Here is a 115,343-nt window from a genome sequence, read left to right as displayed (position 1 = left end):
AAGGATCACAATTCCGGCAGGGGTCCATGACGGACAGCAGATCAAGCTGAAAGGCCATGGTGAACCCGGCTTCAATGGAGGTCCGAATGGGGATCTGTATATTACCTTTACGATTCCGGCTGATCCGGATTTTGAAAGGGCAGGGGATGATCTGAAAACCAAAGTTACAATCGATCTTTATACTGCCGTCTTGGGCGGTGATGTAAACGTGAATACCTTAGACGGAAGCGTCAACCTGAAAGTAAAACCCGGAACCCAGAATGGCATGATCGTAAGGCTGAAAGGCAAAGGGTTCCCGGTATACAAAAAGGAAGGGCAGTCCGGCGACCTGTTTGTGACCTATGAAGTAAAACTTCCGACTGATCTTACCGATAAGCAGAAAGAACTTTTCGAACAACTTAAAAATTCCTAAGCCATGAGTGAAAGAATATCGCGGGAAGAACTCGTAAAAATATACAATATCGAAATTACTTTTTTTGATGAACTGGTGGATTCCGGCCTGCTGAATATCCAGACCGAAAATGAAGTCCGTTACCTGATGTACGAAGACCTGCCGAATTTCGAAAGGTTTACCAACTGGCATTACGACCTGGACATCAATCTTCCGGGACTGGAAGTGATCCATGATATGCTTCAAAAAATGGAAGACCTCAGACAGAGAAACCGTGAGCTGATGAATCGGCTTTCGATGATCAGCAACAGATACGAAGACGAGTAATCTGCTAATGGTTGATTGATAGAAATAAGAATTGTTTACCTTAAATACAATCACATTAAAATCAGGAGGGGATTTCTGAATTTTTCAATTAGATTTGTATTCAGAAATAATTAATATGAGCGAAGAAAAGGGAATTGTTTTAAAACCGAGAAGGCAGGACTTTGAAGAGATCTATTTTAACGGCAATCAGGGAAGCCTGTTTTTTTCGTCTTCTACCAGGGGAAAAACCATTACAACGATTGTTGTAGGGATTATTCTGCTGATCGTCTTTATTTTCAGGAACGATTTCACTCAGGAAAAAGCGGGAATCCTGTATTTTGTGAGTTTTCTGTTTTTACTGTGTGCCGTTTTCCTTTCTGTCAGCATCAACAAAGTTTCCCGTTGGAAAAAGCAGGTTCACCGTTATCTGGGCAAGCTTGAAAAATGCGGGATATATGAGATAAAATTTGATGATCAGTTCTTTACCGTAAATATCGATGGCGAAAAAGAAACCAGCGAATGGAAGGATTTTGAATATTTTGACAGTAACAATGAATGTATTGTGCTTGAAGGAAAATGCAGTTATATGTTTCCCCGGAAATCAATGAGCGAAAAAGAGTACAGCACATTAAAACAGGTTATTAAGAAAAACGTTATCCCATAATAAAAACAAAAAACTCAGAGCAAAATACTCTGAGTTTTATTTTATCATAGAAGCTGACTAATCCAGCCAGCCCATTTCTTTCATCCACTCATCATTGTAGATTTTTCCGACATACCGGGAACCGTGGTCGTGAAGGAGAACCACAATCACATCGTCTTTCGTGAACTGGTCTTTCATCTGAACCATAGAAGCAATAGCGCTTCCTGCCGAGTAACCGCAGAAAATCCCTTCTTCCTTCGCCAGTTTTCTGGCGTAAACGGCACCGTCTTTATCAGTTACTTTCTCAAAATGATCGATCACCGACATATCGTAGTTTTCGGGAAGAATATCTTCTCCGATCCCTTCGGTAATATAAGTGTAAGCGTTTTCTAATTTGATTTCTCCGGTTTCGTGTATTTCTTTCAGGATCGAACCGTAGGTATCAACACCGATGATTTTAATATTTTCATTTTTCTCTTTGAAGAACTTACCACAGCCTGTAATCGTACCTCCCGTTCCGGCACCGACTACAAAATGCGTCAGCTTCCCTTCCGTCTGTTCCCAGATTTCAGGAGCGGTAGATTCATAATGCGCCGCTCTGTTTGATAAATTATCATATTGGTTGACATACCATCCGTTTTCCGTTTCTTTAGCCAGTCTTTTTGAAACGGAATAATAAGAACGCGGGTCGGTAGGTTTTACGTCGGTCGGACATACAATAACTTCAGCACCCACCGCACGGAGAATATCACATTTTTCTTTAGACTGCTTGGAGTTGGTAACAAAGATACATTTGTAGCCTTTGATAATAGCGGCAAGGGCCAGCCCCATCCCTGTATTTCCCGAAGTTCCTTCGATAATGGTTCCTCCGGGTTTCAATCTTCCATCTTTCTCGGCGTCTTCAATCATTTTTAAGGCCATTCTGTCTTTCACGGAATTTCCCGGGTTGAATGTTTCCACCTTTGCCAAAACCAATGCCGGAAAATCTTCGCCTAAAACCTTATTAAGTTTCACCAATGGCGTATTTCCGATAGTTTCGAGGATGTTGTTTGCGTATTTCATAAATGTTTTTTAAAGCACGCGCAAAGATACGGCTTTCAGATAATTAATCATGACTTGCACATCATCAAAAAGACAAATTAAATGTAATCTTGCATCATAGATATAAGATGGTCAATTAATTATTTATGATAATTTATTTAGCTCCGATGAATTTTTAAAAAATTCGTAACGCCGCTTTTTTATTTCGATACCTGAATTCGACAATATCAATCATAAAATCGTGAATGAAATGAATTGATAATTCACCGTCAACCTTTAATGCCAGTGGTCAATTTCTGTGAGTCACTGGTCCATCTTTTTTGAAGTAGAATTCCCTATTCACAATTGATCTAATTGTATTTGATTGCTTTTACCGGAGAAATTTTACTGATCAGATAGCTTGGAACGATAAGAGCCAGACCGGAAATAAGCAGGATTCCAAGAGAAATGGAGATAATGGCAATCGGATTGAGATCTACCGGAACAGTGCTTACGTAATAATTCTCCGGATTTAATTTAATCACCCCAAAAATCTTCTGGATGAAAATTAATCCAAGACCGATGGCATTTCCGTACAATAATCCCGGAATCATAATGATCAGCGTATAATTGATGAAAGTTGCTCTGATCTGTGCATTGCTGGCTCCTAAAGTTTTCAGTAGGCCTATGGAATTCGTCCGCTCAATAATCAGGATAAGAAGAACCATGATGATATTGATAACGACTACAATCAGCATGATGATAATGATCAGTGCAATGTTGGTATCGAAAATACTGATCCAGTCGGTAATCTGCGGGAATTTTTCTGTGGCTTTTTCTGCGTAATTTTTATAGCCGATCAGTTTTTCGATTTCCGGAAGGTTCCGGTCGGTATCGTTCACGTTGTTAAAGAAAATATCAAGTCCGCCGATTTCATCCGGTTTCATATCCTGGATTTTGCGGACATGGTTGATTCCGCCGAGCACGAATTGGTCATCAATCATTTTAATATCGGTCCTGTAGATTCCGACCACTTCAAATTTCCTGTAAATGGGTTTCTGGTCTGCTTTGGAGAAAACAGTGACAATGCTGTCTTTTACTTTTAAATGAAGATCGTTGGCAATCTTCTGCGAAATCGTCACGCCGTTGTAGTATCCTTTCTCGGTAACTTTCGGCGAACTTCCGGCGGTCAGGAATTTCTTGAATCTGAGGCTGTCGAAATCCTTTCCGACACCTTTGAAGATAATGCCGGCAAAATTATGTTCATTCCGCATGATCCCGGTTACCGTAGCATATTTCTGGACGCTTGCCACATCCGGCAGCTCCCTGATTTTCTTCAGGTCCAGCCCCTGGTTATCCAGTACCGAAGTATTATAGGAAGAATTGGACCGGGTCGACCGCACGGTAATATGCCCGCTGAAATCGGCCAGTCTTTCCTTGATCGCCTTCTTGGAACCGAATCCCGTGGAAACGGTGATCAGTGAAACGATGATTCCCAAAGCCACAGAAAGCCTGCCGATAAAGATGATCACCCGCGATAGGTTATTTTTGTTATCTTTGGAAAACGCTATTTTTTTGGAAAAATATAAAGGAAAGCTCAAGACGATGAATTTAGATTTCAAAATTAAAAATTTACTTCTTATTTGCCTAATTTTTTTAGGAGTATTCAATCAATATTATTCTCAGGTTCACCATAAAGATGATTTTAAAACCGGAGCGGATCAGCCTGCCCTGTATCTGCCCTTGTTGCAAGGCAAGACCATTGGTGTCGTGACCAACCAGACCGGGCTGATGAGCGACAAGACGCATGTGGTGGATTTTCTGGTAAAAAACGGAATTAAAATCAAATCCATTTTTGCACCTGAGCACGGTTTCAGGGGAGATGCGGATGCCGGGGAAAAGGTAAAAAACGGGATTGATGTAAAAACCGGAATTCCTATTGTTTCCCTTTATGGCAACAACAAGAAGCCAAGTGCTGAACAGTTGAAGGGGATTGATGTAATCGTGTTTGATATTCAGGATGTCGGCGTCCGTTTTTATACCTACATTTCCACTTTAACGTATGTGATGGAAGCCGGAGCGGAGAATAAGGTGGAGGTAATCGTGCTGGACCGCCCGAATCCGCATGACGGTTATACGGACGGACCCGTCTTAAGGAAAAAATGGACCAGCTTTGTCGGGATGCATGAAGTTCCGGTTGTGTACGGTTTAACCATCGGCGAATACGGGAAAATGGTGAATGGCGAAGGCTGGCTTAAAAATAAGGTCCAGGCAAAATATACCCTGATCCCAATGAAAAATTACCATAAAACCAGACGTTACCCAATGCTGGACAGGCCTTCACCCAACCTGCCGAATGACCGGTCGATCAATCTGTATCCCAGCCTTTGTTTTTTTGAGGGAACCCAGGTTTCCGTAGGCCGGGGCACGGATCTGCCGTTTCAGATCTATGGTTCGCCCTGGACCAGAAGCCTGCCTTACCCGTTTACTCCAAAACCGACGGCCGGCGCAAAAGACCCTTTTTTAAACGGAAAATTATGTTATGGTGAAAACCTTTCGAACTATAAGGGAGATTTGAGGGAACTGAATATGGAATGGCTGGTGAAAGCCTTTAAAAATTACAGAAATCCGGAATTGGATTTTTTCCTGAAGCCTGCAGCGGGAAAAAATTACTGGTTTGATACGCTGGCCGGAAGTGATGAACTGAGGAAGCAGATTATTGCCGGAAAATCAGTCTCCGGGATTAAAGCATCCTGGAAATCCGATCTGGAAGCCTTTGAAAAGATTAGGGAGAAATATATAGTTTATGAAAAATAAAAAGGTCAATGGTTAATTTGGCGTCGCCAGTCAATTGTCAATTGATTAGCAACAGCGAATTGACCATTGACTATTCATTTTATATCAGTCAAAATTATGTGGCGGGGTCTTGTCATCTTTTCCTTTGTTCATGATGACCAAACCAATGGACAGCCCGATAACGCCTGCTCCGGCAATCATCAGGGCTCTTTCAAGCTTGTCCGCCTGATCGTTTCCGAGGTAATTCATCAGAAAAAGAATGGCAAACGTGATAACACAAATAATGATATGGTTCTTTCCGAATAATTTCATGAGTTTATTTTAATTTGTAAGAAATCATCACACCGCCTCTGTACGGAATGATTTCACCGCTTTTGTTATAGCCGGTTGCTTTATCGTAACGGTCGCCTCTCGAGCGGTCGTATCCTTTGTAAAAATCCTGGGAAGTTCCTACCGTTCCATAAAGGTCGATGTTCCAACGGTCCGAAACTTTAAACTGGTATCCTGCGGTAACCCCGAATATCACCGAATATCCCTTTTGGTAAAGGTCTGAATTTTTTCGGACAATTCCTGTTTCCTCATCAACGCCGACATTGTCATTCCAGTAGTTCCATTTCTGTACGTTAAAACGTGATCCTGCAATATTGGCTCCGACGTAAAAATGCTTAAAAGCTTCGTTAAAGTAATACCTTCCTTCCAATGAGATGGAGTAGTACTGCAGCTCGTGTCCTGCAAAAGATTTCCAAGGGGAAATAAACACATCGCCCTGTACTGTTATCTTTTTAGTGATCTGATGCTCCAGCGCCAGATTGACAATTCCAATAGGGATAAATAAAGCATTCCCCTTCACATATACGCTTTTTTCAGCAGGCTGCTTCAATTCCTGAGCTTTTAAGTTTCCTAATAAAAACAGGGTGAGAAATCCTGTAATAAATTTAATTTTTGACATTCGTTATTTCAGTTGTTTCAATAATTCATCAGCTAAAGTGGAATCCTTCTGTGATTGGGTAGCTATGTTTTTAGACATTTCGGCATATGTTTTTGCCATCTCCCTGTTTCCCGTCAAATGATAGAGCTTGGCAAGAATATAGGTGTTTTCGGAGGTTTCACTTCTCATGACGGATTTTTCTGCCCATTCCGCTGCTTTTTTAAGGGAAGATGGGGTTTTGATATGCTCAGAAAACATCCAGGCAGCCTTCAGAAGTTCATTGGGCTCAAAGGCTTCTGAATTTCTATAGTAGGCAAGAGCCGCTTTTTCGTATTCGGGGAAATTAGCGTTCTGTTCATAATAGCTTAATTTGGTCTGGTTGAGCTTTATTTCCGCATCATGCTTTCCGACTAAAGGTTCGGCATTTTTTATGAAATAATCGTCATTGATCTTTTTGCTTTGCGGATCAATGGATTGTTCCACGATTTTTCCCAATTTGATCTGGCTGTCAAACTCTTTATAGGTTTCTTCGGGTAAAAATTTGATGATGTCTGCTTTCCTGTTTACGAAAGTCTTATAATTTTTATCTTCGGTTGATTTTAAGAAATACAACAGCAATCCCACATCATCTTTTGTAAATTCCTCCGTTTTTTTCCTGTTTTCAAAATACCTTTCGGAGGCCTGTTTGGCAAAAGGATAATCCGAAGAAGAATTCAGCTTCATAATGTTGACCAGGAATTCCGGATCTTTTTCACCTTGGGCAAAACGTTCTTTCAATGAGCCTTTTTTATTGTTCGGGGAATTGACCTCCCGGGCCATGGTAAGGAACATGCCTGCTTCCATATATCCGAAATTCTGCGAAACAAGTTCGCCGTCGCCGTTCAGGAACAGGTAAGTAGGGTAAGATCTTACCCCATACTTGGCGGCAATATCCCTTCCTTCTCCTTTTTCCATATCAAATCTCGCATTTACGAAATTGGCATTGAAATAATCTCCGACTGTCTTTTGGGTAAAAACACTTCTTTCCATCATTTTGCAGGGGCCGCACCAGGAAGCATAGGCATCCAGAAAAACAATTTTCTTTTCCTTTTTTGCTTTGGCAATGAGATCTTTAAAAGGCAGATCCTGAAACTGGATGGCTTCCTGGGCAAAGGCTGCTATTGCAGAAAATAAAAATAAACCGGAGACAATCTTCTTCATTCTTAAATAGAAATTTCAAAAAGCGAAGATACTTATTTTCAGATAAAAGATTTGTGATTGATGTTATATTAACCACCATTTAACAAAAATTCCGTCAAAAACAAAAAAGGTCACCTCGGATGAGATGACTTTAAGTGGTTTCTCCAGGAATCGAACCAGGGACACATGGATTTTCAATCCATTGCTCTACCAACTGAGCTAAGAAACCATTCTTGTACTTCATTTTAGAAGTGGTGCAAAAATAATAATAATTATTAAATCCTGCAAGGTTTATTTTAAAACAAGTTTGAAAAGAAAACCACCTTTTTACAGGTGGTTTTTCTAAGTGGTTTCTCCAGGAATCGAACCAGGGACACATGGATTTTCAATCCATTGCTCTACCAACTGAGCTAAGAAACCATTCTTGTACTTCGTTGTTTTAAAGTGATGCAAAAGTAGTAAGTTTTCGTATATGAAGCAAGTATTAACACTACTTTTTTTAATAAAACCTAAAAACCTACTGATTTTCAACCGGATTATTTTCCTGTTCCCTGCGGATCTGCTCACTCATCTCTTCCAATACAGGCTTAATGGTGCTTTCAGGAAGATCACTTATCCGGATGTACATCAGCCCGTCAATCGCATCGTTAAAGTTCGGATCGACGTTAAAAGCGATTACTTTTGCATTTTGCTTGATGTATTTTTTAATTAAAACAGGCAGTCTCAGCTCCGGTTCGAGATCATCTATGATTTTATCAAGTTTATTTAAATCAGACTCCATTTCCTCGAAAAACAAATGCTTGTCCCGGTCTCTGAGTTTCACCTTGTATTCATTTCTCGGCGTAATATATTGGGCCACGGCGGAATCATAATAATTCGACCGCATAAACTCAATCATCAGCGATTTTGAGAATTCCGAAAATTTGTTGGAAATACTTACACCTCCCATCAGGAATTTATGATCCGGATTTCTCAGGCAGACATGCACGATCCCCCGCCACAAAAGAAAGAGAGGAAGCGGTTTCTGCTGGTATTCCTGGCAGATATAGGCACGGCCCATTTCAATCACTTTTTTGAAAAAAGGGTGTATGTCCTGCTCGAATTCAAAGAGCGAACTGGTATAGAATCCCCTGATTCCGGATTTTTTCATCACTTCTTTACCCAAAGCCATCCGGTAAGCGCCTACGAGCTGTTCCGCAGCGCTGTCCCAAAGGAAAAGATGATGGTAATGCTTATCGTATTCATCCAGGTCGAAAGGCAGGTTGCTGCCTTCGCCTACAGCGCGGAAAGTCAGTTCACGCTGACGTCCTATTTCCCTCATGATCGAAGGAATCTCCTCGTAAGTGGTAAAGTAGACTTCGTAATTCCCGTTGCTGAAAAACATTTTATCTGTCCCTTTCAGCTTGGAAATATCTTTTAAAATATCTTCTTTCGGTGTTTCATCAATGATGTTCTGGACAATATTCTCTTCTTTTAACAAAGGGAACTTTACCGATAAGTTTTTAAGATTGATGCTTTGCGCCAGCGATTTCCTCTTTTCGTAATAAGATTGCATCATATAAACCTTACGTTTCAGAAACTCCCCCAGCTCTTCGATCGTTTCCATGTCGTCCATGGCTTTTACCGTAATCGGCTTTCCGATCCTGATCCTGATCGGTTTTTCCCGGTCTTTCATCATCTCCGCAGGAAGCATCACGGTCTGTAAATTGGGATGCAGCTTTGCGACCTGGTAAAACATCCTGCTGTTCTTTGCATGGAAATACATAGGAACCACCGGCACTTTAGCCATTCGGATAAGTTTCAGTGCCGGTTTCTCCCAGTCTTTATCCAGTATTTCGCCATAAGGGTTGTTTTTGTTGGAAACTTCCCCTGCCGGGAAAATCCCTACACAGCCGCCGTCTTGAAGGTGCTTTAGAGTTTCACGCATTCCGGAAGAGCTGCTGTATGCGCCTTTTCTGTTTTCAAAAGGGTTGACGGAAATAACATATGGTTCCATCGGTTTGATCTTTTCCAGGAGGAAATTTCCCATCACCTTAAAATCCGGACGCACTTCCGATAAGATCTTGCACATCAGGATTCCGTCGATCGCACCCAGCGGGTGGTTGGAAACCAGAATAAACGGCCCCGTTTTCGGAATTTTGGCCAGATCCTCTTCAAAAGCGATATAGCTTAAATTACGCTCTCTCACAAATGAGTCGAAAAAGTCTTTACCTTCCTTATCTTTCAGTTTATTGTATAATTTATTTACTTCGTTGATCTTGGCAATGCTCATCACAGCAGAAGCTACAGGATTTTTCAGAAATCCTATCTTATGTAAGCCGGAAGCTTTAATTAAATCGTTTTTCGAAATTAAACTCATGTGTGTTTAGTCGTAATTAGTTTTATTGTGTTACCATTTGAAGCGTATTCTTCGAAATCTGCTCCAATAATACACTTTTTTCCTGGTAAAATTGATCTATGTTCTCTATTTTAGCATTCCTTACGGTGAATAAAGATACATTTTTTACGATTTCGGTTTTAAATGATTTCTGCAGTTCTTCATTCAGCTCATCTACCTGGTTGAATTTATCTTCCAGGCATAAAGCCAGGGAAATAGCAGAATTCTGCATCAAAGAAACCTTGATTTTATTTTTGGAAAGATATCCGAAAATTAAACTCATATGATCTTCTGCAATGAATGAAAAGTCTCTTGTTGAGATTTTCAGCAGAGTTTGGTTTTCCTTTAAAATATATGATTCCTCACTTTGGTTTTTTTCTGAAGCCCCGACTTTCGTTCCTGCTTTTGTGGGATCCACAAAAGATTTTACATAGAAAGGAATATTTTTCTGCTGAAGCGGCTGCAGCGTTTTCGGGTGGATTACACTCGCCCCGTAGTAAGCCATCTCGATGGCCTCTTCATAAGAAATATTGGAAAGCAGGGTAACATCTTTGAACTTTCTCGGATCTCCTGTCATTACGCCCGGTACATCTTTCCAGATGGTCATGGCTTCTGCATTCAGGCAATAAGCGAAAATAGCAGCCGAATAATCGGAACCTTCTCTTCCCAGTGTTACGGTGAAATTGTTTTCATCTGACCCGATAAAACCCTGGGTAACGTAGCAGATTTCTTTATTTAGGTTAGAAATAAATTCTTCTGTTTTTGTCCAGTCTACAACCCCTTCCCGGTACGAATTGTCGGTTTTTACGTAATCCCGGGCATCCAGCCACTGGTTGGTAAACTGGATTTCGTTCAGGTATTCGCTCAGGATCTTCGTGGAAATCATTTCTCCGCAGCTTACGACCTGGTCGTAGACGAAATTATAATTCGGAGACTTATTTCTGCGCAGGAAAGAATCAATATCATCAAAAAATAAATTGATTTCCGCAAAAACAGCATGATTTTCCGGGAACAGGCCCTCTGCGATTTCAATGTGTTTCCGTTTTATTTTTTCAATCTCTGTTTGATAGTTATCCTTCCTGAAATAAAGTTCCACCACTTTTTCCAACTCATTCGTCGTCTTGCCCATCGCTGAAATTACCAGCAAACATTTGGCAAATCCCTGGCTTTTTAAAACCATAGACACGTTCTTTACGCTTTCAGCATCCTTTACCGATGCTCCACCAAACTTGAAAATTTTCATTAATTTGTTAATAATAAAATTGTTAGATAAAAATTATGGGAATATTTTACGGGGCTCAAAATTATAAATTTACAACGAGATATGAAATAGCCCATGAATTTCACAGCCTTAAGATTTTATTAAAAATTAATAACAGCAGTCAATTATTCATCCTGCATCACTAAAAAGGGAAAGGATTTTTATGATAAGGTTTACTTTTTAGGCTGATGTAAATGTTTATATAGTTTACAGACAGGGTATTAGGGGCTTTTATTAATAATTCTTTTAAATTGTGATAAATTTTACGAAATTTGAGGAAATCGTAAAAAGAAAAATATGTCACAGCAACCATTACAGACTTTAGGGGAGTTCCTTATTGAGAAGCAGGATGATTTCCAGTATTCAACCGGAGAATTTTCCCGACTGCTGAGCGCAATAAGACTGGCTTCTAAAGTGGTAAACAGAGAAGTAAATAAAGCAGGAATCGTAGATATCGCCGGTGATGCCGGCAACCAGAATATTCAGGGGGAGGAGCAGCAGAAACTGGATGTGATCGCGAATGAAATCTTTATTACGGCTCTGTCTCAGCGTGAGGTTGTCTGCGGAATTGCTTCTGAAGAAAATGATGATTTTATTGACATTAAATGCGGGGAAAACGGACACTTAAGCAAATATGTCGTGCTAATTGATCCTTTGGACGGATCTTCAAATATTGATGTGAATGTTTCTGTCGGAACTATTTTTTCTATTTACAGAAGGGTTACCGAGCCGGGAACTCCGGTGCAGCTGGAGGACTTTCTACAAAAAGGGGTCAATCAGATTGCAGCAGGATATATCATCTACGGTTCGTCTACCATGATTGTTTATACCACAGGAAACGGAGTGAACGGTTTTACGCTGGACCCTTCTTTGGGAACCTATTACCTTTCCCATCCGAACATGACTTTTCCGAAAACCGGGAAAATTTATTCTATCAATGAAGGAAACTACATTAAGTTTCCACAGGGCGTAAAAAATTATCTCAAATATTGCCAGATGGAAGAAGGGGACCGGCCGTATACTTCAAGATATATCGGTTCGCTGGTTGCCGATTTCCACAGGAATATGCTGAAGGGCGGGATCTATATTTATCCTTCTTATTCGCAGGCTCCGAACGGAAAACTAAGACTTTTATATGAATGTAACCCTGTAGCTTTTATTACTGAGCAGGCTGGAGGAAAAGCAACTGATGGTTTCAGGAGAATTCTGGAGATAGAACCGACTGAGCTTCACCAAAGGATTCCTTTTTTCTGCGGAAGCATTGATATGGTGGAAAAAGCGGAAGAATTTATGCGAATCGACAGTGTAAAATAATGAGAGCAGAATATTTCAGATATGTATTGGAATTCAAACGCCCGAGTGGAACATCTCGCGGCGTTTTGTATGAAAAGGAAACCTTTATCCTCGAAGTTTCGGAAAACGGGAAAAAAGGGACGGGAGAATGCGCTGTTTTCAGGGGACTGAGTTTTGATGACCGGCCGGATTACGAAGAAAAGCTTCAGTGGCTGTGCAAAAATATTCAGAATGATCATGAATTTTTAAAAACGCACTTAAAAGATTTTCCCTCCATCTGGTTCGGGTACGAGCAGGCCATGCTGAACCTGAAACATGGCGGACCTGTTTATTTTCCAAGTGAATTTACGGAAGGCAGATCGCCGATTGTCATTAATGGACTGATTTGGATGGGCAGTATTGATTATATGGAGGAGCAGATCCGCGACAAGCTGGATCAGGGATTTCATTGTATTAAATTAAAGATCGGAGTAAACTGGAAATCGGAACATGAAATTCTGAAAAAACTAAGGCAAAAATTCTCACAGGAAATCCTGGAACTGCGCGTGGATGCCAATGGCGGATTTAATAAAGATGAAGCTAAAACCGTTCTGCAACAGCTGGCAGATTTACAGATTCATTCCATTGAACAGCCGATCAAAGCGGGAAGTATAACAGATATGGCTGAATTGAGTGCAGAAACGCCGACGCCAATCGCGCTAGACGAAGAGTTGATAGGAATTACGGATTTTAATGAAAAGAAAAAACTGCTGGAAACCGTAAAGCCGCAATATGTCATTTTAAAGCCTGCTCTTATTGGAGGCTTTAAGGGTTCGGATGAATGGATTTCCTTGGCTGAAGAACAAAAGATCGGATGGTGGATTACTTCCGCACTGGAAAGCAATATCGGTCTGAATGCCATTGCCCAATATACTTTTACAAAAAAAAGCCCCATGCCGCAAGGATTGGGAACCGGAGCTTTATTTGTGAATAATTTTGAATCGCATCTCAACCTCCAAGGTGAATTGTTATGGTTCAGAACGTAAACGAGAAGAATTCATTAGCATGCGGGAGGAGGTGAGTCAGGGCAAGTTGTCTTACCACAATAATCAGGATCCCACGACCTGCAACACATGGCCGTATTATTCCAGCTATTGCATCCAAGAGGAGGTCTACCTCCTTTAATTGCTTTTAATTCTTCTCTTTTGATTTTTTTTAGATTTTTCATAGAACATTCAATTTATTGATTGGTGATGTAAATATGAAAATCTTTTTGGATATTTGCAAAGAATTCAACGTATTTAACAGATATTAAAATTATATAGTTATTTAATTAAAAAACTGCTATTTACTATAACTAATATAAATCGCTTGTATTTTAAACTTAATAAGCTCCTATTAAATCACGTCTTTTATGAAAATTGCTTTCTTAATGTATTGTAACAAAGAAGAAAACCTGGTTCTTACTTTTTCCATGATATAAATTTTGTCTTTCCCTGATGTTTATAGTGAGTGAGCTTACAATCTCTATGCCATACTATGGTACCATAATTTATCAACAATTGGTGATATTTACTATTCTGATGAAAGCCGCTTGCTAATAGTTTATTGTAAATGTATAGTCGTTATTTTTTATTCTGTTGGTGATGAGATTCCGGTCGATTCCGTTAAGATTCTGGAAAATGTCGTTCTGAACCATCGAGCTGGAAAGATAACCCCAATGGTTTCCGGCCTCAAATTTGAAAGAATCCAGAATGTCATCTTCCACGAAAGTACAGTCGATGATGGAAACGATATCTTTTAAGTGCTCAATATTGCTTGGCCCGTTTTTTCCAAGTCTTGGCGTCAGGATATTTTTGGTGAACTGGGAAACGCCGAGAATCAAATCTTTCCTGTTCAGGTAAATGGAAACCCGGTTCGCCAACAGAGGAAGTTTACTGAAAGAATCCTCCGAATCTTCAAAGACCTTATAGCTCACATCCGAATTCAGCAATAAGACCTGATCGATCACGCGCAGGATATTTTCCTTTTTTAAACTGTACAGCATGCTCTGAAGCACGCGGTTTCCCATAGAGTGGGCCATGATATGAATCCGCTGGTTGCAGGGAGCCAGATCGCGGTTCGAGAAAACATCTTTCAGAAACTGGGTGTAAAAATAAAAAAGCCGCATCAGTGAAGTTCCGGAGTTGATGCTGGACGCTTTATCATCAAAATACGTCAGCGGAACGATGCTGCCTGAAGCCGGCCAGCTGATAAAAAGGATATGTTCTACAGGCGATGCCGGATGATCGATAAAGATTTTTTTTAGAGCGGCGATGGCTTTTAATTCATCATCAAAATCGTAAGCGTACCCATGAATGAAGATCATTACATCACTCCTGTCTTTTGTGGAAGACCTATTTTTGTAAAGTTCATAGAACATTCTCTGGGTTCCGCCCAGGTTGTCTGCCGTTAATGGGGATTCCTTAATTCTTTTTTCAGCCAGCAGCACGTCCAGTACTTCCTGATAGCCCTGCTTTTCAGGTTCCGAGAAAAGGGTATACTCTAAAATATTCCGGTTGGTATAATCTTTCTTCTTCCGTGCTGCCTCAGTAGGTTCCTGGTAATCTTCAAAGTCGCATCTGGCAATTCTGAAATTGGGAATTGAATATTCATCGTTGGAAAAAGAGTCGGCTCTTTCGCCTTTATGACGGACGATTTTTCTATTGCTGAGGATATAGACAGCCATGTTGATATCTAATTTGAGTAAAGGTTTTTAGCTAGCCTAAATTAAGAAAAATAATGTACCGGAATCATTTAATCATCGTAAAATTACTACTTGGGTAAAACCTTTAATTTTCCTAAATTTGCAAATTGTCGTGATACACGGCATCTTAAAGCGAATTTTAATGGAAGAAGAAAAAAAATCACTCAATTTTATTGAGCAAATTATCGAAGATGATTTGGCAAACGGACTGAAAAGAGATCAGATCCGTTTCCGTTTTCCGCCTGAACCAAACGGCTATCTGCATGTAGGCCATACCAAAGCCATCTGCATCAACTTCGGTTTGGGTGAAAAATACAATGCTCCCGTAAACCTTCGTTTCGACGATACGAATCCTGAGAAAGAAGAACAGGAATTCGTGGATTCTATTATGAAAGACGTTGAATGGTTGGGTTTCAAATGGGATAAAGTATTGTACGCCTCCGATTACTTCCAGCAGCTTTATGATTGGGCGGTCCAGCTTATCAAAGAAGGAAAAGCGTATGTAGACGAGCAGCCTTCCGAAGTGATTACCGAACAAAGAAAAAATCCTACGGAACCGGGGGTGGAATCTCCGTACAGAAACCGTCCCGTTGAAGAATCTCTTGATCTTTTTGAGAGAATGAGGAGCGGAGAATTTGAAGAAGGGGCAATGTCGCTTCGGGCTAAAATCGATATGACGTCACCGAACATGAACATGCGTGATCCGGTGATGTACAGAATTTTGAAAAGGCCGCACCACAGAACAGGAACGGAATGGAAGATTTACCCGATGTATGACTGGGCACATGGGGAATCCGATTATATCGAACAGATTTCGCACTCGCTGTGTTCCCTGGAGTTTGAAAACCACAGACCGTTGTACAACTGGTACCTGGATCAGGTGTATGAAGAAGGAAATGTGAAGAACAAGCAAAGGGAATTTGCCAGGATGAACGTTTCTTATATGATTACATCCAAAAGAAAACTGCAGAGGCTGATTGCTGAAAAGGCAGTGAACGGCTGGGATGATCCGAGAATGCCTACCATTTCCGGAATGAGAAGAAAAGGGTTTACGCCGGCTTCGATCAGGAATTTTATCGAAAAAGTAGGGGTTGCCAAAAGAGAAAACCTGATTGAGCTTCAGCTGCTGGAATTCTGTGTCCGTGAAGACCTGAACAAAGTAGCCAAAAGGGTGATGACCGTAGTGGATCCTGTGAAATTAATCATTGAAAATTATCCTGAAGGTCAGGAAGAATGGCTGGAAACCGAAAACAACCCGGAGCAGGAAAATGCAGGAACAAGGGAAATTCCGTTCTCCAGAGAATTATATATTGAGCGTGAGGACTTCAAAGAAGAAGCCAATAATAAATTTTTCAGACTGAAATTAGGTGGTGAAGTGCGTCTGAAGTCTGCGTATATCATTAAAGGAGAAAGGGTAGAAAAAGACGAAAACGGAAACATCACGACCATTTATGCGACCTACGATGAAAAATCCAAATCGGGAAGCGGTACGGAGGAAAGTTTGAGAAAAGTAAAAGGAACCATTCACTGGGTATCTGCAAAACATGCCATTCCTGTGGAAATCAGAAACTACGACAGATTGTTCACGGTGGAGCAGCCGGACGCCGAAAAAGACGTGGATTTCCTGGATTTCATTAATCCGGCATCCGTAACAACCGTACAGGGATTTGCCGAGCCAAACTTAAAAGATGTAGCTGTGGGAGAGCCGCTTCAGTTCCAGAGAATTGGCTATTTTACGAAAGATCAGGATTCTACGGATACAAATTTTGTATTCAACAGAACAGTGACCTTAAAAGACTCTTATAAGCCGGAGTAGAAATTTATTGATACTATATAAATGAAACAGGGCTTAATCTTAAGTCCTGTTTTTGTTTTTAAACACTAATAACACTCATATTCTTACCAATAACAGTGGTACGATTGTAAAAAAGGTAGTGCTGTCTGTGTTTTAAAATGGAGTGGCGATGGCTTATTTTTAATAATAAATATAAAATCAAAATTGTGAAACTATTAAAAATATATATCAATTCATTCAAAGGGCTCTCAGTGGAAAGCTGGATGCTTGCACTGGTGATGCTGATTAACCGGTCGGGTTCCATGGTACTGCCTTTTCTGGGCGTGTACATGACCGATCATTTGAAATTTGACATTAAAAGTGCCGGAATCGTTCTCAGCTTTTTCGGAATCGGTTCGGTAATCGGTTCCTGGATCGGAGGAATGATTACGGATAGAATCGGAGAATTCAAGGTGCAGAGTATGAGCCTGTTCCTGAGTGTTCCCATGTTTTGCCTGATTCCTCTTTTTCATACCGAGGTCGGGTTAGCGGCGATTATTTTTATCCAGAGCTCCATCAGTGAAGCTTTCCGGCCAGCCAATTCTGTCGCGGTTTCCAAATATGCCAAGCCCGGAAACATTACGCGGGCATTTTCACTGAACCGCATGGCCGTCAACCTGGGGTTTTCCGTAGGCCCTGCGCTGGGTGGGATTTTAGCTGCGATTTCGTATGATTTCCTGTTTTATTCCAATGCTGTGGGTGCTTTGCTGGCGGGATTAACCTATGTTTTCTTTTTCAGGAACCGAAGCTACAGAAACAAGGAAAAGTCTGACCGGGCAATGTCTGATAAGGCGGTGTCTCCTTATAAAGATTCAAGGTTTATTCTTTTCGCAGCAGCCTGTTTCCTGTTTTCCGTATGTTTTTTTCAGATATTGAATACACTCACCATCTTCTACAAGCAGGAAGCCCGCCTTTCTGCGGAGAAAATAGGCTATATCCTGGGATTCAGCGGAGTGATTGTTGTCATCATGGAAATGATTCTGGTACAGATTGCCGAAAGATACCTGAATCTGAAAACCACCATGCTGCTGGGAACGCTTTTCTGTGCCGTTTCCTTTGGAATGCTGGCGGCAGGAACTTCTATATGGATCCTCGTAGTTTCTATTACCATTCTGAGTCTTGGAGAGATCTGGGCACTTCCGTTTATGGCTACTATTACGTCGCTCCGTTCGGGAACCCATAATAAAGGCGCTTATATGGGATTGCTGGGAATTGCTTTTTCACTTTCATTCATCATCATCCCTTCGCTGGGGACTTTTGTAGCAGAACATTTCGGGTTTACCTTTTTATGGTCAGCCACAGGAATTATTCTCGGAATAACAGCAATCGCGTTCTACTATATTATTCCATGGATGATCGGAGATAAAAAAGAATCGCATTAAAGAAATGAAAACAATTTTAAATAAAGAGTCCGGTGTTTTACCGGGCTTTTTTCTTTAGATTTAACCTGAGTATTGTTAAACAATTAATGTTTCCTTTAGATCAACCTAAAAATTCTGAAACACATACGTACTCTTTGAGATTAAATTAAAAACTTTAGTTTAAATATACCCTTATTGTAAAGGAAAGTACGGTTTTTGCATAGCATCAGGCAATGACAAAACTCTATTTTTTACTTCCCTTGTTTTCGGCTTCAATACTGCTGGCTCAGCAGAACGACTCGATAGGTCTGATTTCTGAAGTCCGTATTGATGCTTACAAAAAACCAACGGCTTTTATCTCTTCTACAAAATCTGTTTCTGTAGTTTCCGAAAATTTGCTTATCCAGAACCCGCCGGAAAGGATGCTCGAATCCATCAACCAGATTGCTGGCGCGAGAATGGAGGAGCGTTCACCAGGCAGCTACCGGATTTCATTGCGTGGAAGTACGTTGAGGTCACCTTTCGGCGTACGGAATGTCAAAGTGTATCTGGATGATTTTATTCTGTCCGATGCTTCGGGAAATACCTATTTTAATGTGATCTCCCCGGAACTTATCGACCGGATGGAAATTTATAAAGGCCCGGAAAGCGGGGATTACGGAGCAGCTACAGGAGGGACTGTTCTCTTGAAAACAAAAAGGTCAGATCAGATTTCAGCAAACCTTTCGGCCGGGAGCTACGGAACTTTCAACCAGAGTTTCGATCTTTCAAAACAGCTCGGAAAACATTTTGTCGAGGTTTTTCAGAACTATTACCAGACCGATTCTTACCGGGAACAGGCTAAAGTTCAGAGGAAGCAGGTTTTCATTAAAGATCATTTCAAATATTCCGAAACAGGCCTGCTGAAAGCCATGCTGATGTATTCCGATCTCGACTACCAGACGCCGGGCGGACTGACGCTGGAACAGATGGCTGCCGACCGTAGACAAGCCAGGCCGGCAACAAAAACAGTGCCCGGCGCTAAACAGCAGGATGCCGGCATCCGCAATAAGATGCTCCTGGCCGGCCTTTCACACGAATTCAACATCACCCCGGAATTTTCCCACTTTGTTATGGTCCAAGGTTCGTATGTTGATTTTGAAAATCCGTTCATTACCAATTTTGAAAACCGTTTTGAAAAGAATGTTGCCCTCAGGACGCATTTTAATTATGAGAAAAACTGGAATTCGGTTTCATTGGCTTACCGTCTGGGATTTGAAGGAGGCATCAATGATATTTTAGTTAAAAATTATGATAATAACAAAGGGATCGAAGGGAAGCCCCAGAATTTCGATCGGCTTAAAAATACATCCGGATTTTACTTTTTATCCCAAAAGCTGAATATTGGCGAACGGCTGTTTACGGATATTTCCGTCAGTTTAAATTCAAATGCCTACCATTGGGAACGGCAGTATCCGCGGGAAGAAAATGGAAAAGTAAGATTCAGAAACCAGTGGCTTCCGAATTTCGGCGTCGTTTATCTTCTGGGAAAAGGTTTTTCCGTACGTGGAAAAATTGGGAAGGGGAATTCTGCTCCGACAAATGAAGAGATCCGCTCCTCGACACAGCAGTTCAATGCAGATCTGAGGCCTGAATTCGGATGGAACAGGGAAGCCGGCATTAGAAAACAGTTTGGAAATTCTATTTTTATTGAAGGAAGCTACTTCGATTTCCGGATGAAAGACGCCATTGTAAGAAGGCAGAACAAAGCCGGGCAGGAATATTTTGTGAATGCGGGAGAGACGGTTCAGAAAGGAATAGAAGTATTGCTCGAATCTAAAAATTTTGATTTAAGAAATGATTTTGTGAGCCGGTTCAAATTTAGGTTTTCAGGAAGTTTCTATGATTTTAAATTTAAAAATTACCGGCAGAATGAAAATGATTTTTCCGGGAATGATCTTACCGGAGTACCGGAAGCCACCATCAACAGTTTGCTGAACTTTACTTTCTTCAGAAAACTGTCGGTTGACTATTCTCATTTTTATACTTCAAAAATCCCTTTGAATGATGCCAACTCAGTATGGTCGGAGGCCTACCTGATCGGAAATATCCGTTTTGGCTTTCCGGTAGATCTGGATAAAACAAGGCTGAACTTATTTCTTCAGATCCAGAATGTATACAATGAAGACTATGTGCTGGGCTTTGATATCAACGCTTTCGGAAACCGTTATTACAATCCTGCGGCAAAAAGGAATTTTGTGTTTGGGGTGAAGGTTGACTTTTGACTGCAATCGATAAAGGAAATAAAACCACATAATTCATATGAGACTACTCAGTGGCTGAGCTCGTCGAAGCCAAATTTTGAAATATTTTAGAACACATCAGATGAAATCAAAGCTTTTCATTACAGCGCCCAGAATATTTTCTCATGTGCCATTCTGCAAGGATTAAAACCCGAATCTTTCCGTGCGGTTCTCTAATTATGTTGAGATCTCCTGCGGGGATGACAAGCGCGGTGTTGAAGCTTTTTTAGGGTTATTTTATATTCGTAATTTAAAGGAAAAGCGTCCCGGTGGCTGAGGCTACTCGAAGCCACGTCCTCATCCGTGAAAATCTGCGGAATCTGTGGGAATATCTATTTTGAAAGAATATGCTTCACAATCATCTCCGCATGAATCCTGGAGTTTTCAATAAACCACAAGTGGGTATCCTTTCCTCCGCAGACGACACCGGCCAGATACAAATCCGGAACGTTGGTCTCCATGGTTTCAGGGTGGTAAAAAGGGTTCAGGCATTCGCCCTGCAGCTCGATACCGGAATCTTTCAGGAAATCAAAATTGGGAAGATAGCCGGTCATGGCCAGTACAAAGTCATTTTCAATCTCATTGGGTTCTCCGTTTTTATCTTTAAAAATCACGGAATGCTCTTTAATTTCCAGCAATTCAGCTCTGAAATGTGCCTTGATGCTTCCTTCTGCAATCCGGTTTTCAATATCCGGTTTAACCCAATATTTTACACTGGGCGAAATTTCGTCATGACGGATGATCATGGTCACTTCAGCACCCTTCCGGTACGTTTCTAAAGCTGCATCCACCGCCGAATTGCTGGAACCTACCACTACAATTTTCTGTTTGGCATAAGGATAGGGCTCGGTATAATAATGTTTTACTTTGGGTAAACGTTCACCCGGAATATTCATAAGATTGGGAATATCATAAAATCCGGTAGAAATAATGACGTTCCGGGCGGCATATCTTCCTTTCGTTGTTTCAATGGTAAAAATCTCTTTTTCTTTGGAAACTTTTTCCACTTTTTCATACAGGTTGATGTTGATATTCCGTTGCCGGGCGATGCCCTGATAGTACTCCAGGGCTTCCTGCCGTCCCGGTTTAGGAGCGGTAGAAATGAAAGGAATTCCATCAATCTCCAGCTTCTCGGCCGTCGAGAAAAAACGCATGTATAAAGGATAGTTGTATAAGGAATTTACGATGGTTCCCTTTTCGATGACTAAATAGCTAAGGTTGTTTTTTCCGGCTTCCAGTGCACAGTTTAATCCGATAGGTCCGCCTCCGATAATAAGAATATCTAAAATTTCCATAAAACAAAATTACAAAAAACGATAAAGCAATAGGTTTAAACTCAGCAAAAACCGTACAATCGATGACTAAATCTGTTTTAAAGGCGAAAGTAAACGTAGAGATTTAAAAAATGTGGCATCTATTTTGGTAAACACTAAGGTTAAATATCGTGAAAAATATGAAAAAAGCAGTTCTTCTCTTATCTTTTCTGGCAGTCGTTTCCTGTAAGAAGAATCCGGAAAAATTTGTCAACGACAAAGCCGATTCCGCAAAAGCTTCACAGACAGAAAAAGTACAGGAAACATCGGTAGCCATCGATAAGGAAACTGCACTGAAAGCGGCCAATGAAGCGGTTCTTCAGGCATTACACGATAAAAATTATAAAAGATTTTCGGAATTCATCCATCCTGAAAAAGGCGTACGGTTTTCGATGTATGCCTTTGTAAGCCCTGAAGGCGACAAGCTTTTTTCCAAATCTGATTTTATAAAATACCAGCCGACAAAAACCATTTTTACCTGGGGATTGCTGGATGGTTCAGGAGATCCTTATCAGTCGACCATTACCGATTATCTGATCAAATGGGCCTATTCAAAAGATTTTGCAACCGGACAGGTGTCAATTAATGAATTTCAGGGAATGGGAAATTCACTGAACAATTTAAAAGAAATTTATCCTAAAGCTGATTTTACTGAAAATTTTGTCAAAGGTTCGGAATCCAATCCTGAAATGGACTGGAAATGCCTTCGGTTGGTCTTTGAACCGTTTCAGGGAAAATATTATCTGGTAGGGGTGGTCAATGACCAGTGGACGATTTAAGTCTCTACAGATTTTATATATTTTCACGGATAAAACGTGGCTTCAGCTCCGCTCAGCCGCCGGGGCGCTGTTCCTTAAATCTTTATGATTAAAATCTCTTACAAATTCCGAAGATTTTCAAAGCTGATAATGATTTGGTTTCGAGTGGCTTCAGCTACCGAATTTTTATATGGCTGATATGTTAAATTTTTCGGTTTAAAAAAGATCTAAAGTGTCAGCCAGCTTTTTCGTAAGGTTCCTTCTGGAAAACTGTTCGATGTTTTGGGTATTCTCTATCAGTTCATTTTTCTTCCAGAGCTCAAATTTTTCAAGGATAAAATCTTTGATGGTTTCGGTATCATCGTAGCTGAAATGTTTACCGGCTTTTGTGTCTTCAAGGATCCGTGCAACGTCGGCTCCGTCCGGTCCGAAAGAAATGATCTGTTTTCCCGTAGCAAGATATTCAAAAATTTTTCCCGGGATGATGCCTTTGGAAGAGGTATTGGGGAAATTGGTAATCAATAAAATATCCGAGGTCTGCATTTCGTCAATCGCTTTATCATGCGAAAGGTAACCCAGATTTGCAATATGGTTGTTTAAAACCGACTGTTCAATTGAGTTCAAAATTTTATCATCGATTCTTCCGGCAAATTTTAAAGTGAAATTTCCCGCAAAATCAGAATTCGTTTTCACCAGTTCATTCAAAGCTTTCCAGAGGTTTTCAGGATTTCTCAGTTGCTCTAAAACCCCGATGTAACTGAGGGTGAACTTCCGTTGCTGATCGTCAGCTGTCGACTTATGGCTTTGGGAGCTGGCATCGGCTTCATCAAATCCGTTAGTAATGCAGATGGCATGGGCTCCATTTTTTTTGAAGTTTTCAGCATCGGTGTAACTGGTTGCGAGGGTAATATCTGCATTTCTGAAGACTTCGCCTTCCAGCTTCCGGTGCTTCCGGTCGGAGCTTTTTGTAAGCTTTAAATGTTTATAATATGAAATTTCGGTCCACGGATCGCGGAAATCGGCAATCCATTTCAGATCGGGAAACTTTTCTTTCAGTGCTAAGCCCATAAGGTGCAGCGAATGCGGTGGCCCCGAAGTAACCACGACATCGATTTTGTTTTCTCTTAAATAATGTCCCAAAAATTTAACGGAAGGTTTTACCCAGAACACTCTTGCGTCAGGGATGAAAAAATTTCCTCGTACCCAGATCGAAAGCCTGGATTTCCAGCTTTGGTTGTTGCCTACATCAAATTGTCCGGCTTTGAACTTTTTATTGCTTTTATTCAGCTTTTCAGCTAGCTGATACGGCTCCCAGATTTTTGTTTTTACAATCTCAAGACCTTTCGGAACATCTTTTAGCAGGCTTTTATCCAGCAAAGGGTAGCTAGGATTTTCCGGGGTATAAATTACAGGGGTCCAGCCGTTCTCCGGCAGGTACTTGGCAAATTTCAGCCATCTTTGAACACCAGGGCCTCCCGCAGGAGGCCAGTAATAGGTGATGATGAGTATTTTTTTTTGTTCCACTGTTTTAGCTATGAGATTTTTATTCCTGAATTATTTTAGCTTTTCTTTTGTCTCTTTTGCGGTAAAGAAAATAAATTCCAAGTCCGCTTAAAATAATAAATAATCCGAAACAGATCAGTGAAATCCATTTTCCTTTTTCGATAACTTCCGGTTCGAAGACCATTCTTACATGGTGGCCTCCTGCAGGAACGTGCACGGCACGCAACAGGTAGTCGGCTTTAATGTAAGGTACTTCTTTTTCATCCACAAAAACCTTCCAGCCATGAGGATAATAAATCTCCGAAAATACGGCCAGCTGTGGGGTTTTAGACTGAGACCTGAATTCCAGTTCGTTCGGTTGGTATTTCGTTAAATTAATAAAGGCTGTTGAATCGGGCTGAACCGGTTTTCCTTCAAAATATTTCCTGTCGGAAGCGGCGATAACGGCGGTTTTTTTACTGTTGACGGTTCCGATTGCCTTAATTTCCTGGTTCGGGGAGTCTGCAAATTTCAGGTCGCTTACAAACCAGGCATTTCCATTGGCTTTTGGGTTCGGGATAGCTTGTGGCTGCTCCGGTCCGCCTAAGACCAGGTATTTGGCGTTCAGAAGATTCAGGATATTTGGAACTTTTACCGAGTCCATCGTCTGGAAATATTCATTGATTACATCATCGTATCTTCTCAGTTTTACCGCGTGGTATCCTCCTATAGAAGATTTAAAGTAAGAAGTATTTGTCTCACTGAATGTTCCCAGAATATTGTTGAAAACCCGGTAGTGGGTTTTGTCTTTTTCAGCAATGGTTTCCAGAGCTTTGTTGACATTGACATTGGCTAAAATTGATTCCAGATTCGGATTTCCCTGAGCTTTTTCAGCCAGCAGATCTGAGCTTTCTGTCTGGAAAGGGTTTTCGGCAAAGATCTTATCTACGTAGTTTTCATCATTCAGATACCGTTTATTCACCGTCCATAAGTCGAATAAACTAACCACACCGATAATCACCATAGCGATGTTCTGGTTCAGCTTTTGTTTTAAAGCCATGAATAAAGCAGCAACGGTAATCGCCACATAGAAGAAGGCTTTAATGGCATCGATCCTGAACATTTTAAATCGTTCATCTACCAGATAATCCAATAGGAAAGGAGGCAGGTAGGTCTTTTCATTTTCTGTCTGGAAACCTAAAAGAGATTTTCCGAAGAGCAGCAGGATGAGGACAAAACCTAAGGTCCCGCCGCCCACGTACAGAAGAATTTTCTGTTTGTATTCTTTGGTTAATTCGTTATCTGTAAAGAACCTGTACAATCCGATAATGGCGATTAAAGGGAATAATAATTCCACTACCACCAATATGGAAGACGGCGCCCTGAATTTATTATAAAAAGGAATGAAATCAATAAAGAAGTCGGAAAGCGCCATGAAGTTGCTTCCCCATGCGAGGAAAACAGTCAGAATGGAAGCTCCGAGAATCCAGTAGCGGTACTTTTTCCAGGCAAAGAAAAATCCCAGCAATGCCAGGAAACAGACAACAGCTCCCTGATAGGCCGGTCCGGAAGTTCCCGGTTGATCGCCCCAGTAGGTAAGGTTTCCGAATCCTTTGGATATCCTGTCCATTTCAGTTTGTGAACCTACATTTTCCTGGACCATTTCCTGGATTTTCGCCATCATTTCCTTTCCTTCCGGTTCCTGGCTTCCGCCGCCCATCAGTCTTGGAATGAAAAGATTTAGGGTTTCCAGCTTTCCGTAACTCCACATCAGCATGCTTTCCTTATCCATCCCCGAGTCTCCTCCGGTATGGCTTTCATTAGTCAGGATTTGCTTTCCGCGGACAGTTTCTTTAATATATTCCGAATTGGCCATGATCCTTTGAGAATTCATTCCTACCCCTATTAAACAGGAGACTGCAATAATTCCGGAAGAGATCAAAAAGTGTTTTACCGGCGTTTTTTTCTGAATGGTTCTGATTAATTCGGATAGGAATAAAAATCCCAAGGCCAGGAAAAGATAATACGTCATCTGCGGGTGGTTCGCGGCAATCTGAAGCCCCATAAAGAGGGTAGTGACGATGAATCCCCAAATGTATTCTTTCCGGATATAGACCAGCAGGATTCCGGCTAAAAGCGGGGCGAAATATTCAATGGTATTGATTTTACCATTGTGTCCGGCCGCAATAGCGATGTAAAAATAGGTGGAAAGACTGAAGAAAGTGGCTCCTAAAAGGGCATATTTCCAATTCCTTACCACAACCATTCCCAACAGGAAAAAACCTGCTGCAAGCAGGAAAAGATAATTGACGGGCCGTGGAAAGAAGTTCAGTTTGGAGTCGATGTTTTTAATAATATCTCCTTCAAACCGGCTTCCCATCTGGTACGTCGGCATCCCGCCGAACATGGAGTCGCTCCAGTAGGTTTCCTTTCCGGCAGCATCTCTATAATCGAGGAGTTCTTTGGCCCCGCCGCGATACTGCACAATATCATGCTGGAAAAGCTGTTTTCCCGTAATGACGGGCGTGGAGTATAAAAATGCTAAAACGATAAATACAACTAATGAAATTGCAATATAAATCAGGTTTTTATTTTTCGCCATGTGGATGGTTATAATCTTTACTTTTAGGAATGGTTATTTTTTGTCCTTATTTTCTTTTACCTCTTCATAGTCTACGGTTTCCGCATCCCAGTTGAGGCCCTGGTTATTCTTGTCAGAGTTTTGTAGATCCGGCTTGCTATTATTGTTCTGGTTATTGAATCGGTAACTGTAAAAGGTCTTGAAGAAAATTCTTTTAAGAACATTCCAAACAAAGAAAATAATAATGGCGCTGAGTACAAGCTCAAGAATATATTTCATAATTTTATGTAAGGTTTTACGTTAAAGTCCGGTTTTGCAGACCGCCGGTCAGGCGGATACGTGCTCAAACTCTTCAACCCTAAAGTCATGTATTTACTTAGCCGTAGGGTTTACCATGACAGAAGAATTGGAAACACTGGTCATCGACTGTGATTCTTTTCCTTTCGAAATACTTTCAATCTGGGTGGTCTTTACGGAAATATTCTGGTTTTTGATCCATCCCGTATTCTGGTCAAACTTAATGGTTCCATTCTGCGTCAGTTCGCTGCTTAAGCTGTGGGTAACATCGCCCTGGTTCTGCTTTTCTACCTTTTTAGGAATTCCTCCTGTTACTGAAATCTCTACTACACCGTTTCCTGCGCTTTTCAGCGTATAATTCGAGGTTACTTTGATTCTTCCCTGGGCGTCGGCATTTTCACTGTTGGACCATTTTCCTCCGATCTTGGCTCCTTTTTTAGGGATGATCGTCAGGTTTTTGGTGAACTGGTCTTTCAATACTTTTTCATTAAACGATTCTTTAAGGCTGGCCACTACGCTTTCTTTTTGGTTTTTGTCCTTAATCAGTGTTCCTACCGAGTTGGCCACTTTGTTGTAAACTGCATCGAATCCGGTAATGGAAATCACGTTTCCTTTGGTATCCATTTTCATGTTCAGTTTGTTTCCTGTCAGTGCCCTGTTGATGTTCCAGATCATTTTCAGGTCGTCTTCTTTCGGGATCGGCAATTTGGTATCTACAACGAGGGTTTTTCCCTGAGCCGTCTGCGAGTTTCTTTTGGCGATCAGGTTCAGGGTAATGTCATAAACATTTCCTTTGATGTCGTTTACCGTAAAAGACATTTCGTCTGTAGATTCGCTGGTAGCGTTGATGGTTTTCCCGTTAGGATCCGTCATGGTCTTGGTATCTCTCTGATAGGTGGTCAGAGGATAGGTTTTTCCTTTTTCCAGCTTAAAAGTCTGCGTATAAACGCCTGCAGAATCTTTAATCGCCGGATTTTCTTCCACTTTGGCTACGGAGTCGGCCGGAACTTCCACGGTGATGGTTTTTCCGGTTTTAGGATCTACTTTCGTTATTTTTGCCGTTTCTTTTTTGTTGCACGAAACTAAAGCTATGGTTGAGATCAGCGCTAATGCTGCTATGTTTTTCATTTAAATTTTTTTAATGTTTGTTGAATTAATTGGCTTTGGTGAATTTCTGTCGTACCGCTTCATATAAAATCGCCCCGCAGGCAACAGAAACATTCAAAGATTGTGTTTTTCCTTCAATCGGAAGTTTTATTTTTTCATCAGCATGATGCAGAACCTCTTTGGAAATTCCGGTTTCCTCATTCCCCATCACAATAGCGGAAGGCTCGGTAAAATCGACATCATAAATCAGTTTTTCTGCTTTTTCGCTGGCGGCATACACGGAAATTCCGCTCTGCTGAAGGAAATCCACAACATGGGCCAGGTTCGGGGCCTTGCATATTTTTACATTGTATAAAGCACCGGCCGAAGTTTTAATGGCATCCGAATTGATCGGTGCCGCTCCTTTTTCAGGGATGATTACGGCGTCAACACCAACACATTCGGCTGTTCTGCAGATCGCTCCGAAATTTCTGACGTCGGTCAGCCGGTCTAAAATCAACAGGAAAGGGGTCTTTCCTTCTTCAAAAAGCTGAGGCACGATATCCTCCACTTTGTGAAAAGGAACATCCGAAATAAAGGCGACTACCCCCTGGTGGTTCTTTCTGGTAAAACGGTTCAGTTTTTCAACCGGAACGTAGTTCGGACGTATTTTATTTTGAGCTAAAATAGCTTTAAGTTCAGCATAAATCGGCCCCTGCAGCGCATTCTGCACGAAGACCTTGTCAATTGTTTTTCCCGCTTCAATAGCTTCAATCACGGGACGTAATCCAAAGATGAAATCGTCTTTCATTAAGTAAGTTTTATGTTTAAGGTTCAAAGTTTAATGTTTAAAGTTTTTAAGATTTATACTTTGTTCCTCTTAAATCGGTCATGTTCAAATATTTAATAAATGAGCTTATTTTTCTGCTCAATATCTCCGTCTGTTCTTTTAAAATTTTAAATTTTTCTTCAGAAATAAAACTTCTGTCAAAAACTCAGTATAACTGTAATCTGGTTTCGCCGCATGACGCTTTTTGCAATGGAAAGAAATTGTACAAACTCCTTGTTACCATTTCTTTCAAACCCTTCGGCTATATTATCCATTATCGATCCTGACGAACCATCAATCTGATTGCTGAGTTTAAAATTATTTTTAAGGTTTGTAGATTCGATCATGTTGTAAATTTCTCTGCAAAGCCCCCTGGCCAATTGCCAGATTTCCAAATCTTCAAATTTATTGATCGTTGCCATAAACTTTAAACTTTAAACCCAAAACCTTGAACAGTTAATATTTCTCACCTAAAATGGCCCTTTTCTGTGCCAGCGCGTATCCATAGTGCAGTCCTTCATGCATATTGTTGAAGATGATCGCATCCTGGATGCTTTTCAGATCCATTCCGAAGCTGGTGGTATAGGGGGTATAATCTGAAAACAGGTCGCTGTCGTAATCCTTCATCAGGATTTTCGAAGTTTCCGTCAGCAGGAACTCCAGATCTTCCACTTCCGATTTCTGGACGTCCAGATTCGGCAGGGTCCCTTTTTTGTAGGTCTCGATCCAGTACTTGTCGATTCTGAAAGGGTTTCCGCTCAGGTAATAATGCAGAAGCTGCTGGGTCGCAACCGTATGGGCAATATTCCAGTACAGGTTGTTATTGAAACCATCCGGAATCAGCAAAAGATCTTCGTGCGAAGTATTCTGTAGGATATCGAGAAGATTCTTCCGGACCTGCCGGTGCGCTTGAAAATGATAATTCATTTTGCAAATTTTTAATCACCAAAAATAGTTTAATAAACTGGAAATGACAATTTTTGAGAGGGGCATTGAATTAAAATTTATATATTTTTATGAAAAACAGAAACCATAGCCCTGAATTCTAAAGTGTACAAGAGTTTGGGATCTCGTATTAATCGTGGAATATTTAACAAACTTTAACTCAAAGATGGCATTTTTTGTGTTGATTAATGCAAGTATTTATTAGAAATTTACCAATTATTTTAAATAAGACTATGTCAGATACATATCAGGCGGATGATATTCGTCAGCTAACGGAACAGGTAAAGGAAGCCAACTTCTATTTTTCCCGCCTTCGCGAAGAAATCAACAAAGTAATTATCGGTCAGGAATATATGATCGACCGTCTTTTGATAGGACTTTTAGGGAATGGACACGTCCTTCTGGAAGGAGTTCCGGGACTGGCGAAAACCCTGGCGATCAAAACTTTGGCGGATGCGGTTCACGGAGAATTTTCGAGAATCCAGTTTACGCCGGATCTGTTGCCTGCAGACGTTGTGGGAACCATGATCTATAATGTGAAAGACAACGATTTTTCCATTAAAAGAGGGCCGGTGTTTGCCAATTTTGTACTGGCCGATGAGATCAACCGGGCTCCTGCTAAAGTGCAGTCGGCGTTGTTGGAGGTGATGCAGGAAAAGCAGGTGACGATTGGTGATGAGACCATGAAACTGCCGAAGCCTTTCCTTGTACTGGCTACCCAGAACCCGATCGATCAGGAAGGAACCTACCTGCTTCCGGAAGCCCAGAGCGACCGTTTTATGCTGAAATGCACGATCGATTATCCTAAGTTTGAAGATGAAAGGCTGGTAATGCGGATGGTTTCCACTTCGCATCAGCCGACAGTGAAACCGGTGATTTCTCTGGAGCATATTGTTGCGGCAAAAGAGCTGATTAACCAGATTTATCTTGACGAAAAAATTGAGAAATATATCCTGGATATGGTATTCGCTACACGTTTTCCTGAGAATTACGGATTGGCCGAACTGAAAAACTATATTGGTTTCGGAGCTTCCCCGAGGGCATCCATTAACCTGGCGATTGCTTCCAGAGCCTATGCGTTCCTGAGAGGAAGGGCTTTTGTTATTCCGGAAGATGTGAAAGCATTAGCCAAAGATGTGCTGAGACACAGAATTGGTTTAACCTTTGAGGCAGAAGCGGAAGAAATTTCCTCAGAAGAAATCGTAAACAGAATTTTAGCGAAAATCCAGGCTCCGTAATGGGTGAAGTGACCATACGGAAAGCCGTTTGTGAAGATTGCGCGCCGATGCTGGAACTGATTAAAGAACTGGCAGACTATGAAAAGGCACTGCATGAAGTCACATTAACGCTGGAACAATTTACGGAAGACGGATTCGGAAAGGCTCCGGTCTGGGGTGCTTTCGTTGCAGAGGCTGGCGGAAAAATTGTCGGGATTTCTTTGTATTACGACCGGTATTCAACCTGGAAGGGCAGAAGGCTGTACCTGGAGGATCTGGTGGTGACGGAAGGGATGAGGGGAAATCAGATCGGCAGAAAGTTATTTGAAGCCACAATGGAATACGGAAAATCCGGGAATTACAGCGGAATGGTTTTCCAGGTGCTGAACTGGAACCAACCTGCCATTAATTTCTATAAAAAATACAGTCCGAAATTTGATGACGAATGGTTCAATGTATCGATTGAGTTTAAGGTTTAAAGTTCAAATTTTAAGGTCTAAGCGTTGGTAATGAAGATTAAATCTGAAATCAACTTTGAATTTAAAATTAATGAAGTGCTATGCAGATAAAAGATATTGTAAAAAAAGTAAAGCAGATTGAGATCCGTACCCGGAAGAAGACGGAGGCTACTTTAATGGGGCAATATCACAGTGCTTTTAAAGGGCAGGGAATGACTTTTTCGGAAGTCCGCCCGTACCAGTTCGGTGATGAGATCCGAAGAATTGACTGGAACAAGACTGCCCGTTTCCGGGAGCCGTTCGTGAAAGTCATGGAGGAGGAGCGGGAACTGACGATGATGCTGCTCGTCGATATTTCGGCGTCTATGGATTACGGGACCAAAAACCAGCTGAAAAGGGAATATGTGGCAGAGATTGCTGCAAGTCTTGGATTTTCAGCGGCGGGAAATAACGATAAAGTGGGACTGATTCTGTTTGCAGATAAAGTTTACAAGGTTATTCCTCCACAAAAAGGAAGAAAGCATATCCTGTCGATTATCAGCATGATCCTGAGGGCAGATTATGTTCCAGCCGTGTCAAAAATTGATAAAGCCCTGGAATACATGATGGGGATTTTTAAAAGAAAATCGCTGGTTTTCCTTTTTTCGGATTTTGAAGATGAATACGATTCCAAAATGCTGAGGGTGGCTTCTAAAAAACATCAGCTGTTGGGCATGCGGATTTACGATGAAAAAGATAATGAAATTCCGGATGTGGGCTATACGCTGCTGTATGATGCGGAAACCGGAAAGCAGGTTTGGGCCAATACGTCCAGCGCGAGATGGAGGTATACCTTTGCAGAAGCCCAGAAGCAGAAGCTGAAAGCATTGGAAGAGGATTTTTCCAACAGTTCCGCAAGTTTTATGAATGTGAATACGGGAGCCGATTATTCCAGACTGCTGTACGGTTATTTTCAGAAAAAATAATTCAACGGAATGGGCGGGGCCCATTTTAAAATGTATTGAAATTGAAAAAAATAATATTAATATTCTGTTTTTTACTCTGTGCAAATGCGTTTTCACAGATCCTTTCCTCCAGCGTGGAAAAGAAAACCATTGCTTTGGGAGAAGTGAACCATCTCGTCGTGACGATCAATAATATCCACGATGAAAAAGTTTCCGCCGCTCCCCAGAACGAACTGCTTCCTTTTCATTTCGAGGAAATTAAAGACAGTATTGCCCAGACACAGGACATTTATTACAGGAGGATCGAGTTTACCGTTTTTGATGAAGGGAAATTTACGATTCCGGAACTGGAATTTAAAGTAGCAGGAAAAGTTCTGAAGACCATCCCTTATGAAATTGATGTCATCAATACGGCTCAGAAAACGGATCCGATCAATGACATCATGAACAATAAAGAAGTAAAGCTTGAAGTAACCGACTACTGGGAACTGTACAAGTTTTATATTCTGGCTGCCATCGCACTGATCTGCCTTATTATTGCCATTATTATGTTTGTAAAATATGGACGCAGGAAAAAAAGTTCGCCGGTGGTTATGACCAACCAGACGCTGAAAGAACTGGATTCCCTGAAAAAGAAGAAATATGTGGAAACAGGAAATTATCGTTCGTTCTATGTGGAACTGATTGATATTTCGAGGAAATTTATCACTACCCAATACCGGCTACCGGCTGATGTGCTTCTGACGGATGATCTTGTGGATCTGATGAAGAAAAACAATACAATTTCCCAGGAAAATGAGCGCGTGGTAGAAGCGGTGTTTGTAAGGGGCGATCTTGTAAAATTTGCAAAGACGTTTCCGGACCAGCAGATGATGGAAAAGGACCTGGCAGATATTACGGCCTTTGTAAAGCGGTCATCAAAGGATTTGGAATTCGAAAACCTGAGAAAAGATGTTTAATTTTGAATTTTACAATCCATGGTTTTTACTTTTGTTTGTCCTTTTTATCCCACTTCTCTTCCGGGATATCAGCAAACAGAAAAGGAAAGGCATTAAGGTGCCGACGGTTAAAAATATGGGCGACAGTGGCGGAATCCACATTGTGATGTTTTTCCTGAAAATTTCGAAATACCTGATTCTGTCGGCTCTGATCATTGCCATGGCAAGACCGAGGACTTTTACGATTTCTCAGGACCGGGACGATACTAAAGGAATTGATATTATGCTTTCCGTAGACGTGTCGTTGAGTATGCTGGCTAAAGACCTTACCCCGGACCGTCTGACCGCTCTGAAAGATATCGCGGTTAAATTTGTCAATAAAAGACCGAATGACCGGATCGGGGTGGTAGCGTATTCCGGAGAAGCCTTTACAAAAGTTCCGGTAACTTCCGACCATCAGGTAGTGGTAGATGAATTGAACAGTTTGAATCCACTGGAATTGCAGCCGGGAACGGCGATCGGCGAAGGGCTTTCCGTAGCCGTTAACCATTTGAAAAACAGCAAGGCAAAGAGCAAGATTATCATCCTGATGACGGATGGGGTCAATACGATAGAAAATGCGATGCCGCCTGCTATTGCAGCGGAACTCGCCAAGAACAACGGAATAAAAGTCTATTCAATCGGGATCGGAACCAACGGATACGCCCTGATGCCGACACAGCAGGATATTTTCGGAGACCTGGTCTTTACGGAAGCGGAAGTGAAAATCGATGAACCGGTTTTAAAGGAAGTGGCCCAGATGACAGGTGGAAAATACTTTAGGGCCACGTCAAACAGCAGTCTTGAGGAAGTGTATGACGAGATCAACCAACTGGAGAAATCCGATGTAAAAGTAGCCAAACTCTTTAATTACCAGGAATATTTCAAGATCTTCCTTTGGGTAGCTTTGGGCTTGCTTCTCCTGGATGCTCTGCTGCGATGGGTATTTTATAAAATTTTAAGCTAATGGATTGGTATTTAGGTAATTATTGGTATTTGTTGTTGCTGCTGCTTTTGCCGCTGCTGGCTGCCTTTCTGATCCGTTATCTGAAATGGAAAAAGAAAAAGAGGATTCTTTTTGCAGACAGCCAGTTTCATGAGCATTTGTTTGAAAAAAAATCGGGTTTTACGAAATTCTTTCCGGCCTTTTATCTGCTGGCCGTTTTATTTCTGATTTTTTCAATCATCGACCTGCTGAGCGGTTCGGAAGAAATAAAAACCAGCCAGAAACTGAATAATGTTATTTTCATGATGGATGTTTCCAATTCCATGAATGCGGAAGATATTAACCCAAGCCGTCTGACTGAAGCAAAAAACCTGATGCTACAGACCATGCAGAAAATGAATAACGATAAAGTCGGGATTGTAATTTTTGCTGGACAGGCAACGTCGATTATGCCGTTAACGACCGATTACGGCTCAGCGGAAACCTATATTGGCGGTATCGAAACCAATTCCATGCAGATCCAGGGAACTGATTTTTTAAATGCAATGAAAATAGCCGTCGACAAATTTAAAAATGTAAGCAAAGACGGGAGGAAGGTTGTTCTGCTGAGCGATGGTGAAGATAACGAAGGAAATGATGACGCAGCAATCCGCTTAGCCAAGAAAGAAGGAATTATGATCACTTCCGTGGGGATCGGAACGGAAGAAGGAGCACCGGTACCGGAATATGTTTTCGGTCAGCTGATGGGATACAAAAGTGATATGAACGGGCAGACGGTTATTTCCAAAAGACAGACGGAAGCTCTCAGAAAAATGGCAGATGCTACCGGCGGAACCTATATCGACGGGAACAACGTCAGTGAAGCACCGGAGCGGATTCTGGATGCCTTAAGAAAGAAGTCCGGCTCCTCGGAAACAATGGTAAAATCCCAGAATGCCAACCACTATTACCAGTATTTCCTGGCGGTTTCCCTGTTTTTCTTCTTTCTGATTTATATTTTTAATCCTAAAAGAGATTTTAATCTTTAAAAGCAGGGGTCATGATCTCAGTTTCAGTCAATTACTTTAACCTACTTTTAACAAATAGCACGCTGTTTATTAACATATAAAGGAATAATTTTGCACTTAATGAATACTAAAATCATTTTTTTGTCGTTTATTACTGCTTTCCTATGCTCAGGCTTTGTATTTGGGCAGAAAAACTACCGTACGCTCGTATATGAAGGAAATGAAAAATTTAACGGCAAAGATTATGACGGTGCTTCAGTAAAATATCTGGAGGCCATCCGGAAGAGCAGCAAAGATTTTACAGGGCATTATAATTTAGGAAACGCATTGTATAAAAGCAAAAAGTACGAAGAGGCAAAAGTGGAATTTGAGACTGCACAGAAGCTCGCACAGACCCTTCCGGACAAAGCGGCTGCCCTTCATAATCTGGGGAACAGCTATATGCAGATGAAGAAGCCGGAAAAGGCGGCAGAAGTATACAGGCAATCACTGAAACAAAATCCTTACAGTGAAGCAACCAGGAAGAACTATGAAATTGCCAAGCTGAAGGAAAAAGAAAACCAGCAAAAGCAGCAGAAGAACAACTCCGGTAAAGGAGGCGGCGGTGGGAAGGACCAGCAACAAAATGATGATCAGAAAGGAGGCCCGAAAGACCAGAAACAGGACCAGGGGCAGGGGCAGCAAAATCAGGGAAAAGGTCAGGGAAACGACCCTAACAGGAATCAGAATAATGAAGGAAAGATCCCGAAGGGCCTCGAAAATCAGATACTCAATAAAGTAAGCGATAAAGAAAGAGAAACCGCCAAAAGGATTTTAAACAAAAATTCTTATTCGATGCCCGAGAGCAACGAGAAAGATTGGTGATGCAGAACAGAATTATTTACATATTGCTCTTTTTCACGTCCGTAATTGCTTACGGACAGGTAAATCTTACCGTAACGCCGGATAAAACGATCTATAATGGGAAAGATGTAGTAAACCTGAGTATTGTTCTGGAAATATCAGGCAGCGAATACAATCCGCAAACGAAACTTCGCCTGCCGGATTTTTCAAAATTCAACCTGATTGGTACAGGTTCCGTCAACAATGCTTTTATGGATCCGGAAACCAATACGGTGGTATCGCAGTCTGTTACCAGGCTCGCCCTTGAACCGAAGCAGAAAGGCAAGTTGAAAATAGGGTCGTTCCTGATCACCATCAACAATAAAATCTATAAGACCGAACCTTTTGAAATCCTGGTAAAGGACCTTGAAAAGAAGGCTGCAACAGCAGCCAATACTTCTAAAGACGTTTACCTGAATATGGAAATCGAAGACCGTGACGTCTATCAGGACCAGCCAACGGTTGCCGTACTGAAAGTATATTCCAGAAACATGGACAATTTCAGAAAGGTGAGGAACATCCGTCTTCCTGATCAGGAAAATATGGATGTTTTCCCGATCAGTTTTGCCAAATCAGAGATCGATCCTTCGGATAACGGAAGCATGGCCTCACAGATCCTGGCTGTTTTTATGGTATTCCCAAACGAAGCGGGCTATGTGGATATTCCGGGTGTTTCCGCTTCTCTGAATTCGTATACGCATAAGGAAAAACTTATTTCCAATAAAGTAAAGATCAACGTAAAGAAACTTCCCGAAGGCTCTCCCGATTGTTTTAAAAATGCAGTTGGAAACTTCAATGTAAGCGTTGCCAATATTTCAAAAGAAAAGGTTGAGGTTAAAAAACCGATGAATGTATTGGTAAAGGTAACCGGAGAAGGAAACCTGAAAAGCATGGAACTTCCGAAAATTGCAGCATCGCCGGATTATGAAGTCTTTGCTCCCAAAATTACCTCACGAGTGCTGGTAGGAACCGAAGGAATGAAAGGCGAAGTACTGGCAAATTATCTGGTGATTCCCAAAAAAGCAGGGGAGATTACCATCAGAACCGAGCATTTTGCATTTTTTGATCCGTCTAATAAAGAATATGTAGACCTGGGCGAGCAGTCTCTGGCAGTAAATGCTTTTTCTCACGACCAGATTCTTGAATCGCGTACCACTGTTGAAAGAGTAAACGAATACACCAATACATTTCTTGAGACGGTTAATACACCTGTCCTGAAAACAACTTCACTTAAAGTAAAGGAGAAAAGCAAGTTTCACTGGAACATCCTCTTTACCAATATTGCCATTCTGTTAGTCCTTTTCGTTGCTTATATCGGATTTAAAACATGGCAAAGAAAAAACCGATCTGTTAAAGAAACGGCAACTCCAAAACCGACGGGATCCATTGAGGAAACTGAAAGGGAAATCAGGGAAAGCCAGAAAACGGATATCAATGATTATTTCAGTTACCTGGAAAATCTTAAAGATCAGTCAGACTATGAGAAGTTTTTTCAGATCTTCGATGAGCTGGACAGAGAAGTGAAAAAGCAGTGTAAACAAGGGGCTGCCGGAGATTTTAGCCATATACTTGAAAATAATTACGGGCCTGCCGTTGCTGAAGAATACAGAAGCCTGATCCAGCGGGTGCAGATCGAAAAGTATGCTCCGGTAAAATCACCGGAAGCAATAGATGAACTTTTAACGGCAATTGTTAATTTGTATTCAAGAATTAGTAAATAATCGATTTATTTTCATATTTTTGCGAAATTCTTAATAACAAATAGATGGAAATTTTTAATCATTTTTCTATTAAAGAAATTGTAACCTGTTTCATGGTACTCTTTGCCGTGATTGATATTATCGGTTCTATACCGATTGTCGTAAGCCTGCAGCAGAAATACGGGCAGATCGAAGCAGAAAAAGCGACATTAACTGCAGGGGCCATTATGCTGGTTTTTCTTTTTGTAGGAAATAAAATCCTGAAGTTTATCGGAGTAGATGTAAATTCATTTGCCATTGCCGGTGCTTTTGTGATTTTTATCATTGCCTTGGAAATGATTCTGGGTATTGAGATCAACAAAACCTCAGAAGTGAAGGCCGCTTCCATTGTTCCTATTGCCTTTCCTCTGGTGGCAGGTGCCGGAACTTTAACCACCACGCTGTCCCTGAAAGCTGAATTTCACGATATTAATATTATTTTTGGGATTATTCTCAATACAATTTTCGTATATTTGGTGTTGAAATCGGCTACCTGGCTGGAGCGGAAAATGGGAGATGCCACATTGGCCATTCTGCAGAAGGTTTTCGGGATTATCCTGCTGGCGATTTCCATTAAATTATTTACAGCAAACTTTGCACAATTGGTGCAGAATTATATTAATTTTTAAGAATCATGCAGAAGTTTTATAAAGTATTTTTGGTAGTGTTTATCGTATTTATCGCGATTAATGTGTATGCCCTTGACTGGCAGTCTGATATGCTGTCTGAAGATAACTCCAAGTTTGTATTTTCCATTGCTGCGGCAGTGATCGGCCTGATGTTGCTTTTTGTAATGAATACATGGAGCAAAATCGGCATAAAAAAATAAATTTTAAAATTATTGATCGTTATAGGCCTCTTTCAGTTTTGGAAGGGGTTTTTTATTGCACTGATGACACGTATTGTATGGATGATGGTAGGTTTTGGCTCCGCTCAGCCAACAATGTATTAACTGTTGTTTATAAAAATTCAACACAAAGTTTGTCATCCCCGCAGGGGATCTAAATCTAGTATTAGAGAATCGCGTGGAAAAATTAGAGTTTAGATTTCTGCGGGATGAGAGACATGCTGGGAAACATTAATTTAAAAAACTAACACGATGTTTTATCTTTGGAGTAATCTGAGCAGTATTAGAGGAAGCATATAAAGATTGCGTTTTGATTTCTATGGATGGCAAAAGATCTCCCATAGATTCCACTGTTTTCAGCCGGCGCCGAGAATAAAAATCAAAGATCTTTTTAAACCTCTGTGCTTTTCAGCATCAATGGTTTTTATGATTTTTGTGGCAAAATCGCCTACATATTTTACGAATTTGACGGATGGTAATGGGGCTTCAAGTGCCTCAGCGCCTATTGCTACACCAGTTTTAGTAAAAAGAAGTGGACATTTATCCACTCACCATAAGGTTTCGGAAATCCAATTAGGAAGCCACTAGGTTTTTCAGGATGGCTCCGGATTTCAGCTCGGTTTCGGTCCATTCTTTTTCCGGGCTGCTCTGAGCCGTGATCCCGCCGCCGACAAATACATGAACGGAATTTCGATAAAGCCTGGCACACCGGAGGTTAACAAAGTACTGGACCATGTCTCCGGTTTCTATTTTAATATAACCGGCATAGAGTTCCCGGGGAAATTTTTCAAGCTTCTGAATACTTTCTTTACAGAATTCTTTCGGAATGCCGCAGACCGCCGGCGTAGGGTGCAGCTCCTGAATAATAGCATCAAGGTCTTCCGGCCGTATCTTGGCCTTAAAATCAGTACGGAGATGCTTGATATTCCCTGAGACATGATCATAAGTTTCGGATTCATCGGTGTTTTCGGAATATTTTTTTAAAATATTCCTGATATAAAGGGTGACCGGCTTCTGCTCTTCAATTTCCTTTTTCGACCAGCTTTCCGAAACAGGGAGCGTTCCGGCAAGGCTCATGGTTTCAAATTCGTGTGTTTTCTTGTGGAACTTTCCAAGTACTTCGGAAAAAGCCCCCATCCATGAATTTCTGCCATTTATAAAAATATACCGGAAAGCATTCGGATAGGTCCGGCATAGGTTTTTAAAGCTGTTTTCCAGATCGATTTCATTAAAGCCGGTGAATATTTTCCTTCTTGAATAGACAAGTTTCGGAAGTTCGTTTTCTTTGATAATCTCAATGGTTTTTTCCAGTTGACGGAGATATTCCGCTTTGGTTTCGACAGCAAAGCCGCTTTGGTCTTTAAAGAGGTTTTTGCTTGAAACCCTTATTTTTTCAGAATCTCCGGCTTTTACTTCAACAATATTTCCGGTAAATTCTATTTGGTTTAGACCGTCAAAAGCGTAAAATCCGATATTTTTTTGTCCGGAGCTTTCATTAGTGGAATACAGTTTCTCGTCGAATGGAAATTTGAAATAAATCATTGTCTAAAGGATTTGCAGAGATCAGAGTTGGAAAGGATATAGGAAATTCCGAAGCTGATTTTTCTTTGTGCAAAGGTATTATTCGTCTTAAAAATCTCAAAATTAAAGTCAGGGTTTTTTAGCGAAATATTTTTTATATGATACTGCTGATATTCGGCAGAAAGCAGAAACGCCTGAACATCCGGTATTGGACTCCAAGAGCAAATCCAAAATGAGTCTGGTTGCTTTTAAAATCATCCAGCCGGTTCAGAACATTATTTCTTATAAGATGCAGAAAAATGCAAAGGTTGCAGTCAGCACATAAAAAAAGCTCAATTTTTTTGAGCTTTATATTTTAATCTATCGGATTCTATTTCCTGATGATGGTATTGGTCATCGTCGTATGGCTGATCAATACTTGTTTTTCGTCGCGGATCTCGATTTCGGAGACGTGCATGGTTTTACCTTTTCGGATAAACCGCGCTACAGCCGTTACCGTTCCGTCTTTTTTGCTTTTCAGATGGTTGGTATTGATGTTGGTGCCTACGCCGAAATATTTTTCGCCGTCGATAAAGATATTGGAGAGGCTCGAACCCATGGTTTCGGCCAGTACACAGCTTGCCCCGCCGTGCATAATCCCGAAAGGCTGATGAATCCTGGGAAGAACCGGCATGGTAGCGGTTAAGGTTTCATTCTCAACATCAATATCCGTAAAACGGATTTCCAGTGTTTTGGCGAAGGTTTCACCGCCCCAGCTGTTGATAAATGCCAGTACTTCTTCCTTCGGTTGATCTTTAATATACATCTTTTATGAGTAATTAGTAATAGGTAATGAATAATTTTGCCAGTAGCCAGTAGCCAGTAGCCAGTAGCTAGTTGCCGGCTGTTGTTTCGGAATCGGTGCCCATGATGTTCGGGTTCCAGTTTTCGGGGATTTTCGGGCCGATGTCGTTTTTAACATAATAGTCCTGGATTTCTCTCATGATTTCGGTAAATGGTACCGAAACAAGTCGTTCGTAAGGAATGGTATAACCTAAGAAAATGGTATTTCTTTTAAAATCCCCTGCTGCCAGAACAATCGGGACTTTTGCTGCCAATGCCATGTGGTAGAATCCTTTTCGCCATTTCGGAACCCAGCTACGGGTACCTTCCGGGGTGATTACCAGGCTGAAATCGTCTTTTGCAAACTGCTCTGCCACAAAATTGATCAGGTCGTTTTTCCGGCTGCGGTCGATCCCGATTCCGCCAAGCCCTTTTACGATTCCACCGTACCATGCTTTGGTATGGGCATCTTTAATGATGATTTTCAACGGTTTTCCCAGCGACCAATAGGCAAGATTCCCAAGGATGTATTCCATATTGTGGGTATGCGGTGCCACAACCAGGATACATCGGTCCAGGCTGGCTGCATCGCCTTGCAGGACGACTTTCCAGCCCATTAATTTTAACAGCAGTTTGCCAATCAGCTTTTTCATAACATTTCGATTAAAAACAAAAAAGTATAACCAAAGTGGTTATACTTTACAAATATATTGAAATATTATCGCTCTTAAAACAGACTGCTGATTAAATCAACAATTTTCATTACAATTTCTAATGCCAGTTGTACCATAATCGTTTAATATTTTTTATGAGTGTTTTTGGTTATTATTTTTACTAGACAAATGTAAATATTTTTCCTGAAATGAAGAATTAAATTTTTACATTTTTTTTATTTTTCTGAGAGAAGAAGGGTGTGAATTTCAAACGTTTGGGTTATCCGTCCACACCTTCTGCCACTCTCTGAAGTTTAGTTATTTGGTTTGTATGGAAATTTCATTTTTATCTTTATTCACCTTGAAGTCGATATTGGCTCCTTTCATCTTTTTGATGCTGTGCTTCATCGAGTCGATCACGTGGTCTGCCTCATCGCTGGCTACTTTTTTTCCGTTTACGATGATGCTGTCTTCGTCATCGGAATTGTATTCTATCGTAGAACCGTTTACCGTGATTTTATTTTCCCCGATTTTGATGTTTCCGTTTTCATCTTTCTCCTGATCGTTATCATTGACGCCGTCTGCATTAAGATCCCCATCGAAGCTGATGCCGTCCTGTTTTACCGGAATCACTACGGTTTTCATAGGAAGTACCAGTTCATAATCTATGCTGTAATCTCTGAATCGGTGGTCGTAAGGATATTTGATATAATTCGGAAAGATGATTTTATTGTTGATGACATCTACCGGAACGCTTACATTCAGTGGAAGATTGTATCCTTTAGCTTCTTTTTTGATGATCAGATACGGTGTTTTTACATCAGCCTTTCTCGTTACATCTACGTGGATCCAGTCTTTATGGTAAACGGAAAGCCTGTCAGAGTAAAGATCATCATCATAGGCGGTAAAGTTCTGAGGAATAGTTACCTGCTTAAAGTCTGCATAGATCGTATCCGATGTAGTATTGATGGAAATTTCTTCCGTATCTTCTTTGTGCCCTTTAAAGATCATTTCTCTCTTTGCCATACTTACTCCGAAATAAGTTCCCAATCCGATCAGGGTAAGAAACAAGGCACCTAATACCCACCCTACATTTCTCAGTTTGGTTTTAGGAGAGAAAATCTTGATGCTCAATAAGCTAAAGATTAGTGCAGGAATCAGCGATCCGATGATAATCATTGCCGTCAAAACACTGTACAATCCGTTGTCATCAAAATAGAACTTAATTTCGCTGGCACCCGGGAAGTCAGAGTCGATCCCGAAAAGCCCGAACACGACAAACACTCCGATAATAGATCCTACAGCCATCAAAGCGAAGAATGCACCGATAATGTATTTTAGAACATTCCATACGCCGTTGCCTGCGTTGTTGATGTAAGGTTTGTTTTCGATATAGATTTCGCCTGCTCTTGTGGTCGTTTCATTCGCAAACTGTACCAGCTTGCTGGATTCTTCCTTTAGGTTATCGAAGTTCAGCGGTTTTCCTTTCATTTTAAGAAAATCGGATGCTGTTTCAGCTTTCGGGAGCACCGCCCAAAGGATGAAATAAAGAAGGATTACCAGAAAAGAAGATCCCGGTGCTACCCAGAGGAATAAAAATGCTCCGACCCAAATCAGTCTCATCGTGGTAATATCCATTCCGAAGTAAGCGGCCAGACCGGCACAAACCCCGGCAATCTTCTGTCTTTCAGGATCACGGAAAAGTTGCTTTTTATCGGAATATTCCGTTCCTGCACTGCTTGTTCTCTTTGTATTTTTCTCAGAATAATACGCTTCTTCCTGCTCTTCGATCTTTTCAGGACTTCCGATCTGGGCAATTACCCTTTCTACATCCGAATCGTTGATTACTTCACGTTTTGCCATGGAATCCCTGAAGATTTCCACCATTCTGATTTCTATATCGTGCATTACCTCGTCCGCTTCTGAAGCATCCAGTGAGCTTCTCAGTGCATTCAGGTAATCGCTCAGTTTTATATAAGCATGTTCTTCTATAGTAAAAGAAAAACCGGCAAGTCCTATTGAGAGTGTTTTGTTCATAGCTTTGTTTTTAATGTTTTTGAGTGATTTGGTTAACTGAATCTGTCAAATCGTTCCAGGTATTCTGAAGTTCTCCTAAGAACAGTTTTCCTTTTTCCGTAATCTGGTAATATTTTCTGGGTGGTCCTCCTGTAGATTCCTCCCATCGGTAGGAAAGAAACTCGCCGTTCTTCAATCGGGTTAAAAGAGGGTAGAGGGTTCCTTCCACAACGTCCAGCTTTCCTTTTTTCAGCTCATCGATCAGGTCGGAAACATACATCTCGCGGTGATTGATCAGGCTTAAAATACAGAATTCCAGAATCCCTTTCCGCATTTGCGCTTTGGTATTTTCGGTATTCATCTTTAATAAGTTTTGTTAATTAGTTATATAATCTTCGAATCAGGAACCCGGCCAGCAGAACCTTCTCCGATTTTACATTACAAAGATATATAATTAAAATGGTATTATGCAATACAAAGTAGTGGAAAAATATTTATCAATTATGTAAGTGGTTGTAAATCAGGTTAATTATTTTTAATTCTGAAATTAAGGTCCCCCAATTTTCTGAAATAGATTAAACTTTAATGATCTTACCCGGCAGGCTGGTCGTTCTTAAAGTAACCAATGCCTTTTTTTCCAGCTCCTGCTGATAGGAATGAAAATGGTATCTGTTGTAGAATTTGCGGACGATCAGTGTCATTTCCATCATGGCAAAATGTTCGCCGATGCAGAGACGCGGTCCGGCCCCGAAAGGGTAATAAGCGAAATTGCGGGCATTTTCATCGTCGAAACGTTCCGGAATAAAATCATCGGGACGGTCCCAGTACTTCGGGTTCCGGTGAAGGCCGGAAATATAAAGGATGATTAAAGTCCCCTTTTCCCAGGAATAATCTTTGAAACGGTCGTCTTCCAGAGCCTGGCGGTCCATGGCCCATGCCGGGGAATGCAGCCGCATGGCTTCCTTAATAATATTGGTGGTAAAGGATTTCTTCATCAGGCTTTCGGCAGTGAAGGCATTTTCACTTTCTTCCGAGATTTCCAACCTTAATTTTTCCTCTGCTTCAGGATTGCGGCTGATTTCAAAAAAGATAAAGCTTAAAGCATTGGCGGTGGTTTCATGCCCGGCAATGAAAAGGATCAGCATTTCATCCACGAGCTGCTTGTCGGACATCGGAAGCTGGGTATCTTCATACCTGGATTGAATCAGCATATCCAGCAGATCATTCTTTTCCTCTCCCGAATTCCGGCGTTTATCCAGTACGCTCTGGATAATGGCTTTTGACCTTTCGCTTTTTCTCATGGTTTTCCCAATAACCCCGGAGGCTTTCAGGATCTGTGTGTAAAACGGAATCCTTACTTCTTTTGCAAAAACTTCCTGAACTTCAGTAATGATTTTCCCTAATTCCTTTATTTCAGTTTCATCGATATCCGAGCTGAACAGGGTTTTGGCGACGATGTTGAAAGCCAGTGTATGAAAAAAGACGTACAGGTCTATTTCCGGTTCCTGATCAAACGGCCCGAATGCTTTATCAATTTCCTCATCCATAATAGAAACCAGATTCGCAATTTTCACTTTGCTGAAGCCGGGCTGGATCAGCCTTCGCTGTTGGAGCCAGTCTTTTCCGTTGTTGGTCAGCAGGCCATTGCCAAGATATTTCCCCAGTGTGACGGATTGTATCTCCGATTTGAAATAGTTTTTATGATTCTGCTTTAAAATATATTCGATAAACTCCTTATCCTGCGTAAAGATGAATTTCTTATCCGTTAAAGTAGCTTTCAGGTAGTAAGTATCGCCTGCGATCGCATGATTTCCGCTGATGACGCCCAAGGGATCTTTTACCCCATTAAACAGTGAATATAATTTTCTTTTTCCTTTAATCTCTGCCGGATAATTGAATTTCGAAGCCATACTGAATATTTACCTTAAAATTAAGACTAATCTCCGATAATAAAACATGAAATTTTAAGGTCTTGAATGGTTTACATAGAAAGTCTTTGGTATTATTTTAAATGTTCTTCCGACTTTGCGATTTCCAACTCAGAACTGAAGGGCAACTGGCATTGAATAAAGAGTATCTTCAAAAAACGTATTTTTGTAAGAATTACCATCACGTAAATAAAACCAGCAATGAAGATCCAGAAAGAAATCGATTTTATCCTGGCGGTTGACGCCCTGAAAAATGTACAGCGAAGAAATTATAATGCCGACGATTCAAGAAGGGAAAATACGGCGGAACACTCCTGGCAGATTATTATTCTGGCCCAGATTCTTTTTCCGTATGCTAAAAACCGGGCAGATATCGATTTGCTGAGGGTGATCCGGATGCTTTCGATTCATGACCTGGTAGAAATAGAAGCCGGAGATACTTTTATATTCGATGAAGCAGCCATGGTCGGCAAATTTGAGCGGGAAAAAATTTCCGCCCAAAAGATTTTCGGGATTCTGGACGAGCCGCTGCGGTCTGAATTTTTTAATCTGTGGCTGGAATTTGAAGAGGAGCAGACGCCGGATGCCATTTTTGCCTGTGCCATTGACCGCATTATGCCTTTTATCCTGAATTCGCATACGTCAGGGAAAAGCTGGACCGAGGCCGGCGTTACCGAGCGACAGATCCGGAATATGCTGGAAAATGCCATCAGCCGGGCTTCCGATGAGCTGGGAGAAGCCTTCCAGCTGCTGCTGATCAAAAACCTGGAAACGGAAAAGGTGGTGAAATAGATGGAATGAGGGAAACTGGAGGCCGGAAGTTTTAAAGTCAACATTACAATGAATATCGTCCAACGCATATTTAATAAAAAATTCCGGCGGGCACAGGCCGCCGGAAAGATTAAAAAATATTGAGAAGTATAGGTTCGGCCGCTATAAGCAGCCGGAACTTTTAGAGGATTTGGATCGGTTTTTTGAATTCATCAATGGCCACAAAAGTAAAATCGCCCACGATTGCTTTTTCTCTTTCATAAGAATACATCTGCTCCGTATAGATTTCCACATTTACCTTCAGGCTGGTTTTCCCGACGTGCACGACCTTTCCGATCAGCTCGACGATAGTTCCGGCGGGAATCGACCTTTTAAAATCGATCTTGTCGCTGCTTACGGTAACCACGCGTTTTCTGGCAAAGCGGGTGGCTGCAATAAAGGCCACCTCGTCCATCAGCTGCATCGCCGTACCTCCGAAAAGCGTATCGTAATGATTGGTTGTATTGGGAAAAACCGCTTTGAAAATTCGGGTTTCGGACTTTTCAATTCTTTCTTCTGTCGTCATATTTCATTATTAATTAAAGCGGAATGAAATAGATCAACACAACAGCAGAGCAGAGATGGGAATCTCCGGTGTCCGTCTGGTCAATAAACTTCAAATCGCGAAAGTTTTTATTGTAAAGAAATGGCAGGTCTCCTGACTTGTAACATCTTTATTTCCTTCCCATCCGTTGTTCCGGACAGTGGATTCTTAATAAAGACTTCAGCTACTTACAGTTGCGCGACAGTTCGTGATTTGCACACGATTCCCTTTTAATCTGCAGTTAAGCAGAACCGCTTTCCTGAAAACTTGAGTATTTAGCCGTTCAGCAGATACAAAAGTTTTCTGCCGACAAAAGTAATGATTATTGATAAATTATTCAGGATTTTTGAAAATGATCTGGCTTTCGGCCTTTCCCTGCTTGATGGTCCAAATGGTGGTATAGCGGTTCTGGCCGGAACCGTTGATCATGTACAGGAAAATATGGTCGTTGTCGATGGCCGTTACGCCCACATTGTTAAAATCCATAGTAGGCTGAAACATGTTTTTGATGGCATCCCTTACGAAAACGGATCCTCTTCCCGGCTGCTGAACCCGTACGGATTTGATTTCGGTCAGGTCTTCAGGAAGTTCTTTTCCGACGCCCCAGGCTTTTACTTTATCCACTTTCAGGATATTTCCTTCTGCATCCTTTTCCTGCTTTTTGATCTTTGCATACGAAGGATAGACGTCAATGATCACTTTTGTCCTCTGATTTCCGGGGATTTTAGGATTGGAATCATCGGTAAAGATCAGGGATTTGCCATTCTTGGATTTGGAAGGGGTAAACTGTGGCAGCTTGTCTACGAAAACCACCCGGTTTTTATTCACCATGCCTTCTTTGGTAATGCTGTCGTACCGGACGAAAGGCTTTTCAGTGTCTTCTCTTTCAGGATATTTGATCCAGATCCACTCGGTTTCTCCCGGTGCCGGCTTTTCATAAATAAAAACATCGCCCGTTTTCATGCGGATCTTATCGACGATTTTCCGGTAATCATCCTTGTGTACCCGTACCATGGCGTATCCTTCCTCAGCTTTCACCACCCCGAAAGGAACTTTATTCTGGCCTTTGGCGAAAACCACAGATAAAATACTGAATACGGATATGTAGAGTGCCTTTTGTACGGAAATCATGATGAAATTTTTTTAACAGTCCAAATATATAAATTAAATGCTTTTCGGCAGATAATAATGCTGTTGTAATTCATTTAAATCTTTGATTTGCCTTAAAAAGCCATTATGAAGAAGATACATTTTATCCGAAATTTCTATTGTCTGTTGCACATTAAAATCCGCAATGATAAACCCTTTCTCTTTGGATTTTTCTTTTATCATTTTCATTACTTTTTCGGTAACAATGGGAGATAAGCCACTGTAAGGCTGTTCCAGCAGGATAAATTCAGCTTCGGAATGGATGATCGTCAGTACTTCCACCAGCTTTCTTTCACCACCGGAAAGATTTCTTACGCTTCTGTCAAGGAAGGGTTGCAACAGGCCATCATTAAGAAGTTTGCGGGTATTTTCAGGATTGCAGAACAGAGGGACCAGGTTTTTAATTTTAATATTTTTCGGAAACATCGGCTGTTGCGGCAGATAAGCTATTTTTTGTCTTCTGTCGGATTGCTTTGTGAGAACTTCATCATTAAATTTAATAAACTGGGAATCGCCTTTCATGGTTCCGAAAATAATCTTCAGAAACATTGACTTTCCGGAGCCTGTCCCTCCTAGTAAAGCCACAATTTGCCCTGTTTCACAAGTCAGATAAATGTCCTGTAAAATTTTTTTCGGTCCGAATGATTTTGTAATGCTGTCGATGTGAAGTTTACTCATGAAAATTTGCAAATCAGATTAATAAGGAAGCCGGCTGAAAAGGTAGTGATCCAGAGGAATTGTCTGGAAAACCCGAAATTGGCAAAAAAGACATATTCATTTTTCAGTCTCAGTTCATAAATTAAAAAATGAAACGCCGGGAAAATCACAAAAAAGCAAAATCCGAAATGATGCAGGCTGAAGCCCGCCTGAAAAGCAAATACTATTGAAAATAATACGGTGGGGATCAGCAGTTTCAGGTAAAAGATCCGGAGAATTTTAAGGTTTCTGATCATGTTTCAAATATAATAAAAATTGAAGATGCTGATTTATTAACTATCTTTAGGGCACTTAATAACTTCAGGAAACAATTTAAACCAATTGAATATGACAAAACAACTCCTTTTTTTCTTTATTTTCCTTTCAGGAATTTCATTTTTTCAAAACAAAAACATCTCGGCGGGAGATCCCGGCTCCTGCTATCTCTGTGATACCATTGATAAATAATAGGGAAGATTTCCGGTCAGAAAATACAGGTGCGTAATCTGGTAAAAGGGGTCTATTTTATTCGTATTAAGGATAAAAAATATCACAAAGCTGAAGTTTATTAAAGAATAAAATTTTGAATTTAAAAAATAAAGAAGCGGATCATCACTGATCCGCTCTTTTGTTTTTAGAGGATTAATCTTTTCTGAGTTTCGCTTTGATGTGATTGGCTTTAATCATATTCCTCAACTCTGAAACTTGCCCTTTGGTAAGAAACTTTTTCGGAACCATATTCATCACCTGCGCACTTTGGTAAATCAGGAACCAGTCCTTATTTTCCTTTATTTTATAAACGGAATTCCAGGTAAAATCTTCATCGAAAGTCTCTCCTTCAATCCTGATTTTTTCATCCGTAAAAGTGTAGGTAATGCTTTCCTGGATATTTTTGTTTGAGCTAAAAGCAAACTTTATACTGAAATAAGACCGGATGACCATAAACAGAAGCAAAATGGCAAACCACATCGAAGTTGACCGTAACAGATCCGTTTCCGGACTACCATCTACCGATTCTTTGATGATAAAAAATACCAGAAGAATTAATAAAAAGACGATCAGCCTTAATAGGGAACTCTTAATGTGAAACAGTAAGAAATCCCTGAATGTAATCTGCGTTTTTACCGTCATGGTTAAAAATTAAATCCTTTCCAGCTCGTCCGCGTTGATGGTCGTCTTAAAGGTTCCGTAATTGACAATCACCTTATTCCTTGAAATTTTTTCAATGGTTCCGACGCTGGTGCTTCCGGTAATCCGTACACGTTGACCTTCTTTCAGCCAGAGGGCGCGGTCGGTTTTACGCTTTTCTTCTAGCTTTTCATTGGTTTCCGCAATTTTATCAATGACTTCCTCTTTTTTCAGTTGCTGCGTAATTTTACGTTTTACCACCTGCAGGCGTTTGCTTTCATCCTTATCGGCACCGATCTTCCTGAATTTTTCCTGTTCGAGGATCTTCACAAAATCTTTAACAACATCTTTCCTGGATTTTCCTTTCACATAGCTGTCGATAAAAGCTTCGATCTTATTTCCGAACTGCAATTTCCGGTGTTCCTCTTCATAAAGCTTCTGGAAATTGTAGAGCTTCTGCTGAAGCTGCTCGTTGAGTTTCTGAAGATTGTCCCGTTTGTCTTCCACAGATTCCTTTCTTTCGGCAAGATCGGTTTTCAGTTTTTCGACTTCGTATTTCTCCTGCTGAAGCTTGACAATCGTTTTATCAAGGTTCACAATATCATGTTCCACTTTTTTCTTTGCGGAGTGGATGATGAATCTCGGGATTTTATTCTTCTCCGCAACCTCAAAAGTAAAAGAGCTTCCTGCCTGTCCGACTTCCAGTTTGTACATCGGTTCCAGCGTTTCCTCATTGAAGAGCATCGCTGCATTCTCGGCATTCGGAAGCTGTTCCACCACCAGCTTGATGTTGGTGTAGTGTGTTGTAATGATTGCAAAGCTTTTTTTATCATAGAAAAACTCCAGGAAGCTTTCGGCTAAGGCACCTCCCAGTTCAGGATCGGAGCCCGTCCCGAATTCGTCGATCAGCAAAAGCGTATTCGCATCGGCTTCACGGATGATCCCACCCATTTTCTTTAGTCGGGAAGAATACGTGGAAAGATGGTTTTCAATGGATTGATTGTCCCCGATATCGGTCATGATCTTATCAAAGAAAAACATCTCGGATTTCGGATGGGTCGGAACCAGGATGCCGCTCTGGATCATCAGCTGAAGCAACCCTACGGTTTTCAGTGTAATGGATTTTCCCCCTGCGTTCGGCCCGGAAATACAGATAATCCGGTTATGATCCGTTAAAGTCAGCGTCTGAGGGAAAATCGTTTTGTTTTCCGCTTTGTTTCTCAGGAACAGGAGCGGGTGGAAAGCTTCTCTTAACCGCAAAGTCTTATGACGGTTGATTTTCGGAAGCACCCCGTTGATCAGGTCGGCAAATTTCGCTTTGGCCCTTGTCAGATCAAGATCGAAAATATATTTCTGGTATCTCCAGAGCTGCGGCTGGAACTCGGCCAGTTCGGCCGTCAGTTTTCTCAGGATCTTGTCTATTTCTTTTTTCTCTTCCTCTTCGCTTTCTTTCAGCTTGAAATAATGCTTCACTACAGAGTCCGGCTGGATGTAGGTAATCGATCCGGTTTTGGATAATCCCAAAACCCTTCCCGGAACCCTTTTCTTGAATCCTGATTTTACCGCTAAAACCCTCTGGTCATCGATAATCGTTTCGCGGATGTCATCTAAAAATTCACTTTGCCCGTAATTGAACAAGGCGCGGTTAAAGTTTTCCTGGATGGCTTTTTTGGCCACCTGGATTTCGGCCCGTAATTCTTTCAGGACAGGCGAAGCTTCACTTTTCACTTCTCCGAAACGGTTAAAGACTTTATCTACTTTATCAATGATTTCCTTTTTAAATTCCAGAACCAGTACATCTTCTACCAGGGTTGGAAACGTCTCCGGCATGCTTGGGAAGAACTTCTGCAGTTTTCCGATCTGCTCCGTCAGCGTCTTGATTTTCATGAAAGCGCTGTTTTCCAGACGGTAATTCTCGATCAGCATCAGCTTCAGCTCATTTTCAATGTCTTCGTATTCATCGAACGGAACCGCATTGGAGCTTTCAAAACTAGAAAGATATTCGGATGTTTTTTTTAATGAAATTTCTGCCTCGTCGATTTCCATCGGGCGGAGCTGAAGAATTTGTTCCCTGGTCTTCGGGGAATATGCAAAAGGAGAGATCTCCGCGAGCAATTGCGGAAATTCTAATTCGTTTAAATCTTCTTTATTTATATACACAGTACAAATTTAGTGAGAAAATGTGAATGTATTTTGAAAATGAGTTAATTTGGATGTTTGGAAATGAGAATTTTTACCGATAATTTTGTTTTAGCAATCCATATCAAAAATAATCTGATACCAATGGGGAAAATTATTATTAACCGTTCCAGTGAATATTCAAATTATCTGAGATCAGTAGAAATTCATCTGGGTGATAAAAAAATAGGCAGCATCAAAAACGGTGAATCAAAAACTTTTGAAGTGGCTCCCGGAAAATATGTTTTAAATGCTAAGATCGATTGGTGCACTTCAAACGAAATTTATTTTGAGATTGGTTCTGATGAAACCCTGCGTTATAATCTGACGGGAAGAAATCCCTTGTTTAACCTGTATTATATAACCTTCGGAAGGAAAAGATATCTGAACCTTAAGCAAATACCGTAGATCGCCCTATGAAATTAAAGACAAAAAGATTATCTTTAAAAGAAATCAACGAAAGCCACGTTGAAGATATTCTGAAAATCAGAAGCAATGAAATCATCAATCGGTTTGTGCAGAGAAATTCTCCGAAAAACAATTATGACGCGTTGCAGTTTATCCTGACCATTAAAGAACGGACTAAAAATAATAAGACCTATTACTGGGGAATTTCTTTAAAAGATCAGCCGGATCTGATTGGAACCATCTGCCTGTGGAATTTTTCGGAAGACCGGAAAGTGGCTGAGGTAGGCTATGAATTATTGCCGGAGTACCATAGAAGTGGCATGATGTCGGAAGCTTTGGCAGCCGTTTTAGATTTTGCTCTCCACAAACTGCATCTCAATGAAATCGTAGCCATGACCCATCAGGATAACGAAAGCTCCAAACAGCTTCTCTTAAAGCATCATTTCGTACGGGAAGAGAAACGGGAGGATAAAGGGTTTCCTGAGAATCTGGTTTTCAGCCTGAAGGCTTCCCTCTGATAATTTGTAAAATCGTTACCTTTGGATCAATAAATTGAAACACAATGAATATTGCATCCGAAAAAAATGAACTGATCAAATGGGTCAATTCTATTGAAAATTCCTTTATTATTGAGGAACTTAACAAGATCCGTAAAAGAGAAAATTTTGATTCGGGAAAGAGTAGGAACGGGGGGTTAAGGAGAAAAAAAATAAAAAACGTATCACAGATTTCCTTAAAACATTACCTTGGAAAAAAAACGGTTCAATATCCATCGGAAATAGCAGAATACCTGAAGGAATCGGCGGCTTTATTGTTTCAGAAAGACTTTTTAGCTTGAATAACCATCCGGAGATTATTTATCTCTTTTGATGATTGTTATTTTTAATTTAAAATGGGATTAGATTACTCGATAGAAATTTTTGTAAAAGAAGCAAAGCTGATTGATGCATTACATTGGCTTAGTGAAAAGTTATATGATTACGACGAACCCAAATTTTTACAGTGGGAAAATGAAAATGTAAAAATCGGCGGACACGATTTTAAAAATGATAAAAATATTTTTAAAGATTCTTACATACACCTTGATAATGGAATTTCTTTTACAGCCTCCCTTATCTTTGACATAGATCCTGTAATTATAAACAGCTTGTCTCGCCATTATCCTTATTGTTTTGATGCCGAAACTTTTAAAGATGACTTTGAAAATTACTATTTAGGAAACGGAAAAATAAGAATAGGTGGTTTCGATACAAAAATTGTAAAGTATAAAGAAGATGAGGTTTATCATATTAATTTTACGGCAGTTACGACTGCTATGAGCAGCATGCTTGTCGAATCGCTTTTTGTAAAAAATTGGATAGAGGAACTTTCAGAAGCTTCAGAAGCCATAGTTTCTTATATAGATATGGAAAGTTGTGGACATAAGCTTCTTTTTTATAAAGGCAAGAAAATTGATATGATTATTAGTGACCCCTACGATATTCCTCAAGATGAAACAGCTGTTTTTTTCAATGAATATTTTAAATTAATAAAAAACCATTAAGAGAAATTATTTCCAAATTAGTTCATTCTCAAATTTTCAAATTAAAATCATGACCTGGACCGAAGTTTTAGCCCCGATAAAAAATACCCCTTACTTTACCAACCTTTGGGAAAAAGTAAAGCAGGAATATGCCGCAACCAAAGTTTTCCCGCCGAAAAGCCAGATTTTCAGGGCGCTGGAAATTACACCGTTTGATGATATTGAAGTCGTTATTCTCGGCCAGGATCCTTACCATAACGATTACCAGGCAAACGGTCTATGCTTCTCTGTTTCTGAACAGGTAACGGCACCGCCGTCGCTGAAAAATATTTTTATCGAATTAAAAGATGATGTGGGCGTAGTGAGGACATCGAAAGAACTGGATGACTGGGGCAAACAGGGCGTTTTATTATTAAATGCCACTTTAACCGTCCGTGCGCACTCGCCAAATTCCCACAAAGACCTGGGCTGGGAAAAGTTTACCGATTATATCATTAAAGAAATTTCAGACAAAAAAGAAAATGTGGTCTTTGTGCTTTGGGGAGCCTTTGCACAAAAAAAGGCCGAACTTATTGATCCGGCCAAACATTTTATCTTAAAATCCGCACACCCTTCGCCTTTTTCCGTTCACAGAGGGTTTTTCGGCAGCAGACCTTTCTCTAAAATCAATGAGTATCTGGTTTCAAAAGGGAAGAAACCTATTTCGTGGTAGAAGGATCGCCTGCTTTGGTGATGGTAATTCCGATTCTGTATTTTCCTTTCAGGGCTTTTGCCCCGTCAACAGCGCCTGGGTAAGGCTGGACATCCGCCAGAGAAATCGTATAGCCGTTAAAGACAGCCGATGCAGTGTAGTTTCTGGCTTTGTTATCGATCGTCGCAATTTCCAGCGTCATCGGCCGGGTAGCGGTTCCCATTACTTCAACCTGTGCTACGGCAACCCCTGCCCAGATGCAGTTGACGTCTTTCGGGCAGCGGCTGTCCTCAGAAATCCCTTTGAAGGTCACATTCATCTGGTATTCTTTCAGGAAACGGTTTTCGCCTTCATTGAAATAAAGGATGGTTTTGTCTGAGTTTGTTACTTGCTGAACCTGGTTTTTATCGGTATCCACTTTGATCTTGTTGGTTTTTTTCTGAGCGTTGCAGTTCATTAAAAACATCGAGCTCACACTAAGAATAATGGTTTTATACGGAATCATAATTTCTTTTTTTTAGATAACATTAAGCATATCCAGAAGTACTACCAAAAACATGGCCACTCCCACGACCAGGCTGAATCCCGTTCCGTAAATAAATCCAATGAAGGCTCCTTTGGTCGATTGCAAGGCTTTTGTCATATCTTTGCTGTCATGCAGAAGTTCCCCGATAAAAACACCGGCAAACATCCCCACTAAAAATCCCAGAGGAATCGGCAGAAACATCCCGACAATAGTTCCGATGATGGAACCAATGCTTCCCCAGCGGGTTCCTCCGTATTTCTGATTGGTTTTTGCAGGAATGACGTAATTTAAAACCACCGAAGCCGCCGTCAGGATCACAAATGCCCAGACATAGATCATCGGGAGGTCAGCATCGGTTCCGAATTTATAGATCAGCAGGCCGCAGATACTTAGTAAGAGTCCAGGCAGCACGGGAAGGAAAGTTCCTAAAATACCAAGAAACAGTAAGGCAAGGCAAAGAATCTCAATTAATACAACGTCCATGATGTTTGATTATACTATGCAAGATATAAAAAAAGCGGCTCTTCTGAAAGCCGCTTTTTGTATAAGTGAAATTTTATTAAAGGTTCAAGATAACATACTGCAGGATCACTTCGGCGTTTCCGATATTTCCGCTGGCGTGGTTGTGGAAAGTCGTGTAATAAATATAGCCACTGTTTGCCGATCCCGAGCAAGGTCCTACGGTAGCGCCCAAAGCTACAAGATATGGAACGATAGCCTGGGGAACGGAGAGGCTGATCTGGATATTCCCGGGAAGGGTAATACAAACCGTTGTAAAAGTAGTGGTCGGAGCGTTTCCGATCGGTGTCGTCGGCAGTCCGGTAGCCGAAAAATGGTTGGTTCTTATCATCAGGGCGTCATTGGAAGAGGTTTCTTTTACCAAAACTTCCCAGTAAGCCGGATCGTAACTGATGATTTTCTGCCATGTTCCCAGGTCATAATTGATGTTCAGATTGTTGAAGCCTAAAGCGGTGGTAAGGCCGGCGTTGGTAACAGTAGCTCCTACATTGCCTGAATTTCCGATGTTCTGGGAGCATAATTTCGAATCGGGAACAAATCCTCCTGCCGGAGCACACGCTGAGGTATTGCTGGTACCGCCTACGAGATAGGAAACGTCCCAGTCTGAAGCGTAAATACTTCCTCCGTTGGCTACAAAGATGGCAAGATTGGCCTCAGCAGCAGCATACAGTGCGGGATTGGAAGAATAGTTGTTTCTTGAGCCGCAGTTCAGAAATATAATATCATACTGGGCAATAGTCGTGAGGCTGGCGAGGTCATTATTGGTGATTTCGGTTGCGGTATAGCCTAAACTCTGGATAATGTCTTCAATTTTATCATAGGTGCCTTTTACGTAAGCTATTTTTGCCACCTGGTTCAGCTTGGTCTGTCCGGCATCCAGGCTCAGGGTCTCGTTGTGTTTTACCGTCGCGGAAATCTCTGTCCGGAAATTGCTCCCGTTACCTGTCTGAATATAGAAGGTATGGTTTCCCACCGGTGCTTCAAGTGTGAAATTACCGTCGGCATCAGTTGCGGTGTAGTAAATCTTATGCTTTTCATCAAACGTAAAAACCGACGCACCTCCGATGGGCTTTACTCCGTTTTGAGACATGACTTTCCCTGTAATTTTTCCGGTCTTTACGGTATTGTCAATGGTGATTTCGGTAGGGCTTTCAGATTCTGGGCGGCAGGCCCCCAATGATAAAAGAACAATGAAAATGAAAAGAAGGTTAAACTTTTTCATAAGCTTTAGTTTTTTTTAGTTAGAATACTAATTTAGTTCTTTTATTGTTAAATATTTTATGATTTGGATTATATTTTAAATAATTCGTAAAATTTTAAGACAGATTATGGTGAAAAATCCCGATTTTAAAAGGGTTTTGCTGAATCTAAATTTATTAAATTTGTTTTGATGAAAGACCAATTGAAAGAAACCAAAGATTTGATACAGGAACTTACTGAGCCCCTGTATATTTACATAAGCAAAATTTCGCCGACCGGCCTGGAGTGGGTCTTCCACATGATTGTAAAACTAGCTTTGCTCTGCATTATTTTCTTTGTAATCGATTTTATCCTGAAAATCATCATCAATAATATTTTCAGCATTTTCCGCAATCAGGAGAAGTACCCGATCGTTAATTCGGTCTACGCTTCAAGAATTACCAATTCCCTGGCGCATCTGATTGCCCTTTTAATCATCGGGGGTATCCACGAATCTATTTTTGCCGGTGCACTGAGGAATACCACCAAATTTATTGTCCGGTCCGTCAACCTGGGCATTGTGATGATCTTCGCCGGTATGTTGTACCGTGGGCTAACGGCTTTCAGGAATTATTTCGTTATCAAGCAGGACTACTATAAAATCATGGCACTGAATGCCATTTCCGAAACTGTAAAAATTTTAGGGATCTTCATTTTTTCGGTGGTGGGCCTCTGTGTGGTTTTCGGAATCAAAGGAACCACCATCGTCGGAAGTCTGGGGGCCATCACGGCAGTTCTGGTATTGGTTTTCAGGGATACCATTCTGGGATTCGTCACAGGGCTTCACGTCGCCACTTCCAAAAATCTGAAAGTAGGGGATTGGGTAAGTATTCCCAAGTATAACGTTGAAGGAAATATTGCGGAAATCAATCTGTTGACAACCAGGATTAACAATTTCGACAAAACCTTTTCCACAATACCAACGTATGACCTCTTGACCACTGAGATCAAAAACCTTCAGGTGATTTCGGAAAAAAATACAAGGAGAATTAAAAAATCAATTTATTTCAACATCAATTCGTTTAAATTCCTGACAGATAGTGATATACAGCGGCTGAAAAGCATCAACCTTATTTCAGAATACCTGGAAGAAAGTTCCGTAAACCTGAAAAAGGAAAAAGAGAACATGGCCCATAAAGAGGAGATCATCAACGGACGGCAGCTTACCAACATCGGGGTATTCAGGATTTATGCCCAGAAATATATTGAGAGGATTCCCGAACTGGATAAGGAAGGCCCGATCATGGTGCGTCAGCTGAACATTACGCCGCAGGGACTTCCGCTGGAGATTTATTCGTTTACCAATGATACGGAGTGGGTAAAATTCGAACAGATCCAGGCTGATATTTTTGATCATCTTCTGGTAGCCTCAAAGGTTTTTGATCTTGAAGTGATGCAGGTAAAGGTGTAGGATTTTCAGTCTGAATTTAAAAAGGACATCGGATTCTATGCGAAATCTCAGTATGGAAAGCTGTTTTTCGTTTTTGGAATCTGTATTTTATCAATAGCTTTGCAGCTGTATAATCATCAGGCGGGACTGATGGTATTAATAATACCGGATAAGTTAAAAATGGGTTGATTTAACCCATCAATAATCCGTCAGACCTATTTAAAAATTATCATTTAAAATGACAAAACTAAGCGTAAATATTAATAAAATTGCAACGATAAGAAATGCAAGGGGAGGCGAAATGCCAAGCGTAACGGAAGCAGCTGTAAAGATCCAGGAATTCGGCGGACAGGGAATCACCATTCATCCCAGGCCGGATGAAAGACACATTACCAGAAAAGATGTTTATGACCTGAAGCCGTTGGTGACAACAGAGTTCAATATTGAAGGGAATCCGCACCGGCCTTTTATCGATATGGTGCTGGCGGTAAAACCGGAACAGGTAACTTTGGTTCCGGATGCAGACGATGCCATTACTTCCAACGCCGGCTGGGACACCAGAAAACATTTTGATTTCCTTACCGAAATCATTGCCGAGTTCAAAAATGCAGGCATCCGGACTTCCATTTTCCTTGATCCTGCTCCCGAACTGGTAGAGTATGCCGCCAAAACGGGAACCGACCGCATTGAGCTCTATACCGAAGCCTACGCAAAATATTATATTCAGAATAAAGAAGCTGCCATAAAACCCTATTATGAGACGGCAGTTCTCGCCACGGAGTTCGGATTGGGAATCAATGCCGGACACGATCTAAGCTTGGATAATTTAAAATATTTTGCCGATCATATCCCGAATCTGCTGGAAGTTTCCATCGGTCATGCCCTGATCTCCGAAGCCCTGTACATAGGATTGGAAAATACGGTTCAGGCCTATTTAAAGAGGCTGGCAAAATGGTGAATTAGCTGAATGATAGATGCCGGAAGCTGGAAGTTCTATTGAATATAAATTTTGAATGAGGTTTGTTGTGATCATCAATTTTCAATCAAAAAGTAAAGTCTTTCAACCTCATAAGCATCCTGTGGCCCGCATCCATCATCCATCCACAAAAACTACAAACAATTGAAAAATCGGAAGCTGAACTGCTGACTAACGTAAACATCCGGCTTCGCGCTTCTATCACCCATCCAAAAAAACAACCTATGCAAATCCTTAATTCAAAAATATTCGGTGAAAACCTTTCATCCACTCCTTTGCTGGTATTCCACGGCTTATTCGGAATGCTTGACAACTGGGGTACTTTCGGGAAAGATTTCCGAGAACAGATGCCGACCCATCTGATCGATCTCCGCAACCACGGGAGAAGTTTTCATTCCGACGAAATGTCTCACGATGATCTGGCAGACGACATTCTTCGGTATATGGAACATTACGGAATGGAAAAAGCCCATATCCTGGGGCATTCTTTGGGAGGGAAGGCTGTGATGCAGTTCGCCATAAAGTATCCTGAAAAAGTTGAGAAGCTCATCGTGGTTGATATTTCTCCAAAAGCCTATCCGCCGCATCATCAGGGAATCATAAAAGCACTGGAAACGGTGGATTTCAATACGGTAAATTCCAGGAACGAGGTAGAGACGGTTTTAAGCCAGTACATTCCGGAGCGATCGACCATTCAGTTTCTGACGAAAAACCTGTATTGGGACGAAAACAAAAGACTGAACTGGAGGTTCAATCTGAAAACTTTGGCCGAAAAGTACAACCAGTTTGTTTCCAATGCCATCAGATTCGGGACATTCAACGGAGAAACACTTTTTATTGCCGGGGAAAAATCAAATTACATCCTTCCGCAGGACCAGTTTGCCATCAGGCAGCAGTTCCCGAAAGCGGAATTCGTTACCGTGAAAAATGCCGGGCATTGGGTACAGGCGGAAAATCCTGTCGATTTTGCAGTGATTGTCAAAGAATTTTTAAATATTGGATAATATAATCTACTATTAATCCGAATTTGTTAAAATTTTCTTAAAATATACATTTATTCTTCCTGGTGTGAATTTTTTTAATACTTTAGTAACTTCTAAATGACTAAATATTAATACTATGGAAAACAAGAAATCTAAAAAACCTTTTTTTGCTTCTTTCCTTGAAAAGCAGATCCAGGATCCTGAGAAAGTTAAAGGTGGGTCCGGTGCCATAACATTACCGGCAGAAGACAACATCACGTCAGTATTGAAAGATAGTGTAACGGCTCCGAACTATGATGCCGTAACCATGAGATATCCTTCCGACAGTGATGCCGCTGAAGATCTGGATTAAATAAAATAGCCCGGCCGGTTCTATCATAATCAAACTTTCATAAAATTAATATGTTTGTTCATTTAAAGGTGGAATGTTTTAATGAGATAACAGACCTGGATTCAAAAGCAATATAATACTCCAATCCAATTTAATCATGAAAAAAAAGAATATCAAAAAACCGTTCTTTGCTTCCTTCCTGGAAAAGCAGGTACAGGATCCGGAAAGAGTGAGGGGAGGATCCGACACTTCCACTGGGGTTCTGAAGGATGCCGTAACTTCACCGACAATAGACAGCCTTACCAAGCCCGGGGAAGATACCGTGAGCATGAAATATCCGTCCGACAGCGATGAAGGCGGAAACGAATTGTAAAGCCAAATCACAATAACCCAATCAAATTACAGACATTATGAAAAAGAAAGACAAAAAGCCGTTCTTTGCTTCTTTTCTGGAGAAACAGATTGAGCATCCTGAGGAGATTCAGGGCGGAGGAACCAGTCCTTTGACTGACCATATAACCATCCCTGAAAAAGATGCCGTAACATCGCCAACGATCGACGGACCGATTACCCTGAAGTATCCTTCCGATAGTGATGACGGCGGATACGATCCGGTACCGCCCGGAGATGACCCTCATACTCCGACACCTTAATAACAAATAAGCGTACAATCAAAATTAAATTATATGAAAAACAAGAATTCAAAAAAGAAGCCTTTTTTCGCCTCATTTTTAGAGAAACAGATTCAGGATCCTGAAAAGATAAAAGGTGGAACAGATGTTTCCTCTCCTCTTCAGGATGGGGTAATTACCACATCAAAAGTTGCAGATACCGTAACCAAACCGACCCAGGATATGCTGCATACGATGAAATATCCATCGGACGGCGATGATGATTCGCCTGCCGTTTAATATATTTCAGTATATATTTACAAATTATATCGGGGAAACTTACATTCTAAGTTTCCCTTTTTAATAAAAACGGCTACATGATTCTCTGCATCACCCACTCTCAGGATTTTTACAACATCGATCTTTTTTTTAATTATTTGAACACGAAGAATATTCCTTATTTCAGATTGAATTCGGACCGTTTGAATCATCTTCAGAAAATCAGTATTCAGGAAGATTTTTTTTTACTGACGGATGAATCCGGAAATACCTTGGATTCCAGAACGGTAAAAGCGGTCTGGCACCGCAAGTCCTGGGGAATTTCTATTCCGGAAGAGCTGGATGAAACCTATGCTAAAATTTTCCTGAAAGAATATGCAAGTCTCCGTTACAATCTTCTCACCTTGTTGGAACATGTTCCCTGGATCAATCCGCTACAGAATGAAAATAAAATCGACGGCAATAAAATCCATCAGCTAAAGCTGGCTAAAAAGCATAATCTGACCGTTCCGCAGACTATTTTTTCCAATGATCCGGAGAAAATAACGGAATTCTTCCGCCAAAGCTGCAGCGGAAAGATGATCGCCAAACTTCACGGGGCTATTTCAAAATCGATGGGCGGGGAAAATCTTCTTTCGACCCACATCATTGATGAAGATTCCCTGGAATATATCGGCGATATCGAATACTGCCCGATGATTTTTCAGCCTTATATTGAAAAAGAATACGAATTAAGAATCGTTTATCTGGACGGAGAATTTTTTACAGGAAAAATAAACAACAGTGAACATACGGACTGGCGGGTTGCCCAGGGAGATTATTTCTGGTCCAGATATGCATTGCCTGAAAGTATTAAAGCAAATCTTACTTCCATGATGAAGGAAATGGACCTGTATATCGGAGCCATCGACATGATCAAAAGCAGAGATGGGAATTATTATTTCCTGGAAGTGAATTCCCAGGGAGAATGGGGCATGCTGCAGAAAGAACTTGGGTTTCCCATTGCAGAAAGGATTGCCGATAACCTTATAAAAAGAATGAAAACCAATGAATAAAATTTTAATCATCACCCATACCGGGGATAACTTTTCTATTGAAAAAGTAACGGAATATATTGATAAAAACGAATGTGAAGTCATTCGTTTTGATGTTGATCTTTACCCTCTGCAGAATAAGCTTTCAACACGTTTCGAAGATGGGGAATGGATCACCATTCTTGAGACCCCGGAAAAGAAATACCGTTTGGATAACATATCAGCCATCTGGTACAGGAGGGCTTACAATATGGCAAACGGCCTGAAAGAAGAGATTGAAGGAAAATTCCTGGGTGCTGCGCTGGGAGAGATCCGAAATACGCTTTTCGGGTTTTTTGAATCTGCCGATGTGTACTCATTAGGAAAGCCAAGTGTATACCGGAGGCTGGACAGCAAAGAGGAACAGCTGAAAATTGCAGATAAGATCGGACTTAAAATTCCGGCCACCTGCATCACCAATAATCCTGAAGAAGCCAGGCAGTTTGTGCTGAAACACCAGAATGTAATTGCCAAAATGCAGACCGGTTTTGCGATTTATGAAGACGGGGTAGAAAATGTAGTGTTCACCAATGTCATCAGTGAAGAAAAGCTTGAGGAACTGGATGCGCTTTTATACTGCCCGATGCAGTTCCAGAAAAAAATCGAAAAGAAAAAAGAGCTCCGCATAACTATTGTCGGACGTGATGTCTATGCTTTCGAAATCGATTCCCAACAGTCGGAAAAGGCAAAAGTTGACTGGAGGAAAGACGGAGTCAACCTGATTGACAAGTGGATCCCGACAGAACTTCCTGCGGACATCGAAGCGAAATTACTGGAGCTTCTGGATGTTTATCACGTAGATTACGGAGCAATCGATATGATTGTTTCCCCGGAAGACGACTATTATTTTATCGAAATCAATGCCGCCGGAGAATTTTTCTGGCTGGACAACCTTACGGAAGGCAACCAGATCTCAAAAAGCATTGCTGATCTGCTTTGTGATAAGGCTCCGAGAAGAAATAATATGGTTTTGGCATAAATTGATATTTCCTAAACCTTCAGGGCTTTTAGAGCGTTGAAGGTTTATTTTTTCATAATTGTATGGTTGATCTGAAATGTTTTTTCAGATCATTTATTTTAAATTCCATCATTGTTGCTGTTGTTCAACTTGATATGGTAATCTTTTATAAATATTCAAAATAGCTGAATTTTCACATGATTTATTAAGAAAACTTAATTTTTCCCATCATTTTTTCAAAGATTAAAGATGATTATCTAAAAATAAACTTAATTTTATCATCTAAAATGTGGTAGTGTCTAAATTCTTTTCTATAATTTTTATCGCGGTATATGCTCTTATCCTGGCCGGGACCGGAAATCCGGAGAAGAATGAGCTTTTCAGAAAGGCGGGCAGTGAGATCGTCATGTCTCCGGAACGGACAATGGAAGTGCTGGATTATATCGAAAAGAATTTTACGCTGGATAATGAAGAATCAGGCCGGCTGACGTATCTGCGGGCCAAGTCGCTTTATTATCAGAACAATCTGACGGATGCCTTGAAAATGATCTCGAAAGAGCATGAGCATTTTTCCCCCGGTCTGATCATTTTAAGAAGAAACATCCTGTATTCATTCAACATTAAAGATACATTTTCTCCGGAAGATATGCGGGAAAACAGCGATTACCGGTTTTCCGAAAAGATAGGGCAGGTGCTTAGCCGCTTAGCCGGCAAAGGAAAGCGTGCCGGTTCTTCGGAACTGTCGGCGGTTCTGAAAGAAATGAAGTCTCATCATCCTGCAATACAGCGGGAGAATATGCTTAACCTTTCGGAATATCTGGCCCGGCATGATCCCGGTCTTCAGTATCAGGATTTTCTAAACCGGGTCATAACCTTTTATCAAAACGATCCGGCCTTTAAAATTCTGTATGCCAAATATCTGCTGAAAAACAATAAGGCTAAAGAGGCGGGTATATTAATAGAAGAGCTTCCTAAAGAAATTCTGGAACAAAGTACGAATGTATACCTGAAATACCGGTATTATGATCTGCTGGTGACTTATTACTCGAAAACTGGTCAGCAGCGTGATTATAAAGAAGCCGTACAGAAAAAAGAAGCTTTGTTCATTACCATCGACAGGGTTGCTTTTTCAGCCAAGAACAAATGGTTCGGTATACTGGAAGAAAATTACAGAAATGAGCTGGATTCATCAATAATTACCCGGCGATATATTTTATTCTCTGTTTTGGGCATTGCCGTACTGCTGGTTATTTTTCTCGTGGCAAGACTCTTACAGATCAGGACAAGAATTGAGGAATATGAAAATTTCACCGTCAAGCTGAGGCTTAAACAGGATAAAAAGACAGTTCAGCCTCAGGCCATCCCTGAGAAAACGGAGACCCTGCTTATACAGAAGTTACAGGATTTTGAGAAAACGAATGATTGCATCAGTCCTGATATTTCCCTTCAGAGCCTTGCCAAAAAACTGGATACCAATACCAAATATTTATCGGAAATCATCAATAAGCATAAGCAAAAAAATTTCAATGCCTACATCAACGAATTGAGAATCAATTATATTACCTGTAAATTAAAAGAGAGCAATGTATACAGGAATTATAAAATTAAATATCTTGCAGAAGAGAGCGGCTTTTCCACACACAGTGCTTTTGCCGCAGCATTTAAGACCGTGAACGGCATATCGCCGGCCCATTATATCCAACTGTTAAATCATAAAGAAGAATGAAGCTACCGATCTTTATCGTATTGTTGTTTTTGTGCTTTTCCTGCAGGGCGGATGATCCGGCAGAGGATAAAATGGTGGTCCGGGCTGAAAAATTAACGCTTTCAAATCCTCAGAAGTCATTTGATCTCGCCCAGGCTTTGCTGAAAGAACATTCGTTAAATCATAAAAACAAGGTAAGGAGCCTGTTTGTTCTTGCCAATACGTCCAACGTAATGGAAAGACCGCTCGACGTTATAAAATATGGAAACCTGACGCTGGAGAATGCCACTGAAGAAAGTGATGTTATTACAAAAATCAAGGCCCTGACGCTGATAGGAAATACCTACCAGTCCATACAGCTGAATGAAAAATTACGCACGAATCTGGATCAGGCCGAGAAGCTGCTGTCTTCTCCCGCTGTTCCGGACTCGATGAACAGCATTGTCCGCGGAAATATATATTATCTTAAAGCCATGAACTACTTCAGCAATATGGACGGAAATATTGCGTTGTCTTATTTTGACAAAGCCATCCATCAATACCTTATATCCAAAGAGCCGGTAGCCGGGATCAATATTAAATTTGCATATATTAATAAAGGGTGGGCACTTATTGACCAAAAGCGTTTCAGCCTGGCAAAACAGAACTTTGCATTGGCAAAGACAGACATAGGGCCCGCTTCAAAGAAATATCCATCTTTATTCATTGAAAGACTGGAAGCAACTTCCGCTCTTGCAGAAGCCAAGGTATATTCCGTGCAGAATGATCCTGAACGTTCCAATACCATTCTCTTCGGCATATTAAATGATAAAAAAAATATTCAGATAAAAAAAGAGATCGAAAATGACGTTTATAAACTTTTAGCCGACAATTTCTTAAAAAAGAATGATGTCGAAAAGCACGATTACTATCAGAATCTGTACATCAGCCGTGCGAGCAAATACAATCAGATGGCGGCGGATCTGGTTAATAAACTGATACAGCAGGAAGGCCAGGAGTATATGATAAAGAAAAAGGAAACCGACCGGAAATATTTTTTGTTAACAGGTATTATCCTGCTGATTTTCCTGCCTATTATCCTGTTTCTGATAAAAAAGACCACGGAATTGAGCAGAAAATACAGAAATTTAAGAAAAGAAGTTTATTGAGTCATTTCGTATTTAGAACCAGATAGTTAAATAATTTATCTGCTTACCGGAATCATGAATATTCTGTAAAAACGGTATAGTTTTTCTTGATTTTTGTAAAGTGGACAATTATTTTCGTAGGACTAAATATTTACGAAAATGAAGAAACTCTATCTCTTTAACAAACCGTTAAAATTGAGTACAGTTGAAAGAAATCCCGGAAAAGAAAACAGACTTTCCATTTTTAAATTTCTGATGGTTCTAACCCCCTTTTTATTGTTGCCGGATCAAAACTGTAAGGCACAGATTATAGCCTACAACTTTTCGCAATCCACTTCTGTTTATACGCCTGTTGCCAACGAAACAGTATTGGCTGTAGCAACAGATAATACTGCAACGCTGAACCTCAACAGTGTGGTTGCTGCAGTTAATATACCTTTTGCTTTCAGCTTTAACGGGACTTCCTATACTTCCCTTAATGTTTCTTCCAACGGATTTATTACTTTTGGTTCTGTTGCACCGTCTCCCTTTTATACCAACCCCATTTCGGGGAATACATCGTATCAGGGTGCAATATCTGCATGGGGACGGGATATTTCAAGTTTTTATAATATAAGCGGAAAGACAGGAAAGATCTCATACGGCGTTATGGGAAGTGCTCCTAACAGGGAATTCATTATCCAGTGGACGAACTTCAGACCGAATGCCACCTCGGTAACGACCAATGTGTATTCATTTTCTTTTCAGATCAGATTAAAGGAAACTTCCAATGTCATTAAGATGGCCTATGACCAGGGATCTTATCTGGCCGGAAGCACGACGGTAAACGGTACCGCTGAAATAGGACTAAGAGGTACTTCCAGTGCCGAATTCAACAACCGTATAAATCCGACAACTTCCGGATTCACAACTTCCGGAGCAGGAACCGCCAATAATTCGGCACAGGCGTTTAATACGGTGGGTACATTACCCGGAATGCCGCCGGCAGATCTTGTTTACACGTGGACGCCGCCAAGTTGTTACACCCCGACCGGTATTGCCGTAAATAATCTTACATCGGTTTCTGCAAATTTATCATGGAACACTTCTGCGTCATCACCGGGAGGATACGATATTTATTACAGTAGCAGCCCTACGGCTCCAACCTCTTCGACGGCTCCAACCGTTTCGAATGTTCCGGGGACTTCCTATCAGATAAACAACTTAAATCCGTTAACCACTTATTATGCGTGGGTGCGCTCAAACTGCGGCAGCGGAAATGTGAGTTTATGGTCACTGGATACCATGGTATTCACCACGAAATGCAGCAATCCTCCCGCTGCTCCTGCTGTGAATGGAACAACTATCTATCCGAACCATCAGGCCATTCTTACCGCCAATCCGTCATCATCCGCCAATTACAGCTGGTATGATTCTCCAACCGGGGGCAACCTGATGTTTACGGGAAATCCTTTTACAACACCTGCATTAACGGCCACAACCAACTATTATGTAAGCACGTTTACGGGAAATTCCGGAATCCAGACAGGAAGGCCGATTTATACCAACGGAGGTGCTTTTAGCGGTTCAGGAACCACTAATTTCGGGATGGTTTTCGATGCTTTGAGCTATCTGGTATTGGAGAGTGTAACCGTTTATCCTCTCAGTACGACCAATTCTTCAGGAACTTTAACCATTGACGTTATCGATTCCAATGGCGTTATCGTCAATACAAAGACGGTGAATGTAGTTGGTGCTCCCGTTTCGGCCCCTGTAGAGCAGGTCATCAATCTCGATTTCCCGATTTTCCCGGGAACCAATTACAAATTGCGTCCCCGCGGCTTTACCGGTATAGACGGGTTATTGTATGAATCGAATTCAAATGCCGGCTACTTCGGATATCCTTACAGTGTTCAGAATTTAATAGATATAAAATATGCCACTTTAACCGCGGCTCCTGCCAACACGGCCAACACCGGTCTTTATTATTATTTTTATGACTGGAAAGTAGGCAATAAATGCGAGTCGGCCAGAAGTCCTGTTACAGTAACGGTGGATTCCACACTTTCGACATCGGAAGAAAACAGGAAAGATACCGTAAAAATCTATCCGAATCCTTTTGCCGATGCTGTGACGATAGACAGGCCTGAGCTGATTGGTTCCCTCAGCATTTTGGATGTTTCCGGAAAATTGGTAATGCAAAACGTGAAGGCGGAGCAGAATCTTTCCCTGAGCCATCTGGCATCCGGAACATATATTGTACAGATTCTTATGAAAGACGGTACCCGCCAGTCGGTGAAACTTATTAAAAAGTAAAAGCAAATTATATTGGGAAGGGCTGTCCGGATTTTTGTCCGGGCGGCTTTTTTGTTTTGGATAATCATTGATTCGGACACTGATCGGAAAACCAATGGCCTGCATCTAATAATAATTCTGAACAGAAAGCTCAAAACTGAAAACAGAAGGGTTTGAATCTAATGTATTGAAATTCAATTATTTAAATAATATAATCGCTTACTGAAATCATGAATATTCTGTAAAACCGGTATAGTATTCCTTGATATTCTTAAAATCGAAAGCTAATTTCGTGAAACTAAAAAAATTAAAAATGAAGAGACTATACCACGTACCCCTGAATTTGAATATTAAAAATATATTCCGGATTCTTGTTTTAAAATTCATTATCGGAATGGCTGTATTTGTATTGCCGGCAGCCGAAAATTGCAAAGCTCAGATTGTTGCTTATACCTTTGCCCAATCCACTGCCGCCTATACTTCTATCTCCGGAGAAACCGTATTGGCTACTGCAACAGATAATACCACTGCGCTGAATCTCAACAGTGCCGTATTTCCGGTTGCACTGCCGTTTTCCTTTAATTTTAACGGAACTTCATTTACTGACATCAACGTTTCTTCCAACGGTTTTATCACTTTCGGTTCTGTTGCACCATCTCCCACGTATACCTATCCCATTTCCGGGACTGCTGCCTATCAGGGAGCAATATCTGCCTGGGGAAAAGATATCAGCAGCTTTTTTGATATCAATGGCAGAAGCGGGAAAATGTCGTATGCCGTCACTGGAACTGCCCCAAACCGTGAATTTGTGATTCAGTGGGCTGAATTCAGACCTAACTCATCCGTTATAACCACTACGGTCTATTCTTTTTCTTTTCAGATCAGGCTCGAAGAAACAACAAATAAAATTCACATCGTGTATGATCCGGGCACTTACCTCGCCGGAAGCACGAGTGTTAATGGCTCTGTTGAAGTAGGACTAAGAGGTGCCTCCAATACAGAGTTTAACAACCGTACCAATACATCAGCCGTTGAATTCTATAATTCCACAGCAGGAACTTCTAACAACAGTTCACAGACTTTCAATACGGTAGGGCCTAACCCGGGACTGCCCTTGGTGGGACAGGTGTACACCTGGACACCGCCAAGCTGCTATACTCCTACCAATATTGCCGTAAATAATATTACTTCATCTTCTGCAACGGTATCATGGGCTCCTTCTTCATCATCCCCTTCAGGATATGATATTTATTACAGTACAAGTCCTGTACCGCCTACTGCCGCTACAGCTCCTACCGTTTCAAATTTTTCAGGGAACTCATATCAGATCAACGGAATAAATCCTTTAACCATGTATTTCGTCTGGGTACGCTCCAACTGTGGATCAGGGAACATAAGTCTTTGGTCGTCAGATATTGCCATGTTTACTACAACCTGCAGTAACCCGCCGGCTCAGCCTGCCGTGAATGGAGTAACGGTTTCTCCAAACCAACAGGCTACCCTTACTGCCGTTCCTTCTTCAAGTACCAATTACAGCTGGTACGATTCACCCGCAGGAGGTAATCTTTTATTCACAGGAAATCCGTTCACGACCCCGGCATTGGCGACAACGACGAATTATTATGTAAGTGCATTTTCAGGGAGTACGGGAACTCCTGCTGCCAGATCTTATGTTACCGGCGGATATATCGGAGTCGGAACCATAAATACGGGTATTCTTTTTGATGCCCTGAATTATTTTGTACTGGAAAGCATCACTGTCTATCCGATAAGTTCGAATGGAGCTTCCGGAACCGTTATCGTCGATGTTTTAGACTCAAACGGAAATCTTATCAATACAAAAACGGCAAACGTCACGGGTGCACCAAACAATGCTCCGGTACCACAGGTAGTTACACTGGGCTTTCCGATTTTCCCGGGAACAAATTATAAATTACGCCTCCGCAGCTTTACAGGAATTTCCGGTTTACTGTTCGAGTCGAATGTGTCAGGTAATTATCCATACCCATATACAGTCCAGAATATAGTAAATATAAAGGCAAGTACTTTAACAGCAGCTCCTGCAAATACGCCACTAACCAATCTGTACTATTATTTTTACGACTGGAAAATCGGAAGCAAATGCGAATCATCAAGAAGTATGGCTGTAGCAACTGTAAATTCCATGCTTTCTACATCAGAAGCAGGGGCTAAAGATAAAATCAAAATCTATCCGAATCCTTTTTCGGATATCGTAACGATCGACAGGCCTGAACTAATCAGCAGTCTGGACATTATCGATGCTTCGGGAAAATCGGTTATGCAGAATGTCAAACCGGGATCTAAGCTGATGTTAAATCATTTGCTTTCAGATGTATACATTGTAGATGTTCATATGAAGGACGGTACCCGCCAGTCGGTTAAACTGATTAAAAAATAAAAGTAAATTATATTAGGAAAGGCCGTCCGGATTTTATTCGGGCGGCTTTTATATTAATCATCATCAATTCAGGCGGCAATCAGAAACCGAAAATTTTCAGGCTATGTTCCGGTAAAAGGTCAATTGAATTTTTACGGTTTTTATCATTTTAAAACCGAATTCTCCTTTAAAAGTCGCAAATTTGCATAAGGTAGAATATTATCATAATTTAGTCAGCAATCAAGTAAAAATAATTGATGGTTTTTGTAACGGGCGCAACCGGAATTTTAGGCAGGATAATCGTTTTGGAACTTCTGAAAAACGGAAAAAACGTCCGTGCTGCAAAAAGACCGGCAAGCAACATCAGCGAAGTCAGGCATTCCTATACCTATTATACGGAAGACGCTGAAGGCTTTTTCAATAAAATTGAGTGGATGGATGTGGATTTTGATGATATTCATTCTTTACAGGAAGCTTTGGAAGGTGTGGAAGAAGTATACCATTGTGCTGCAAAAGTAAGCTTTCATCCCAAAGATGAAAAAGAAATGTATCACACCAATATCAAGGGTACTGAAAACCTGCTGTATGCCTGCGAAGGTTCCGGCATTAAAAAATTCCTTCATGTAAGTTCGATTGCCGTTCTGGATAATTTTAACGACAGAGGAGAGCTGGACGAAGAATCCGACTTTAACCCTAAGCTGGAACATTCGGCTTATGCTTTATCCAAACACCTCTCGGAAATGGAAGCTTGGAGGGCTTCAGCTGAAGGCATGAACGTCGTTATTATCAACCCCGGGATGATTATCGGCAGCGGAAACTGGGGAAACAGCAGCGGGGATATTTTTCCGACCTTTGAGGAGAACAGTTTTACCTTTTCGGGCGGATCGAATTATGTGGATGTAAGGGATGTAGCCAAAATTTCGGTAGAACTGATGGAGAAAAACCTTTTTGGCGAACGTTTTATTATTGTAGCCGAAAGCCGAAGGTATTCCGAGCTGGCCCGGCAGATCAGGTCAAAATTAGGATTAAAAGAAGCTAAAATTTTGTCTGACTTCCAGCTGAATGCAGGAAGATGGGCCAATATCCTGTTCGGATGGCTGATTCCTAAGCTGAAGATGATTACAAAAACCAACATCGAAGCCATTTCTAGCCTCCATACAGTTTCCAATCAAAAAATAGAAGAAACGCTGGACTATCAATTTATTCCTGTTTCGGAAAGTATTGATTTTCATTTGAATAATTATATGAACGATAAAAAGATGAAGCCATGAATCTTGCAGAGGCGATTATCCTAAAAAATACAGAAAAACATCCTCTGAAAGCGGCCATCGGTTTCAAAAAGAAAGATGCGGGATGGAAAGAACTGAGCTGGAAAAAATTCGGCGACATTGTTTTCAAAACGGCGAACGCGCTGAGAAACGCCGGAATTCAGGAAAATGATAAAATAGCCATCTATTCGGATAATTCTTCCGAATGGATGATCTTCGATCTGGCAGCCATGGCAGTCGGTGCCGTAAGCGTGCCTATTTATTCCACCAACAATGCCGAGCAGGCAGAATATATTATCAACGATTCGCAGGCAAAAATTATTCTGGTAGGAGATCAGGCACAGTATGATGCTGCCCTTCAGATCTTACAGAAGGAAAACAGCAGCCTGGAAACAATTATTATTTCTAAAAAAGCAGTCTGGATTAAGAAAGAATTCAGCAGTTTTTATCTGGAAGACTTTATTGCCAAAGCATCTCCGGAATATGGATGCAGCCCGAAAGAATACGATGATATAGCAACAATCATCTACACTTCAGGAACTACAGGAACACCAAAAGGAGTAATGCTTACCCATGGAAATTTCATTAAGGCACTTGATGCTCATTTTGAATTTTTTAAGTTTAAAAATTTTGAAGAAGAATTGTCTCTGGCATTTTTGCCACTGACCCACGTTTTTGAAAGAAGCTGGAGCCTGCTGTGTCTTTACGGTGGCGCAAGGGTTTATTTTCTTGAAGATCCAAAGAATATATCGAAAGCTCTGGAAGAAGTAAAGCCTACCATGATGTGTGCTGTACCGAGGTTTTTCCAGAAAGTCTATGCCGGTGTACTGGAAAAAGCAGAGGAAGGTTCTCCGATAAAGAAAAAGATCTTCGACTGGGCTTTGGCAGTTGGCTGGCAGACCGCAGAACTGAGAAGAAACGAAAGACCTGTTCCGTTCGGGTTAAAAATAAAAGAAGCCATCGCAGATACTTTGGTTTTCAGTAAAATTAAAGAGCGGATGGGCGGAAGGCTGTGGTTCTTACCTTGCGGAGGCGCTTCATTATCCCCGGAAGTCACGAAGTTTTTTGAGTCCGTCGGAATTCATGTTACGGTTGGTTACGGGCTGACGGAAACAACTGCGACGCTCACTTTATTTCCACTGACGCATTTTGAGCATGGAACGAGTGGCAAACCGCTTCCCGGTGTGGAGCTCAGGATCGGTGAAAATGACGAAATCCAGGCACGAGGAAACGGCATTATGAAAGGGTATTACAACAGACCCGAAGAAACCCTGAAAGTATTTACCGGAGACGGATGGTTTAAAACCGGGGATGCCGGGAAAATCGATAATCATGGAAACCTCATCATCACCGACCGTCTGAAAGACCTGATGAAAACCTCCAACGGAAAGTACATCGCGCCGCAGCCGGTAGAGAACCTTTTAACCAACAACAATTTCATTCAGCAGATTGTTCTGATTGCAGAAGGAAGACAATTTGTTTCCGCACTTATTGTTCCCAATTTTGAATTCTTAAAAGACCATCTTCAAAAAAACAACATCCCGTTTACCAGCTGGGAAGAAACCGTAAAGAATGAAAAGGTAAATGATTTCTACAAAGAAAAAATCAAAGAACTGCAAACCGATTTGTCCGACTACGAAAAGGTGAAAAGGTTTACTTTGATGCCTGCTGAATTCGATATTAACACCGGCGAAATTACGCCGACCCTGAAGGTGAAAAGGGGCGTGGTTCTGAAGAAGTATGCAGATCTTATTGAAGAGATGTATTAAGCTAAGGCTGAGTTAAAGGCAAAGGCCTGAAAAGTAATTGATAATAATTCGGGTTATATCCCGGTAAAAAATATTCCATCACGATGATGACACCACAGGAATTTTTAGGAAAAAAAGAATTTACGACTTATGATCAGACGGTTTCCGAAAGCTGCCCGTCAAATATTGCCCTGATCAAATACTGGGGAAAATACGACAATCAGATCCCGGCAAATCCGAGCATCAGCTATACCCTGAACCATTGTAAAACCATTACCACAATAGAGTTCCTGGCGAATGAGCCTTTTTCCGTCCAGACTTTTTTAGCCGGGAATGAGGAGGTGAAATTTGCGGAGAAAATAGAGAAATACTTCAGGAATATAGAACAGTATCTTCCCTGGATTTTACAGGGGAAATACATCATTAAAACGGAGAATACCTTTCCGCACAGTTCGGGAATAGCCAGTTCAGCTTCTGGTTTCGGGGCGATTGCCAAATGCCTGATGAATCTGGATGAAACATTTTCAGGAAAAACTTCCGATGAGGAATCTTTGAAAAAAGCTTCTTTTCTGGCTAGACTGGGAAGCGGAAGTGCCTGCAGAAGCTTATATAACGGACTGGTCGTTTGGGGAGCTTCCCAGGTGAAAGGCAGTTCTGACCTTTTTGCCGTTCCGTATCCTGAAGATGAAATCCATGAGGTGTTTAAAAATTTCAACGATTGGGTTTTATTGATTCATGAAGGCCAGAAAAGCGTTTCTTCTACCGTGGGGCACGGATTAATGAATACCAATCCGTATGCAGACCGACGGTTCCAGGAAGCCCGGGAAAATTTCGGCCCGATGAAAGAAATTCTGGCAGCAGGCAATATGGAAAAATTCATCAGGCTTGTGGAACACGAAGCATTGACGCTGCATGCCATGATGATGATGAGTGACCCTGCCTTTATCCTGATGAAAACAGGAACCCTGGCCGTCATCAATAAAATCTGGGATTTCAGGAGAGAAACAGGATTGCATTTGTTCTTTACACTGGATGCGGGGGCCAATGTCCATCTTTTATTTCCGAACGACGGCTCCGAAGAAACTATCAAATCCTTTATCGAAACCGAATTGCTGCAGCATACCCAAAACAACGGGGTGGTGAAGGATGTGATGCAGTTTTAAATTTAAGAAACATTCTAAAAAGATACAGCCTTCTCATAACCGGGAAGGCTTTTGTTTGCTATGAATGACTATTGAAATGTATAAAAATATCCAGGAGTTGTCATTCCGCAGGAATCCAGACATGATCTTCCCATGAGTTCTCTAATACTATGTTTAGATTCCTAGGGAATGACAAATAAAACGTATAGACAAAAATATCCAGGAGTTGTCATTCCGTAAGAATCCAGACGCGAACCTTTCCATGAGTTCTCTAATACTATGTTTAGATTCCTGCGGAATGACAAATAAAACGTATAGACAAAAATATACAGAAGTTGTCATTCCGTAGGAATCCAGACACGATCTTTCCATGAGTTCTCTAATACTATGTTTAGATTCCTACGGAATGATATAAGCCTATAAACCAGTAAAGATTAAAAGTATGAGAAATTCAGGTATTATTCGCTAAAGCTCAGAAAATCCGCTTTTATCCTTCCGTCACTACAGCGTCCCTCTTCCCATCTTCCTTTTTCCCTTCTTCAATCATTTCTTCGGCTTCGGCTTTTTCTTCTTCGGTTGCGTAATCAATTTTTTCTTCCTGTTTAATTTCCTGTTCGTGGTCGATAAAGAATTCACAATATACGGGAAGGTGGTCGGAGCCGAAGTTTTCAAGGGTTTTCAGGTCTTCGATAAAAATTTCTTCGCTGTGGAACATCAGGTCGATAGGAAACCGCAGGAGCTTGTATTTGGCATGGAAAGTCGATACAAAAGAGCGGCCGATCCGCGGATCGATCAGGTGGCTGGTTTTCCTGAACAGGATGGAGGATTTGGACCAGGCCACATTATTGAAGTCGCCGACCACAATTACAGGCTTATTAATTTCGATCACCCTTTTGGCCGTGCTCAGCAGGTCACCGTCCCTTTCTTTGGAGGTTTCTTCTTCGGTCGGGCTAGGCGGCGGCGGATGAACACCGAAAAACACAAACGAATAGCCGTCTTCCGTTTTCAGATGTGCTTCAATACTGGGGATATCATCGGCTACAAAATAATGCGTCCGCGATTCTTCCATTTTGATTTTCGAATAGAAATGCATTCCATAGGTGTTTTCCAGCGTTACTTTATGCTGGTACGGATAATCTTTTTCCAGTTTCCGCAAAGCCTGTTCCCAGTCTCCGTTGCTTTCCATAGTAAGGAACATTTGGGGACGGTATTTTTCAATCAGCTGAACGAAGCGGTCGTATTCTCTGTTAAACTGATAAACATTGGCGGAAATAAAATGGATCTTGTCCGAAGACTGATATTTCTGAGTGAATTTTTTAACGGGGTACAGCGGGGTATATTTTATTAAAATAACGCTGTGGTGGATAAAGATCAGCACCAAAAGCCCCTGGCAGTACCATAAATATTCGGAAGAGCCGATAAAAAATCCCAGGATTATCGTAAAAAGCGTGAAAAAAGTAATCTGTATCTTACCGAACTCCGGGATATGGAAAACCCAGTGCGAATGCTGGATTTTGGGTAATAAGGTTAAAATTAGTAATAAAACGGTCAGACTCAGGTAAAGGATCCACATATTTTTTTAATCAACGGATAAATTTAATTCAAATTTCTAAATTTTCAAACCGATTGGTGTTTTAAATTTATGAATTAAATAAAAATCTACCGATTAATTCAGTATTTTTATCAGACCACAAATCAATAATCTCATGAAGAGAACATGTGCGGTTATCCTGTTGTTCGGAAACTTTTGCTTCGGCCAGCAGAACAGGGAAATCGAAAAGCCGATCCGAAATCTTTTTTCAGGGATGAAAAATGCCGACGCTGAACTTTTAAAGTCGGCATTCTCTGACACAGCCATTCTTCAGACCATTACCCAAGACGGTGTGAAAACTGAAAATATTAATAATTTTATCGCTTCTGTTTCAAAAATGGAAAAAGAGGCACTGGACGAAAGAATTACTATTGAAGCCATTCATCAGGATGGAGATCTGGCCAGTGTTTTTACACCTTATGCTTTTTACTTTAAAGGAAAGTTTTCTCATTGTGGTGCCAACAGTTTTCAGTTGGTAAAGCAGAACGGGGAATGGAAAATACAGTATTTGATCGACACCCGCAGAAAAGACCGATGCGCGGAAATAAAACAAAATTCACATGAAAATCCACCATATTGCCATTATATGCTCAGACTATAAAGTTTCCAAAAAGTTTTATACCGAAATATTGGGGCTGAACATCATACGCGAAGTTTATCGTGAAGAAAGACGCTCGTACAAGCTTGATCTTGCGATCGGAGAACATTACGTAATCGAACTTTTTTCTTTTCCCGATCCTCCTGAAAGATCATCAAGACCGGAAGCCTGCGGGTTGAGGCATCTTGCATTCTCGGTCGAAAATGTTCAGGACAAAAGAGAAGAACTGATACAGAAAGGATTAACCTGTGAGGAGATCAGGATTGATGAATTTACCGGAAAGGAATTTTTCTTTACGCAGGATCCCGACGGTCTGCCGTTAGAATTTTATGAAATGTAAGAATTAAAATAAAAACAGCTTTACGAATGAAAAAGTACGCCATATTATTTGCTCTTGCAATGATCAGCCACTTGAATGCCAAGGATGTTCATGAACCGAAAAACCATCCTAAAGAATGGTCGCAGCCCTATAAACCGTTCAGAATTGCCGGGAACCTGTATTATGTGGGAACGTATGATCTTGCATCTTATCTGATCGTTACCGATAAAGGAAATATCCTGATCAATACCGGTCTTGCCGATTCGCTTCCGATCATTAAAAATAATATTAAAAAGCTGGGCTTTAAATACAACGACATTAAAATCCTTTTGCTTAATCAGGCACATTATGATCATTTAGGCGCAATGGCAGATGTTAAGAAAGAAACAGGTGCCAAGCTGTATGTGGATGCGGCAGATGCAGAAGTGCTGAAAAGCGGAGGTAAATCGGATTATGAAATGGGGAAGTACGGGATCTCTTTCAAGCCGGTAAATCCTGATTATTTTAAAAGATAAAAGTTTGGTGACTCTCGGAAATACAAAGCTGATGATGCTTCACCATCCCGGCCATACCAAAGGGTCATGCAGCTATCTTTTTGAAACAAAAGACCGGAACAGAAGCTATAAGGTTCTTATTGCCAATATGCCGAGCATTATTATTGACCATAAATTTTCTGATGTTTCCTCCTATCCGGACATTGCAAAAGATTATGCATATACGCTCCGCGAAATGAAAAAGCTGGATTTTGATCTTTGGGTTGCTGCCCACGCCGGTCAGTTCGGTCTTCATGAAAAACACCATCCGGAAGATCCTTATCATCCGGAAGTTTTTATGAACAAAAAGGATTACTTTGACGAGTTAAAAGAACTTGAAAAAGAATACCTCGGGAAGAAATCAGAAGATCAGGCTAGTGGGCGTACCCGGTGAAGAAACTGATCGCCATAATCGCCAGGACAATTGAAGAAATAACGACATACACGTAATCCTTTTCCTTTAAGTAACCGATCAGAGCAAAAATAATCCTCATTAAAGGCGTAAAGATCAGCAAAAGAATTCCCAGCTGGATAATGGCCATGCCTTCGCCTTTACAGAGCGTGTTCCAGAAATGGCCCCATACTTTCTCAGAAGACTCGCCCATATCAAGAAGCCTGTATTTTTTCGGCATCTGGAAGCCTTCCGTAAAAAGCTTTACAAAACCGACGAGTGAAGTGATCACCGATAAAATAACGCCCAGACGGAGGAGATTGCCTACCGAACGGTTAAGATCCGTATCCGTAAAATTCTTTCTCATGAGAAGTTGCTTCTTATTCCGTTATACATCATATATACTGAAAGAATTGTAATCACAATGGCGAAGAAAGTTTTCAGTTTCTTTGTTTTGGAAACCATCAGCGTTTTGGAGCCGATAAAACTTCCCACCACGACGCCTACCAAAACCGGCGCTACAATAACGGGAATAATTTCACCTCGCTGGAAATAAATCAGCGAACTGGCCACAGCCGTTACCCCGATCATGAAATTACTGGTGGTTGTCGAAACCTTGAACGGCAGTCTCATCATATTGTCCATAGCCAATACTTTCAGAGCTCCCGAACCGATTCCCAATAATCCGGACATGGCGCCCGCGAACATCATCATGAAAAATCCGGGAACGGTATTTCTTGCCGAATAGCTTTTTAAGATGCCTTTATCCGGGAACGTTCCGTATAATTTAAGCTTTTCTTCCAGGCTTCCCTTAATAACGGGTTCCTGATGATCCGGCTTCCCCTTTAAATTTAAAATAACCGTCAGAAGAAGGATGCTGGCGAAAATAATCCCGATCGTATTCGGATTCAGCATTCCGGAAACCAAGGCACCCACGATAGCTCCTGCGGTGGTGGCAATTTCCAGAAACATCCCGATCCTCATGTTGGTAAACCCTTCCTTAACAAAAGCAACGGCTGCCCCGGAAGAAGTCCCGATTACGGAAATAAGAGAAGCGCCGATGGCGTAATGCATTGGAACACCGAAGCCCAGCGTCAATAAAGGAATAATAATAACGCCTCCTCCCAAACCGGTCAGTGAACCCAGAAGTCCTGCCGAAATTGCTCCAAGGAAGAGAATGATGATTTCTGACATGGTACAAATATAAAACTATTGTAACAGTCTGCCAAACGTTTAAAAAAGATAAATTTGATGTATTTTTGCACAAACAAAATTTTTTATGAAACTATTTTATGTCATTCTGGGAGCCACGCCGCCCGGCAGGAATATAGAGCAGCACGATGTATTCTTTGGGATTGCGGAAAGCCTGAAAGACCTGGTGGAAGATATGAAAGCTTTCTGGAAAGAAGCCAAAGGGAAAATCCATATCGACTGCTATCAGGAAGTAAAGTTTGTGGACGGTTATGAAGTGCAGATTGTGGAAAGGGGAGAAGCGACTTCCGAAGAACAGCTGTATTTCATTAATCTCGGAGGATATAAAAGAGGTCACTTTGAGGAATTCCATGAGCAGCATCTGGTGGTAGGAAATTCCATGAGTGATGCCGTAAAAAAAGCAAAGTCTACGGAGTTTTATAAAACCATGGGCTTTAAAGGAGCCACCAGCCATATCGATGAAAAGCTCGGGGTGGACATCGACGATATTTTCCCGGTAAAAGAAATCCTGCCTTCCAAAATGAAGCAGAGGTATGCCATTTCCCTGGTGAAATCCGAAGCGGAGAATCAGGAGAATTTTGTGAGCCTGGGATATTTAAAAATCGACAAAATTAAGTAGTTAAAAAGAGCGCTGAATGAAAAGACGAAAGCTTTTGTAACCATATTAAATTAAATCTAACAGAAATAAATAAGTAAAAATGAAAATTGGAATTTTAGGAGGCGGACAGCTTGGAAGAATGCTGATCCAGGAAGCTTTGAAATACGACGATGAATTTTATACCCTGGACCCGGCTTCCGATGCACCCTGCCACAATATTTCTTATTTCACCAAAGGCAGTTTCAATGATTATGAAACTGTTCTTGCTTTCGGGAAAGATAAAGATGTGGTGACCATTGAAATCGAGCACGTTAATGCCGATGCGCTGGCCAAACTGGAAAATCAGGGTATAAAAGTGGTGCCGAATTCCAATATCATTAAAACGATCCAACAGAAAATCCTTCAGAAACAATTCTATAAAGCCCACGATATTCCAAGTCCGGAGTTTGAAGTGATGGACGGAAGTTCTGACGAGATCAACATGCCTTTGCCTTTTGTGCAGAAAATGAACACCGGAGGATATGACGGAAAAGGGGTGCAGGTAATCCGCACGGCAGAGGACATGAAAAATCTTTGGGTGGAAGATTCGGTGATTGAAAAGCTTGTGGATATCGATAAAGAACTCTCCGTTATCGTAGCCAGAAATGAAAACGGCGAAACCAGGACTTTCCCGGTAACAGAAATGGTCGCTGACCCCAAGCTGAACCTTTTGGATTTCAACATCTGTCCGGTTCTCCTTTCGGAAGATATCGAGGCACAGATCGATGCCATTACCGAAAAGTTCCTGAATGCTATCCAGTCGCCGGGGCTTTTTGCCATCGAACTGTTTCTGGATAAAGAAGGAAAGGTCTGGGTAAATGAAACCGCCCCAAGGCTTCACAATTCGGGTCATCAGAGCCAGGAAGGAAATGCCAACTCCCAGTTTGAGCAAATGTACCGCGTGGTGAAGAATTTACCATTGGCAGATACGGATGCGATTATCTACAGCGGGATGCTGAACCTTGTAGGAGCAGAAGGCTATTCCGGGAAAGTGGTTTACGAAGGCATGGAAGAAGTCCTGAAGCTGCCGGAAACCTATATCCACCTGTATGGGAAAACGGAAACCAAGCCCGGAAGGAAAATGGGCCACATCAATGTCCTTGCGGAATCCAGGGAAGAGCTGATGGAAAAGCTCGTGATGGTAAAAGGCATGGTAAGGGTAATTGCTAAACGTTAATAGGGCTTTGAGCCCTATTAACGTAGCCGCTATTTAAAGATCTTCTTAATTACGTTTCCGATTTCCATAAAGTCGTCGTGGTTTCCGACGGATCTTTTTTCAGCACTGCTTTCGGATTCGGAATATGGGAAAATCAAAAGGTAATTTTTATCTGCCAGGCTCCTGTTCAGGAGCTCGGGAATCAGTCTCATCCTAGGAATATAGGAAGGCATGCCCCGTTTGGCCATAAACAGGATCAGGGCTTCGTCATCCTTTAGCTGCGAGGCTGTCTCTTCACCGTCTTTCCACGCATTCATGATGATAAATTCTGCTTCGATATTGGCTTTTTTAATGATTTTCTGAAGAATATCCAGGATCTTTTCCGAAGCATAAAAAACCAATGTGGCTCCGGAATTTCGGGCAATGTTCCAGACCCTCAGCAGGGCATGGAAAAATCCGGCTTCCAGATGGGCTTTTTCAGGAATCATAACGGCATACCTTTTTATGGTGGATAAAGGCTGTGCGGCATGATACACGAGCACATTCACATCTTCGTTCTGCAGGTATCCGTTGTAGAGGTTATATACAAAAGAAGGGGAGAATCCTTTCTCATCATTAACGGCAATAATCAGGTCGGTAATCTTCTGTTCTTTAATCACATTGTTTACCCCATTGATTACGTCGTTGTCGTATCTCTTCAGTGACTGGATCTTTACATCAGCGGCGGCAGCGGCATCGGTAGCGGTGTGCAGCAGCTTTTCGGCATTTTTTACCGAAGATTCGTTTTTATCTTCATTAATGATATTTAAAGCGTACAGATCTTCCGTATTGGAATGCGCTTTTATCAGAATTCCCAGGTTCACCATGCGTTCGACCGTTGTTTCATAATTAACGGCCAAGAGGATATTTTCCTCTTCATGGCTGTTGCCGGATACCGTATCCTCATTGTCCTGTTCTGCAATCTTCTGGGCGCTGGCCATTGATACGAATGAAGAAATCGTACAGGAAATCAGAATCAGTAAAATACTTCCGTTCAGAACATGTTCGTTTAACAGCCGGATCGGTTCCCCGGTTTCCGTTTCGGAAAGGATGATGTTGTAGCCGACCATTACCGAAGCCAGAGTCGCTGCAGCGGAAGCCGAACTCAGGCCGAAAATCAGCTTGCCCTCTTCTTTCGTCAGTCGGAAGGTTTTTTGAGTGGCAACTGCCGAAAGGTATTTCCCGCCGATGGAAGCCACGAGCATAATCCCTGCTACTTCCAGGGTTTCCCAGCTTTTGAAAAAGGCTTTAAAGTCAATCAGCATCCCAACGCTGATCAGGAAGAAAGGAATGAAGATCGCATTTCCAACGAATTCCACGCGGTTCATCAGCGATGAGGTATGCGGGATCAGCCTGTTCAGGGCGAGTCCGGCAAAGAAAGCTCCGATAATGGCTTCTACACCGGCCAGTTCTGCCAATAAGGCAGCCAGGTAAATCATCACCAGGACAAAAATGTACTGTGAAATTTTATCGTCCACCTTTTTGAAAAACCAGCGGCCGATAATTGGAAAAACCAGCAGAACAATCAGTCCGAAAATAACAAATGAAACCGAAAGCTTTACCCAGAATTCCGTGCCGACGTCTCCCTGCGACATGCCTACAATCACAGCCAGCACCAATAATGCGAGAATATCTGTAATCATAGTTCCGCCAACGGTAATATTAACTGCGGAATTTTTGGCAATCCCAAGTTTACTGACCAAAGGGTAAGCAATCAAAGTGTGCGATGAAAACAAACTCGCAAAAAGCACGGAAGTAAGCACGGAAAAATGCAGGATGTAATACGCTCCGAAATAACCTAATACAAAAGGCACTGTAAAGGTATAAATACCGAAGGTAAGGCTTTTCCATTTGTTTTTTTTGAAATCGCCCATATCGATTTCCAGTCCTGCCAGGAACATGATGTAAAGAAGCCCGGTAGTCCCGGTAACCACGATACTGCTGTCCCGGGCCAGTACATTAAAACCGTTCGGGCCGATTATGGCGCCGGCAATAATCAATCCCAGCAGATGCGGGACTTTAATTTTATTCAAAAGCAGCGGTGCCGCAAGAATAATAATTAAAACCAGCAGGAATTTCAGGACTGGGTCTTCGATCGGAAGACTCAGGTTGTGTATGCTCAGTAAGTTCATGATGCGCTTATTTGGTGGAACGGACTAATTCTACAGAGAATTTCGCCATACAGTTGTTGTCTGCAGTAATGGTTCTGGTACCTCTCATTTTATTGGCGGAAAAATCATTAAGCAGAACATTCATTGTGACCTGCTTCTTTGAAGTGGAATCGGTTTTGAAATTAAGTTTTACCTCATTATTTTCAAACTTTCCGGAATACACCCTTACCAGATTATTATTATTGATAATTTTCGTTAAAAGCTGAATGGAATCGCTGTCGAATTCCCAGGTATCCGTACGCTGGTCGCCCACCACATAATCGCTGCAGTTGGACTCCGTACAGATCACTTTTCCGGTCCATAAACCGGCCACCTGTGCCGGCCAGATGTTAATCTTTACAGAATCTTTCCTGGTGGCAAAAATACTGTCTCTCATCTTTAAAAGCGACTGGTATTCGGATTCTTTCCGGGCAAATGACTTTTCTTTTTCCAGCAGCTGCTGTTCTCTCATTGTAAGGTCGTTTTCCTTCTTTCTGTTGTCGCAACTTATAAAAAGAAATAAAACGGTAAAAGTTGCAAATAAAGCGTTTTTTATCATATTGAATAACTTGGTATGTACAATATAAGAAAAAATACGAAAATGCCTAAGTGTTTTATTTTAACAAATATTAAATAAAATAAAGTTATGGCTGTTCAATTCTTTGTCTCTTAAACATCTCCTTGTTGTAATTAATAATGAATACCCCTAAAATGATCAGTACTGCCGCAATAATAAATTTGGCAGAAATTTCTTCGTTCAGAATTAGCCAGCTTAAAAATATGGAGATAATCGTATTTACATAAGCCAGGATAGAGACCTGTACAGGAGAGACTTTCGTCAGCGCATAATGATATGCGAAGAAAGTGGCGACCGAACCGAATAAAGAAAGGTAAAGCATGGCGCCTACACTTTTCAGAGACCAGCTTTCAAACTGATATTTTTCCGTAAACAGAAAAGCGAAAATAATCTGGATGATTCCGGCAAAGGCAAACTGATAAAAAAGGTTCAGTGAGATATTTTTGCTTTGGATATTCATTTTCTTAGTGAAAATGGTTCCCGATGCCCAGCCCAGAATCCCGCAGAAGAGCAGGAAGATCCCGAACCGGTATTCCGGATTGGCCAGGTCCCTGATGCCGTCCCAGAAAATAAAGGCGATTCCGCTGAAACACGTCAGCACTCCTATTAAAGCTTTAAACGTAAATTTTTGCAGCCGCAGGGCAACACTTCCCAAAAATACAATGATGGGGGAAGTGGCACTGATTAATGACGTAAGGCTGCTGGTAATGGTCTCTTCGGCAACGGTGGTTAATCCATTGGCAATAATCAGCATCAACGAGGCAAATACAAGCTGATAGCTTAGGTTTTTCCAGCCGATCCACTGGAACTGTCTCCGGTATAAGAGAATCATAAGCATGATAAGGGCCGCTAAAAACTGCCGGATTCCTGCCACAAACCAGGCCGGTATCGTTTCTACAGCGACGCGGATAGAGAGGAAAGTAGTTCCCCAGACAACAGCAACGGTAAGGATGGCGAGGGTAAGTTTGTAATCTTTCAAAACAATGGTATTTTGCAAAAATATTCAAATTAAAAATATCCAACGGTTTCCCGGATCTCGGAATAGAACAAGTTTTACGCCTTTTTGGAAGAACCTTATTAATTTTTTATCTTTGAACATCTAATAAAAATTGAAGAATGGTAGGAATTATCATGGGAAGTCAGAGCGACTTACCGATCATGGAACAGGCAGCCGGTTTTTTAAAGTCACTGGATATCCCGTACGAACTAACGGTGGTTTCCGCGCACCGGACCCCGGAAAGAATGTTCGATTATGCCAAAACGGCTAAAGAAAGAGGTTTAAAAGTAATTGTAGCCGGTGCAGGAGGGGCAGCCCATCTTCCGGGAATGGTGGCCAGCTGTACCACACTGCCGGTAATCGGCGTTCCGATTTTATCAAGCAATTCCATCGACGGCTGGGATTCGGTACTTTCTATCCTTCAGATGCCGGGCGGCATTCCGGTAGCCACTGTAGCCCTGAACGGTGCCCTGAATGCAGGGATTTTAGCAGCAAAGATTATCGCAACCTCAGATGGGCAGGTGGCTGAGAATCTTCAGAAATACCAGGATGCACTAAAAGATAAAGTGTTGGGAACCGTTGATGACATCAAAGCGAAACATCCTAACCATTTTGATCAGTAATTTTTTTAATTGAATGATAGAAACCGGGGCTCACGAATTTCGTGAGCCCCGGTTATTTTTTATTTTTTGATGAATTTTAAATTCCGGATATTTTTTTCAGAACTCAGCTGCAATACGTAATTCCCGGAGATCAAATCTGAGATATTGATTTTCCCCTCATTTAGAATGCCCTTCAAAATGATTCTTCCGTTTTGATCAAAAATTGTAAACTTTTCAGCATCCGCATTTTTTACAAAGATCAAATCAGTGGCAGGATTCGGATAAATACCGATGTCCTGTTTGGTTTTAACATCTGACACTCCTAAAATTATTTGACATTCTCCGCTGTAACTGTCTCCGGAAATCATCCAGTTTTTATTAGCAATCAGATGATTTCTTGCTGTTACCGAAGCCGGAGAGCTGTAAATCAGCGGAGTGGCATCGGATAAATTAATTCCGGATGGTGTCGCAGGGTTATTGGCCCATCCGACCAATGTATCGCTGTAATTTGAGCAGTCGATCCCGGAATTTGCGATCATGGATGCTGCCATGGAAAGAGAGCTGAGATTCCATTTTCCCAGGCTGTAATTAAATTGAACGGCATCTTCAAGCAAAGATCGGGTATCCGTAACATTCGAGGTATCCCAATCGGTAATATCCTGATTGAATTCCGAACAGATGTGAAGCATGTGCACCATGCTTGTCACCTGGGACGTATTCCAGTTTCCGATGGGCTGATTGAATTTGGAAAGATAATGAAACATCCAGTCCATATTCGTTACATTTGAGACATCCCAATTGCCGATCGGCTGATTAAAATTTCCGGTGTTGGCAAAGAGATGGCTCATATTATTTACAGAAGATGTATTCCAGAGGTTGAAGGTGGGATTTCCGATAAGAGAAGTACAGTTGTTGAACATGGCTGCCATACTGCTAACGGATGACAGGTCAGGAATGTCGGTTGCCGTTACATTCAGATTGCTGCATTCTGAAAATGCCCATTCCATGCTGCTCCAATGAATATTTCCCCATTGTGAAACTTCCAGAATCTTTTTGACATCGCCACTGAAAGAGATAATGTTCGGGATCTTCAGGCTGGGCGAAATAAACGCAAAATTCGGGAATTTCACGGCTTGGAAATTTCCGTTACCGCTGCTTATTTTCACTTTATAGGTTGCGCTGCCGGGATTGGAATTTACTGGGGTTCCGAAATCGATAAGGAAATGATCTATAGAACTTATGGTAAAAGTATCGGTATGGGCAGGAAATCCTACCTCTTCCCAGGATACCCTGAAATTATTTCCTGTGCCGGGAAACCAGATCTGACTGGCAGTAGATGGTGTTCCTGAAAATACATTGGTACTTTGATTACCGGGTTTCCAAATGGTAATGAACTCATTTTGAGCTTTCGTAATCTGAAAGAATACAATAAATAAAAGAAGTGTTATTAGTTTTTTGTACATACCGATATTTTATTATTTAGGTTTTATAAAAATACTGAAATATTCAAAAGTATTAATGGTTTTCTAGTTTTAAAGGAAAGATTTTAACATAAACCGTTGTTTTATGGAGGGAATACTAATAAAAAACTCTCCAATGCGGAGAGTTTCGTTTTTTATTCCTGAAGCATATTGTCCCGGGTGTTTTTCTGTACTGCAATGGCTCCGAAAAGCGCCAGTAAGAAGGCGAATCCGTAGAATCCTTTTTCGCTTGGAAGAATGGTGGCATTCCACAGGCCTATAGCCAGTAAAACAATAGAAGATAGGGTGGCAAACCAACATATTCCATAATAAATGTCCGTTACTTTAATGTTTTCCAGCCGGTCCCTCACTGCTTTCTGCAACGATACCACAGCAAAAAGCCCGTACAGCAGGATGGTAAAATAATACCCTTTTTCATTAAGCTGCATTTCAGCCCTTGCCAGTCCTACAATAAAGCCGATCATTCCAGCTCCTAAAGCGATCCATGATGCCGCGACAAACGCGGTCGATACATTTTGCTTTTTCATGTTTAATGTTTTTGTTAGATGCCAAAGATATTAATTTAAATTAAATGTGAACGTCAACTGGGATCTTTAAATTTTATTGTCTAAAGTAGGCGAATTGTTAATCCGCTACGCTTGTTATTTTTTTGCATACAAGATTCACCATTAGCCTGCAGATGAAAGTTGTAAAAGTCGCTGATAAATTAAAAGTAAAATAATAGATCCTTGACCTCTGGAGAAGTAGCGGAAATTCCAAAGGGATTTTTTACGGGGTAGGTTATAGTGAATGGTGAATCCGCTTTGCTTGTCAATTGTTTCCGAAAAAAATTACCTTTCACCTGCACAGCAAAATTCACCATTGATGCCTAATAAAAAAACTCCCCAATCCATGGAGAGTCTTTATTTTATTTTTGCTGGAAGCTTCTTAGTATCTGTAATATTCAGGTTTGAACGGTCCTTCCACATTTACTCCGATATAATCGGCTTGTTCCTTAGAAAGGGTTTCCAGCTCGACACTTAATTTCTTAAGGTGAAGGGCAGCTACTTTTTCGTCAAGGTGCTTAGGCAGCATATATACTTCGTTTCCGTATGCTTCAGAATTGTTCCAAAGCTCGATCTGCGCCAATGTCTGGTTGGAGAAAGAGTTGGACATTACGAAAGACGGGTGACCCGTTGCACATCCAAGGTTTACCAATCTACCTTCTGCAAGGATGATCACTTCTTTTCCTTCAATGGTATAGATGTCAACCTGAGGCTTCACTTCAGATTTTGTGGAACCGTAGTTTCCGTTTAACCAGGCCATATCGATTTCGTTATCGAAATGTCCGATGTTACAAACGATGGCTTTATCTTTCATTTTAAGGAAATGCTCACCCCTTACGATGTTGAAGTTACCGGTCGTTGTGATGATGATATCGGCGTTATCCACTACCGTATCCAGTCTTTTCACTTCATAACCGTCCATTGCGGCCTGAAGTGCACAGATCGGGTCGATTTCAGTTACCGTAACGATAGAACCTGCACCTCTGAAAGAAGCGGCCGTTCCTTTACCTACGTCTCCGTATCCGCAAACCACCACTCTTTTTCCTGCCAACATAACGTCTGTTGCTCTTCTTACCGCATCCACAGCAGATTCCTTACATCCGTATTTGTTGTCGAATTTAGACTTGGTTACCGAATCGTTTACGTTGATGGCAGGCATTACCAAAGTACCGTTCTTCATTCTTTCATACAGTCGGTGTACTCCGGTTGTGGTTTCTTCGGAAAGTCCTTTGATATCTTTTGTCAGCTCAGGGTATTTATCAAAAACCATATTGGTTAAGTCTCCGCCGTCATCAAGGATCATATTCAACGGCTTTCTGTCTTCACCGAAGAATAAAGTCTGCTCGATACACCAGTCAAATTCCTCTTCGTTAAGACCTTTCCATGCGTAAACAGGGATTCCTGCAGCAGCGATGGCAGCCGCAGCGTGATCCTGGGTAGAGAAGATATTACATGAAGACCAGGTAACTTCAGCACCTAAAGCCACAAGGGTCTCGATAAGCACAGCCGTCTGGATCGTCATGTGAAGACATCCTGCGATTCTTGCCCCTTTCAGTGGCTGAGACGGTCCGTACTCTTCACGGATAGCCATCAGACCCGGCATTTCTGCTTCAGCAAGGGTAATTTCTTTTCTTCCCCAGTCTGCAAGGGCGATATCCTTAACTTTATAAGGAATGTATTGTGTTGTCGTACTCATATGTAATGAATAAATTTAAATTCAGTAATAATAAGTTGCAAAATTACAACTAATAATTAAAATAAAAAAACACTGACAGGTATTCGATTGCGTAAACTGACTTATAACAGGAATTTATCAGTACCGGCGTGCAGACAGCCGCCCGAAATTGTTGGTCTGCTTTCAAAGAATTTTTCATTAATTTTGTCCTCTATAAAACTACGCAATGCCACTTTACCGCGATTTTTCCGATGCCAACGCTACTATTCTCGTCTGGAAGTATGATGAAACCGAAGAACTGGATATTCATCAGCTTCTGGAACCTGAAAATGCAGAGAAAGTAAAAGATTATCATCCGAAAAAACTCCAGGAAGTTCTGATGGTGCGGAAATTACTGAAAGGCTTAAAGCCAGATTCAAAAATTTTATATAAAGAAAGAGAACCTTTCTTATCTCCGAAAGATGCCGAAATTTCAATCACCCATTCTTTTCCGTTTGCGGCAATTGCCATTTCCAAAAACAAAATCGGGATCGATATTGAAAGATTCAATCCTAAAATTTTAAGGGTGATTGATAAGTTTACTTATGAAGATGAGCGCGGGTTTATTCCTTTCGATAATGAAGTGACGTTCTATACCATTATCTGGAGCGTAAAGGAGAGCATGTACAAGATCCATCATTCCAAACACTGGTCGCTGAAAAAACATTATGAAGTACGGCCTTTTGAACTGAAGCATCTTCATCACATCAGATGCAGGGTCTACGACGACCGGATCTCAGATGAACTCAAAGCAAGAGTCGAATTTTTCGACGATTACTGTTTTACGATTGTTGAGGAATAGGTTGTACCGGCTCCGGTTTTTCGTGGGATTCGTTTTGGTAGGTTTCAATAACCTTGCGCTGTTCCTTGGCTACATCAAAGATCAGTTCCAGCACATCATGGATATTTTTAAGCTCGGTAAGCCGCGAGATTTTGTCGGGATCCCTTAAGTCATAGGCTTCATTTTCAGTAAGCTCAGCTTTTCTTTTGAGGATGAGATCGTCCAGCGATGAATCTTCAGGCTCGATACGGCTCTCCATGTTCAGGGTTTCGGTGATTTTTTCGCCGTTCAGGAGATTGAAGACTTTCTGCATTTCCGCTTCGATTTTACGGCTCCAGCCTTCTGCATCAATTTCAGGATATTTTTCTTTATCTTTTACATATTGAGACAGGGAAGCTGTATAAGCGGTAATCAGATGGGAAGTCGCGACAAACTGATGTACCACCTCCAGTTTTTTCTGCTGGTTTTTAGGATCAGAAATCATCCGCTGGAAGTTGTCGGAAAGATTGGCTAATGAAATGATTGCATTTTTTCGTTTCACTTTATAATCTTCCATATTAAAACCGTCACCGATAAATTTTGAAATCACACTCTGGAAATAGATGAGGTTGGCAGCTGCCGATTTTTTCATCAGGTCCAGGTTCTGCGTATGTTCCCAGACCGGCAGCACTATATAGGCTACCAGTGAAGTAATGATGGCAGCAATCACAGTATCCACGATCCTGTCCCTGAAAATAATGTTGACGTTTCCGGGACTGAGGAAATTGAAGCTGACGAATACATAAATTGTCATAAACAGGACGGCCCAGAAATATTTCCCTTTCAGAAAGCTGAAACACATGATCATACTGAGAAGCAGCATGATAAACAGCACTTCATTGATGCGGATGTAATGGAGGATCCCGTAAGCAACAACGGCTCCAGCAATGGTTCCGTAAAGACGGAGGAGGTTCCGCTGTTTAGTAATGGAGTAGGCGGGCTTCAGGATCGCAACGGTAGTGATGAGAATCCAGTAGGTGTGCCCGATCCCGATAAACTGAAACAAGGAAAATAAATACCCTAATAATAAGGCTATCGTGATTCTCAGCGCATGGCGGAAATGAGAAGACGACAATGAGATATTGTTTTTTAAAACCTTGAAATTCAGCTTTTCTTCGTTAGGCATAAACTTTCTTAGGTCCAGGCCCGTTGAAAGACTTTTGGCGAGCTTTACGTTCTGTGAAAACACTTTATAAATCTCACTGATTTCTTTGGTAATTTCATTGATGCGCATCAGGATCTGACGCAAGACCATGAAGTTCTCAAAATTGTCAGGAGAGATCTTTTTATTTCTCAGCTCAAAATAATGGTGATTTAAATTCTGTAGTTCATCATCAAGCTGATGGATCGCTTTTGCACGGGTCCCGATCTGAAGGGAAATTCCGATGTTGGTAATTTCTTCCGCCAGCAGGTTCAGATAATCATGGATGTTTACCAGAATGGTAGTTTCGCCGAAACTGTTCTGAAGCTTTTCGTAATCGCTTTCAGAAGTCATAAGTTTCTCGTGGAGGTCCATGGAATTCAGCAGCATCAGCATCAGCAGGCGGCTGGTGGTGGTGGATTCATTAACGATTACCCGGGTTTTGAAAACTGTTTCCCGGGTTTCTTCCTGCAGGTTTTTGATCTCGATCTGCTTGGCGATGACCTGGGTGGTAAGTTTGGTAAAGTCCGGGTTTTTCTGGTAATGGTCGGCTTTAATTTTAAGAAATTCCGCAAGCTGGAGGTAATTTTCCCCGATCATCTGGCTGGCGAGCTTATAGGGCTGAATGGTGGTTACAATCAAAAAGATGAGTAAAAACCAGGTACAGCCGGAAGCAAAAATCAGCAGGCTTTTCAGAATGTCGGTTCCTGTGAGATGTCCGTCGATAAAAATGGCCATGACAACCAGTGATAAGGAACCGACAGCAGCCAGTCTTTGGCCGTACACGCCGATGAGGGAGAAAAACATTCCAAAAATAATGATCTCGGCAAAGACGAGAATTTTAATGTGCATGACCAGACTCGCAATCAACGCAACGAATGTGAAGCAGACAATGGCAAACGTCAGGGCATTTCTTCTCCTGATGAAAGGTCCCGGCTGGTCGGTGAGCGCTACGAAGCTGGTTCCGAGCGGGAAAAGAAAGTATTCTTTCAGGATTCCGAAGTGGGCAAGAACCAGACACGGCAGAACGGTGGCCAGTGTAATCCTGATGGCAGAATATACATATTGGCTGGTCACAAATTTTTTGAGTTCCTCGGAATAGTTCATGCTGCAAAAATAAGGGTTAAATGTGAATTATGGATTTACAAATGGTGAATTTTCCCCTGCCGGTGTCTGATGTTCGGTTTAATGGTACAGGAACCGGATTGACAAATCAGTATCAAATTTTAAACCATGATATGGCGTCGAGGGTTTTAAGGTGTAAAGAGTTTGAGAGTTGAAGGGTTTAAGGATTGAGGGTAGTGGAATATCGGGTTTGTTATAAATGTAAATTCGAAGTAGAAATCAGGTTAACAGGATGAAAGAGAGAAGTGAAGAAGGGAAGTTTTTGTTCCCGTTGTTGAAGGGGAGGGCTGATGTCCTAGCCCGGATCGCAGCGGTTACCCCACAGCGGAGTGGGAGGTTTGGGAGTGAATGGGTTTGGCGGAGGAGCGCATAGGAATACGTCGGCGCGAGGAGTAGTAGCGGAGAGCCGGATTAAGCTCCTGAAAAGTAAAGAGTGGATGGTGAATTTTGCTTTGCAAGTCAATTTTAGGCTGAGGGTTAATTGACCATTGGTCCGGAGGAATTGACGATTGACAAAAGTGAAAGGGTGAATCTTCATACAGCTGAAGAAATTGACGGGTGCTGCGGATTGACCATTCACCATTGACTGTTCAAATCCTGCTGATGTAAACCACCCTGTCAAAAATTCTTTGAATTTTCGCCACCCCTCCAAAGAAGTGGAATTGCGATTAAGGGTTTAACAATTCTTTTTTGATTAAGGTTATCTTTAATATCTTTCATGAATCAACAAACGAAATGAACTGATTATTCACCATCCACTTTTATTCACTGCTGTCATTTGCTGAACGAATGGTGTTATGCTGAGCCTGTGCAGTACCTTTGCACATGGAAAATATGCATAGTCATTTATCCCAAAACTTTGCGGACGTCGCAGTAAAAATTGCCAAACGAAGTGAATTGACTATTCACACGAAGAAATTGACCATCGTCCCAAATAAAACAGGCTGCTTCAAATGAGGCAGCCTGTTTATCGACTTGAATAGTTGTATTTTAATAATCTACGTTGGATGTTTCGTCACCGATGTTCCAGGTAAGCCCGAAACGAAGGGTATTATCCAAAGCCGTATTGATTTTTGACATATTGATCAGGTAAGAAATATCCAGTCCGAAAGAGCGGTACTTTAATCCGATACCCGCTGTTGCAAACTGTCTTGCGCCCTGTTCTTCGCTTTCGTGGAAGTAACCGCCTCTTACAGAAAATGCATTGTCATAAGAATATTCCAGCGCTCCGCTGTACATAATGGATTTTTCATTTTTGAACGATTTCCCGATTCCGGACATAACGCCTACATTCGGTACCTGATAAATCGGCTGTCTGGTGTTGGGATCGATTCCTACATATTCCGAGCCCGGAACCAGGATTTTGGAACCTTCAACGCTTAAGCCCACACGGTTCATATCATCAAGGTACATATCGTACCCAACCCCTAATCTTGCCATCGTCGGAAGATAGGATCTGGATTCTTCGTTTCCTGTATAATCCAGTTTGGGACCCAGATTCTGAATGGCAAAACCGGCGTTTACTTTTCCGTCCATGCTTCCGAGACCTGAGAATTTCGGAGACGTATAGTACCCGGAAACGTCTACTGCAAAGCTGTTGGCCGGCTTCAGGGTCGTATCGGTATTGAATCCTCCGGCTAAGTCTGAGCGGATGAATCTTCCGGTAACGGCCATTGAGTATGAGTCGGATAATTTCAGACCGTATGCAACATCAATAGAGAATTCATTCGGCTTGGAGGTACCCATGGAAGTTACTTCATTTCCTACTAACTGCGTTAAATCCACTTCTCCCATATTAAAGTAATAGATACTTGCAGAGATGGTAGATCTTTCTTCCTGACCTAAAAATTTGTGAAAAGCTCCGTATAATAAAAACACATCATTGGTAAGTTTCCCCATATAAGGTGTGTAGTTGATCCCTACGGAAGAACTTGTTCTGCTAAAAGGGTATTTCGCAGCATTCCAGAATTGTGAAAAAGCGTCCGGAGAGGTTACCACTCCCTGGTCTCCCATACCTCCAGCTCTTGCATCCGGTGCAATTCTTAAGAAAGGAGCTCCGGTTAACACAGGTCGTACAAGGCTTAAATCCTGAGAGTAGCCTAAAAAACCGGCACTTAACCCAATTCCTAAAAGCAGTTTAGTAGTTAAATTCATATGTTGTCTTTTATATATTATCAGTTTTTTGTTAATATGTTTATTGTTATCGTTTTAAATTTATTTCAAAAGTACCATTTTTTCTACAGCTGTAGCACTTCCTTTGCATTTTTCTTGATTCTGACTTTTTGCAAATATCTTAAAAATATACGTACCTTTTGCAACAGTTGACCCAAAATCGTCTCTTCCGTCCCATTCGATAGCCTGACGCGGCGTTCTGAAGCCCTGCAGGAAAGGTTCTGCCACCACCGGCTGAGATAAAGTTCTTACCAGTTTTCCGGTAATGGTATAAATCTGAACATTCACATCAAGGATGTCATCACAATTATGCTCAAACTGAATATACGTTTTATTGGTAAACGGATTCGGCCAGTTCAGCGGCCGGTTAATCACCAGATGCTGGTCGGCTTCGTCCTTAACCTCAAAATTTAACGTAGACGTTGTCGAATTATTGTTTATATCCCAAACTTTAAATGTCAGTTGATGCTGTCCTATGGCCAGATTTCTGAAAGGATAAGTTACATTTCCTTTCTGATATTCTGCCAGGCTCGGACTCAGGCATCCGTTTCCTTCTCCAGAAGCATAAAAATCGTTCAGTACCACCGTATTGATAATTTGACCATCCAAATATACTGTAATATCATGGCCGATACCAGATCCGGTAGAATTAATTCCGGTATCATCGGTGATACATGCCAGCAGCATCGGGTTCTGGTCGGTAATACCGCCATCTGCAAAGTTGGTATTGTTCATATATAACTTCACCTTAGGCGGTTCGTTATCGTTGATCCCATTCGGGTTAAGGTCTCCTACCTGTACCGCCTGGTTGTTGAATACATCGGCTGCCTTGTTATCTGCATAACCTAGGATCCTACCGGTACCAACGACATAATTGATGTCTTTCGGAACATAGAATTCTACCGTGAATACTCCGTTTACTGCAGTTCCCGAAGCTTTTACGATGGCACTTCCTTCTTCAGTGTACTGAAGGACGGGAGTTAATCCGCCGTCGTTGTTCAGCGTGGTCTTGTTTAATCTTTTATCGAAAATGTTAATTACCACTCTTCCGTTAAATGACGTATTCACTGTTCCGTTCGGATTATTGATATGGCCTTTCACTTTCACGAAATCCAGTCCCCGGATCAGTCCCGGAACCGGCGTTTCGATATTGTCGATCACCAGTAATCTTTTCGGCCTGCTCAGTTTCATAGCAGGATCTCCCAGAAAATTTACCTTCAGGTGTTCTGTAGAAGCACCTTGTTGTTTTTTAGCATTTAAATGAGCATAACCCAGCGTATCGAAATCGTCACTGGTCAGTTTGAAGATATTCTGGGTGAAGGTATCGGTAAAAGTTACGCCGTAAAATACATCAATAGCCCGGCTGGAAGTAATCATGGTAGCGGGGCCTCCCTGTTTCAGCTTGATAAACTGCTCTCCTGCAGAAGAAGTGCCAGGCTCATCCCAAAGGGTAAATTCGCAGGTAATGGTAGATACGAAAGGAAATCTGCTGTATGCCGACGAGAAATTATTTGCATTCTGGATCTCACTTAATGTCAGCACCCTTTCCTGTGCCCATCCGTTGATCCCTCCGTGTCCGAAGTAAAACATATATAAGCTGTTCCCGATATCATTGGCAATAGCCTGGTTTACTTGCGGATACCGCTGTCCTCCTGCCGTACTTTGGGCAGGAAATGCGTCCAGGTATAATTTTCTGACATTGTACTCTTTAAGATTGGTTGAAGATGCCTGTTCGAAAACCGGTACCAGGGAATTGTTCATCACCGTATGGAACGGAACGGAGCCCGGTCCGTCGTTGTCATCATCCACAATGAAGTCCAGCTTCATTTTCCATTCCCCGAAAGGCGTGGATTGTCCCGGTAAACTGTTATAATAAGCCAGGGTCTTGTCTATCATATTTGCTGCTTCCGTTACATTGGCTGCAGGAAGTCTTCCAACAGGAAGATCAGGCAGGTTGAAATCCAGGTATTGGGTCGTCTGAGGCTTGGTCATCACAATATAGTCATCGGTGATAAAAGACCGGATCAAATCCTGTGAAATTTCGCTTTCATAACCGGAAACCACATTGGAGTTGCCGGAAATCCTGTTTTTATAATCATAGGAAGCATCTCCCAGAATGAAAACATATTTCAGGGTTCCTGCCGGTGTATTCAGTTTGGTCACAAAATCCCGGATAGCGGTAAGGTCCCTGCTGCCGCTGCCGAATTCATTATAGATCTTATCGGTATCGACGATCTGTACATTGTAGTTGTTTTTGGTCTGATGGTAACTGGCCAGCCTTTGCGCCTGACCCATCATTTCAGGAACCGTAATGATCAGGTAATCCACATTCTGTAATGCTGAAAGATTCTGATTGTTGATTCTTCCGACAAACTGAGGGCTGTAAGCCGCATCGGATTTAAACGCTACAAACTCATTGTTAAAACTAGGGTCTGAAGCAGTATAAGCAAAATTGAAAGTGGTATTTCCTGCCGCTTTATTTACTCTACGGTTCGCATTCGTAATGTCGGTAACATCCCAGATCTGTTCTGCTGCAGAAGCATTGGATAAACTGAAACCGTAGGTGGTATTGCTTCCGCTTACCAGCGAATAATCCCTGAAGTTCATCTGGGTTCCGTTGAAGCTCAGGTTGTCTTTATACTGTACTTCAAAATAATCCGGATAAAAAGTTCCGTTTGGATTTACGGTAATATCCGGTTTTAAATTAAAGGTAATCTGGCTTCCGCTGAGTCCTGAAATTGTTCCGGTATATCGTGTAATATAGAATTCGTTGGATCCTCCGGCATTTGGAGCAGGTATCGCAACGGGCAGCGGATTCTGATTGTTAATATTGTATGTAATACTGTTCTGCTGGGATTTGTATGCAATCACCTGAGCCCTGTAACGGATCTGGTCGCCAGCCTGAACAGGAGAAGCGGTATTGAAAGTAATCGCTTTATCCGTGGTAAGAGGTACATCTTCCACCCAGATACGGCCTGTCTTCATCAGGTTTTTCTGGTCGTTGTTAATGAACTGGTAATTATCGTATCGGGTGATCAATGGGGTAGCTGGCAGGTTTACATCTACCGGCTGCACTCTTTTCCCCGGGCCTTTATCGAAATTGATATAATAATAAGAATAATCTTCATAAATATTCTTTACATTTTCGCTTCTGTCGGTTCGGGTGTCGGTCCTTTTATAACCGTTCCCGTTGGCTGTGTTATAAAGATTGTAGCCATTGGGTCCCTGAGCGTAGAAAAGAGCATAATCATTATCATTCCAGACCCCGTCGCTTTCCCCGACTACCTGAATTGCGTTTTCCTGAAGCGCACTGTACTTCACATCCTGGTTGAATTCCGGGAGCATCACTCCGCCGTTTCCATAGATCCTGAAATTTTTAGGGTTTACGGAAGAAGGGTTGATCCCGTTATCCTGCAGAAACTGCTTTGTAATTTTGAAAATTCCCGATTTATCGACTTTTATTTTATAAAAATTTCCTGATGAAAGAGGGTTGTTGGCGGTTCCCACTTTCATCGCGCTGCCGATGCTGTTGGGTAAATTGCTTTCTGAAATTTCAAATGATGACAACCGCTGCACCTGCCCCTTCGTATTTTTAAATAAGGAAACGCTGATGCTGGCATACCGTTCCCCTTCCAGATAATAATAAGCCACATCTTTTACTTCATAATCCGGCAGAAGATCCTTGCTTATTTCAAACAGATCTCCGGAAGAGACGGTTTCCCAAACCGGATTGGAAATTTTCAGCTGCTTTTCGCCAACCTGTTGTCTGGTTGTGATAAAAATGTTATTTTGGCTGAATAAAAATCCTTGATTTTTGAAATTTGGGAGGTTAAGTTTTGTATCGCCAAAGTCTCGAATTTTAGAGCCATCCCATTCGATGTTGATTCTTTGAGCCCATAGTGCTGATACAAAGCTTAATAGAAATAAAAGTGAGATTTTTTGTTTCATGTTTATGGTTGAAATTTCTGAATTACAAAATAAATGAAAATTTTATAATTAAATTGTGATACAATAAAATTAATTTGTTAACGTTTTTCAAAAAAATCAACTCTTTACTTGATTTATTGAATAATTTACTTTTTCTTTGTACTTTGAAAATATTTATATCGACTATGAAAAAACTAAAGTTGTTTTCATTAATAGCATTAAGTTCTACACTTGCATTAACCAGTTGCGGAGGATCTAATAATGGCGGCGGTACGAAAAAATTTGTCAGCAAAACAGGTTGGAAACCAAACGAGAAACAAGGTTGGTTTTTTGCAGGAAAGCAACAAAAACAAAAAGGTTGGCCGGGAATGGTATATGTAGAAGGTGGAACTTTTACAATGGGATTAGTGAAAGATGATGTGATGCACGACTGGAATAACTCGCCACGCAGAATGCAGGTAAGTTCTTTCTTTATCGGGGAAACTGAAATTACTAACTACGAATACCGCGAATACCTTACATGGTTGAAGTATGTATTCCCTCCGAGTGACCCGAGCTTTAAGGAAATCTATAACGGTGCTTTACCGGATACCTTATTGTGGGACAACAAACTATCTAGAAATGATTTCAACGAAACGTATTTCCGTTCTCCTGAATTCGATTACTACCCGGTAGTGGGGGTAAGCTGGACGCAGGCTAACAGATATTGCGAATGGTTGTCAGACAGAGCAAACGAGAAAGCTTTAATGCAGGCCGGTATCATTGCTAAAGATCTGTACATCAACGAATCCAATAACCAGGGTGGAACCGCATTCAATATGGATAAATTCAAATCGAATGATCCTGAAATGCAGGGGTACATCAATGAAAAAAGAATGCAGCAGAAAACAGGTATGAAAACGACCAACCAGAGATTGCTTGCTGCAAACAGAGCGCCTAATGCTGCTATGGTAACGAAATTCAGGCTTCCGACCGAAGTAGAATGGGAATATGCAGCTTTGGGGATGGCTAAAAACAGAGAATACAACCAATACCTTGGTAAAAAACCTGAAATCGATCAGCTGAGAGGAACCAAAGGAAGAGAAAGAGGAATGTTCCTTGAAAACTTCAAAATGGGAGCGGGAGATTATTCCGGTCTTCCGGGCTGGAAAAACGATGGTTCTGCCAAAACTTCAGACGTAAGACAATATCCTTCCAACGATCTTGGGATCTACGGAATGTACGGAAACGTTTCAGAATGGACGGCAGACGTATACAGACCGATCATCGACGAAGATTTCAGCGACTTCAATTACTATAGAGGAAACATGCCACAGGCTGTTGTAAGAAACGGAGACGGAACTTACAAAATGGTAGACGAAAGCAACATTAAATATGATACTTTAGCCGACGGAAGACTGGTTTACAGAAATCTTCCTGGACAATTTGAAAGAGAAACGATTGCTGATTACAGAAACTACAGAGACGGCGACAGAATGTCTTCCCTGAATTATAGAAATGCTTCTGATTCCGCTTCTACTTACGATATGTACAATTCCCCTAAATCAAGATTCATTGTAGATGCCAGCGGTAAAGTAATCCTTCAGAAAGACAGAAAGGAAAGAACTTCTGATATTTCCAACGATATACGGGTGGTAAAAGGTGGTTCTTGGCAGGATACAGCCTATTGGCTGGATCCGGGACAAAGAAGATACAAGTCTCAGGACAGAGCTTTCGGATGGATCGGTTTCCGTGTTGCACAGGATGCCAGAGCTAACGATAAGAGTAGAACAAGAAGATAATATTTATCTAAATAATTTTCAAAAAAACCTTCCAAAATACTGGAAGGTTTTTTTATTTTTGAATCATGAATACAGAACAGTTTTACCCTTTGTTTTTACAGGCTGAAAAGGTAACCATCGATAGCCGGAAAGTCGGAAAAAATGATATTTTCTTTGCTTTTTCCGGGGATAATTTCAATGCGGCAACTTTGGCCGGACAGGCCATTGATAACGGGGCTTTGGCGGTAATCGTAGAGCAGGAGGAATTTGAAAACAAATTGAAAAATATTTTCTATGTTCCTTCTACGCTGGATTTTCTCCAGGATTTGGCAATTTACCACAGAAAGCAGCTTCAGATTCCCATAATCGGACTCACAGGAAGTAACGGTAAGACGACGACGAAAGAAATTATCCATGCCGTTCTTTCAGAAAAATTCCATGTTCAGTATACTTCAGGGAATTTAAATAACCATATCGGTGTCCCGCTTACGCTTCTTTCGATCAGGCCGGAACATGACATGGCCGTGGTGGAGATGGGAGCCAACCATCAGAAGGAAATCGGGCTTTTATGTTCCATCGCCCAGCCTGATTTCGGGTACATCACCAATTTCGGCAAGGCCCATCTGGAAGGCTTCGGCGGATTTGAAGGGGTGATCAAGGGAAAATCCGAATTGTATGATTATCTTAAAAACAACGGAAAGACTATTCTGATTAATGAAAATGATCCCGTTCAGGTAGAAAAAACCGGAAGCTATTCACCGAAAATTACTTTCGGAAAAGAACAGTCGGATTATCAGTTTGAACTGTTTTCAGAGGAAAATTTTGTCGGTTTAATCTATGAATGCAGAAAAGCCGTTTCAAAACTGACGGGGGAATACAATTTTACCAATCTCTGTGCAGCAGCAAGCCTGGGACTTCACTTTGGGATCGGTTTTGATAAGATAAAACATGCCATTGAAAATTATACGCCGACGAACATGCGTTCCCAGATTGTAAAGAAAGAAGGAAAGATACTGGTGCTGGATACTTACAATGCCAATCCAAGCTCCATGACGGCTTCACTGCATAATTTCATTACTTTTGACGGCTCTAAAACCATTATCATCGGCGATATGCTTGAATTGGGGGACGAAAGCGAAAAAGAGCATCAGACCCTTCTGAAACTGGCAGAAGAATTAAGCTTTGAACAGATCATCACAGTCGGTAAAAACTTTAAAAGTGTAAACCATTCCTCGTTAAGCTTTGAAGATACCACAGCATTGATCGAATACCTAAAAGCCAATAAAATACAATCTGAAAATGTATTGTTAAAAGGTTCAAGAGGGATTGCTTTAGAAAAATCAATCGATTTTATTTAGCTTTAAGCTCCCAGAATTCCTTTACGATCAATTTAATATTTTTAAAGGTGCTTGGGAAAACTTCAGCTTCGATCTGAGCGGTGTTTTTCCAGGCTACTTCCGTAATTCCTTCTTCGGTCTGAGGTTTTGAAGTATCTTCACCACTGAAATTCATCTCAAACCAGTGGGTGCACTTCAGGACTTTATCACCGTTTCTTTCCACATAAATGTGATAGGTGGTATTGATGAAGCGTGCCAGCTCTACATTGGCAAGTCCGGTTTCTTCTTCAATTTCGCGCACCGCGGATTCCTCACGTGATTCGCCTTTCTCCATTTTCCCTTTCGGAAGATCCCACTTTCCTAATCTTCTGATGAAAAGGATATCCCCTTCGCGATTATTCACCAGGCCGCCTGCCGCTTCGATAATCCTGAAGAGCTTCTGGAACCCGGTCCAGATTTCATCGAGATTTTCGCCGAAAACATTTAATTCCTTTACTGATGTATTTTCAAGGAGATCAAGCGCGATCTCCAGGCTTGTGACGTTTTCGTATCCAAGCGTTTTTTCTAAGTTTTCAGATTGCTTAGACAACAGTAATTTTTTTTCGTTCACAAAAACTTTATACATATATTTGTAAGAATTAAGAATTTAATACAAAAATAAAAAATGAATTTAGAAGGACGAAAGATTATTGTCAATAAATCATCTAAAGAATTGGTGGAAATCCTGAAATCGCCGGAAAATTACAAAGATTTTATGCCGGACGGTCTTCAGAAGTTTGAGACGAGAGAGGATGGATTTAAATTCGGACTGCAGGGAATGCCGGAGATCGCCCTGAAAATCGATGAAGTGAATGATCAGAAGGCCGTATTAAAATCGGCAAGCTCCAGCCTGGATTTCTCCTTAACGGCTACCATAAACCCTCTGAATGAAAACCAGACCGAGGTGCAGATGCTGTTTGAAGGGAAATTTAACCCGTTTATCAAAATGATGGTGGAAAAGCCGCTTCAGAATTTCATCAATACCTTAACGGATAAGATCGAAGCTTATAAATAAAAGAAACCTTCAGAGATGAAGGTTTCTTTTATTTTATACAGACGCATCATAATATACTTTTAAATCCGGCCTCATCTTACCGTTTTGTGCTTTCTTTTTCCCTGGTCCAGATCGTGCCCGTATTAGCGATGACGTTATGATGAAAATCAAATTCTTCACCATGGGCACCCTGGGTGTTCCAGACCGCGCAAAAATAACCGCCATGTACCAGTGAATGCCGCATGGCACTCCGGCTGCCGGTCTTTCCGTCATTTTTCCAGAAAACAACCGGAATTTTACAGTTGCCTGGAATCCAAAGCACATCACAAAGCAATTTCTATATGATACCGTACCGTTTCATGTAACTGTCAAGAAATCGGCTTATCAAAGTAAAGATCCGCTGGAACTGGAAATAAAAGGGCATCCTGACGGAGACAGAACCCTGGCAGCCCTCAAAGATATTAATTTTTATAATGGGATTATCGAAGCTACCATCTCCGGGCAGCCGCTTGCAAAACGCCGCGGAGACCGCCCGTGGATTTGTAGGTATTGCTTTCACGACAGCTTTGGACGCTTCTAAAAGGGAGTTTCTCTATTTACGTCCTACCAAGGGCCGGGCCAACGATCAGTTGCGCAGAAACCGCTCCAGCCAATATATTTTCCATACCGGGATATTCCTGGGAAAAATTAAGTAAGGAGGCATTGGGGCAGTATGGGTCCTACGTCGATATCGTACCTCATACCTGCGGAATGGATTAAAATAAAAATTGTAGTCAGGGATGAAGTGGCCGGCTGTGCGTCAGCGATGTCTCTCAGCCAACCTTAATCGTCAATGATTTAAAGCAGGGTAAAAGTATGCGTGGAAGTATCAGATTATGGATAGGCCAGGGAACATTAGGCATTTCACCGATATTAAGGTAATGAAGGAAGATTGATCTGTCAGGCAGTCACCCCCGAACAATGATCCCTTGTGCTGCCCGTTGCAGAAGCCAGGACGTTAATCTCATTATTCATTCTTAAAACACCCATCAGGGCAAAAATCAAAGCTTCCTTATAATCAATGATGTCTTTTTCAGGAATGATGATCTCAGCTTCTGTCTGGGACTTAATTTTTTCGATTAAATAAGCATTATAAGTTCCGCCGCCCGTAAAAAGAACTTTCTTCAACCGGTTTTCATTCAGTACTTTTGAAATCTGTATGGAAGCATGCTCTGTAAAGGTAGCCAACAGGTCCAGGCCTTCTACGCCTTTAAATAGCGGGAAAATATGTTCATTGCACCATTCGATGCCCAGGGACTTCGGAGGAGACTGCCGGTAAAAGGCCAGTGAATTTAATTCATGTAATAATGGTTCATTTATTTTTCCTGCTTTTGCCAGGCCGCCGTTCTCATCAAAATGCTTATTAAATTTTAAAGCCAATGTGTTTAAAACAATATTAACCGGGGAAATATCAAAAGCAATCCGCTGATGATTAACTTTCATGGAAATATTGGAGAAACCGCCCAGGTTAAGGCAGGCATCGTACTGCGGAAATAAAAGCTCATCACCGATTGGTACCAGCGGAGCGCCGTTGCCGCCCATCAGGACATCCTGGCTCCGGAAATCATAGATCACCGGCAAGTTGGTTTCCAGCTTAACGGCTCTTCCGTCGCCGATCTGTAACGTAAATTTCTTTTTTGGCTGATGAAAAACCGTATGTCCGTGGGAAGCAATCAGGTCGATATTTTGAAGCTGATATTTTTCAATAAAACTTTTTACTGTTTTCCCCAGGTAAAAACCGTACTCTGAATGCAATTCGAGCAATTCTTCTGCGGAAAGATAAATTGAATTCCTGAGTTTGTCTTCCCATTCTGCAGAATAGGGAAGGGTTTCGGCTTTCAGAATTTCAAAGTTCCAGACCTGCTGTTTTTCAAATCTTGCCAGGCAGATATCAAGCCCGTCCAAACTTGTTCCGGACATCAGTCCGATGGCATGAAAGCTCATGAATTATTTTTTGTTTTGGGAAATTTCGGGAGCGGCAAAATCTCCGGAATTCTGGAAGAATACATATTCCGAAAAGTCGTCTTTGGCCCGCATGCCATGGGCACCGATTAATGTGCTGCCGTCCTTCCTCGTTACGTACACCGTGTCGCGGGTATAGATGTTTTTCTTTACCTGATCCCAGTAAATGCTCTGCATCGCAAATTTATCGCCTTCATTGGTTGTAATCCTTACATTGCCTTTGGCTTCGTAGAACTTTTTGTAATCGTAAAACTTGGCATATTTTGCCTTGATGGTACCCGGGACTTTCGGTTTTTTCTTATCGAAAAACTGGATATCGACCCCTTTTCTCGCTACGGTATACGGGCTGTCAATCAACTCGTACTTTTCAATGATCGGGGCTTTGGCCCTCATGGTGACAAACCCAGAATCCCGCTGGATAATATAGGCGTTATTGATAATCTGTGAAGCGAAGTTTTTACTCTGTTTGGAATTGGCTTTCGTAAGATCTTCCTCACATGAGGTCATAATAAAAAATATAGCACAACTAAAAAGGTATGCTATATTTTTTTTATGGAGTATGTTTCTAAAAAACATCATATTAGTTATAAAGTGTTTTTCTGAACCATTTATCAGCAAAATTGAAACCAACCCTCAGGTTGATGAAGTTCTGGTTGATCAGGTTGTTCTTAACCGTTCCTCTTTTCCCGAGTTCCAGTCCGAGTTCCAGTCCGCTCATCCTCGTGATGCTGCTGTTTTTAAACGGCAGGAGCACTCCGGCAGATACGCCGAATTTATTGATGTTCTGTCCGGCGATCTGAAGATTTCCTTTCTCATAGAAAGCTCCGTAACGGTAAACAATTCTGGAGAAATAGCTTCGGAAGTTGTTGTAATTCGGCAGGTACCATCCCCCGGCAGAAATCCTGTATGAATCTTGAAGATCCAGGGTGTTCCCGAAATAAGCAATGCTTTCTCCTTTTTTATAGTCTCCCTGTAACGATAAGAACCACTGGTTCTCTTCTCCGTAACCTACCCCTACGGAAGCCTGCATCGGAAGAAGGTTTTTAGACTTCGTGCTTTTCTGGTCGATGATGCTTTCGTTACTTTTGGTAGTGCCTGAAGCATCAGAGTAAAAATAGGTGCTGTTTACATAATCGGTCGTCATATTACTGGTGTTCCCGAAGGTAGTAGTGGCACCGATAGTAAATTTACGGTCCGTGCTGGTATTCAGGTTCTGGTAACTTGCCCCTAATGTAAAGTTGAAGTTATGGATGCTGTTTCTGGTTTCGTATCCGTTGATCAGTTCAGCATTGGAATAAGCCAGCTCGTTCAGGTCGTAAAGATTTCCGAAATAATAATTGGCTCTTGCTCCTACCGCAAATTTATCGGTTACCTTATATCCTAACGCAATCTGAGCGGTATTCAATGTTCCGCTTCCTTTGAACCGGTTGTATCTCGTAACTCCGCCTGCCAGATTATTCTCTTCATGAAGGATATTGTAGCTTTTTGAGCTGTACGGCTGATATGAAAGCCCCATTTTCAGCTTCGGAGATAAAGGAAAAGCCAGTGAAATATTGGATAGATACGTAGAATGTTTCGTCGCCTTTGTATTGTTGTAATCTGTTTTAAAGTAATTGTTCTCGTTGGTCGCTTCCAGTTTGATACTGGTCAATTCGAAATTGGCATTGTTTGCAGGGTTTGCAAAATTGAAATTACTTGTAAAATCGCTGATAAAAGCGGTGGATATACCTCCCATCGAGGTTGTTTCGATCGTATTATCATATTTCACATCGCCGATTCCGTAAGCCGCATAAGGTGAATTACTCAGGTTCTGCGCATTAAGGAAATACCCAACCGATATGAATGATAGTACAAAGATTTTTTTCATTCTTTATTTTTAAAATAATGCGCAAATATCTTAAATATTAATGAATTGTAAAAATTATATGAGGTTAAAGTTTGTTAAGGCAGATCCAGAGGGGAAATTGCAGCCCGTACGGGTAAATTGTTAGTAGTGAATGGTCAATAGTCAATCCGCTTCGCCTGTCAATTTTTTCCATAGCGTAAATTCACTATTCACTCCTTACCAACGGCAATCTTAATCTTAACCTCAGCCTGAGATTCACCGTTCACTTGCAAAGCGAAATTCACTATTCACTTGCACCGGCAACATTCACCCTTGACCCGTCAGACAAAATTTATCATTCACCAAAAATGACATGCCCATAACCTACAATTTTTTTATCTTTGGGCCATGAATTGGGAGAACATCGCCGGACAGGAAAACCTGAAGAAACTTCTCAGAGACAGTATCGCCGAAAACAGAGTCAGCCACGCCCAGCTTTTCACGGGAAAAGAAGGATACGGAACGTTGCCTATGGTTCTGGCCTATGCCAAGGAAGTCCTGAGCCGCGAGAATGAGCATGCCGCTTCAAAAGTGGAGCACCTCAACCACGTCGATCTGCATTTCAGCTTTCCGGTGTTTACAGACAATAAAAATTCTTTAAGTAAAAACAAGTTTGAAGAATTCCGGGAAATGGTGCTGAAATCTCCTTATGCAAGCTATGACGACTGGACCGCTTTCCTACAATCCGAGAACAAGCAGCTCTTCATTTCAGCCGATGAAATTGATGACCAGAACCAGAAGTTTGCCTTAAAAAGCTATGAAGGCGGAACCAAGATCCTGATTGTCTGGAGAGCTGATAAAATGAATATTGCGGCCGCCAACAAATTCCTGAAATTCCTGGAAGAACCGCCTGCCAAAACCATTATCCTGCTCACAGCGGAATCGGTTAATGATATTCTTCCCACCATCCTTTCCAGAACACAGATTGTAGAGGTTCCGAGGATTACCGATGCAGACCTGGAAGCTTATTTAAAAAATAATTTCAGTATTGATGATGAAAAAGTCAAAGAAATCGTTCATGAAGCACAGGGCGACCTGAATGATGCGCTGAAATTGCTCCGGTCGGGAAATAAGAACGAGGAATTTGAAAAATTGTTTGTACAGTGGGTTCGTGATGCCTTTATGGTAAAAAAGAAACCGCAATTCTTGAAAAGCATCATCCTTTGGGCCCGGGAAATTGCAGGCTGGAACCGTGAGAAACAGAAGAATTTTTTAAATTACTGCTCTGAAATTTTCAGGCTGGCATTGTTGCAGAATTATCAGTCGGAGGAGCTGGTGTACAAAAAAATCAATACCAACGGTTTTAACTGGGCCGGTTTTTCAAAATTTATCAGCGGGGCGAATATCGAAAGCATTCTGGAAGAGATCAGCACCGCCGATCTGCACTTAACCCGGAATGGAAATCCCAAAATTGTCTGGACAGATCTTGGGATCAAACTATCACGGTATATTCATAAAAATTCATAACCAGAAAACATCCTTAAATTCTGAGTTCTGAAGGTGACATTTGACTTTTAGGATGTCTTTTTTTAACGGATAAAATACCGGTCACAATATAGGATTGTAAATGGATAAACCCATGAGGTCTGTAAGTGCTGATTCATTACTAAAATGAGGGGATTGTGAAACTTCCGGTAGGCCTATTTTAACCCATGAAACGGACTGTTAAATTTAGAATTATTTTAATTCCGTAAGCTGATTGTAGATATAGTTTTTAATTTTCCTGTAAATCCCTATTACCTTTTCGGAATTTTATCATCCGGAATAATCAGAACAATACCATTCTAAACGAAACAGGCAGTCGATTTCGTTATTTTAGATCTTAAAAATGCAATCATATTTTACAGATCTGCCTGAAAATTACGGCCTATAATATTTATTAATTTTTTGAATAATGTATAAATGTCTATAAATCAGTTAATTGTTTAATTGAATATTAAAAATATATTAAAAAATCAATCAATCGTTTGATTTATTCAGATTTGGATGTAAATTTGCAACGTCAAAAAACGAGAACGTAATTAGATGATTTCAAAAGAAGAAAATATATTGTTTGCCGCCGAAAAGCTTTTTGCAGAAAAAGGTTTTGAAGGGACTTCCACCCGGGAGATTGCCAAAGCAGCCAATGTAAATATTTCCATGATTTCTTATTATTTTGGTTCAAAAGAGAAGCTGTATGAAAAGCTGGTAGAGTTTAGGATGAATGAAGGGCAGTTTTTTTCGAAAGACATCTTGGAGAGAACCGATATGAATGATTGGGAAAAAATAAATAAGATCGTAGACCAGTTTGTAGGGAAAATAAGACATCAGAAGTGTTTTTACAGAATCATGCAACGGGAGCAGCTTCATACTGAAAATCAAAATATTGTGGATATGCTGAAGCAGGCCAAGCTTGGATTTCTTGCCACCTATTCAAAAATATTGGAAAGCGGTTTGAACAATGGGATATTTACTAAAAATCCTCCGATCTATCTTCTTCATTCTACGATAAGCGGAACTTTATTTTATGCTTTCAATGCCAAGGAAATGTATAAGGAATTTCTGAACGATACCGATGAAGAAGCCGTTTTCGACGAAAAATACTACACAGAACTTAACACACATATTAAATACTTACTTAAAGACCTTCTAGGTTATGAAGAAAATAAATAACTCAATCCTTGCGCTGGCTCTGTTTGTAGGAATGGCAAACGCAAATGCTCAGGAGAAAAGAACCCTCACCCTGGATGAAGCCGTTCAGCTTGGTATCCAAAACAGTAAAAACCTGAAGATTGACGCTGCCAAAATTGAAGAAGCGACTGCAGATCTTCTGGCGGCAAAAAACAGGCAGCTGCCTGAACTTTCGGTATCCGGAAGTTACCTGTATCTTCCCCTGAAGCCGAATGTGAACATTAAGCTTCCCGGTGTTGCCGGCGGAGGTCCTGAAATCCATCAGGTGGCTTACGGATCAGCGAACTTAAGCATTCCAATTTACAGCGGCGGAAGAATAAAATATGGGATTGAGTCGGCCAAATATTTGGTAGAAGCATCAAAACTAAATACGGAAAGCGATAAGGTGGCGATTGCCTACAATGTTGCCCAGGCGTACAACAATTTATTTAAAGCCAACCAGTCGATCAAGGTATTGGAAGAAAACCTTTCGGCCTCCCAAAAAAGAGACGAAACCTTCCTGAAGCTGGAGAACAACGGAGTAATCGCCAGAAATGACCGTTTAAAGGCTAACCTTCAGACGTCAAACATCGAGCTGCAGTTGCTGGAAGCGAAAAACAATTACAACATTGCCAATATCAATATGGATCTGCTGTTAGGCCTTCCGGAAACGACAGAGATCGAAGTGGACCAGAACTATATCGAAGAAGGTACAGAAGTAAAACCGGTTGATTTTTATATCAATGAAGCCAAAGAAAACCGTAAGGATCTACAGGCTTTGGATAAGCAGAGACAGGCTGCTGCCTTGGGAACCAAATCGGCAAAAGCGGAAAACCTGCCGTCGATTGCCTTTACCGGAGGATATGTAGCAGCAGACATTCCTAAATTTTTAACCATCTACAACGCGGTGAATTTAGGAGTCGGGATTTCTTACAATTTATCCAATCTCTGGAAAGAAAATTCTTCATTGAAGCAATCGCAGGCCAGAGAAACGCAGCTGGCCGCCAACAATGAATTGTTGAATGACAACATCAAGCTTGATGTAAACAGAGAATTTCAGAATACGGATTATTCTAAAAAGAGAATTGCCGTTTTCGAAAAATCTGCCGAACAGGCTAATGAAAACTACAGAATTACAAAAAATAAATACGATAACGGGCTGGCTACGATGACGGAACTTCTGGATGCCGATGCAGCACAGATCGCCGCTAATGTAGGCGTCATCAATGCAAAGGCAGACGCTGCGCTGGCTTACCGAAAACTATTACAGACTACAGGAACTTTAACAATTAAATAAATAAAGAACGATACCCAACATGGAAAATAATACTACCCCAGCTACTGAACCTAAAAAGAAGAAGAGCTTAGTCTTTCCTATTATTTTAGCAGTTGTTTTAATTGGCGGCGGAATCTACGGATATAATGCGTATACCTACGGCCAGTCCCACGAAGAAACCGATGATGCACAGATTGCCTCCAACCTTTCACCGGTGATTTCCAAGATCTCCGGATACGTAACGGAAGTAAAGGTAAAAGATAACCAGTTTATAAAAAAAGGAGATACCCTGATTATCCTGGACAGCAGAGACCAGAAACTGGCATTGGAACAGGCGGAAGCTGCTTTGGCAACGGCGAAGAGCAATATCTCCAATGCGCAGGCAAGCACAACGGCAACATCCAAAAATATCGGTTCGTCCCAGGCAGCAGTTACTACGGCCAATGCACAGATTGAAGCTGCAAGGGTAAATGTCTGGAAAACTTCCCAGGATCTTAAAAGATACGCAAACCTTGTAAAAGACCATTCCATTACGGAACAGCAATATGAGCAGGCATTAGCTGCCAAACAAACGGCCGACAAGCAATTGCAGGTTTTAATCGATCAGAGAAACCAGATTGCCCAGCAGACGAATATCGCTTCTTCCCAGACGGCGGCAAGCTCGCAGCAGATCAGCGTAGCAGGCTCCGTAGCCAAGCAGAGGGAAGTGGATGTGGAAAATGCAAAATTAAATCTTTCCTATACGGTAATCGTTGCACCTGAAGACGGCTACGTTGGAAAAGTTCCGATCCAGGCAGGACAATATCTACAGGCCGGTTCCCAGCTGTTTGCTTTGGTTAAAAATGACCAGAAATGGGTAGTCGCCAATTTCAAGGAAACCCAGGTCAATAAAATGGTAGAAGGACAGAAAGTGAAAATCGAGATTGATGCTTTCCCCGATAGGGAATTTGAAGGGGTGGTGAGTTCTTTCTCTCCTGCAACGGGGGCTACTTTTTCAATTCTTCCTCCGGATAATGCCAGCGGTAACTTCGTGAAAGTGGTTCAGCGGCTTCCGGTAAAAATCAATTTTGTAAACCTTGATAAAAATATAGCCCAAAGATTACGAACAGGAATGAATGTGAAAGCAGAAGTTTCCTTAAAATAATAAACCTTAAAGTGAATTGTCAATGCTGCGGATGAAGCTGATCGTGAGAGAAAATGAAGAAGCAAATTGACTATGAAATGGATGAACCCATTGACAATTCCTTTATTACCATAAAATAAATTATAAGTGAATTGTCAGTTTGCAGAAGAAGGTCAGAATGATGATGATTGAAGAGGCAGACTGATAATGCAGATGTCGGAGAACGGAATCAGCCGATGAGGTGGAGGTGATGCGGAAAACTGATCATGAAGAGAGGAGCGGTGTTGAAGTTGGTTTCTTATGTTGCAGGAGGAGAAGAAGCAGGAACCCATGATGAAGAGGAGACCGCTTGAAAAGAAAATCAGCAATGCAGGAGAATATGAAGCGGAGGCTGTCATGCAGGAGGCTTGAAGAAGGGTTCCGTCTGAATGCAGAAGAATGATGAAGGGGTACTGACAACCATGCGGATGAAATGCTGACAATTCACTTTTATAAAATACCATTAAAATAGACAGAGTTTAAGAGATCCGGATCTCAATGACTGAAACCAAACCTTAAGATGTGAATAAGGAAGCAGAGAGATCTCTGAATCAACCTCATCCTGAACCTCAGTCTCATTTAACAACAGAATAATGTTAGTTCGTTAGCGCTTGTTCTGATCAGAAATTTCCGGATCTCATAATCTCCTGATTTTTTAATACCGAAAAAAACTATGCAAGATTCATTAGTAGAATATGGAGCCAGAAGGGTAATCGTTACGATTACGGCCATCCTTTGTGCGCTGCTGGAAATTGTGGACTCCACAATTGTAAACGTTGCCCTGAATGAAATGAAGGGGAACCTGGGGGCCACCCTTTCGGAAGTGGGCTGGGTGATCACGGCGTACGCGATCGGTAACGTAATCATCGTACCGATGACGAGCTGGCTTTCCCAGCAGTTCGGACGGAGGAATTATTTTGCCGCATCCATCATTATATTTACCGTATTCTCCTTTCTCTGCGGGAATGCAACCAATATCTGGGAGCTGGTATTTTTCCGCCTCATGCAGGGGATCGGTGGGGGAGCACTTCTGGTAACTTCCCAGACCATCATTACCGAATCCTACCCGGTGGAAAAAAGGAGTATGGCACAGGCCATCTATGGTCTTGGAGTAATTATCGGTCCCACATTGGGTCCGCCCCTCGGAGGATACATCGTAGATAATTTCAGCTGGCCGTATATTTTCTACATCAATATCCCGATCGGGATTGCTGCGACTTTAATGACGCTGCAGTTTGTAAAGAGTCCGAAATATGCCGAAAAACGGAAAGCTTCCGACGTTGACTGGCTGGGTATTGCCTTGCTGGCGATCACGGTAGGATCGCTGCAGTATATTCTTGAAAGAGGGCATGAAGAAGACTGGTTTGCCAGCGGATGGATTGTTGCCCTTACTGCATCGGCCGTTTTAGGATTTATCTTGTTCCTCTGGCGCGAGCTTACTTTCAAATATCCGATTGTGGAACTCCGGGTTTTAAAAAACAGCAATTTAAGGATCGGTACCGTAATGTCCTTTGTCTTAGGATTCGGGTTGTACGGTTCAACGTTTATCGTTCCTTTATACACGCAGAGTATCTTAGGCTGGACGGCGCTTCAGTCGGGAGCTTTGATGATCCCTGCGGCACTGACGACGGCTTTCATGATGCCGATCATCGGGCGGTTGCTGTCTAAAGGGGCGAAACAACAGATTCTTGTTTCCTTAGGTTTATTCATCTTCTTTATTTACAGCTTCTGGGGCTATAAAATCCTGACGCCGGATACCGGTAAAGATGCCTTCTTCTGGATGCTGATTGTAAGGGGTGCGGGTCTCGGACTCTTGTTTATCCCGATTACTTCTCTTTCTTTAAGTACCCTGAAAGGACAGGAAATCGGACAGGGTGCGGCTTTTACCGGTATGATGCGGCAGTTGGGTGGTTCTTTCGGAATCGCAGCGATCACCACCTTCATTGCCAATGCGAGCCAGAAATACAGGGTCAACCTGATTTCCCACCTTGATGAGACGGACCTCGCCGTGCAGCAAAGACTGCAGGCCCTGAAAGGAAGTTTTATGGCCAAAGGGATGACGCCCGACGCCGCCATGAATGCTGCCTACAAAATACTCGATCTCTCCGTAACGAAACAGGCCACCGTGCTTTCCTATATGGATGTGTTCCTTTATCTTGGCGTGGTCTTCCTGATCTGTATTCCGTTTATCTTGTTCGTTAAAGAGCGGAAAAGCAAAGAAAAAATAGATCTCAGCGGTGTACATTAAATATATCAAATAAACGAAAACCTCCGGAAGGAGGTTTTTTTTATAATAAAGTGAAATCTATATGATTAATTATATTCAGTAGTTTTATTTAAAAAAAGATATTGTTAATTTTAAATATGAAGCTTATAATTTTATTTTTATTAACCATTAGTCATTTAGAGGCTCAAACAAAATTAAACACTAAAAAAGAAGTTGATATTTTATTTGAGAGGAATGAGTTTTCATTAAATAAAATTTTTGACGGAAATACTCCATATATTTTCAAACTTGTAAATAATACAGATTATACTTATATTATCGATCCCTACGGTTTTAAAAGTGATAATTTTGTGATGACAATCGAAGGAAATATTATTACTCCAGTTAGAATTGTTTTAAATGGGTTTTATAAGAGATTTGATAGTCAAGAATGTGTTGATGACTTGATAATATTAGGACCAAAGGAAAAAAAATATGTTTCACTAAGTATTGTTAATCTTAACGGTGTCTATGATCTTGATAAGCACAAAAAATATATCATAAAATTACATTCTCACCACAATAAGTATACAGCGAGTCTTTTAGGCTGTCAGGATTATATAGAGAGTTTAATTAGTTCCAAAAAATATAAAGTATTTGATGATAGTATTGATACTACGGTTTCTTTAGTTCCTTGATTTTAGGTTATAATGATTTTTATATATGGATTAATTAAACTGGCTTAAATCAATGTTTGACCTTTCACAAAGGTCCTGGTCAGGAATTAATGTTTCGCTCGGTGTTGGAGGTGGAGCACAGTGGAGCCGTATAAATACAAGTATTTACAATGGGAAATAATAAAAAACTTTATATCTGTATTATTTTATTGTTGATCATTATATCTTATAATTTGTTAAACACTAAATCTTTCATAAATCATATGAAACATGATTATTTTCCCAAAGAAATTAGTGGTAATATATATGATAT

At 41.3% G+C, this 115,343-nt stretch carries 104 protein-coding genes, 2 tRNA genes, 2 pseudogenes and 1 riboswitch (1 of these 109 running past the window's edge); of the genes and pseudogenes, 58 read left to right on the top strand and 50 right to left on the bottom strand.

Annotated features, from left to right (window positions below; translation table 11 throughout):
- The 3 genes from FY557_RS10575 to FY557_RS10565 all read left to right on the top strand — a co-directional run.
- Positions 1-412 carry the final stretch of a DnaJ C-terminal domain-containing protein gene (locus FY557_RS10575; protein WP_149247219.1) on the top strand. The gene continues 509 nt to the left of window position 1, outside the view, so the window shows 412 of its 921 coding nt (coding positions 510-921); the start codon falls outside the window, past its left edge; its stop codon occupies positions 410-412.
- A gap of 3 nt (positions 413-415) precedes the next feature.
- Positions 416-718, top strand: coding sequence for a chaperone modulator CbpM (locus FY557_RS10570; RefSeq protein ID WP_149247218.1), 303 nt, complete (start codon positions 416-418; stop codon positions 716-718).
- Positions 719-833: 115 nt separating this feature from the next.
- Positions 834-1,361: a YcxB family protein gene (locus FY557_RS10565; protein ID WP_149247217.1), complete on the top strand. Its 528-nt coding sequence runs from the start codon at positions 834-836 to the stop codon at positions 1,359-1,361.
- A gap of 57 nt (positions 1,362-1,418) precedes the next feature.
- Here FY557_RS10565 and FY557_RS10560 read toward each other — a convergent pair whose 3' ends face one another.
- Entirely contained in the window at positions 1,419-2,402 is a 984-nt protein-coding gene (locus FY557_RS10560; RefSeq protein ID WP_149247216.1) for a PLP-dependent cysteine synthase family protein, read from the bottom strand.
- 329 nt (positions 2,403-2,731) lie between these two features.
- Positions 2,732-3,961 carry an ABC transporter permease gene (locus FY557_RS10555; protein ID WP_149247243.1) on the bottom strand — a complete coding sequence of 410 codons (1,230 nt, stop codon included), beginning with the start codon at positions 3,959-3,961 and terminating at the stop codon, positions 2,732-2,734.
- Positions 3,962-3,965: 4 nt separating this feature from the next.
- Here FY557_RS10555 and FY557_RS10550 point away from each other — a divergent pair, with 4 nt between their 5' ends.
- Complete coding sequence (locus FY557_RS10550) at positions 3,966-5,177, top strand: exo-beta-N-acetylmuramidase NamZ domain-containing protein (protein ID WP_149247215.1); 1,212 nt, start codon at positions 3,966-3,968, stop codon at positions 5,175-5,177.
- An 84-nt stretch (positions 5,178-5,261) separates the two neighbouring features.
- Here FY557_RS10550 and FY557_RS10545 read toward each other — a convergent pair whose 3' ends face one another.
- The 7 genes from FY557_RS10545 to FY557_RS10515 form a co-directional block, all read right to left on the bottom strand.
- Positions 5,262-5,468, bottom strand: coding sequence for a hypothetical protein (locus tag FY557_RS10545; protein WP_149247214.1), 207 nt, complete (start codon positions 5,466-5,468; stop codon positions 5,262-5,264).
- Positions 5,469-5,472: 4 nt separating this feature from the next.
- Positions 5,473-6,105: a DUF3575 domain-containing protein gene (locus FY557_RS10540; RefSeq protein WP_149247213.1), complete on the bottom strand. Its 633-nt coding sequence runs from the start codon at positions 6,103-6,105 to the stop codon at positions 5,473-5,475.
- 3 nt (positions 6,106-6,108) lie between these two features.
- Complete coding sequence (locus FY557_RS10535) at positions 6,109-7,284, bottom strand: thioredoxin family protein (RefSeq protein WP_149247212.1); 1,176 nt, start codon at positions 7,282-7,284, stop codon at positions 6,109-6,111.
- A 135-nt stretch (positions 7,285-7,419) separates the two neighbouring features.
- Positions 7,420-7,492: transfer RNA gene (locus FY557_RS10530), tRNA-Phe, on the bottom strand.
- Between the two features lie 118 nt (positions 7,493-7,610).
- Positions 7,611-7,683, bottom strand: a tRNA-Phe gene (locus FY557_RS10525).
- A 97-nt stretch (positions 7,684-7,780) separates the two neighbouring features.
- Positions 7,781-9,622, bottom strand: coding sequence for a lysophospholipid acyltransferase family protein (locus tag FY557_RS10520; RefSeq protein ID WP_149247211.1), 1,842 nt, complete (start codon positions 9,620-9,622; stop codon positions 7,781-7,783).
- A gap of 22 nt (positions 9,623-9,644) precedes the next feature.
- Positions 9,645-10,883 (bottom strand): aspartate kinase, encoded by a 1,239-nt coding sequence (locus FY557_RS10515; RefSeq protein WP_149247210.1) that lies wholly within the window; start codon positions 10,881-10,883, stop codon positions 9,645-9,647.
- A gap of 315 nt (positions 10,884-11,198) precedes the next feature.
- Here FY557_RS10515 and fbp point away from each other — a divergent pair, with 315 nt between their 5' ends.
- Both fbp and menC read left to right on the top strand, forming a co-directional pair.
- Positions 11,199-12,215: a class 1 fructose-bisphosphatase gene (fbp, locus tag FY557_RS10510; RefSeq protein ID WP_149247209.1), complete on the top strand. Its 1,017-nt coding sequence runs from the start codon at positions 11,199-11,201 to the stop codon at positions 12,213-12,215.
- A complete protein-coding gene (gene menC, locus FY557_RS10505) occupies positions 12,215-13,219 on the top strand; it encodes an o-succinylbenzoate synthase (protein WP_149247208.1) in 1,005 nt (334 codons plus the stop codon). The genes fbp and menC overlap by 1 nt, the downstream gene beginning before the upstream one ends.
- Before the next feature lie 14 nt (positions 13,220-13,233).
- Here menC and FY557_RS20625 read toward each other — a convergent pair whose 3' ends face one another.
- Together FY557_RS20625 and FY557_RS10500 are read right to left on the bottom strand one after the other, a co-directional pair.
- Positions 13,234-13,401 (bottom strand): bacteriocin-like protein, encoded by a 168-nt coding sequence (locus FY557_RS20625; RefSeq protein ID WP_410495895.1) that lies wholly within the window; start codon positions 13,399-13,401, stop codon positions 13,234-13,236.
- Between the two features lie 369 nt (positions 13,402-13,770).
- Positions 13,771-14,901 carry an alpha/beta hydrolase gene (locus tag FY557_RS10500; RefSeq protein ID WP_149247207.1) on the bottom strand — a complete coding sequence of 377 codons (1,131 nt, stop codon included), beginning with the start codon at positions 14,899-14,901 and terminating at the stop codon, positions 13,771-13,773.
- A gap of 160 nt (positions 14,902-15,061) precedes the next feature.
- On the opposite strand from FY557_RS10500, the gene FY557_RS10495 reads away from it, so the two are divergent.
- From FY557_RS10495 to FY557_RS10485, 3 genes are all read left to right on the top strand, one after another.
- Positions 15,062-16,735, top strand: a complete 1,674-nt coding sequence (locus tag FY557_RS10495) for a glutamine--tRNA ligase/YqeY domain fusion protein (RefSeq protein WP_149247206.1) — start codon at positions 15,062-15,064, stop codon at positions 16,733-16,735.
- A 185-nt stretch (positions 16,736-16,920) separates the two neighbouring features.
- Positions 16,921-18,135, top strand: coding sequence for an MFS transporter (locus tag FY557_RS10490; protein ID WP_228451769.1), 1,215 nt, complete (start codon positions 16,921-16,923; stop codon positions 18,133-18,135).
- Between the two features lie 212 nt (positions 18,136-18,347).
- Positions 18,348-20,378: a TonB-dependent receptor gene (locus FY557_RS10485; RefSeq protein ID WP_149247205.1), complete on the top strand. Its 2,031-nt coding sequence runs from the start codon at positions 18,348-18,350 to the stop codon at positions 20,376-20,378.
- Positions 20,379-20,728: 350 nt separating this feature from the next.
- On the opposite strand, the gene FY557_RS10480 is transcribed toward FY557_RS10485, so the two are convergent.
- Complete coding sequence (locus FY557_RS10480; RefSeq protein WP_149247204.1) at positions 20,729-21,691, bottom strand: YpdA family putative bacillithiol disulfide reductase; 963 nt, start codon at positions 21,689-21,691, stop codon at positions 20,729-20,731.
- A 158-nt stretch (positions 21,692-21,849) separates the two neighbouring features.
- Here FY557_RS10480 and FY557_RS10475 point away from each other — a divergent pair, with 158 nt between their 5' ends.
- A complete protein-coding gene (locus FY557_RS10475; protein ID WP_149247203.1) occupies positions 21,850-22,488 on the top strand; it encodes a hypothetical protein in 639 nt (212 codons plus the stop codon).
- Between the two features lie 195 nt (positions 22,489-22,683).
- On the opposite strand, the gene FY557_RS10470 is transcribed toward FY557_RS10475, so the two are convergent.
- The 7 genes and pseudogenes from FY557_RS10470 to FY557_RS10440 all read right to left on the bottom strand — a co-directional run bounded on the left by FY557_RS10470 (position 22,684) and on the right by FY557_RS10440 (position 29,669).
- A complete protein-coding gene (locus tag FY557_RS10470) occupies positions 22,684-23,991 on the bottom strand; it encodes a glycosyltransferase family 4 protein (protein ID WP_149247202.1) in 1,308 nt (435 codons plus the stop codon).
- A gap of 19 nt (positions 23,992-24,010) precedes the next feature.
- Entirely contained in the window at positions 24,011-26,551 is a 2,541-nt protein-coding gene (locus FY557_RS10465; protein ID WP_149247201.1) for a YfhO family protein, read from the bottom strand.
- 33 nt (positions 26,552-26,584) lie between these two features.
- On the bottom strand, positions 26,585-26,809 hold the full coding sequence (locus FY557_RS10460; protein ID WP_185151702.1) for a hypothetical protein: 225 nt from the start codon (positions 26,807-26,809) through the stop codon (positions 26,585-26,587).
- Between the two features lie 93 nt (positions 26,810-26,902).
- Complete coding sequence (locus tag FY557_RS10455; protein WP_149247199.1) at positions 26,903-27,955, bottom strand: DUF6263 family protein; 1,053 nt, start codon at positions 27,953-27,955, stop codon at positions 26,903-26,905.
- Between the two features lie 25 nt (positions 27,956-27,980).
- Entirely contained in the window at positions 27,981-28,724 is a 744-nt protein-coding gene (rlmB, locus tag FY557_RS10450) for a 23S rRNA (guanosine(2251)-2'-O)-methyltransferase RlmB (RefSeq protein ID WP_149247198.1), read from the bottom strand.
- A gap of 46 nt (positions 28,725-28,770) precedes the next feature.
- Positions 28,771-29,164, bottom strand: a pseudogene (locus FY557_RS10445) (four helix bundle protein).
- Positions 29,165-29,198: 34 nt separating this feature from the next.
- A complete protein-coding gene (locus tag FY557_RS10440) occupies positions 29,199-29,669 on the bottom strand; it encodes a DinB family protein (RefSeq protein WP_149247197.1) in 471 nt (156 codons plus the stop codon).
- 251 nt (positions 29,670-29,920) lie between these two features.
- Between FY557_RS10440 and FY557_RS10435 the strand changes: the two genes are divergently transcribed.
- The 10 genes from FY557_RS10435 to FY557_RS10390 all read left to right on the top strand — a co-directional run bounded on the left by FY557_RS10435 (position 29,921) and on the right by FY557_RS10390 (position 38,686).
- Positions 29,921-30,925: an AAA family ATPase gene (locus tag FY557_RS10435; RefSeq protein ID WP_149247196.1), complete on the top strand. Its 1,005-nt coding sequence runs from the start codon at positions 29,921-29,923 to the stop codon at positions 30,923-30,925.
- The gene (locus FY557_RS10430) at positions 30,925-31,383 is read left to right on the top strand and encodes a GNAT family N-acetyltransferase (protein WP_149247195.1); all 459 of its coding nucleotides are present in this window, start codon (positions 30,925-30,927) and stop codon (positions 31,381-31,383) included. The genes FY557_RS10435 and FY557_RS10430 overlap by 1 nt, the downstream gene beginning before the upstream one ends.
- 80 nt (positions 31,384-31,463) lie before the next feature.
- Entirely contained in the window at positions 31,464-32,327 is an 864-nt protein-coding gene (locus FY557_RS10425; protein WP_149247194.1) for a DUF58 domain-containing protein, read from the top strand.
- Between the two features lie 41 nt (positions 32,328-32,368).
- Positions 32,369-33,265, top strand: a complete 897-nt coding sequence (locus FY557_RS10420) for a BatD family protein (RefSeq protein WP_149247193.1) — start codon at positions 32,369-32,371, stop codon at positions 33,263-33,265.
- Positions 33,258-34,250 carry a vWA domain-containing protein gene (locus FY557_RS10415; protein WP_149247192.1) on the top strand — a complete coding sequence of 331 codons (993 nt, stop codon included), beginning with the start codon at positions 33,258-33,260 and terminating at the stop codon, positions 34,248-34,250. Before FY557_RS10420 ends, FY557_RS10415 begins: the two co-directional genes overlap by 8 nt.
- Positions 34,250-35,257, top strand: a complete 1,008-nt coding sequence (locus FY557_RS10410; RefSeq protein ID WP_149247191.1) for a vWA domain-containing protein — start codon at positions 34,250-34,252, stop codon at positions 35,255-35,257. The genes FY557_RS10415 and FY557_RS10410 overlap by 1 nt, the downstream gene beginning before the upstream one ends.
- Positions 35,258-35,356: 99 nt before the next feature.
- The gene (locus FY557_RS10405) at positions 35,357-36,100 is read left to right on the top strand and encodes a tetratricopeptide repeat protein (protein WP_149247190.1); all 744 of its coding nucleotides are present in this window, start codon (positions 35,357-35,359) and stop codon (positions 36,098-36,100) included.
- The gene (locus tag FY557_RS10400) at positions 36,100-37,839 is read left to right on the top strand and encodes a BatD family protein (protein ID WP_149247189.1); all 1,740 of its coding nucleotides are present in this window, start codon (positions 36,100-36,102) and stop codon (positions 37,837-37,839) included. The genes FY557_RS10405 and FY557_RS10400 overlap by 1 nt, the downstream gene beginning before the upstream one ends.
- Positions 37,840-37,883: 44 nt before the next feature.
- On the top strand, positions 37,884-38,486 hold the full coding sequence (locus FY557_RS10395; protein WP_149247188.1) for a MarC family protein: 603 nt from the start codon (positions 37,884-37,886) through the stop codon (positions 38,484-38,486).
- Positions 38,487-38,491: 5 nt separating this feature from the next.
- Complete coding sequence (locus FY557_RS10390) at positions 38,492-38,686, top strand: hypothetical protein (RefSeq protein ID WP_149247187.1); 195 nt, start codon at positions 38,492-38,494, stop codon at positions 38,684-38,686.
- Between the two features lie 591 nt (positions 38,687-39,277).
- Here the strand turns inward: FY557_RS10390 and FY557_RS10385 are convergent.
- The 6 genes from FY557_RS10385 to FY557_RS10360 form a co-directional block, all read right to left on the bottom strand.
- Positions 39,278-40,246 carry a chorismate-binding protein gene (locus FY557_RS10385; protein ID WP_149247186.1) on the bottom strand — a complete coding sequence of 323 codons (969 nt, stop codon included), beginning with the start codon at positions 40,244-40,246 and terminating at the stop codon, positions 39,278-39,280.
- A gap of 349 nt (positions 40,247-40,595) precedes the next feature.
- The gene (locus tag FY557_RS10380; protein ID WP_410495891.1) at positions 40,596-41,030 is read right to left on the bottom strand and encodes a PaaI family thioesterase; all 435 of its coding nucleotides are present in this window, start codon (positions 41,028-41,030) and stop codon (positions 40,596-40,598) included.
- 67 nt (positions 41,031-41,097) lie between these two features.
- Positions 41,098-41,700 (bottom strand): 1-acyl-sn-glycerol-3-phosphate acyltransferase, encoded by a 603-nt coding sequence (locus FY557_RS10375; protein WP_149247185.1) that lies wholly within the window; start codon positions 41,698-41,700, stop codon positions 41,098-41,100.
- A 318-nt stretch (positions 41,701-42,018) separates the two neighbouring features.
- Positions 42,019-43,737, bottom strand: coding sequence for a PspC domain-containing protein (locus FY557_RS10370; RefSeq protein WP_149247184.1), 1,719 nt, complete (start codon positions 43,735-43,737; stop codon positions 42,019-42,021).
- 10 nt (positions 43,738-43,747) lie between these two features.
- Complete coding sequence (locus FY557_RS10365; RefSeq protein WP_149247183.1) at positions 43,748-44,077, bottom strand: PadR family transcriptional regulator; 330 nt, start codon at positions 44,075-44,077, stop codon at positions 43,748-43,750.
- A 214-nt stretch (positions 44,078-44,291) separates the two neighbouring features.
- A complete protein-coding gene (locus FY557_RS10360; RefSeq protein ID WP_149247182.1) occupies positions 44,292-45,626 on the bottom strand; it encodes a cytochrome P450 in 1,335 nt (444 codons plus the stop codon).
- A gap of 219 nt (positions 45,627-45,845) precedes the next feature.
- Here FY557_RS10360 and FY557_RS10355 point away from each other — a divergent pair, with 219 nt between their 5' ends.
- A complete protein-coding gene (locus FY557_RS10355; RefSeq protein WP_149247181.1) occupies positions 45,846-46,436 on the top strand; it encodes an HD domain-containing protein in 591 nt (196 codons plus the stop codon).
- Between the two features lie 160 nt (positions 46,437-46,596).
- Here the strand turns inward: FY557_RS10355 and FY557_RS10350 are convergent, their stop codons facing one another.
- From FY557_RS10350 to FY557_RS10330, 5 genes are all read right to left on the bottom strand, one after another.
- Entirely contained in the window at positions 46,597-46,980 is a 384-nt protein-coding gene (locus tag FY557_RS10350; protein WP_149247180.1) for an acyl-CoA thioesterase, read from the bottom strand.
- A gap of 104 nt (positions 46,981-47,084) precedes the next feature.
- A riboswitch (cobalamin riboswitch) is annotated at positions 47,085-47,269 on the bottom strand.
- 62 nt (positions 47,270-47,331) lie between these two features.
- A complete protein-coding gene (locus tag FY557_RS10345) occupies positions 47,332-48,129 on the bottom strand; it encodes a hypothetical protein (protein ID WP_228451768.1) in 798 nt (265 codons plus the stop codon).
- A gap of 33 nt (positions 48,130-48,162) precedes the next feature.
- Positions 48,163-48,825: an ATP-binding cassette domain-containing protein gene (locus tag FY557_RS10340; RefSeq protein WP_149247178.1), complete on the bottom strand. Its 663-nt coding sequence runs from the start codon at positions 48,823-48,825 to the stop codon at positions 48,163-48,165.
- A 660-nt stretch (positions 48,826-49,485) separates the two neighbouring features.
- Positions 49,486-49,974, bottom strand: a complete 489-nt coding sequence (locus FY557_RS10335; RefSeq protein WP_149247177.1) for a YcxB family protein — start codon at positions 49,972-49,974, stop codon at positions 49,486-49,488.
- A 9-nt stretch (positions 49,975-49,983) separates the two neighbouring features.
- Positions 49,984-52,131 (bottom strand): endonuclease MutS2, encoded by a 2,148-nt coding sequence (locus FY557_RS10330; RefSeq protein ID WP_149247176.1) that lies wholly within the window; start codon positions 52,129-52,131, stop codon positions 49,984-49,986.
- Positions 52,132-52,254: 123 nt separating this feature from the next.
- On the opposite strand from FY557_RS10330, the gene FY557_RS10325 reads away from it, so the two are divergent.
- The 5 genes from FY557_RS10325 to FY557_RS10305 are packed head-to-tail and all read left to right on the top strand — an operon-like array spanning position 52,255 to position 54,791.
- Positions 52,255-52,557, top strand: a complete 303-nt coding sequence (locus FY557_RS10325) for a hypothetical protein (RefSeq protein ID WP_149247175.1) — start codon at positions 52,255-52,257, stop codon at positions 52,555-52,557.
- 8 nt (positions 52,558-52,565) lie between these two features.
- Positions 52,566-53,075 (top strand): GNAT family N-acetyltransferase, encoded by a 510-nt coding sequence (locus tag FY557_RS10320; protein ID WP_149247174.1) that lies wholly within the window; start codon positions 52,566-52,568, stop codon positions 53,073-53,075.
- A 44-nt stretch (positions 53,076-53,119) separates the two neighbouring features.
- Complete coding sequence (locus FY557_RS10315; protein WP_149247173.1) at positions 53,120-53,395, top strand: hypothetical protein; 276 nt, start codon at positions 53,120-53,122, stop codon at positions 53,393-53,395.
- A gap of 54 nt (positions 53,396-53,449) precedes the next feature.
- Positions 53,450-54,100: a hypothetical protein gene (locus FY557_RS10310; RefSeq protein WP_149247172.1), complete on the top strand. Its 651-nt coding sequence runs from the start codon at positions 53,450-53,452 to the stop codon at positions 54,098-54,100.
- A 49-nt stretch (positions 54,101-54,149) separates the two neighbouring features.
- The gene (locus FY557_RS10305; RefSeq protein WP_149247171.1) at positions 54,150-54,791 is read left to right on the top strand and encodes a uracil-DNA glycosylase; all 642 of its coding nucleotides are present in this window, start codon (positions 54,150-54,152) and stop codon (positions 54,789-54,791) included.
- Here the strand turns inward: FY557_RS10305 and FY557_RS10300 are convergent.
- From FY557_RS10300 to FY557_RS10290, 3 genes are all read right to left on the bottom strand, one after another.
- Positions 54,778-55,275 (bottom strand): hypothetical protein, encoded by a 498-nt coding sequence (locus tag FY557_RS10300; protein ID WP_228451767.1) that lies wholly within the window; start codon positions 55,273-55,275, stop codon positions 54,778-54,780. The two genes, FY557_RS10305 and FY557_RS10300, sit on opposite strands and share 14 nt — an antisense overlap.
- Positions 55,276-55,287: 12 nt before the next feature.
- Positions 55,288-55,779 carry a DUF456 domain-containing protein gene (locus FY557_RS10295; RefSeq protein ID WP_149247170.1) on the bottom strand — a complete coding sequence of 164 codons (492 nt, stop codon included), beginning with the start codon at positions 55,777-55,779 and terminating at the stop codon, positions 55,288-55,290.
- Positions 55,780-55,855: 76 nt separating this feature from the next.
- On the bottom strand, positions 55,856-57,037 hold the full coding sequence (locus tag FY557_RS10290) for a carboxypeptidase regulatory-like domain-containing protein (protein ID WP_149247169.1): 1,182 nt from the start codon (positions 57,035-57,037) through the stop codon (positions 55,856-55,858).
- Between the two features lie 168 nt (positions 57,038-57,205).
- Here FY557_RS10290 and FY557_RS10285 point away from each other — a divergent pair, with 168 nt between their 5' ends.
- The 16 genes from FY557_RS10285 (at position 57,206) to FY557_RS10210 (ending at position 75,338) form a co-directional block, all read left to right on the top strand.
- Positions 57,206-58,465, top strand: coding sequence for a mechanosensitive ion channel family protein (locus FY557_RS10285; protein WP_149247168.1), 1,260 nt, complete (start codon positions 57,206-57,208; stop codon positions 58,463-58,465).
- A gap of 217 nt (positions 58,466-58,682) precedes the next feature.
- Positions 58,683-59,402, top strand: coding sequence for a pyridoxine 5'-phosphate synthase (locus FY557_RS10280; RefSeq protein WP_149247167.1), 720 nt, complete (start codon positions 58,683-58,685; stop codon positions 59,400-59,402).
- Positions 59,403-59,644: 242 nt separating this feature from the next.
- Positions 59,645-60,424 carry an alpha/beta fold hydrolase gene (locus tag FY557_RS10275; RefSeq protein ID WP_149247166.1) on the top strand — a complete coding sequence of 260 codons (780 nt, stop codon included), beginning with the start codon at positions 59,645-59,647 and terminating at the stop codon, positions 60,422-60,424.
- A 115-nt stretch (positions 60,425-60,539) separates the two neighbouring features.
- Positions 60,540-60,755, top strand: a complete 216-nt coding sequence (locus FY557_RS10270; RefSeq protein WP_149247165.1) for a microviridin/marinostatin family tricyclic proteinase inhibitor — start codon at positions 60,540-60,542, stop codon at positions 60,753-60,755.
- Positions 60,756-60,891: 136 nt separating this feature from the next.
- On the top strand, positions 60,892-61,107 hold the full coding sequence (locus tag FY557_RS10265; RefSeq protein ID WP_149247164.1) for a microviridin/marinostatin family tricyclic proteinase inhibitor: 216 nt from the start codon (positions 60,892-60,894) through the stop codon (positions 61,105-61,107).
- 37 nt (positions 61,108-61,144) lie between these two features.
- The gene (locus FY557_RS10260) at positions 61,145-61,387 is read left to right on the top strand and encodes a microviridin/marinostatin family tricyclic proteinase inhibitor (protein ID WP_149247163.1); all 243 of its coding nucleotides are present in this window, start codon (positions 61,145-61,147) and stop codon (positions 61,385-61,387) included.
- 33 nt (positions 61,388-61,420) lie between these two features.
- Positions 61,421-61,645 carry a microviridin/marinostatin family tricyclic proteinase inhibitor gene (locus FY557_RS10255; RefSeq protein ID WP_149247162.1) on the top strand — a complete coding sequence of 75 codons (225 nt, stop codon included), beginning with the start codon at positions 61,421-61,423 and terminating at the stop codon, positions 61,643-61,645.
- A 77-nt stretch (positions 61,646-61,722) separates the two neighbouring features.
- Positions 61,723-62,679 (top strand): RimK family alpha-L-glutamate ligase, encoded by a 957-nt coding sequence (locus FY557_RS10250; protein WP_149247161.1) that lies wholly within the window; start codon positions 61,723-61,725, stop codon positions 62,677-62,679.
- On the top strand, positions 62,672-63,676 hold the full coding sequence (locus FY557_RS10245) for an MvdC/MvdD family ATP grasp protein (protein WP_149247160.1): 1,005 nt from the start codon (positions 62,672-62,674) through the stop codon (positions 63,674-63,676). The genes FY557_RS10250 and FY557_RS10245 overlap by 8 nt, the downstream gene beginning before the upstream one ends.
- 274 nt (positions 63,677-63,950) lie before the next feature.
- On the top strand, positions 63,951-65,381 hold the full coding sequence (locus FY557_RS10240) for a helix-turn-helix domain-containing protein (protein WP_149247159.1): 1,431 nt from the start codon (positions 63,951-63,953) through the stop codon (positions 65,379-65,381).
- A complete protein-coding gene (locus FY557_RS10235; protein ID WP_149247158.1) occupies positions 65,378-66,508 on the top strand; it encodes a hypothetical protein in 1,131 nt (376 codons plus the stop codon). Before FY557_RS10240 ends, FY557_RS10235 begins: the two co-directional genes overlap by 4 nt.
- Before the next feature lie 138 nt (positions 66,509-66,646).
- The gene (locus FY557_RS10230) at positions 66,647-68,782 is read left to right on the top strand and encodes a T9SS type A sorting domain-containing protein (RefSeq protein WP_149247157.1); all 2,136 of its coding nucleotides are present in this window, start codon (positions 66,647-66,649) and stop codon (positions 68,780-68,782) included.
- A 292-nt stretch (positions 68,783-69,074) separates the two neighbouring features.
- On the top strand, positions 69,075-71,180 hold the full coding sequence (locus FY557_RS10225) for a fibronectin type III domain-containing protein (protein ID WP_149247156.1): 2,106 nt from the start codon (positions 69,075-69,077) through the stop codon (positions 71,178-71,180).
- Between the two features lie 236 nt (positions 71,181-71,416).
- Entirely contained in the window at positions 71,417-72,430 is a 1,014-nt protein-coding gene (locus tag FY557_RS10220; RefSeq protein ID WP_149247155.1) for an NAD-dependent epimerase/dehydratase family protein, read from the top strand.
- Entirely contained in the window at positions 72,427-74,196 is a 1,770-nt protein-coding gene (locus tag FY557_RS10215; protein ID WP_149247154.1) for an AMP-dependent synthetase/ligase, read from the top strand. Before FY557_RS10220 ends, FY557_RS10215 begins: the two co-directional genes overlap by 4 nt.
- Positions 74,197-74,282: 86 nt before the next feature.
- Positions 74,283-75,338: a diphosphomevalonate/mevalonate 3,5-bisphosphate decarboxylase family protein gene (locus tag FY557_RS10210; protein ID WP_149247239.1), complete on the top strand. Its 1,056-nt coding sequence runs from the start codon at positions 74,283-74,285 to the stop codon at positions 75,336-75,338.
- Between the two features lie 466 nt (positions 75,339-75,804).
- Here FY557_RS10210 and FY557_RS10205 read toward each other — a convergent pair whose 3' ends face one another.
- Positions 75,805-76,890: an endonuclease/exonuclease/phosphatase family protein gene (locus tag FY557_RS10205; protein WP_149247153.1), complete on the bottom strand. Its 1,086-nt coding sequence runs from the start codon at positions 76,888-76,890 to the stop codon at positions 75,805-75,807.
- A gap of 133 nt (positions 76,891-77,023) precedes the next feature.
- Between FY557_RS10205 and FY557_RS10200 the strand changes: the two genes are divergently transcribed.
- The 3 genes and pseudogenes from FY557_RS10200 to bla all read left to right on the top strand — a co-directional run bounded on the left by FY557_RS10200 (position 77,024) and on the right by bla (position 78,752).
- Positions 77,024-77,509 carry a nuclear transport factor 2 family protein gene (locus tag FY557_RS10200; RefSeq protein WP_149247152.1) on the top strand — a complete coding sequence of 162 codons (486 nt, stop codon included), beginning with the start codon at positions 77,024-77,026 and terminating at the stop codon, positions 77,507-77,509.
- Positions 77,469-77,846: a VOC family protein gene (locus FY557_RS10195; protein WP_149247151.1), complete on the top strand. Its 378-nt coding sequence runs from the start codon at positions 77,469-77,471 to the stop codon at positions 77,844-77,846. Before FY557_RS10200 ends, FY557_RS10195 begins: the two co-directional genes overlap by 41 nt.
- A gap of 26 nt (positions 77,847-77,872) precedes the next feature.
- A pseudogene (gene bla / locus FY557_RS10190) lies at positions 77,873-78,752 on the top strand (subclass B3 metallo-beta-lactamase).
- On the opposite strand, the gene FY557_RS10185 reads toward bla, so the two are convergent.
- Both FY557_RS10185 and FY557_RS10180 read right to left on the bottom strand, forming a co-directional pair.
- Entirely contained in the window at positions 78,733-79,116 is a 384-nt protein-coding gene (locus FY557_RS10185; protein ID WP_149247150.1) for a DUF1634 domain-containing protein, read from the bottom strand. The pseudogene bla and the gene FY557_RS10185 overlap by 20 nt on opposite strands.
- Positions 79,113-79,943 (bottom strand): sulfite exporter TauE/SafE family protein, encoded by an 831-nt coding sequence (locus FY557_RS10180; RefSeq protein WP_149247149.1) that lies wholly within the window; start codon positions 79,941-79,943, stop codon positions 79,113-79,115. Before FY557_RS10180 ends, FY557_RS10185 begins: the two co-directional genes overlap by 4 nt.
- Before the next feature lie 85 nt (positions 79,944-80,028).
- Between FY557_RS10180 and FY557_RS10175 the strand changes: the two genes are divergently transcribed.
- Together FY557_RS10175 and FY557_RS10170 are read left to right on the top strand one after the other, a co-directional pair.
- Positions 80,029-80,580, top strand: coding sequence for a DUF1543 domain-containing protein (locus tag FY557_RS10175; protein ID WP_149247148.1), 552 nt, complete (start codon positions 80,029-80,031; stop codon positions 80,578-80,580).
- Positions 80,581-80,659: 79 nt separating this feature from the next.
- On the top strand, positions 80,660-81,775 hold the full coding sequence (locus tag FY557_RS10170; RefSeq protein ID WP_149247147.1) for a 5-(carboxyamino)imidazole ribonucleotide synthase: 1,116 nt from the start codon (positions 80,660-80,662) through the stop codon (positions 81,773-81,775).
- A gap of 29 nt (positions 81,776-81,804) precedes the next feature.
- On the opposite strand, the gene FY557_RS10165 is transcribed toward FY557_RS10170, so the two are convergent.
- The 3 genes from FY557_RS10165 to FY557_RS10155 form a co-directional block, all read right to left on the bottom strand.
- The gene (locus FY557_RS10165; RefSeq protein WP_149247146.1) at positions 81,805-83,925 is read right to left on the bottom strand and encodes a cation:proton antiporter; all 2,121 of its coding nucleotides are present in this window, start codon (positions 83,923-83,925) and stop codon (positions 81,805-81,807) included.
- Positions 83,926-83,932: 7 nt separating this feature from the next.
- Complete coding sequence (locus tag FY557_RS10160) at positions 83,933-84,502, bottom strand: hypothetical protein (RefSeq protein WP_149247145.1); 570 nt, start codon at positions 84,500-84,502, stop codon at positions 83,933-83,935.
- Between the two features lie 85 nt (positions 84,503-84,587).
- Positions 84,588-85,499 (bottom strand): DMT family transporter, encoded by a 912-nt coding sequence (locus FY557_RS10155; protein WP_149247144.1) that lies wholly within the window; start codon positions 85,497-85,499, stop codon positions 84,588-84,590.
- A 137-nt stretch (positions 85,500-85,636) separates the two neighbouring features.
- Between FY557_RS10155 and purE the strand changes: the two genes are divergently transcribed.
- Complete coding sequence (gene purE / locus FY557_RS10150) at positions 85,637-86,140, top strand: 5-(carboxyamino)imidazole ribonucleotide mutase (RefSeq protein WP_149247143.1); 504 nt, start codon at positions 85,637-85,639, stop codon at positions 86,138-86,140.
- Between the two features lie 59 nt (positions 86,141-86,199).
- On the opposite strand, the gene FY557_RS10145 is transcribed toward purE, so the two are convergent.
- The 3 genes from FY557_RS10145 to ahcY all read right to left on the bottom strand — a co-directional run bounded on the left by FY557_RS10145 (position 86,200) and on the right by ahcY (position 89,841).
- A complete protein-coding gene (locus tag FY557_RS10145; protein WP_149247142.1) occupies positions 86,200-87,582 on the bottom strand; it encodes a BspA family leucine-rich repeat surface protein in 1,383 nt (460 codons plus the stop codon).
- A gap of 152 nt (positions 87,583-87,734) precedes the next feature.
- Positions 87,735-88,127, bottom strand: a complete 393-nt coding sequence (yiaA, locus tag FY557_RS10140) for an inner membrane protein YiaA (RefSeq protein WP_072952793.1) — start codon at positions 88,125-88,127, stop codon at positions 87,735-87,737.
- A gap of 400 nt (positions 88,128-88,527) precedes the next feature.
- Positions 88,528-89,841, bottom strand: coding sequence for an adenosylhomocysteinase (gene ahcY / locus FY557_RS10135; protein WP_149247141.1), 1,314 nt, complete (start codon positions 89,839-89,841; stop codon positions 88,528-88,530).
- A gap of 205 nt (positions 89,842-90,046) precedes the next feature.
- Between ahcY and FY557_RS10130 the strand changes: the two genes are divergently transcribed.
- Entirely contained in the window at positions 90,047-90,661 is a 615-nt protein-coding gene (locus FY557_RS10130; RefSeq protein ID WP_149247140.1) for a 4'-phosphopantetheinyl transferase superfamily protein, read from the top strand.
- Here the strand turns inward: FY557_RS10130 and FY557_RS10125 are convergent.
- The 3 genes from FY557_RS10125 to porU form a co-directional block, all read right to left on the bottom strand.
- Positions 90,642-92,927: an FUSC family protein gene (locus FY557_RS10125; RefSeq protein ID WP_149247139.1), complete on the bottom strand. Its 2,286-nt coding sequence runs from the start codon at positions 92,925-92,927 to the stop codon at positions 90,642-90,644. The genes FY557_RS10130 and FY557_RS10125 overlap by 20 nt on opposite strands.
- Positions 92,928-93,935: 1,008 nt before the next feature.
- Positions 93,936-95,099: a type IX secretion system outer membrane channel protein PorV gene (gene porV, locus FY557_RS10120; RefSeq protein ID WP_149247138.1), complete on the bottom strand. Its 1,164-nt coding sequence runs from the start codon at positions 95,097-95,099 to the stop codon at positions 93,936-93,938.
- A 60-nt stretch (positions 95,100-95,159) separates the two neighbouring features.
- Positions 95,160-99,065, bottom strand: a complete 3,906-nt coding sequence (gene porU / locus FY557_RS10115; protein WP_149247137.1) for a type IX secretion system sortase PorU — start codon at positions 99,063-99,065, stop codon at positions 95,160-95,162.
- A gap of 164 nt (positions 99,066-99,229) precedes the next feature.
- Between porU and gldJ the strand changes: the two genes are divergently transcribed.
- Together gldJ and FY557_RS10105 are read left to right on the top strand one after the other, a co-directional pair.
- Positions 99,230-100,825: a gliding motility lipoprotein GldJ gene (gldJ, locus tag FY557_RS10110; protein WP_149247136.1), complete on the top strand. Its 1,596-nt coding sequence runs from the start codon at positions 99,230-99,232 to the stop codon at positions 100,823-100,825.
- Between the two features lie 65 nt (positions 100,826-100,890).
- Entirely contained in the window at positions 100,891-102,162 is a 1,272-nt protein-coding gene (locus FY557_RS10105) for a UDP-N-acetylmuramoyl-tripeptide--D-alanyl-D-alanine ligase (RefSeq protein WP_149247135.1), read from the top strand.
- Here the strand turns inward: FY557_RS10105 and FY557_RS10100 are convergent.
- Positions 102,155-102,766 carry an NUDIX hydrolase gene (locus tag FY557_RS10100; RefSeq protein WP_149247134.1) on the bottom strand — a complete coding sequence of 204 codons (612 nt, stop codon included), beginning with the start codon at positions 102,764-102,766 and terminating at the stop codon, positions 102,155-102,157. The genes FY557_RS10105 and FY557_RS10100 overlap by 8 nt on opposite strands.
- Positions 102,767-102,805: 39 nt before the next feature.
- Between FY557_RS10100 and FY557_RS10095 the strand changes: the two genes are divergently transcribed.
- Positions 102,806-103,195 carry an SRPBCC family protein gene (locus FY557_RS10095; protein ID WP_149247133.1) on the top strand — a complete coding sequence of 130 codons (390 nt, stop codon included), beginning with the start codon at positions 102,806-102,808 and terminating at the stop codon, positions 103,193-103,195.
- 76 nt (positions 103,196-103,271) lie between these two features.
- Here the strand turns inward: FY557_RS10095 and FY557_RS10090 are convergent, their stop codons facing one another.
- From FY557_RS10090 to FY557_RS10075, 4 genes are all read right to left on the bottom strand, one after another.
- Positions 103,272-103,496: a hypothetical protein gene (locus tag FY557_RS10090; RefSeq protein ID WP_228451766.1), complete on the bottom strand. Its 225-nt coding sequence runs from the start codon at positions 103,494-103,496 to the stop codon at positions 103,272-103,274.
- A 617-nt stretch (positions 103,497-104,113) separates the two neighbouring features.
- The gene (locus tag FY557_RS10085; protein WP_149247132.1) at positions 104,114-105,157 is read right to left on the bottom strand and encodes an anhydro-N-acetylmuramic acid kinase; all 1,044 of its coding nucleotides are present in this window, start codon (positions 105,155-105,157) and stop codon (positions 104,114-104,116) included.
- 3 nt (positions 105,158-105,160) lie between these two features.
- On the bottom strand, positions 105,161-105,751 hold the full coding sequence (gene lptC, locus FY557_RS10080; protein ID WP_410495900.1) for an LPS export ABC transporter periplasmic protein LptC: 591 nt from the start codon (positions 105,749-105,751) through the stop codon (positions 105,161-105,163).
- Between the two features lie 4 nt (positions 105,752-105,755).
- Positions 105,756-107,042 (bottom strand): hypothetical protein, encoded by a 1,287-nt coding sequence (locus FY557_RS10075; protein WP_149247130.1) that lies wholly within the window; start codon positions 107,040-107,042, stop codon positions 105,756-105,758.
- Between the two features lie 366 nt (positions 107,043-107,408).
- On the opposite strand from FY557_RS10075, the gene FY557_RS10070 reads away from it, so the two are divergent.
- From FY557_RS10070 to FY557_RS10045, 6 genes are all read left to right on the top strand, one after another.
- On the top strand, positions 107,409-108,527 hold the full coding sequence (locus FY557_RS10070) for an ATP-binding protein (protein WP_149247129.1): 1,119 nt from the start codon (positions 107,409-107,411) through the stop codon (positions 108,525-108,527).
- Between the two features lie 558 nt (positions 108,528-109,085).
- The gene (locus FY557_RS10065; protein ID WP_149247128.1) at positions 109,086-109,712 is read left to right on the top strand and encodes a TetR/AcrR family transcriptional regulator; all 627 of its coding nucleotides are present in this window, start codon (positions 109,086-109,088) and stop codon (positions 109,710-109,712) included.
- The gene (locus FY557_RS10060) at positions 109,696-111,006 is read left to right on the top strand and encodes a TolC family protein (protein ID WP_149247127.1); all 1,311 of its coding nucleotides are present in this window, start codon (positions 109,696-109,698) and stop codon (positions 111,004-111,006) included. The genes FY557_RS10065 and FY557_RS10060 overlap by 17 nt, the downstream gene beginning before the upstream one ends.
- Before the next feature lie 19 nt (positions 111,007-111,025).
- Positions 111,026-112,129, top strand: coding sequence for an HlyD family secretion protein (locus tag FY557_RS10055; RefSeq protein WP_149247126.1), 1,104 nt, complete (start codon positions 111,026-111,028; stop codon positions 112,127-112,129).
- A 691-nt stretch (positions 112,130-112,820) separates the two neighbouring features.
- Positions 112,821-114,395 carry a DHA2 family efflux MFS transporter permease subunit gene (locus FY557_RS10050; protein WP_149247125.1) on the top strand — a complete coding sequence of 525 codons (1,575 nt, stop codon included), beginning with the start codon at positions 112,821-112,823 and terminating at the stop codon, positions 114,393-114,395.
- Positions 114,396-114,511: 116 nt separating this feature from the next.
- Positions 114,512-115,051 carry a hypothetical protein gene (locus FY557_RS10045; RefSeq protein ID WP_149247124.1) on the top strand — a complete coding sequence of 180 codons (540 nt, stop codon included), beginning with the start codon at positions 114,512-114,514 and terminating at the stop codon, positions 115,049-115,051.
- The last annotated feature ends 292 nt before the right edge of the window (positions 115,052-115,343 follow it).

The sequence above is a fragment of the Chryseobacterium sp. SN22 genome, assembly GCF_008329705.1.
Classification (GTDB): domain Bacteria; phylum Bacteroidota; class Bacteroidia; order Flavobacteriales; family Weeksellaceae; genus Chryseobacterium.
The sequence above is the reverse complement of the archived record's forward strand: the minus strand, read 5'-3'. Positions and strand labels throughout refer to the sequence as shown.

Bases quoted from the DNA above. Each gene is read 5' to 3' on its own strand.
- FY557_RS10570 (WP_149247218.1), top strand. From the start codon at position 416: ATGAGTGAAAGAATATCGCGGGAAGAACTCGTAAAAATATACAATATC.
- FY557_RS10565 (WP_149247217.1), top strand. From the start codon at position 834: ATGAGCGAAGAAAAGGGAATTGTTTTAAAACCGAGAAGGCAGGACTTT.
- FY557_RS10560 (WP_149247216.1), bottom strand. From the start codon at position 2,402: ATGAAATACGCAAACAACATCCTCGAAACTATCGGAAATACGCCATTG.
- FY557_RS10550 (WP_149247215.1), top strand. From the start codon at position 3,966: ATGAATTTAGATTTCAAAATTAAAAATTTACTTCTTATTTGCCTAATT.
- FY557_RS10545 (WP_149247214.1), bottom strand. From the start codon at position 5,468: ATGAAATTATTCGGAAAGAACCATATCATTATTTGTGTTATCACGTTT.
- FY557_RS10540 (WP_149247213.1), bottom strand. From the start codon at position 6,105: ATGTCAAAAATTAAATTTATTACAGGATTTCTCACCCTGTTTTTATTA.
- FY557_RS10535 (WP_149247212.1), bottom strand. From the start codon at position 7,284: ATGAAGAAGATTGTCTCCGGTTTATTTTTATTTTCTGCAATAGCAGCC.
- FY557_RS10520 (WP_149247211.1), bottom strand. From the start codon at position 9,622: ATGAGTTTAATTTCGAAAAACGATTTAATTAAAGCTTCCGGCTTACAT.
- FY557_RS10515 (WP_149247210.1), bottom strand. From the start codon at position 10,883: ATGAAAATTTTCAAGTTTGGTGGAGCATCGGTAAAGGATGCTGAAAGC.
- fbp (WP_149247209.1), top strand. From the start codon at position 11,199: ATGTCACAGCAACCATTACAGACTTTAGGGGAGTTCCTTATTGAGAAG.
- menC (WP_149247208.1), top strand. From the start codon at position 12,215: ATGAGAGCAGAATATTTCAGATATGTATTGGAATTCAAACGCCCGAGT.
- FY557_RS20625 (WP_410495895.1), bottom strand. From the start codon at position 13,401: ATGAAAAATCTAAAAAAAATCAAAAGAGAAGAATTAAAAGCAATTAAA.
- FY557_RS10500 (WP_149247207.1), bottom strand. From the start codon at position 14,901: ATGGCTGTCTATATCCTCAGCAATAGAAAAATCGTCCGTCATAAAGGC.
- FY557_RS10495 (WP_149247206.1), top strand. From the start codon at position 15,062: ATGGAAGAAGAAAAAAAATCACTCAATTTTATTGAGCAAATTATCGAA.
- FY557_RS10485 (WP_149247205.1), top strand. From the start codon at position 18,348: ATGACAAAACTCTATTTTTTACTTCCCTTGTTTTCGGCTTCAATACTG.
- FY557_RS10480 (WP_149247204.1), bottom strand. From the start codon at position 21,691: ATGGAAATTTTAGATATTCTTATTATCGGAGGCGGACCTATCGGATTA.
- FY557_RS10475 (WP_149247203.1), top strand. From the start codon at position 21,850: ATGAAAAAAGCAGTTCTTCTCTTATCTTTTCTGGCAGTCGTTTCCTGT.
- FY557_RS10465 (WP_149247201.1), bottom strand. From the start codon at position 26,551: ATGGCGAAAAATAAAAACCTGATTTATATTGCAATTTCATTAGTTGTA.
- FY557_RS10460 (WP_185151702.1), bottom strand. From the start codon at position 26,809: ATGAAATATATTCTTGAGCTTGTACTCAGCGCCATTATTATTTTCTTT.
- FY557_RS10455 (WP_149247199.1), bottom strand. From the start codon at position 27,955: ATGAAAAACATAGCAGCATTAGCGCTGATCTCAACCATAGCTTTAGTT.
- rlmB (WP_149247198.1), bottom strand. From the start codon at position 28,724: ATGAAAGACGATTTCATCTTTGGATTACGTCCCGTGATTGAAGCTATT.
- FY557_RS10440 (WP_149247197.1), bottom strand. From the start codon at position 29,669: ATGAATTATCATTTTCAAGCGCACCGGCAGGTCCGGAAGAATCTTCTC.
- FY557_RS10435 (WP_149247196.1), top strand. From the start codon at position 29,921: ATGTCAGATACATATCAGGCGGATGATATTCGTCAGCTAACGGAACAG.
- FY557_RS10430 (WP_149247195.1), top strand. From the start codon at position 30,925: ATGGGTGAAGTGACCATACGGAAAGCCGTTTGTGAAGATTGCGCGCCG.
- FY557_RS10425 (WP_149247194.1), top strand. From the start codon at position 31,464: ATGCAGATAAAAGATATTGTAAAAAAAGTAAAGCAGATTGAGATCCGT.
- FY557_RS10415 (WP_149247192.1), top strand. From the start codon at position 33,258: ATGTTTAATTTTGAATTTTACAATCCATGGTTTTTACTTTTGTTTGTC.
- FY557_RS10410 (WP_149247191.1), top strand. From the start codon at position 34,250: ATGGATTGGTATTTAGGTAATTATTGGTATTTGTTGTTGCTGCTGCTT.
- FY557_RS10405 (WP_149247190.1), top strand. From the start codon at position 35,357: ATGAATACTAAAATCATTTTTTTGTCGTTTATTACTGCTTTCCTATGC.
- FY557_RS10400 (WP_149247189.1), top strand. From the start codon at position 36,100: ATGCAGAACAGAATTATTTACATATTGCTCTTTTTCACGTCCGTAATT.
- FY557_RS10395 (WP_149247188.1), top strand. From the start codon at position 37,884: ATGGAAATTTTTAATCATTTTTCTATTAAAGAAATTGTAACCTGTTTC.
- FY557_RS10390 (WP_149247187.1), top strand. From the start codon at position 38,492: ATGCAGAAGTTTTATAAAGTATTTTTGGTAGTGTTTATCGTATTTATC.
- FY557_RS10385 (WP_149247186.1), bottom strand. From the start codon at position 40,246: ATGATTTATTTCAAATTTCCATTCGACGAGAAACTGTATTCCACTAAT.
- FY557_RS10380 (WP_410495891.1), bottom strand. From the start codon at position 41,030: ATGTATATTAAAGATCAACCGAAGGAAGAAGTACTGGCATTTATCAAC.
- FY557_RS10375 (WP_149247185.1), bottom strand. From the start codon at position 41,700: ATGAAAAAGCTGATTGGCAAACTGCTGTTAAAATTAATGGGCTGGAAA.
- FY557_RS10370 (WP_149247184.1), bottom strand. From the start codon at position 43,737: ATGAACAAAACACTCTCAATAGGACTTGCCGGTTTTTCTTTTACTATA.
- FY557_RS10365 (WP_149247183.1), bottom strand. From the start codon at position 44,077: ATGAATACCGAAAATACCAAAGCGCAAATGCGGAAAGGGATTCTGGAA.
- FY557_RS10360 (WP_149247182.1), bottom strand. From the start codon at position 45,626: ATGGCTTCGAAATTCAATTATCCGGCAGAGATTAAAGGAAAAAGAAAA.
- FY557_RS10355 (WP_149247181.1), top strand. From the start codon at position 45,846: ATGAAGATCCAGAAAGAAATCGATTTTATCCTGGCGGTTGACGCCCTG.
- FY557_RS10350 (WP_149247180.1), bottom strand. From the start codon at position 46,980: ATGACGACAGAAGAAAGAATTGAAAAGTCCGAAACCCGAATTTTCAAA.
- FY557_RS10345 (WP_228451768.1), bottom strand. From the start codon at position 48,129: ATGATTTCCGTACAAAAGGCACTCTACATATCCGTATTCAGTATTTTA.
- FY557_RS10340 (WP_149247178.1), bottom strand. From the start codon at position 48,825: ATGAGTAAACTTCACATCGACAGCATTACAAAATCATTCGGACCGAAA.
- FY557_RS10335 (WP_149247177.1), bottom strand. From the start codon at position 49,974: ATGACGGTAAAAACGCAGATTACATTCAGGGATTTCTTACTGTTTCAC.
- FY557_RS10325 (WP_149247175.1), top strand. From the start codon at position 52,255: ATGGGGAAAATTATTATTAACCGTTCCAGTGAATATTCAAATTATCTG.
- FY557_RS10320 (WP_149247174.1), top strand. From the start codon at position 52,566: ATGAAATTAAAGACAAAAAGATTATCTTTAAAAGAAATCAACGAAAGC.
- FY557_RS10315 (WP_149247173.1), top strand. From the start codon at position 53,120: ATGAATATTGCATCCGAAAAAAATGAACTGATCAAATGGGTCAATTCT.
- FY557_RS10310 (WP_149247172.1), top strand. From the start codon at position 53,450: ATGGGATTAGATTACTCGATAGAAATTTTTGTAAAAGAAGCAAAGCTG.
- FY557_RS10305 (WP_149247171.1), top strand. From the start codon at position 54,150: ATGACCTGGACCGAAGTTTTAGCCCCGATAAAAAATACCCCTTACTTT.
- FY557_RS10300 (WP_228451767.1), bottom strand. From the start codon at position 55,275: ATGATTCCGTATAAAACCATTATTCTTAGTGTGAGCTCGATGTTTTTA.
- FY557_RS10295 (WP_149247170.1), bottom strand. From the start codon at position 55,779: ATGGACGTTGTATTAATTGAGATTCTTTGCCTTGCCTTACTGTTTCTT.
- FY557_RS10290 (WP_149247169.1), bottom strand. From the start codon at position 57,037: ATGAAAAAGTTTAACCTTCTTTTCATTTTCATTGTTCTTTTATCATTG.
- FY557_RS10285 (WP_149247168.1), top strand. From the start codon at position 57,206: ATGAAAGACCAATTGAAAGAAACCAAAGATTTGATACAGGAACTTACT.
- FY557_RS10280 (WP_149247167.1), top strand. From the start codon at position 58,683: ATGACAAAACTAAGCGTAAATATTAATAAAATTGCAACGATAAGAAAT.
- FY557_RS10275 (WP_149247166.1), top strand. From the start codon at position 59,645: ATGCAAATCCTTAATTCAAAAATATTCGGTGAAAACCTTTCATCCACT.
- FY557_RS10270 (WP_149247165.1), top strand. From the start codon at position 60,540: ATGGAAAACAAGAAATCTAAAAAACCTTTTTTTGCTTCTTTCCTTGAA.
- FY557_RS10265 (WP_149247164.1), top strand. From the start codon at position 60,892: ATGAAAAAAAAGAATATCAAAAAACCGTTCTTTGCTTCCTTCCTGGAA.
- FY557_RS10260 (WP_149247163.1), top strand. From the start codon at position 61,145: ATGAAAAAGAAAGACAAAAAGCCGTTCTTTGCTTCTTTTCTGGAGAAA.
- FY557_RS10255 (WP_149247162.1), top strand. From the start codon at position 61,421: ATGAAAAACAAGAATTCAAAAAAGAAGCCTTTTTTCGCCTCATTTTTA.
- FY557_RS10250 (WP_149247161.1), top strand. From the start codon at position 61,723: ATGATTCTCTGCATCACCCACTCTCAGGATTTTTACAACATCGATCTT.
- FY557_RS10245 (WP_149247160.1), top strand. From the start codon at position 62,672: ATGAATAAAATTTTAATCATCACCCATACCGGGGATAACTTTTCTATT.
- FY557_RS10235 (WP_149247158.1), top strand. From the start codon at position 65,378: ATGAAGCTACCGATCTTTATCGTATTGTTGTTTTTGTGCTTTTCCTGC.
- FY557_RS10230 (WP_149247157.1), top strand. From the start codon at position 66,647: ATGAAGAAACTCTATCTCTTTAACAAACCGTTAAAATTGAGTACAGTT.
- FY557_RS10225 (WP_149247156.1), top strand. From the start codon at position 69,075: ATGAAGAGACTATACCACGTACCCCTGAATTTGAATATTAAAAATATA.
- FY557_RS10220 (WP_149247155.1), top strand. From the start codon at position 71,417: ATGGTTTTTGTAACGGGCGCAACCGGAATTTTAGGCAGGATAATCGTT.
- FY557_RS10215 (WP_149247154.1), top strand. From the start codon at position 72,427: ATGAATCTTGCAGAGGCGATTATCCTAAAAAATACAGAAAAACATCCT.
- FY557_RS10210 (WP_149247239.1), top strand. From the start codon at position 74,283: ATGACACCACAGGAATTTTTAGGAAAAAAAGAATTTACGACTTATGAT.
- FY557_RS10205 (WP_149247153.1), bottom strand. From the start codon at position 76,890: ATGTGGATCCTTTACCTGAGTCTGACCGTTTTATTACTAATTTTAACC.
- FY557_RS10200 (WP_149247152.1), top strand. From the start codon at position 77,024: ATGAAGAGAACATGTGCGGTTATCCTGTTGTTCGGAAACTTTTGCTTC.
- FY557_RS10195 (WP_149247151.1), top strand. From the start codon at position 77,469: ATGAAAATCCACCATATTGCCATTATATGCTCAGACTATAAAGTTTCC.
- FY557_RS10185 (WP_149247150.1), bottom strand. From the start codon at position 79,116: ATGAGAAAGAATTTTACGGATACGGATCTTAACCGTTCGGTAGGCAAT.
- FY557_RS10180 (WP_149247149.1), bottom strand. From the start codon at position 79,943: ATGTCAGAAATCATCATTCTCTTCCTTGGAGCAATTTCGGCAGGACTT.
- FY557_RS10175 (WP_149247148.1), top strand. From the start codon at position 80,029: ATGAAACTATTTTATGTCATTCTGGGAGCCACGCCGCCCGGCAGGAAT.
- FY557_RS10170 (WP_149247147.1), top strand. From the start codon at position 80,660: ATGAAAATTGGAATTTTAGGAGGCGGACAGCTTGGAAGAATGCTGATC.
- FY557_RS10165 (WP_149247146.1), bottom strand. From the start codon at position 83,925: ATGAACTTACTGAGCATACACAACCTGAGTCTTCCGATCGAAGACCCA.
- FY557_RS10160 (WP_149247145.1), bottom strand. From the start codon at position 84,502: ATGATAAAAAACGCTTTATTTGCAACTTTTACCGTTTTATTTCTTTTT.
- purE (WP_149247143.1), top strand. From the start codon at position 85,637: ATGGTAGGAATTATCATGGGAAGTCAGAGCGACTTACCGATCATGGAA.
- FY557_RS10145 (WP_149247142.1), bottom strand. From the start codon at position 87,582: ATGTACAAAAAACTAATAACACTTCTTTTATTTATTGTATTCTTTCAG.
- yiaA (WP_072952793.1), bottom strand. From the start codon at position 88,127: ATGAAAAAGCAAAATGTATCGACCGCGTTTGTCGCGGCATCATGGATC.
- ahcY (WP_149247141.1), bottom strand. From the start codon at position 89,841: ATGAGTACGACAACACAATACATTCCTTATAAAGTTAAGGATATCGCC.
- FY557_RS10130 (WP_149247140.1), top strand. From the start codon at position 90,047: ATGCCACTTTACCGCGATTTTTCCGATGCCAACGCTACTATTCTCGTC.
- FY557_RS10125 (WP_149247139.1), bottom strand. From the start codon at position 92,927: ATGAACTATTCCGAGGAACTCAAAAAATTTGTGACCAGCCAATATGTA.
- porV (WP_149247138.1), bottom strand. From the start codon at position 95,099: ATGAATTTAACTACTAAACTGCTTTTAGGAATTGGGTTAAGTGCCGGT.
- porU (WP_149247137.1), bottom strand. From the start codon at position 99,065: ATGAAACAAAAAATCTCACTTTTATTTCTATTAAGCTTTGTATCAGCA.
- gldJ (WP_149247136.1), top strand. From the start codon at position 99,230: ATGAAAAAACTAAAGTTGTTTTCATTAATAGCATTAAGTTCTACACTT.
- FY557_RS10105 (WP_149247135.1), top strand. From the start codon at position 100,891: ATGAATACAGAACAGTTTTACCCTTTGTTTTTACAGGCTGAAAAGGTA.
- FY557_RS10100 (WP_149247134.1), bottom strand. From the start codon at position 102,766: ATGTATAAAGTTTTTGTGAACGAAAAAAAATTACTGTTGTCTAAGCAA.
- FY557_RS10095 (WP_149247133.1), top strand. From the start codon at position 102,806: ATGAATTTAGAAGGACGAAAGATTATTGTCAATAAATCATCTAAAGAA.
- FY557_RS10085 (WP_149247132.1), bottom strand. From the start codon at position 105,157: ATGAGCTTTCATGCCATCGGACTGATGTCCGGAACAAGTTTGGACGGG.
- lptC (WP_410495900.1), bottom strand. From the start codon at position 105,751: ATGTTTTTTAGAAACATACTCCATAAAAAAAATATAGCATACCTTTTT.
- FY557_RS10075 (WP_149247130.1), bottom strand. From the start codon at position 107,042: ATGAAAAAAATCTTTGTACTATCATTCATATCGGTTGGGTATTTCCTT.
- FY557_RS10070 (WP_149247129.1), top strand. From the start codon at position 107,409: ATGAATTGGGAGAACATCGCCGGACAGGAAAACCTGAAGAAACTTCTC.
- FY557_RS10065 (WP_149247128.1), top strand. From the start codon at position 109,086: ATGATTTCAAAAGAAGAAAATATATTGTTTGCCGCCGAAAAGCTTTTT.
- FY557_RS10060 (WP_149247127.1), top strand. From the start codon at position 109,696: ATGAAGAAAATAAATAACTCAATCCTTGCGCTGGCTCTGTTTGTAGGA.
- FY557_RS10055 (WP_149247126.1), top strand. From the start codon at position 111,026: ATGGAAAATAATACTACCCCAGCTACTGAACCTAAAAAGAAGAAGAGC.
- FY557_RS10050 (WP_149247125.1), top strand. From the start codon at position 112,821: ATGCAAGATTCATTAGTAGAATATGGAGCCAGAAGGGTAATCGTTACG.
- FY557_RS10045 (WP_149247124.1), top strand. From the start codon at position 114,512: ATGAAGCTTATAATTTTATTTTTATTAACCATTAGTCATTTAGAGGCT.